Source organism: Dehalococcoidales bacterium, assembly GCA_041652735.1.
Lineage (GTDB): Bacteria > Chloroflexota > Dehalococcoidia > Dehalococcoidales > RBG-16-60-22 > RBG-13-51-18.
On the sequence record JBAZGT010000003.1, the window covers coordinates 1 to 113868 of the forward strand.

Annotated in this window: 112 protein-coding genes and 3 tRNA genes (1 of these 115 only partly in view); 44 read left to right on the plus strand and 71 right to left on the minus strand. The window is 56.4% G+C overall.

The window, feature by feature from the left end; translation table 11 throughout:
* Positions 1-149 precede the first annotated feature (149 nt).
* Entirely contained in the window at positions 150-2606 is a 2457-nt protein-coding gene (gene gyrA, locus WC370_01520; GenBank protein MFA5308149.1) for a DNA gyrase subunit A, read from the minus strand.
* A 15-nt stretch (positions 2607-2621) separates the two neighbouring features.
* The gene (locus WC370_01525; protein MFA5308150.1) at positions 2622-3431 is read right to left on the minus strand and encodes a tetratricopeptide repeat protein; all 810 of its coding nucleotides are present in this window, start codon (positions 3429-3431) and stop codon (positions 2622-2624) included.
* Positions 3432-3750: 319 nt separating this feature from the next.
* Here WC370_01525 and WC370_01530 point away from each other — a divergent pair, with 319 nt between their 5' ends.
* Entirely contained in the window at positions 3751-3969 is a 219-nt protein-coding gene (locus tag WC370_01530) for a NifU family protein (protein MFA5308151.1), read from the plus strand.
* 17 nt (positions 3970-3986) lie between these two features.
* Here WC370_01530 and WC370_01535 read toward each other — a convergent pair whose 3' ends face one another.
* Complete coding sequence (locus tag WC370_01535) at positions 3987-5207, minus strand: aspartate kinase (GenBank protein MFA5308152.1); 1221 nt, start codon at positions 5205-5207, stop codon at positions 3987-3989.
* A gap of 280 nt (positions 5208-5487) precedes the next feature.
* Positions 5488-6672, minus strand: a complete 1185-nt coding sequence (locus WC370_01540) for a cofactor-independent phosphoglycerate mutase (protein ID MFA5308153.1) — start codon at positions 6670-6672, stop codon at positions 5488-5490.
* 150 nt (positions 6673-6822) lie between these two features.
* Between WC370_01540 and WC370_01545 the strand changes: the two genes are divergently transcribed.
* Positions 6823-6900, plus strand: a tRNA-Pro gene (locus WC370_01545).
* Between the two features lie 6 nt (positions 6901-6906).
* Here the strand turns inward: WC370_01545 and WC370_01550 are convergent.
* From WC370_01550 to fmt, 4 genes are all read right to left on the minus strand, one after another.
* Positions 6907-7170: a type II toxin-antitoxin system RelE/ParE family toxin gene (locus WC370_01550; GenBank protein MFA5308154.1), complete on the minus strand. Its 264-nt coding sequence runs from the start codon at positions 7168-7170 to the stop codon at positions 6907-6909.
* Positions 7167-7436, minus strand: a complete 270-nt coding sequence (locus WC370_01555; protein ID MFA5308155.1) for a hypothetical protein — start codon at positions 7434-7436, stop codon at positions 7167-7169. The genes WC370_01550 and WC370_01555 overlap by 4 nt, the downstream gene beginning before the upstream one ends.
* A 92-nt stretch (positions 7437-7528) precedes the next feature.
* Positions 7529-8302, minus strand: coding sequence for a nucleoside triphosphate pyrophosphohydrolase (gene mazG, locus WC370_01560; GenBank protein ID MFA5308156.1), 774 nt, complete (start codon positions 8300-8302; stop codon positions 7529-7531).
* A 106-nt stretch (positions 8303-8408) separates the two neighbouring features.
* Positions 8409-9344: a methionyl-tRNA formyltransferase gene (gene fmt / locus WC370_01565; protein MFA5308157.1), complete on the minus strand. Its 936-nt coding sequence runs from the start codon at positions 9342-9344 to the stop codon at positions 8409-8411.
* Between the two features lie 356 nt (positions 9345-9700).
* Here fmt and dnaA point away from each other — a divergent pair, with 356 nt between their 5' ends.
* From dnaA to WC370_01605, 8 genes are all read left to right on the plus strand, one after another.
* On the plus strand, positions 9701-11056 hold the full coding sequence (gene dnaA, locus WC370_01570) for a chromosomal replication initiator protein DnaA (protein MFA5308158.1): 1356 nt from the start codon (positions 9701-9703) through the stop codon (positions 11054-11056).
* 314 nt (positions 11057-11370) lie between these two features.
* Positions 11371-13257, plus strand: coding sequence for a GTPase ObgE (gene obgE, locus WC370_01575; GenBank protein MFA5308159.1), 1887 nt, complete (start codon positions 11371-11373; stop codon positions 13255-13257).
* A 61-nt stretch (positions 13258-13318) separates the two neighbouring features.
* Entirely contained in the window at positions 13319-13879 is a 561-nt protein-coding gene (locus WC370_01580) for a flavodoxin family protein (protein MFA5308160.1), read from the plus strand.
* A gap of 157 nt (positions 13880-14036) precedes the next feature.
* Positions 14037-14459 (plus strand): MaoC family dehydratase N-terminal domain-containing protein, encoded by a 423-nt coding sequence (locus WC370_01585; GenBank protein MFA5308161.1) that lies wholly within the window; start codon positions 14037-14039, stop codon positions 14457-14459.
* Between the two features lie 79 nt (positions 14460-14538).
* On the plus strand, positions 14539-14973 hold the full coding sequence (locus WC370_01590) for a MaoC/PaaZ C-terminal domain-containing protein (protein ID MFA5308162.1): 435 nt from the start codon (positions 14539-14541) through the stop codon (positions 14971-14973).
* Positions 14974-15622: 649 nt separating this feature from the next.
* Positions 15623-16033: an archease gene (locus WC370_01595; GenBank protein MFA5308163.1), complete on the plus strand. Its 411-nt coding sequence runs from the start codon at positions 15623-15625 to the stop codon at positions 16031-16033.
* A gap of 23 nt (positions 16034-16056) precedes the next feature.
* Entirely contained in the window at positions 16057-17514 is a 1458-nt protein-coding gene (locus WC370_01600) for an RtcB family protein (protein ID MFA5308164.1), read from the plus strand.
* Between the two features lie 26 nt (positions 17515-17540).
* Positions 17541-17804 (plus strand): hypothetical protein, encoded by a 264-nt coding sequence (locus WC370_01605; GenBank protein MFA5308165.1) that lies wholly within the window; start codon positions 17541-17543, stop codon positions 17802-17804.
* A 31-nt stretch (positions 17805-17835) separates the two neighbouring features.
* Here WC370_01605 and WC370_01610 read toward each other — a convergent pair whose 3' ends face one another.
* Positions 17836-18255, minus strand: a complete 420-nt coding sequence (locus tag WC370_01610) for a hypothetical protein (GenBank protein ID MFA5308166.1) — start codon at positions 18253-18255, stop codon at positions 17836-17838.
* Positions 18256-18479: 224 nt separating this feature from the next.
* On the opposite strand from WC370_01610, the gene WC370_01615 reads away from it, so the two are divergent.
* Both WC370_01615 and WC370_01620 read left to right on the plus strand, forming a co-directional pair.
* A complete protein-coding gene (locus WC370_01615; GenBank protein MFA5308167.1) occupies positions 18480-19220 on the plus strand; it encodes a hypothetical protein in 741 nt (246 codons plus the stop codon).
* A gap of 9 nt (positions 19221-19229) precedes the next feature.
* A complete protein-coding gene (locus tag WC370_01620) occupies positions 19230-19997 on the plus strand; it encodes a TatD family hydrolase (GenBank protein ID MFA5308168.1) in 768 nt (255 codons plus the stop codon).
* On the opposite strand, the gene WC370_01625 is transcribed toward WC370_01620, so the two are convergent.
* The 4 genes from WC370_01625 to WC370_01640 form a co-directional block, all read right to left on the minus strand.
* Positions 19986-21047: a DUF4325 domain-containing protein gene (locus tag WC370_01625; protein ID MFA5308169.1), complete on the minus strand. Its 1062-nt coding sequence runs from the start codon at positions 21045-21047 to the stop codon at positions 19986-19988. The genes WC370_01620 and WC370_01625 overlap by 12 nt on opposite strands.
* A 513-nt stretch (positions 21048-21560) precedes the next feature.
* Positions 21561-22967: an MATE family efflux transporter gene (locus WC370_01630; GenBank protein MFA5308170.1), complete on the minus strand. Its 1407-nt coding sequence runs from the start codon at positions 22965-22967 to the stop codon at positions 21561-21563.
* A gap of 492 nt (positions 22968-23459) precedes the next feature.
* Positions 23460-24689, minus strand: a complete 1230-nt coding sequence (locus WC370_01635; GenBank protein ID MFA5308171.1) for a CoA transferase — start codon at positions 24687-24689, stop codon at positions 23460-23462.
* Between the two features lie 144 nt (positions 24690-24833).
* Complete coding sequence (locus tag WC370_01640) at positions 24834-26045, minus strand: CoA transferase (GenBank protein MFA5308172.1); 1212 nt, start codon at positions 26043-26045, stop codon at positions 24834-24836.
* 302 nt (positions 26046-26347) lie between these two features.
* On the opposite strand from WC370_01640, the gene WC370_01645 reads away from it, so the two are divergent.
* From WC370_01645 to recN, 8 genes are all read left to right on the plus strand, one after another.
* Complete coding sequence (locus WC370_01645; GenBank protein ID MFA5308173.1) at positions 26348-26839, plus strand: MarR family transcriptional regulator; 492 nt, start codon at positions 26348-26350, stop codon at positions 26837-26839.
* 83 nt (positions 26840-26922) lie between these two features.
* Entirely contained in the window at positions 26923-27471 is a 549-nt protein-coding gene (locus WC370_01650) for a 2-oxoacid:acceptor oxidoreductase family protein (protein ID MFA5308174.1), read from the plus strand.
* Positions 27465-27761, plus strand: coding sequence for a 4Fe-4S binding protein (locus WC370_01655; GenBank protein ID MFA5308175.1), 297 nt, complete (start codon positions 27465-27467; stop codon positions 27759-27761). Before WC370_01650 ends, WC370_01655 begins: the two co-directional genes overlap by 7 nt.
* Entirely contained in the window at positions 27751-28950 is a 1200-nt protein-coding gene (locus WC370_01660) for a hypothetical protein (protein ID MFA5308176.1), read from the plus strand. The genes WC370_01655 and WC370_01660 overlap by 11 nt, the downstream gene beginning before the upstream one ends.
* A gap of 3 nt (positions 28951-28953) precedes the next feature.
* Positions 28954-29880: a thiamine pyrophosphate-dependent enzyme gene (locus tag WC370_01665; GenBank protein ID MFA5308177.1), complete on the plus strand. Its 927-nt coding sequence runs from the start codon at positions 28954-28956 to the stop codon at positions 29878-29880.
* 202 nt (positions 29881-30082) lie between these two features.
* Positions 30083-30457 (plus strand): endonuclease domain-containing protein, encoded by a 375-nt coding sequence (locus WC370_01670; GenBank protein MFA5308178.1) that lies wholly within the window; start codon positions 30083-30085, stop codon positions 30455-30457.
* Positions 30458-30939: 482 nt separating this feature from the next.
* Positions 30940-31311, plus strand: a complete 372-nt coding sequence (locus WC370_01675; GenBank protein ID MFA5308179.1) for a DUF72 domain-containing protein — start codon at positions 30940-30942, stop codon at positions 31309-31311.
* A gap of 3 nt (positions 31312-31314) precedes the next feature.
* Positions 31315-33069, plus strand: a complete 1755-nt coding sequence (gene recN / locus WC370_01680) for a DNA repair protein RecN (GenBank protein MFA5308180.1) — start codon at positions 31315-31317, stop codon at positions 33067-33069.
* A gap of 61 nt (positions 33070-33130) precedes the next feature.
* Here recN and WC370_01685 read toward each other — a convergent pair whose 3' ends face one another.
* From WC370_01685 to WC370_01705, 5 genes are all read right to left on the minus strand, one after another.
* Entirely contained in the window at positions 33131-33931 is an 801-nt protein-coding gene (locus WC370_01685; protein ID MFA5308181.1) for a head GIN domain-containing protein, read from the minus strand.
* 29 nt (positions 33932-33960) lie between these two features.
* Complete coding sequence (locus WC370_01690; GenBank protein MFA5308182.1) at positions 33961-34905, minus strand: sensor domain-containing protein; 945 nt, start codon at positions 34903-34905, stop codon at positions 33961-33963.
* Positions 34898-35266, minus strand: coding sequence for a PadR family transcriptional regulator (locus WC370_01695; protein ID MFA5308183.1), 369 nt, complete (start codon positions 35264-35266; stop codon positions 34898-34900). Before WC370_01695 ends, WC370_01690 begins: the two co-directional genes overlap by 8 nt.
* A 451-nt stretch (positions 35267-35717) precedes the next feature.
* Positions 35718-36401, minus strand: coding sequence for a TIGR00730 family Rossman fold protein (locus WC370_01700; protein ID MFA5308184.1), 684 nt, complete (start codon positions 36399-36401; stop codon positions 35718-35720).
* 30 nt (positions 36402-36431) lie between these two features.
* Positions 36432-37838, minus strand: a complete 1407-nt coding sequence (locus tag WC370_01705; GenBank protein ID MFA5308185.1) for an MBL fold metallo-hydrolase — start codon at positions 37836-37838, stop codon at positions 36432-36434.
* A gap of 145 nt (positions 37839-37983) precedes the next feature.
* Between WC370_01705 and WC370_01710 the strand changes: the two genes are divergently transcribed.
* Together WC370_01710 and WC370_01715 are read left to right on the plus strand one after the other, a co-directional pair.
* On the plus strand, positions 37984-38316 hold the full coding sequence (locus WC370_01710) for a metalloregulator ArsR/SmtB family transcription factor (GenBank protein ID MFA5308186.1): 333 nt from the start codon (positions 37984-37986) through the stop codon (positions 38314-38316).
* Between the two features lie 98 nt (positions 38317-38414).
* Complete coding sequence (locus tag WC370_01715; protein MFA5308187.1) at positions 38415-41489, plus strand: FAD-binding and (Fe-S)-binding domain-containing protein; 3075 nt, start codon at positions 38415-38417, stop codon at positions 41487-41489.
* Positions 41490-41542: 53 nt separating this feature from the next.
* On the opposite strand, the gene WC370_01720 is transcribed toward WC370_01715, so the two are convergent.
* The 11 genes from WC370_01720 to WC370_01770 all read right to left on the minus strand — a co-directional run bounded on the left by WC370_01720 (position 41543) and on the right by WC370_01770 (position 51629).
* Positions 41543-42361 carry a potassium channel family protein gene (locus tag WC370_01720; protein ID MFA5308188.1) on the minus strand — a complete coding sequence of 273 codons (819 nt, stop codon included), beginning with the start codon at positions 42359-42361 and terminating at the stop codon, positions 41543-41545.
* A gap of 171 nt (positions 42362-42532) precedes the next feature.
* Positions 42533-43204 (minus strand): DUF4956 domain-containing protein, encoded by a 672-nt coding sequence (locus WC370_01725; GenBank protein MFA5308189.1) that lies wholly within the window; start codon positions 43202-43204, stop codon positions 42533-42535.
* Positions 43205-43223: 19 nt separating this feature from the next.
* A complete protein-coding gene (locus tag WC370_01730; protein ID MFA5308190.1) occupies positions 43224-44027 on the minus strand; it encodes a polyphosphate polymerase domain-containing protein in 804 nt (267 codons plus the stop codon).
* 3 nt (positions 44028-44030) lie between these two features.
* Positions 44031-45836 (minus strand): CotH kinase family protein, encoded by a 1806-nt coding sequence (locus WC370_01735; protein ID MFA5308191.1) that lies wholly within the window; start codon positions 45834-45836, stop codon positions 44031-44033.
* 177 nt (positions 45837-46013) lie between these two features.
* Positions 46014-47123: a ribosome small subunit-dependent GTPase A gene (rsgA, locus tag WC370_01740; protein ID MFA5308192.1), complete on the minus strand. Its 1110-nt coding sequence runs from the start codon at positions 47121-47123 to the stop codon at positions 46014-46016.
* Positions 47124-47129: 6 nt separating this feature from the next.
* Positions 47130-47918, minus strand: coding sequence for a methyltransferase domain-containing protein (locus WC370_01745; protein MFA5308193.1), 789 nt, complete (start codon positions 47916-47918; stop codon positions 47130-47132).
* A gap of 27 nt (positions 47919-47945) precedes the next feature.
* Complete coding sequence (locus WC370_01750; protein ID MFA5308194.1) at positions 47946-48077, minus strand: hypothetical protein; 132 nt, start codon at positions 48075-48077, stop codon at positions 47946-47948.
* Positions 48078-48365: 288 nt separating this feature from the next.
* Complete coding sequence (locus WC370_01755; GenBank protein MFA5308195.1) at positions 48366-49148, minus strand: GNAT family N-acetyltransferase; 783 nt, start codon at positions 49146-49148, stop codon at positions 48366-48368.
* A 121-nt stretch (positions 49149-49269) separates the two neighbouring features.
* Complete coding sequence (locus WC370_01760) at positions 49270-50025, minus strand: SDR family NAD(P)-dependent oxidoreductase (GenBank protein ID MFA5308196.1); 756 nt, start codon at positions 50023-50025, stop codon at positions 49270-49272.
* Positions 50026-50035: 10 nt separating this feature from the next.
* On the minus strand, positions 50036-50821 hold the full coding sequence (locus WC370_01765) for an SDR family NAD(P)-dependent oxidoreductase (GenBank protein MFA5308197.1): 786 nt from the start codon (positions 50819-50821) through the stop codon (positions 50036-50038).
* A gap of 4 nt (positions 50822-50825) precedes the next feature.
* On the minus strand, positions 50826-51629 hold the full coding sequence (locus tag WC370_01770; GenBank protein MFA5308198.1) for an IclR family transcriptional regulator C-terminal domain-containing protein: 804 nt from the start codon (positions 51627-51629) through the stop codon (positions 50826-50828).
* A gap of 365 nt (positions 51630-51994) precedes the next feature.
* Here WC370_01770 and WC370_01775 point away from each other — a divergent pair, with 365 nt between their 5' ends.
* The 4 genes from WC370_01775 (at position 51995) to WC370_01790 (ending at position 57461) form a co-directional block, all read left to right on the plus strand.
* Positions 51995-53461, plus strand: a complete 1467-nt coding sequence (locus WC370_01775) for an FAD-binding oxidoreductase (protein ID MFA5308199.1) — start codon at positions 51995-51997, stop codon at positions 53459-53461.
* A 100-nt stretch (positions 53462-53561) separates the two neighbouring features.
* Entirely contained in the window at positions 53562-54830 is a 1269-nt protein-coding gene (locus WC370_01780; protein MFA5308200.1) for a (Fe-S)-binding protein, read from the plus strand.
* Positions 54831-54954: 124 nt separating this feature from the next.
* Positions 54955-56520 (plus strand): FAD-binding oxidoreductase, encoded by a 1566-nt coding sequence (locus tag WC370_01785; protein MFA5308201.1) that lies wholly within the window; start codon positions 54955-54957, stop codon positions 56518-56520.
* Between the two features lie 164 nt (positions 56521-56684).
* Positions 56685-57461: an SDR family oxidoreductase gene (locus WC370_01790; protein ID MFA5308202.1), complete on the plus strand. Its 777-nt coding sequence runs from the start codon at positions 56685-56687 to the stop codon at positions 57459-57461.
* A gap of 184 nt (positions 57462-57645) precedes the next feature.
* Here WC370_01790 and WC370_01795 read toward each other — a convergent pair whose 3' ends face one another.
* Positions 57646-58458 (minus strand): IclR family transcriptional regulator, encoded by an 813-nt coding sequence (locus WC370_01795; protein MFA5308203.1) that lies wholly within the window; start codon positions 58456-58458, stop codon positions 57646-57648.
* Positions 58459-58617: 159 nt separating this feature from the next.
* Between WC370_01795 and WC370_01800 the strand changes: the two genes are divergently transcribed.
* Positions 58618-59085: a hypothetical protein gene (locus tag WC370_01800; GenBank protein ID MFA5308204.1), complete on the plus strand. Its 468-nt coding sequence runs from the start codon at positions 58618-58620 to the stop codon at positions 59083-59085.
* 99 nt (positions 59086-59184) lie between these two features.
* Here WC370_01800 and WC370_01805 read toward each other — a convergent pair.
* Positions 59185-59259 (minus strand) — tRNA-Gly (locus WC370_01805).
* A gap of 270 nt (positions 59260-59529) precedes the next feature.
* Here WC370_01805 and WC370_01810 point away from each other — a divergent pair.
* From WC370_01810 to WC370_01855, 10 genes are all read left to right on the plus strand, one after another.
* The gene (locus WC370_01810; GenBank protein ID MFA5308205.1) at positions 59530-60165 is read left to right on the plus strand and encodes a cobalamin-dependent protein; all 636 of its coding nucleotides are present in this window, start codon (positions 59530-59532) and stop codon (positions 60163-60165) included.
* Positions 60166-60167: 2 nt separating this feature from the next.
* Positions 60168-61499 (plus strand): uroporphyrinogen decarboxylase family protein, encoded by a 1332-nt coding sequence (locus WC370_01815; protein ID MFA5308206.1) that lies wholly within the window; start codon positions 60168-60170, stop codon positions 61497-61499.
* Between the two features lie 97 nt (positions 61500-61596).
* Complete coding sequence (locus WC370_01820; protein ID MFA5308207.1) at positions 61597-62925, plus strand: uroporphyrinogen decarboxylase family protein; 1329 nt, start codon at positions 61597-61599, stop codon at positions 62923-62925.
* Between the two features lie 168 nt (positions 62926-63093).
* On the plus strand, positions 63094-64437 hold the full coding sequence (locus tag WC370_01825; GenBank protein MFA5308208.1) for a uroporphyrinogen decarboxylase family protein: 1344 nt from the start codon (positions 63094-63096) through the stop codon (positions 64435-64437).
* Positions 64438-64602: 165 nt separating this feature from the next.
* Complete coding sequence (locus tag WC370_01830; protein MFA5308209.1) at positions 64603-65937, plus strand: uroporphyrinogen decarboxylase family protein; 1335 nt, start codon at positions 64603-64605, stop codon at positions 65935-65937.
* A gap of 125 nt (positions 65938-66062) precedes the next feature.
* Positions 66063-67403 (plus strand): uroporphyrinogen decarboxylase family protein, encoded by a 1341-nt coding sequence (locus tag WC370_01835; GenBank protein MFA5308210.1) that lies wholly within the window; start codon positions 66063-66065, stop codon positions 67401-67403.
* Between the two features lie 102 nt (positions 67404-67505).
* Entirely contained in the window at positions 67506-68843 is a 1338-nt protein-coding gene (locus tag WC370_01840; GenBank protein MFA5308211.1) for a uroporphyrinogen decarboxylase family protein, read from the plus strand.
* 159 nt (positions 68844-69002) lie between these two features.
* The gene (locus tag WC370_01845) at positions 69003-70331 is read left to right on the plus strand and encodes a uroporphyrinogen decarboxylase family protein (protein MFA5308212.1); all 1329 of its coding nucleotides are present in this window, start codon (positions 69003-69005) and stop codon (positions 70329-70331) included.
* Positions 70332-70350: 19 nt separating this feature from the next.
* A complete protein-coding gene (locus WC370_01850) occupies positions 70351-71223 on the plus strand; it encodes a dihydropteroate synthase (GenBank protein MFA5308213.1) in 873 nt (290 codons plus the stop codon).
* Positions 71224-71361: 138 nt separating this feature from the next.
* Positions 71362-71436, plus strand: a tRNA-Met gene (locus WC370_01855).
* A gap of 38 nt (positions 71437-71474) precedes the next feature.
* Here WC370_01855 and WC370_01860 read toward each other — a convergent pair.
* From WC370_01860 to WC370_01885, 6 genes are all read right to left on the minus strand, one after another.
* The gene (locus WC370_01860) at positions 71475-71918 is read right to left on the minus strand and encodes a hypothetical protein (protein ID MFA5308214.1); all 444 of its coding nucleotides are present in this window, start codon (positions 71916-71918) and stop codon (positions 71475-71477) included.
* A 313-nt stretch (positions 71919-72231) separates the two neighbouring features.
* On the minus strand, positions 72232-72651 hold the full coding sequence (locus WC370_01865; GenBank protein ID MFA5308215.1) for a hypothetical protein: 420 nt from the start codon (positions 72649-72651) through the stop codon (positions 72232-72234).
* Between the two features lie 290 nt (positions 72652-72941).
* Positions 72942-73130: a hypothetical protein gene (locus tag WC370_01870; GenBank protein ID MFA5308216.1), complete on the minus strand. Its 189-nt coding sequence runs from the start codon at positions 73128-73130 to the stop codon at positions 72942-72944.
* Between the two features lie 27 nt (positions 73131-73157).
* Positions 73158-73394 carry a hypothetical protein gene (locus tag WC370_01875; protein MFA5308217.1) on the minus strand — a complete coding sequence of 79 codons (237 nt, stop codon included), beginning with the start codon at positions 73392-73394 and terminating at the stop codon, positions 73158-73160.
* Between the two features lie 377 nt (positions 73395-73771).
* Positions 73772-74662 carry a Mu-like prophage major head subunit gpT family protein gene (locus tag WC370_01880; GenBank protein ID MFA5308218.1) on the minus strand — a complete coding sequence of 297 codons (891 nt, stop codon included), beginning with the start codon at positions 74660-74662 and terminating at the stop codon, positions 73772-73774.
* 16 nt (positions 74663-74678) lie between these two features.
* On the minus strand, positions 74679-74897 hold the full coding sequence (locus tag WC370_01885; protein MFA5308219.1) for a hypothetical protein: 219 nt from the start codon (positions 74895-74897) through the stop codon (positions 74679-74681).
* A 457-nt stretch (positions 74898-75354) separates the two neighbouring features.
* Between WC370_01885 and WC370_01890 the strand changes: the two genes are divergently transcribed.
* A complete protein-coding gene (locus WC370_01890; GenBank protein ID MFA5308220.1) occupies positions 75355-75648 on the plus strand; it encodes a helix-turn-helix transcriptional regulator in 294 nt (97 codons plus the stop codon).
* 797 nt (positions 75649-76445) lie between these two features.
* Positions 76446-77351 carry a hypothetical protein gene (locus WC370_01895; protein MFA5308221.1) on the plus strand — a complete coding sequence of 302 codons (906 nt, stop codon included), beginning with the start codon at positions 76446-76448 and terminating at the stop codon, positions 77349-77351.
* A gap of 16 nt (positions 77352-77367) precedes the next feature.
* Here WC370_01895 and WC370_01900 read toward each other — a convergent pair whose 3' ends face one another.
* From WC370_01900 to WC370_02000, 21 genes are all read right to left on the minus strand, one after another.
* Entirely contained in the window at positions 77368-78840 is a 1473-nt protein-coding gene (locus WC370_01900) for a serine/threonine-protein kinase (protein ID MFA5308222.1), read from the minus strand.
* A 154-nt stretch (positions 78841-78994) separates the two neighbouring features.
* The gene (locus WC370_01905; GenBank protein MFA5308223.1) at positions 78995-79972 is read right to left on the minus strand and encodes a tyrosine-type recombinase/integrase; all 978 of its coding nucleotides are present in this window, start codon (positions 79970-79972) and stop codon (positions 78995-78997) included.
* A 220-nt stretch (positions 79973-80192) separates the two neighbouring features.
* On the minus strand, positions 80193-80348 hold the full coding sequence (locus WC370_01910; GenBank protein MFA5308224.1) for a hypothetical protein: 156 nt from the start codon (positions 80346-80348) through the stop codon (positions 80193-80195).
* Positions 80349-80369: 21 nt separating this feature from the next.
* Positions 80370-80741 (minus strand): hypothetical protein, encoded by a 372-nt coding sequence (locus WC370_01915; GenBank protein ID MFA5308225.1) that lies wholly within the window; start codon positions 80739-80741, stop codon positions 80370-80372.
* A gap of 11 nt (positions 80742-80752) precedes the next feature.
* Positions 80753-81361: a hypothetical protein gene (locus WC370_01920; GenBank protein MFA5308226.1), complete on the minus strand. Its 609-nt coding sequence runs from the start codon at positions 81359-81361 to the stop codon at positions 80753-80755.
* 20 nt (positions 81362-81381) lie between these two features.
* Entirely contained in the window at positions 81382-82380 is a 999-nt protein-coding gene (locus WC370_01925; protein MFA5308227.1) for a hypothetical protein, read from the minus strand.
* A gap of 569 nt (positions 82381-82949) precedes the next feature.
* The gene (locus tag WC370_01930) at positions 82950-83918 is read right to left on the minus strand and encodes a polyprenyl synthetase family protein (GenBank protein ID MFA5308228.1); all 969 of its coding nucleotides are present in this window, start codon (positions 83916-83918) and stop codon (positions 82950-82952) included.
* Between the two features lie 39 nt (positions 83919-83957).
* Entirely contained in the window at positions 83958-84824 is an 867-nt protein-coding gene (locus WC370_01935; protein MFA5308229.1) for a lysophospholipid acyltransferase family protein, read from the minus strand.
* A gap of 3 nt (positions 84825-84827) precedes the next feature.
* Entirely contained in the window at positions 84828-85007 is a 180-nt protein-coding gene (locus tag WC370_01940; protein ID MFA5308230.1) for a hypothetical protein, read from the minus strand.
* A gap of 37 nt (positions 85008-85044) precedes the next feature.
* Positions 85045-86415, minus strand: a complete 1371-nt coding sequence (locus WC370_01945) for a radical SAM protein (protein MFA5308231.1) — start codon at positions 86413-86415, stop codon at positions 85045-85047.
* 56 nt (positions 86416-86471) lie between these two features.
* Entirely contained in the window at positions 86472-87101 is a 630-nt protein-coding gene (locus WC370_01950; GenBank protein MFA5308232.1) for a hypothetical protein, read from the minus strand.
* 21 nt (positions 87102-87122) lie between these two features.
* Complete coding sequence (locus tag WC370_01955) at positions 87123-87386, minus strand: hypothetical protein (protein ID MFA5308233.1); 264 nt, start codon at positions 87384-87386, stop codon at positions 87123-87125.
* Between the two features lie 4 nt (positions 87387-87390).
* Positions 87391-88584, minus strand: a complete 1194-nt coding sequence (locus tag WC370_01960; GenBank protein ID MFA5308234.1) for an ArsA family ATPase — start codon at positions 88582-88584, stop codon at positions 87391-87393.
* Between the two features lie 56 nt (positions 88585-88640).
* Positions 88641-89384 (minus strand): hypothetical protein, encoded by a 744-nt coding sequence (locus WC370_01965; GenBank protein MFA5308235.1) that lies wholly within the window; start codon positions 89382-89384, stop codon positions 88641-88643.
* Between the two features lie 30 nt (positions 89385-89414).
* The gene (locus WC370_01970) at positions 89415-90257 is read right to left on the minus strand and encodes a patatin-like phospholipase family protein (protein ID MFA5308236.1); all 843 of its coding nucleotides are present in this window, start codon (positions 90255-90257) and stop codon (positions 89415-89417) included.
* Positions 90258-90282: 25 nt separating this feature from the next.
* On the minus strand, positions 90283-90489 hold the full coding sequence (locus WC370_01975) for a hypothetical protein (GenBank protein MFA5308237.1): 207 nt from the start codon (positions 90487-90489) through the stop codon (positions 90283-90285).
* On the minus strand, positions 90452-90775 hold the full coding sequence (locus tag WC370_01980; protein MFA5308238.1) for a hypothetical protein: 324 nt from the start codon (positions 90773-90775) through the stop codon (positions 90452-90454). Before WC370_01980 ends, WC370_01975 begins: the two co-directional genes overlap by 38 nt.
* Before the next feature lie 36 nt (positions 90776-90811).
* Positions 90812-91087 carry a hypothetical protein gene (locus WC370_01985; protein MFA5308239.1) on the minus strand — a complete coding sequence of 92 codons (276 nt, stop codon included), beginning with the start codon at positions 91085-91087 and terminating at the stop codon, positions 90812-90814.
* A gap of 920 nt (positions 91088-92007) precedes the next feature.
* Entirely contained in the window at positions 92008-93657 is a 1650-nt protein-coding gene (locus WC370_01990; GenBank protein MFA5308240.1) for an MMPL family transporter, read from the minus strand.
* A gap of 479 nt (positions 93658-94136) precedes the next feature.
* A complete protein-coding gene (locus WC370_01995; GenBank protein MFA5308241.1) occupies positions 94137-94454 on the minus strand; it encodes a hypothetical protein in 318 nt (105 codons plus the stop codon).
* A gap of 1240 nt (positions 94455-95694) precedes the next feature.
* The gene (locus WC370_02000) at positions 95695-97452 is read right to left on the minus strand and encodes a chloride channel protein (protein MFA5308242.1); all 1758 of its coding nucleotides are present in this window, start codon (positions 97450-97452) and stop codon (positions 95695-95697) included.
* 198 nt (positions 97453-97650) lie between these two features.
* Between WC370_02000 and WC370_02005 the strand changes: the two genes are divergently transcribed.
* Entirely contained in the window at positions 97651-98085 is a 435-nt protein-coding gene (locus WC370_02005; GenBank protein MFA5308243.1) for a VOC family protein, read from the plus strand.
* 100 nt (positions 98086-98185) lie between these two features.
* On the opposite strand, the gene WC370_02010 is transcribed toward WC370_02005, so the two are convergent.
* The 5 genes from WC370_02010 to WC370_02030 form a co-directional block, all read right to left on the minus strand.
* Positions 98186-99202 (minus strand): TIGR00341 family protein, encoded by a 1017-nt coding sequence (locus WC370_02010; protein ID MFA5308244.1) that lies wholly within the window; start codon positions 99200-99202, stop codon positions 98186-98188.
* Positions 99203-99290: 88 nt separating this feature from the next.
* On the minus strand, positions 99291-99737 hold the full coding sequence (locus tag WC370_02015; GenBank protein ID MFA5308245.1) for a hypothetical protein: 447 nt from the start codon (positions 99735-99737) through the stop codon (positions 99291-99293).
* Entirely contained in the window at positions 99721-100197 is a 477-nt protein-coding gene (locus WC370_02020; GenBank protein MFA5308246.1) for a hypothetical protein, read from the minus strand. Before WC370_02020 ends, WC370_02015 begins: the two co-directional genes overlap by 17 nt.
* A gap of 16 nt (positions 100198-100213) precedes the next feature.
* Positions 100214-100678, minus strand: a complete 465-nt coding sequence (locus WC370_02025) for a hypothetical protein (GenBank protein ID MFA5308247.1) — start codon at positions 100676-100678, stop codon at positions 100214-100216.
* Positions 100679-100699: 21 nt separating this feature from the next.
* Complete coding sequence (locus WC370_02030) at positions 100700-102805, minus strand: FAD-dependent oxidoreductase (protein ID MFA5308248.1); 2106 nt, start codon at positions 102803-102805, stop codon at positions 100700-100702.
* A 112-nt stretch (positions 102806-102917) separates the two neighbouring features.
* Between WC370_02030 and WC370_02035 the strand changes: the two genes are divergently transcribed.
* Both WC370_02035 and WC370_02040 read left to right on the plus strand, forming a co-directional pair.
* Positions 102918-103730 (plus strand): alpha/beta hydrolase, encoded by an 813-nt coding sequence (locus tag WC370_02035; protein ID MFA5308249.1) that lies wholly within the window; start codon positions 102918-102920, stop codon positions 103728-103730.
* A 40-nt stretch (positions 103731-103770) separates the two neighbouring features.
* Entirely contained in the window at positions 103771-106248 is a 2478-nt protein-coding gene (locus WC370_02040; protein ID MFA5308250.1) for a glycoside hydrolase family 3 C-terminal domain-containing protein, read from the plus strand.
* 17 nt (positions 106249-106265) lie between these two features.
* On the opposite strand, the gene WC370_02045 is transcribed toward WC370_02040, so the two are convergent.
* The 3 genes from WC370_02045 to WC370_02055 all read right to left on the minus strand — a co-directional run bounded on the left by WC370_02045 (position 106266) and on the right by WC370_02055 (position 107960).
* Positions 106266-106973, minus strand: a complete 708-nt coding sequence (locus WC370_02045; protein ID MFA5308251.1) for a site-2 protease family protein — start codon at positions 106971-106973, stop codon at positions 106266-106268.
* 83 nt (positions 106974-107056) lie between these two features.
* A complete protein-coding gene (locus WC370_02050) occupies positions 107057-107404 on the minus strand; it encodes a YkgJ family cysteine cluster protein (GenBank protein ID MFA5308252.1) in 348 nt (115 codons plus the stop codon).
* A 1-nt stretch (position 107405) separates the two neighbouring features.
* Positions 107406-107960, minus strand: coding sequence for a hydrolase (locus WC370_02055; protein ID MFA5308253.1), 555 nt, complete (start codon positions 107958-107960; stop codon positions 107406-107408).
* Positions 107961-108215: 255 nt separating this feature from the next.
* Here WC370_02055 and WC370_02060 point away from each other — a divergent pair, with 255 nt between their 5' ends.
* Entirely contained in the window at positions 108216-108755 is a 540-nt protein-coding gene (locus tag WC370_02060; GenBank protein MFA5308254.1) for a hypothetical protein, read from the plus strand.
* Positions 108756-108781: 26 nt separating this feature from the next.
* On the opposite strand, the gene WC370_02065 is transcribed toward WC370_02060, so the two are convergent.
* Together WC370_02065 and heR are read right to left on the minus strand one after the other, a co-directional pair.
* Positions 108782-109621 (minus strand): DegV family protein, encoded by an 840-nt coding sequence (locus tag WC370_02065; GenBank protein MFA5308255.1) that lies wholly within the window; start codon positions 109619-109621, stop codon positions 108782-108784.
* A 13-nt stretch (positions 109622-109634) separates the two neighbouring features.
* A complete protein-coding gene (gene heR / locus WC370_02070) occupies positions 109635-110408 on the minus strand; it encodes a heliorhodopsin HeR (GenBank protein MFA5308256.1) in 774 nt (257 codons plus the stop codon).
* A gap of 305 nt (positions 110409-110713) precedes the next feature.
* On the opposite strand from heR, the gene WC370_02075 reads away from it, so the two are divergent.
* Positions 110714-111013 carry a zinc-ribbon domain containing protein gene (locus tag WC370_02075; protein ID MFA5308257.1) on the plus strand — a complete coding sequence of 100 codons (300 nt, stop codon included), beginning with the start codon at positions 110714-110716 and terminating at the stop codon, positions 111011-111013.
* Between the two features lie 447 nt (positions 111014-111460).
* Here WC370_02075 and speE read toward each other — a convergent pair whose 3' ends face one another.
* From speE to WC370_02090, 3 genes are all read right to left on the minus strand, one after another.
* Positions 111461-112384, minus strand: a complete 924-nt coding sequence (gene speE, locus WC370_02080; GenBank protein MFA5308258.1) for a polyamine aminopropyltransferase — start codon at positions 112382-112384, stop codon at positions 111461-111463.
* A 17-nt stretch (positions 112385-112401) separates the two neighbouring features.
* The gene (speD, locus tag WC370_02085) at positions 112402-112749 is read right to left on the minus strand and encodes an adenosylmethionine decarboxylase (protein MFA5308259.1); all 348 of its coding nucleotides are present in this window, start codon (positions 112747-112749) and stop codon (positions 112402-112404) included.
* A gap of 247 nt (positions 112750-112996) precedes the next feature.
* Positions 112997-113868, minus strand: the 3' portion of a protein-coding gene (locus WC370_02090; GenBank protein MFA5308260.1) for a DRTGG domain-containing protein. The gene runs 67 nt beyond the window's last position; only the last 872 of its 939 coding nucleotides appear in the window; its start codon lies off the right edge, out of view; the stop codon is at positions 112997-112999.

Consider the following 113868-nt stretch of genomic DNA (forward strand, 5'->3'; position numbering starts at 1 on the left):
TACCGTTTGTTTAAACTTCCCGGTATACGGTTTCCCTTTTGGCATAAAAATACACCCCTAAAGTTATTTCCAGCATATCATACTGTCCAACTTTAGGGGTGCAGTTCATTTTAGGCCCCCCCTTTAATTTCCGTTAAAAACCCCGGCGGCTAGTCTGCTTTTTCTTCTTCCTCGAAAGCGGTAATGGCCACCAGCTTGTCGCCCTCATCCAGCGTCATAACCCTGACGCCCTGGGTGCTGCGGCCCTGGGTGGTGATGCCGTGCTTGGGGTCGTCTTCCTTGACCGGGGTGCGGGTCATCATGCCTTCCGCGGAAATCAGCATCACCTGGTGCTGCGGCGTCACTACCCGGGAGGCGGTGACATCGCCGGTCTTGTCCACTATCTTGAAAGTCCTCACGCCGCTGCCGGAGCGGTGCTGCTGCGGGTACTGGTCAACCGGGGTTACCTTGCCGTAGCCTTTCTCGGTGACTACCAGCACGTAGCCCTCCGGGATGATGCGGTCCATGCTGATAATGCCGTCGCCATCGGCCACGCGCATGGCGCGCACGCCGCCGGAGGTCCGGGACGCCGCTCTCAGGCCGGCCACGTCAAAGCGGATGGACTGTCCTTTACGCGTTACCAGGAGAACATCGTCCTTGTCCTTGGCCAGGCAGACGGATACCAGCTCGTCATTGGAGGCCAGGTCCATGGAGATAAGCCCGCTGCTCCGCACGGCGACGAACTTGTCCACCGCCGTCTTCTTGATCTCGCCCAGCTTGGTGGCCATCAGCAGGAAGGAGCCCGGCATCAGGCCGTTGGCGGCCACCATCGCCGTCACGCGCTCGCCATCGGTGATGGAAAGCAGGTTGATGATGGCCAGCCCCTTGGAAGTGCGGGTGGCGCCGGCGGGTATTTCATGGCATTTCAGGTAAAATACCTTGCCTTTGTTGGTAAAGAAAAAGAGGTCGTCATGGGTGTCCGCCACGGTGAGTATCATCACGGCGTCCTCTTCCCGGGTGACCTGACCGATAATGCCCTTGCCGCCGCGGTGCTGGAGCGCGTAATACTTGGACGGTATCCGCTTGATGAAGCCGCGACTGCTCAGGGTGACCACGACCCGTTCGTGGGGGATAAGGTCTTCCTCGGTGAAGTCCAGCTTGCCCTGCTCGACGATTTCCGTGCGGCGCTTGTCACCGTACTTGGACTTGAGGTCGACCATGTCCTGAGATATTACCGTCAGGATGCGGCGGGGGTTGGCCAGCAGGTCTTCCAGGTAAGAGATGGTCTTGATGACCTCGGCGTATTCTTCTTCAATCTTCTGTCTTTCCAGGTTGGCCAGGCGCCTTAACTGCATATCCAGGATGGCTTGCGCCTGAAGCTGGGAAAGCGAGAACTGACTCATGAGGTTTTTCCGGGCGGCTTCCGCCGTCTCCGATTCCCGGATGCAATGTATAATAGCGTCGATATTGTCCAGCGCGATTCTAAAGCCCTCTAAAATATGGGCGCGGGCTTTAGCCTGTTTCAGCTCAAATTTGCTGCGCCGGGTAATGACTACCTTGCGGAAATCTATATAGGCCTGCAAGGCTTCCCGGAGGCTGATGACCCGGGGCTGACCGTCCACCAGCGCCAGCATGTTCACGAAGAAGGAAGTCTGCATGGCGGTGTGCTTGAAGAGGTTGTTGAGCACCTGCTGCGGCTGGGAGTCCCGCTTCAGCTCGATAACGATGCGCATCCCCTGCCGGTCGGACTCGTCACGGAGGTCGCTGATGCCCTCGATTTTCTTGTCTTTGACGAGGTCGGCGATGTTTTCAACCAGGGCCGCCTTGTTGGTCTGGTAAGGCAGTTCGCTGACGATTATCTGGCGCTTGCCGGCGGCGTTGACGCTGGTGATATGGGCCTTGGCGCGCACCACCACCTTGCCGTGGCCGGTGGCGTAGGCGTTCTGGATACCCTCCCGGCCCTGGATAATGCCGGCGGTGGGGAAGTCCGGCCCTTTTACTATTTTGGTCAGGTCTTCTATATTGGCCTGGGGGTTATCGATGAGGTAGGTGATAGCGTCCGCAATCTCGTTGAGGTTGTGGGGGGGAATGTTGGTGGCCATGCCCACCGCGATGCCGGAGCTGCCGTTTAAAAGCAGGTTGGGCAGCCGGGCGGGGAGCACCGTGGGCTCCTGGAGGCTGTCATCGTAGTTCGGCATGAATTCTACGGTTTCTTTTTCGATGTCGACCAGCATTTCCTCGGCGATTTTCGCCAGTTTTGCTTCTGTATAACGCATGGCGGCCGGCGGGTCCGCGTCGACACTGCCGAAGTTGCCCTGGCCGTACACCAGGGGATAACGCATGGAAAAGTCCTGGGCCAAACGCACCATGGCATCATAAATGGATGAATCGCCATGCGGATGGAATTTACCCATGACATCGCCTACGATACGGGCGCTCTTGCGGGTGGCCCCGCTGTAATGCAATCCCATTTCGTTCATGGTAAAAAGTATGCGCCGGTGCACCGGTTTCAACCCGTCCCGCACATCCGGCAGGGCCCGCGCCACGATAACGCTCATGGCGTAATCCAGGTAGGAGCCCTTCATTTCGTCTTCGATATTTACAGTTCTGACTGTGCCAGAAACCATTAGCGGCCGTACCTCCTATTCATCATCGTTCCCCGTGTCATCATTGGCTTCCTCGGCCTCTTCCGGCAGCACTTCCACTTCATCGCCGCCGATGATGGTATAGCCGGATTCGTCTTCTTCATCGCCATCCGCTTCCACTTTCAGGAGTTTATCACTGCCGTAAGAGCGGAACTCCTCCATGCCCTTAGGCGGGAAAGACAGCTTGCCGGCCTGGCTGGGGTCCTGGTAGGTCTCCCGCACCATGATCGTCATGCCTTCCGCGGTGGACTTGACCACCAGCGCCGTGTACTTGTTGCCGCCCAGCATCAGCCGCACCAGCCGCTGGCCCTGCTTGGGCTCTACTTTGCCCAGGTATTCCCCGCGGCCGTTTTGCACCACCAGGGAAGAGCCCTCCACCTTGACCACGGCCTTGTCCCCAGCCACGGTGAGGGCGCGTTTTTCCTTTTGCGCCAGCTCCACCAGGGTGACCACCCCGGCCTTGCCGATTTCCTCGATGAACTGCTCCGGCTCCACCCTGTCCGTTTCCACTTCCGTTTTGTGGGAGTCTTTCAGGTCATTCAGGCGCCGCAAATTGCGGTTGGCGATGGCGTTATAGGGGTCCAGTTTTACCGCCCGGCTGTAGGCGTCCCTGGAAAGCTTGTATTGCCCCAGCTCCAGGTAGGCCCGGCCCAGGCGGTTCAGGGTGTCCACGTCCTCCGGGCAGGTACCCAGGATTTCCTTGTTTACCTCCACGGCTTCCTGCCACTTGGCCCGCATAGCGAGGTCGATAGCTTCTTTGCTGCGCTGTTCGCGGTATCTTATCTGTTTTTCATCATCACGTGTCATTTACATCCTCGAAATAAGGTAGATTAAGGTTTTATTCTACACCAGTGGAATAAGCCATACAAGGGGATATCTTAAAACCGTTCAGCCGCTGTTCACGGCAAGCCCGCCGCGGCGCCGCGGCACAGTTGCCGCGCCCTCCGGCAAGACCATTGCCCGCCCCGGTTCCGGCGCCGGGGCCAGTGCAGAAAAGAATCCTTTTCCTTATCGCTAAACGACCTCTTTATCAGACATAAAATGCAAATAATTTGACAATAGCTCCGGTCTTAGCTACAATTTTTAGTAGAAGCCTGTTATAAATTTTAAAGGAGTTCAGGTTAAAATGCAAGATAAAGTTAAAGAGGTACTGGACAAAGTCCGCCCGTATCTGGTGCAAGACGGAGGCAACGTGGAGCTGGTGGCGGTGGACGGCGGTACTGTTAAAGTTAAGCTCGTCGGCGCGTGCGCCGGCTGCCCCCATTCCAAGATGACTTTAAAGAACGGCATCGAGAAAATACTCAAGCAGGAAATCCCGGAAGTCAAAGAAGTTATAGCCGTTTAACCTCCCCCGTCCCCCCTTTAAGTGTCCTTATCCAGCTCAAATGCCCGGTGCAAAGCACGCACGGCGTCTTTAATCCGGGCTTCTTCTATGATACAGGTTATCCTGATTTCAGACGTGGTAATCAGCTGTATGTTGACGCCCTCTTTGCTCAGCGTTTCAAACATCCTGGCGGCGTAGCCCGGCGCGTTCTGCATGCCGGTGCCGATGATACTGATTTTCCCCAGCCTGGGGTCGCCCACGCATTCGGCGGCGCCGATGGAATCAGCTATAGGCTTGACCACCGCCAGGGCCGCCTCCAGCTGCCCCTTGGTCACCGTGAAGGTGAGGTCGGTAATGTTTTTAATGCTGGCGTTCTGGACGATGGTATCCACGCTGATGCCGGCCTGCGCCAGGGGCACGAAGATGCCGGCGGCGATGCCGGGATGGTCGGGCACGCCGACCACGGTTATCTTGGCGACATCAAGGTCATAGGCGATGCCTCTCACCTTATTGCGTATTTCCATAGACACCTCTTTTTGAATTAACGTACCGGGTTTATCGTTGAAGCTGGAAGCCACCAGGATAGGGACGCTGAACAGCTCGCCCAGCTCCACGGCGCGGGGATGGATGGCCTTGAAGCCGTAGGTGACCATCTCCAGCATTTCCTCATAGCTGATATCCGCCAGCTTCCTGGCTTCCGGGAGGAGGCGGGGGTCGGTGGTATAAATGCCGTCCACGTCCGTGTACCTTTCGCAGCGCCCGGCCTTGAGGCTGGCAGCCAGCGCCACGGCCGTCGTGTCCGAGCCGCCGCGGCCCAGGGTGGTGATATCCAGGTCCTCGGTGACGCCCTGGAAGCCGGCGACGATGACGATATTGCCTTTTTCCAGCTCCCGGAGAATGCGGGCAGGCTCGATGCTGGTAATCCTGGCGCGGTTGTAGGCCGCGTCCGTGCGGATGCCGGCCTGCGCCCCGCTGAGGCTGATGGCGGGCTGGCCCATGCTGTGCAGCGCCATGGCCAAAAGCGTACTGGCCACCACCTCCCCGGTGGAGAGCAGCACGTCCAGCTCCCGCTTGTCCGGGAACTCGTTAATCTGGTAGGCCATTTTAACCAGGTCATCAGTGGTATCACCCATGGCGGAGACGACCACCACCACCTGGTGGCCCGTTTCCCGCGTATTGACGATGCGCTGGGCGACGTTCTTGATTCTTTCCGCCCCCGCCACCGATGAGCCGCCGTATTTCTGGACGATTAGAGACATATGTTTTGTTCCTCAACTAAACCGAATAAGCGCGCGCCGGAATGATAGCGTCAGCCAGTCCTCAATTACTCTTTCACTCAATTGCGCAATTGCGTATTTACTCATAATTGTTCCGCTCACCCTGAGCTTGTCGAAGGGCATAGCCTCATGGTTCGACAGGTCCCGATTCCTTCGTCATGTCCCGATTCCCTATGGTCATGCGGGACACCGGATGAGGGACGAATCGGTGCGGGATGGCGATAAAATCGCTCACTCACCATGAGCGGGAAATATCGACGCCCTATTTCCCCGCCAGCGCCCCCATTATTTTATACCCTTCCCTCATAAATACGCCAGTCCGCCGGGCCTCCGCCTCCGTAAAGCGGGCCGCCCCGTTAGCGCTTATCCCCTTGCCCCACCGTAAAAACGGGACAGGGTCCGCGGTATGGGTGCGGGCAACCAAGGGGGTGGGGTGGTCCGGCATGATTAAAACGCGGAGGTCGCCGCTAAAGCCGCGCAGCCGGCCGATGATATCCCGGTCCACATCCTCAATGGCTTTTATCTTTTCGTCGATATGCCCGCCGTGGCCGGCTTCATCCGGCGCTTCCACGTGCACCACCACCAAATCATGAGTATTTAAGCTCGATAAAGCGCCGGCGGCCTGGGCGGCATGGTCGCTTTCCGGCCCGTCCGTCACACCTTTAATATCCAGAATATCCATATCCGCCATCATGGCCAGGCCCCGCAGCAAATCCACCCCGGAGGTCAGGGCGGCGCGGAGGCCGTAGGCTTTTTGAAACGGGGGCATGGCCGGCACCTGCCCGCTGCCCCAGAAAAGCCAGATGGTACTGGCCGTCAGATTACCCCGCTCAAGGCGCGCCCTGTTGATTTGGCTGCTTCTCAGGACGGTCTCAGAGCGGGCCATGAGGTCGCGGAGGAAGTCGCTCCCCGGCCCCGCGGGCATAAAGTCCGCCGCCGTCTTACCGGGGATATCGTGGGGCGGGGTACAGACAGCCTGCAATATTTCCGGCCGGCCTTTGATTTTTAAAATATGGCGGAAGCCCACGCCGGGGTAGAATTTTACGCCCGGGCCGCCCAGCTCTTGATTGAGCTCCTTAATGATTTCCGTGGCTTCCGCCGTGGTGATATGCCCGGCGCTGTAGTCGTTCATTTTACCATCGCTAACGTTCACCAGGTTGCAGCGGAAGACCGCTTCATCCGGCGCGACGTCTATCCCCAGGCTTTTAGCCTCGATGGAGGCGCGGCCTTTGTAGTAGATAACGGGGTCGTAGCCCATGACGGACATGCAGGCGCAGGCGCTGGAAGGCTCCATGCCCGGGGGCACGGTCTGCGCCAGCCCTAAAGCGCCCCGGGCGGTGAGGGCGTCCAGGTGGGGGGTGCGGGCCAGCTCCAGGCTGGTCCGGCCGCCTCTGTCCGGGATGGGCAGTCCGGCGGCGCCGTCGATAATCAAAACGATGTACTTCATATATTTTTACTCACTTGCGCAATTACTCTTATGCGCATTTGCGTTATTACTCCCCCTATCCCCCCGCTCCCGGGTCCCGATTTACAACGGGATGACAAATTAAAGCTTTTCTTGCCTTATTGGCCGCCATAGCCGTATAATATGGGGCGGCGGGGCGTAGCGCAGCTTGGTTAGCGCGCAGCGTTCGGGACGCTGAGGTCGGTGGTTCAAATCCACTCGCCCCGACCATCCCTCTTAAAGTCCCTGGTAGGTGCGCTCATTACGGCGTAGAACATCAAGTATTTCTACTATTTTTTGTTTATCCCCAACGTTATAGATAACCCTATAATTACCAACCCGTATCCTGTAATTTTCTCTGGTTTTCAATTGCTTCACGCCGAAAGGCCGCGGATTTCCCGCCAGCTCCCCGATTTTTAGTCTGACCCTCTCATAGTCTTTCTGGTTCAGGTCAAGAAGCTCTTTTTCCGCTCGTGGTTTGATGATTACTTCGTATTTCACTCGTTTTTATGTTTCTCTTTCCACTTACGGTCTAGCTCTTCCAGAGTTATGTATTCCTTCTCCGGATTATTCGCAGCTTCCATCGCGGCTCTCTCATCTTCTTCCAGGTCCAGCATTTCCAGCACGGCTTCCCGGATGAGGTTGGCCATGGAGGTCCGGCGCTCGAAGGCGAGGCGGCGCAGCTCTTCGTGGTGCTCTTGGGTTAAAAATATCGTCGTCCTCTTCAAGGCGGTTTTCTTTTTAGCTTTGGATTTGGTTAATGTCATCTTCATCACCCCCAGGGAACATACTAGCATATAAACATATATATGTCTATATGTTGGTTATAATTAGATATATTTTCCCGCCCCAGGCATCCTCAATCAACCTCTTTTTTCGCTTCCTCCCAGAGGCCGTCCCACTCCTGGAATGAGAGCGACTGCAGCTCCCGGCCGCGCCGCCGGGCTATTTCTTCCACTTTAACGAAGCGGCGGTAGAACTTCCGGTTGGCTTCACGCAAAGCCGACTCCGGGTCCACGCCCTCCCAGCGCGCGTAGTTGACGATGGTAAAAAGCAGGTCGCCGATTTCCTGCGCTTTCTCTTCCTGACTGGCCGCCGCCTTTATCTCCGCCACCTCTTCGGCAATCTTATCGATGACCCCCTCCAGGTTTGGCCACTCGAAGCCCACACGCACCGCCCGGCGGGATATTTCATAAGCGTAAGCCAGGGCCGGCATCTGCGGCGGCACGCCCGCCAGCATGGACTTGCCCTCCGCCCGCTCTTCCTTTTTCAGCTGCTCCCAGTTGTGCATCACCTCTTTGGCGTCTTTGACCTTGGTGCCGCCGAAGATATGCGGGTGGCGGCGTATCAGCTTGGCCGATATGCCCCCCACCACGTCCCCGATTTCAAACTCGCCGCTGTCTTTGGCTATCTGCGCGTGCAGCACTATCTGCAATAGCAGGTCGCCCAGCTCCTCGCAAAGCGCCGCGGCGTCCTTACCGTCCAGCGCCTCCAGGGCTTCGTAAGCCTCCGCAAGCAGGTTTTCCCGCAGCGTTTGGTGGGTCTGCTCCTTGTCCCAGGGGCAGCCGTCCGGCCCGCGCAGTCGGGCGATGATGCCGGTCAAAGTATCGAACTTGTTTAAATCTTCAGGCAAAGCGGGGGACCTCCTCACCGTATTTTCCGGGGACGGGTAATGGGGGGAATAAATACTCACCTGCGTTTTTGCGCAATTCCTCTTTTGCGCACTTGCGCTATTACGATTAACCGGGGAGCAATGAGCTGGTAAAGTCCCGCTGGCCGCGTATAAACTCATCGGCGGTCATGGCTTTCTTGCCCTCGTACTGTATGCGGAGCACTTTCAGGATGCCCTCGCCGGCGGCAATGCCCAGCCCGCCGTCGCCCGGTAAAGCTATCACCCTGCCCGGCTCCAGATTATTTTCGCCGGGCATCACGGCGGCCTCGTTTATCTTGAGCTGCTTGCCGCGCCAGGTGGTAAAGCAGCCCGGCCAGGGGTAATAGGCGCGCACGCGCCGCCAGATCTCCGCCGCCGGTTTCTTCCAGTCTATCTCCCCCTCCTCCTTTTTTACCTGCCCGAAGTAGCTGGCGCCGGCTTCATCCTGGACGCGGGGCGCAATCTCCCCGCGCAGCCAGCCGGTCAGCGCTTCCTCCAGCAGGTGCGCCCCGATTATGGCAAGCTTATCGGCCAGGGTCCCGGTGTTGTCCAGGGGGGATATGGGTACGGCCGCCGCCGCCAGCACCGGCCCGGTGTCCAGTTTTTTCCTGACCAGCTGCACGGTGACGCCGCTGAACGCGTCCCCGGCCAGTATCGCCGCCGCCGCCGGTGAAGCGCCCCGGTGCCTGGGCAACAGGGAAAAATGGACGTTCAGGCACTGGAACGGCGGTATATCCAGCAGGGCCTGCGGCAGTATCTGCCCGAAGGCGCATACCACGATGACGTCCGGCTTTAAAGCCGCCAGCTCCGCCAGGGCTTCCGGCGTCCGCACGCTTTCCGGCTGCATTATCTTTAGTCCCCGCCCCGCCGCCTCCTCTTTTACCGCGGAGGCCGTCATGCCCCGCCCGCGGCCGGCCGGGCGGTCCGGCTGGGTATATACCGCCGCCACCTCCCGGCCGCTGTCCAGCAGCTGCTCCAGGGAAGGCACGGCGAACCGGGGTGAACCCATGAAAACTATACGCATTTTCTTACTCCAAACGCCAAAATTGTATCACTAAAATATTTTTTTTACCACCGCACGTCACCAAGCGAGGGACACCAGTAAACCCGCAATAAACACAGGTTTAAAGAGCTAACACGAGCGCTCAGGCGGTAAAAACGGCTGGTTGCCGCCCCCACAAAATTTGCATGGCACGGGTTTCCGGTTGTATGCTATGTGTTGTTATTGAGTTAATCATTTTTTAACTTTGTAACGCCTCCAGACCCGCCGGGTCAGGCGGTATACCCGGATATATTTTATCAGAGGTATACTTGTGCCCAAAATTGATAGGAGAATTATCTAAGGATTACCGGTAACTGCGGTAGCCATTTGGATTTTTTATGGATTCTATTAGACCCAGAACGCCCCGGGAAATATGGGAGATTGCCCTCGGTGACCTTCAGGTGCAGGTCAGCAAGCCCAATTTTCGCACCTGGTTCAGCAAGACGGTAGGCCTCGGCTACCAAAATAACGAGTTCGTCATCGGCGTGCCGAACACCTTCGCCGCCGAATACCTGGAGAAAAACCAGCGCTCCCTGATTGAAAAATCCCTGGCGGGCCTGACCGCGCCGGATGTCAGCGTGGCTTTCCAGGTCAACGGCCACTCCCATCACTCCGCCGCCGGGGCGGATAAAGCCCCGTCCATTCCCGCCGCCCCGCCCGTTTACACCCGGCTGAACCCGGACTACATCTTCGATTCCTTTATAGAAGGCGGCAGCAACCGCATGGCCCGCGCCGCGGCGCTATCCGTAGCGCAGAACCCGGGACACAGCTACAATCCGCTCTTTATCTACGGCGGCGCCGGCCTGGGCAAGACCCATTTGCTCCACGCCATCGGTCAGGCGGCCATCGCCAACCATATCAACGTCATCTGCACCAGCGCCGAGCAGTTCACCAACGAGTTCGTCGCCGCCCTGCGCGAAAGGAACACCGAGGACTTCCGCAACAAGTACCGCAGCATCGGGATGCTGCTTATCGACGACATCCAGTTTATCGGCGGCAAAGAGCAGACCGAGGAAAGCTTTTTCCATACCTTCAACGAGCTGCACAACACCAACCGCCAGATAGTCATTACCAGCGATTGCCCCCCCAAGTCCATGCCGCTCCTCGAGGAGCGGCTGCGCTCCCGTTTCGAGTGGGGACTTATCGTGGACATCCAGCCGCCGGACTACGAAACGCGGCTGGCCATTTTGGAGTCCAAGGCGCGACAGAAGAATTTCAGCGTCCCCCGGGAGGTCCTTGAGCTTATCGCCAAGGAAGCCCAGAGCAATATCCGGGTGCTGGAAGGCTCGCTCAACCGCGTTTACGCCTTTGCCAAACTGATGCGGACGCCCCCCACCCTGGAAATAGCCAACCGCGCCCTGGAGGATATCGCCAGCAAGGAGTTCATGCCGGACGATATCACCCCGACGCTGATTATCGAGGCCGTGGCCGATTGCTTCCAGCTCTCCCGCGAGGCTTTGCTGGGCCGCGAGCGCGATAAGGACACCGCCCTGGCCCGCCGCCTGGCCATGTACCTCATGCGCCAGGAGACCAACTTTTCCCTGGCCCAGATAGGGCAGCAACTGGGCAACCGCGACCCCGCCTCCGTCACCAGCGCCTGCAAGAAAATAGCCAATGACATCACTATCAGCCCCTTCCTGAAGCGCAAGGTGCGCGATATCCAGCGCAGCCTGCACCAGCAGTCTCTTTCCTGATTTACCCCCGGGGCGGCGGCCATATTTCTGTTATTACGGCGGATACCCTTTTTTATCCTTTTTCAGCTTCATTTTTCTTTTTTACCGGGAGGATTTATTGCGTTTATTTTGCCCCTGTTTTGGCGGTATTTTGGGGCTTTTTTGCCGGTATATTGAGTATCTCCGGCGACGGTTTACGCCTGCGTTCACGCCTGCGCCGTTCCGGCCATCGTATTTTCCCCCCGCCGCTATATTAGTGATAGTCTTACTGTAAACCATAACCTAATACATTTAGTGTATAATCATAATTAAAACGTTGTGGGTATTTTGAGTTTATGATAGATAAAGTAGAGATAATCGTCAGGGGTGGGGATGGGGGAAGAGGGTCGGTGGGTTTCCGCCGGGAGATGTACGTGCCTTTCGGGGGGCCGGACGGGGGTGACGGCGGCAAAGGGGGGGACGTTATTATCCGGGCGGACCGCTCCACTGATACCCTGCGCTTCTTCCGCCGCAACCAGCTGTACCGCGCGTTTAATGGCGCCAACGGGGCCGGTAAGAAGATGCACGGCAGGAACGGGGAGGACATTGTCCTGATGGTGCCGGAGGGCACGCTGATAACCGGGACTGATGAAGACGGGGAAAAAGTGTTGCTGGCGGACCTGGCGGCCGCCGGGGAGCAGGCGGTAATCGCCGCGGGGGGAAAAGGGGGGTGGGGGAATGTACATTACCGTTCCTCCATTAACCAGGCGCCGCGCATCGCGCAAAAAGGAGAACCGGGAGGGGAAATAGCCATAAGCCTGGAGATGCGTGTCATCGCCGACGCCGGCATCATCGGCTATCCCAACGCCGGCAAGTCCACGCTGCTGGCGGCGGCATCCGCGGCGCATCCTAAAGTGGCGAGCTACCCCTTCACCACCCTGGAGCCGGTGCTGGGGGTGGTACCGCAGGGCCGGGAAAGCTTTATCCTGGCGGAAATTCCCGGTCTGATAGAGGGGGCGCACCTCGGCAAGGGGCTGGGCATAGACTTCCTGCGCCACGCCATGCGCACCAAAATCCTGGTACACATTGTCAGCGGGGATTCGCCCGCGCCGGTGGAAGATATCATCAAGGTCAATAACGAGCTGGCGATGTTCGACGTTTCCCTGGCGAAAAAGCCGCAAATCATCGCCCTCAATAAAATCGACCTGCCGGAAGTGCGGGAAAAGCTGGCGGAAATCAAGGAAGAGCTGGCCGCCGGTGGCATCAAAGCGTATTATATTTCCGCCGCCACCGGGGAGGGCATCCCCGGGCTGATGGCGGCGGCGTTCGAGGTATTAAAAGAGGTGACCGGCGCGGAGGAGAGCCTGGCGCCGGAGGTTAAAGTGTTCCGCCCCCAGCCCCGCGAAGCCCGCATCAGGGTGGAAAAGAAGGGGGACGAATATGTTATTTACGCTCCCGGGCTGGACCGGATTATCGCCGGGAGGGGGGTTACGGTCGGGGAGCTGCGCTGGCAGCTCAATTTCCAGCTGGAGAAACTGGGTGTGAATAAAGCCCTGCAAAAATCCGGCGTGCACACTGGTGACACAATACGCTGCGGCGACCTCACCTGGGAGTGGTCGTCCACTGACAAGGAAGGGCGGAAAATCGGGGTGCTGGGCGGCACCTTCGACCCGGTGCACCAGGGGCATATCCTGATAGCGGAGGAAGCACGGGCGGCGCTCGACCTCGACGAGGTTTTATTAATGCCGGCCGGGCAGCCCATGTCCCGCGACTATGAGAAGGTTACCACCGCCCGCCACCGCCTGGAAATGCTCCGGCTGGCCGTTGCAGACAATCCCGAGCTCAAAGTCTCCACCGTGGAAATAGAGCGCCAGGGGCCGTCCTATACCGTGGACACCATCAGCGAACTGAAGAAAGATTACGGTCGCAGCGACGAGATATATTTCATCCTGGGCTGGGACAGCCTGGCGCAGCTGCCGGATTGGCATGAGCCGAACCGCCTGGTAAGCCTGTGCTACCTGGTGGCGGTGCCGCGGCCGGGCTGGAAGCGCCCGGTCCTGAAATCCCTGGAGGGCGTGCTGCCGGGTATATCAAAAAAGGTGATATTCCTGGACAAGCCCAGGGTGGATATCAGCGCTACGGACATCCGGGAGCTGGCGCGAAAAGGGGAGTCCATCAGCCACCTCGTGCCCAAAGCGGTGGCGGAATATATCCGGAAAAACAAGCTGTATATGGAACCGTAAATGAGCAATTGCGTAACTGCGCAAATGCAGATATGCGTAATATGAAGGCGGGAGGTGAGCCATGAAAGCCATCGGCATCGTCGGCAGCCCCAGGAAAAACGGCAACACGGAAATCCTGACCGCGCATTGCCTGAAAGCTATCGCCGGGGAAGGAATAGAAACCGAACTGGTGCGGCTGGCCGGACTGGATATCCGGGGCTGTAAAGCCTGCGGCTACTGCCACGAACATAACGGCGAATGCTCCACCAAAGATGACTTCCAGCCGGTGCGCGATAAAATGCTGGCGGCGGATATCATCATCGTCGGCTCGCCGGTGTACTACGGTTCGGCCACGGCTTTGGTAAAAGGCCTGCTGGAGCGGGCGGGCTTCACCTCGCGCGGCAAATACGCCGGCAAAGTGGGCGGGCCGCTAACGGTGGCGCGCCGGGCGGGACAGAACTTCACCTTCGCCGAGCTGCTTTTCTGGTTCCACATCAACGGCATGATCAACCCCGGCTCCATTTACTGGAACGTGGCTTTCGGGCGGGAAAAGGGGGAGGTGGAAAAAGACGAGGAGGGCCTGCGCATCGTTTGGGAGTTCGGGAAGAACTGCGCCAGGGTGGCGCAAAAGCTGCGGGGATAGTACCACAGGGCTATTCCTGATGCCCCCAAACCACCGCCTTTTTCATTTTAACGCGTTTGGCGGGCTGTCAGGCGGGGGGCCGGGTTACTAAAACTGGTCATTTTATCCAGCCCCGGGTTATAATGGGGTGTCGCTAAGCAAAAACGGAGGCGCTGTCTTGCCGGAATCGGTCATCACGGAAGAACTGAACAGCCTGCTCAACGTGGAGCTGGGGCCGGAAGTTTACGAGATAGAAAAGGGCATGCTCCAGAAGTTCGCCGAGGCTATCGGCGACGAAAATCCGCGCTGGCTTAAAGAAGCGCCGCCCACTTTCCCCGCCGCCCTCGTCCCCAGGACGCTGCTCCACAAGCTCTTTAACGCGGATATCCCCCTCAAGCGCCTGCTCAACGGCACCTCCGAGCTGGAATACCTCCGGCCCATCATGGCCGGGGACGTTATTTCCGTCACGGCTAAACTTATCCGACTGCGCCAGGTGCAGGGCTCCGAAGGCCCCACCCTCTTCATGTTCACGGAAATGACTTTCACCAACCAGCGCGGCGAGGTGGCGGTGAGGGGCAAAAATACCTACATCAAGTACTGAACTCCTCTCCCTTGAGGGGAGAGGGACTGATTTGTCATTCCGGCGCAGGCCGGAATCCAGGAGGGGATAAGGGGACAAAATGCCGGAACAGGTCTATTACGAAGATATAGAGGTCGGCGCGGAGCTTCCGGCGCTGGTCAAGTACCCCACCACCATGCAGCTGGTGAAATACGCCGGCGCCTCGGGCGACTTTTATCAGATACATTATGACAAGGACTTCGCCCTGGCCAATGGGCTGCCGGGCATTATCATTCACGGCTGGCTGGCGCTGTCTTTCTTGGGGCAGATGCTGACGGACTGGCTGGGAGACGGCGGCACGCTGGTAAAAATGAGCGGCAGCTACCGGGGCATGAACAAGATCCACGAGGACATTATCTGCGGCGGCAAGATAGTCAAAAAGTACGAAGAAGACGGCAAAAACCTCGCCCGACTGGAAATCTGGGCGGAAAACCCCCAGGGCGGTAAGACCGTCACCGGCAGCGCGGTGGTAGCCCTCCCCTCCCGTCTTTCCTGAAGCGTAAATCCTCAGGTGCGTACCTGCGCAAGTCCTCAACGCCGTCATTCTGACGAAGGTCAGAATCCACTAAAACAATTCGGCACTCTTTAAGCGCCTTTGCTGGATTCCAGCCGGAGTTTACACTGAACGAAGTGAATGTGCTGTACTGACGAAAGAGCAAATGCGCAGATGCGCAATAGTAAGCCCTGTCCTTGCTAAAAACCGCCGCTCACCCTGAGCCCGTCGAAGGGTGAGTAACCAGGGTCTTCCGTGGTGTGCCAACCCGTCCCCTGGCTTTCAGCGTAATGCCGTAAATGAGTGACTGCGCATTTGCGCAAAACACTGCCCTGTCATTCTGACGAAGGTCAGAATCCACTAAAACAATTCAGAATACTTGAGGGTCGCGTGATGGCTTCCCGTTTCCGCAACACTGACGCAATTGAGGATATGCGCAACTACGCACCATCACCCTCCGTCATTCCGGCGGAGTGGCAGCACGCCGGACTTTGACTTCCGGCGGTGGCGGGGATATGATGAAAATCCAGGGCGGGCAAAACTGGCGTCCGTAAATACTCACCTGAGCATATGCGCAACTGCGCAATATAGGATAATAAGATAAAATACCGCTCGTGGTGAGCCTGTCGAACCATGAGTGGCTTGAGGCAACATGAAGCGATTCGAGCTTATAGAGCATACCGCGGACACCGGGCTGGCCGCTTATGGTAAGGACCTGCCGGAGGCTTTCGCCAACGCGGCTTACGGCATGTTTGCCATCATCGCGGAGCTGAAGGAAGTAAAGGAATCGGAGTCCCGCCGCCTGGAAATCAACGAGGACAACCCGGAGAACCTGCTCTTCGAGTGGCTGAACAGCCTGCTCTATTACTTCGACGTGGAGATGATTTTGTTCAAGAGGTTCGATATACTGGAATTCAGCGAAAACCACCTGGCGGCGCTTTGCTACGGGGAAAAGTACGACCCCGCCCGCCACCGCCTCAGGACGGGCATAAAGTCCGCCACCTTTCACCTGCTGGAGGTGGACGCGGAAAAGCACCGGGTGCAGGTGATATTTGACGTATAGCCGTCATGGCGAGGAGTGCCTTAATGCCGCAGTGGCGCGGTAAGCTGGAGAAAATAGACGAATATCGCTGGCTTATCCCCAGGAGCTATAAGCCGGGCATGCGCGTGGATGGCCTCATTTACGCAAATGCGCAAATGCTCAACCACATCATCGACGACCAGGCGCCGGAGCAGGTAGCCAACGTGGCCTGCCTGCCGGGCATCGTCGGCCGGTCCCTGGCCATGCCGGATATCCACTGGGGCTACGGCTTCGCCATCGGCGGGGTGGCGGCCATGCGCGTTTCGGACGGCGTGATATCGCCGGGCGGGGTGGGATTCGATATCAACTGCGGCGTGCGCATCCTGCGCACCAACCTGACTAAAGAAGAAGTCATGCCGAAGATTAAGGAGCTTGTAGACGCTCTCTTTAACGCCGTGCCGTCCGGGGTAGGCTCTCAGGGCGCGGTCAAGCTGCGCGCCGGGGAAATCGATGAAGTGCTGGTAAAAGGCTCGCGCTGGGCGGTGGCCAGGGGGTACGGTCGTCGGGAAGACCTGGACACCACCGAAGAAAACGGGGAGATGAAGGGCGTCGATCCCTCCACGGTCAGCGGCCGGGCCAAAGAGCGCGGCGCCCCCCAGTTGGGCACGCTGGGCTCCGGCAACCACTTCCTGGAGGCGGCGTTCGTGGACGAAATTTATGACGCCGCCGCCGCTAAAGCGATGGGCATCGAGCGGCTGGGGCAGGTGATGCTTTACGTTCACTGCGGCTCGCGCGGGCTGGGCCACCAGGTGGCGGTCGACTACATCAAAACGATGCTTAAAGCCATGCCGCGGTACGGCATCGAGGTGCCGGACAAACAGCTGGCCTGCGTGCCGGTCAAAGCGCCGGAGGGTCAGGCCTACCTGGCCGCCATGCGCGGCGCCGCCAACTATGCCTGGGCCAACCGCCAGTGCATCACCCACTGGGTGCGGCAGGCTTTCTGCCGCGTCATGGGGATAAGCGAAAGTGAAGCGGGGCTCCAGCTTATTTACGATGTCACCCACAACATCGCCAAGATAGAGGAGCATATGGTAGACGGGAAACCGGAGCAGCTCTGCGTGCACCGCAAGGGCGCCACCCGCGCTTTTCCCGCCGGCCACCCGGACCTGCCGCGGAAATACGCCGCCACGGGGCAGCCGGTGCTTGTCCCCGGGGACATGGGGCGGATGTCTTACATCCTGGCGGGCACGGAAAAGGCCATGCGGGAGACCTTCGGCTCCACCTGCCACGGCGCGGGCAGAATGGCCAGCCGCTCCGCCATGAAAAAACAGCTCAGCGGCCGGGACGTTTTGAACGACCTCGCGGCGCGGGGGGTTATCGTGCGGGCCGGCAGCCTGCCGGGACTGGCGGAAGAGGCCCCGGAAGCCTATAAGGACGTGACGGAGGTGGTGGGGGTGGCCCACGGCGCCGGCATCTCCAAAAAAGTGGCGCGCACCCGGCCGATGGCGGTGGTCAAAGGATAAAATAAACGGTAAGGCGCACAAAAAATATGAACGACCCTGAATACACAGCCGGTCAGAGAGTTAAAATAGTCCCGGTGTACGGCCACGACCCGGAGGTGGACCGATTGCTTGGCGTTTTGGCGGATAAAAAAGGCGTGGTGGCAAGGTATTACTGCATCGGGCGGGACGAAATGCCGGACCGCATCAAGATGTTCGCTTATCCGGACTACGTTTATTCTTACGATATCCGCCTGGATAACGGCGATATTTTACGGGGCATCCCGGAAATCGCCCTGGAGGCTGATGCGTAAACGCGCAGTTAAGCAGATGCGCAAATGCGCATTAATCATTGGGCAGGATTCTTTCCGGCTCCTTAACGTACCTGGACGCCAGCGTGCAGTGCACGAACAGCACGGGCTTGTCCACCCGCTTGAACTCCAGCGGGCAGTGAATCATGCCGGCGGGGATGTAAACGGTGGCGGGGCTGGTAATCTTATGTATCTCCCGCTCCTCCCCCAGACCGATTTCTATATCCGCCCCCAGCTCCCCCATATTGTCCGCGTCGAATGACATGAAATAGAGATACATATCGAAGTCGTGGGAGTGGGCGTACTCCTCCATTAAAGTCGGCTCCGTGATGCGCAGGAACATGATGGTGAAATCGGAGCCGTATTCTTTGTCCCCGGTGTAGATAAACTCCGGGCCGTAGCCGCCGGCGGCCACCGGTTTTTGGATAACGTATTTGCCGTACTTGCCCGCCATAGATTTCCTCCTTAAGCCGGTCCTTCCCGGGTGCGCGTGATGTTATCAAATAATAGGGAGAAGGCCGGAGGGAAGTCAATGTGCGGCCGGGGCATGGTGAGCAATAGCGCAACTGCGCAAATGCGGATATACGGACATGCGGCGTTACCCGCGTTTCCCGGACTTTATGTTATTATATTTTGAGGCGGAGGGGCGGCAAAGCGAAGGAAAAACGGGGGTAAGCGATGAAGGGATACAGGTTTTTATTAATCGTTGGCATTATCTGTCTGGCGGCTTCCGGGCTGCTGTACTTCCTGCACTTCAGCATCTTCCATGACTCGCACCATATTTTTATTTACCTGCTGGGAGATGTAGCCTATCTGCCGCTCGAAGTGTACCTCGTCGTCGTCGTTATCGAAAGGGTGCTGGCGCGGCGGGAGACACAGGCGGTGCTGTACAAGATGAACATGGTGATCGGGGCTTTTTTCAGCGAAATCGGTAACGATTTGCTGGCCGACCTCGTTAAGCATTTTGACAACCGCGAGGAAATTTCCCGCAACCTGAACATCACCAAGGACTGGACGGCCAGGGACTTTAAACGGGCGGACGCCTTCGCCTTCAAGTTGAAAATCGACCTGGATATCAGGAAGATAGACCTGGAGGCGCTGAAAAAATACCTTTCCGGCAAGCGGATGTACCTGCTGACGCTGCTGGAGAACCCCAATCTGCTGGAGCACGACCGCTTTACCGATTTGCTCTGGGCGACCACCCACCTGGACGAAGAGCTGGAAGCCAGGCCTTCTTTGCAGAACCTGTCCGAGGCCGATTTGCAGCACCTGGCGGTGGATATGGAGCGGATGTACGACCACCTGGCCAGCGAGTGGCTGGACTACACGCAGCACCTTAAAGCCGTCTATCCTTTCCTCTATTCCCTGGTCTTGCGCACCCACCCGTTCCAGGCCAAACCATCGGCGGCGTTCGCCTGAAGGATGAATATGATGAGTCTGATAGATACCCACGCCCACCTGGACGAGATAGAAGACCTGGACGTGGTACTGTCCGAAGCTAAAGAGGCCGGGCTGACCGGAATTATCGCCGTGGGGCAGGATTTGGCGTCCAACGTTAAAACGCTGGAAATAGCCGCTGGATATCCCGGGTTCGTTTACCCCGCCCTCGGCCTCCACCCCTGGAATATCAAAGAGTCGGAAATCGGGGCGAGTCTGGATTTCATCCGGGAAAACATCGCTAAAGCGGTGGCGGTAGGGGAGGTGGGGTTGGACTATCATAAGCGGGTGCGGGCGGCGGCGGATAAGGACCTGCAAAAACGCGTTTTGCGGGAGCTGCTGCGAATCGCCGCGGAGCATGACAAACCGGCCCTTATGCATACCCGCTACGCCTGGCGGGACGCTTACGACCTGGTGCGGGAGGCGGGGCTGAAGAAAGCCGTCTTTCACTGGTATACCGGCCCCTCAAGCGTTCTGCGGGATATCGTCGCCAGCGGCTGCTATATTTCCGTGACGCCCGCCATTGAATACCACGAGGAGCACCGGCGCGCGGTGAAGGAAACGCCGCTGGCGCAATTGCTTCTGGAGACGGACAGCCCTGTAACTTACGGGCGGGGGCGGGAGGGAGAGTTTAAAGCGACCCCGGCGGACGCGGCGCGGTCGTTAAGAGGGGCGGCGGCGCTGAAGGGCATCAGCGAGGCGGAGCTGGGGGCAAAGACCGCGGAGAACGCGGGGAGGCTATTCGGGCTAAAGATTTAGTTTGAATTTATTGCGGTCTGGTGAGTCGGTCATTACTCTTTTAATCATGTTCTCAACTTCTTTGCTGGCTCTAGCCCAAACTATTTCAATATTGGGATGCTCGTTTTTAAAAACTCTGAAAATCTCATCGGCAAACGCTTGACCGATATAAGCTACCCCGTGAAAGTCCAAAAACACTTCCTTAAATGGTTCCAATCTGGCTAATACTCTTTTCGCTTGTGAACGAGAAACAAGTTGCTCATTGCCGTACCTGGCTAAAGCAACGGGAACATGAGTCTTGCTAAAACTGTAATCGTCACTGGCAGCCGAATATTTGTCAAATACTTTGTTTATCGTACGGGAAGATTGATTGTTAATAGACATGATAACTAAGGTGCCTAATGTAGGCTTTTCGTTTTGCAGCAGCCAATTTTCTTCGGTGCCTTGAGTGTGAGAAAAGCAAAGAGACCCTGACATAATATTAAACTCATCAAACATCCTTGAGGTGAAGAATATTCCTTCTCCGGTATGATGAGCTTTGTCTGTTGTTAGCTTCCCCTTGGTAAGTTCAAGTACTGCGTGTCTTTCATCCTCCAAATGTAGTCCCGCAGTAATCTTTTTAAATATCCCTATACCATTATCCATGACCCATAGTTTTATTTTATTCGGAAACAAACATAAAGCTGCTATACCTGAACTGCCTTCCGAGTGTTCAATGACATTATTCATCATTTCTGTAAAGCCGTAATGGCAAATATCTAAAACGTTTTCTTTGCTGTCTTTTAGTAAAGGGAGGATGTTTTGGTGCCAAAACTTATCATCTTCCAGATCAGGTGAAATATGAAAACTAAATCGTTTTTCAAGTAAGGGCAGAAGTGTATATTGCCTGTTTCTGGTATTACCCTCCGCTTTAATAAAACCATCACTTATCAGTTTCATTAAGTGGCGATGGACAGACTGGCGTGATACGCCAAACTTTTTGGATACGATATTACTAATTGACTTGGGATTATCTTCAACGTTGTTTATGATGAATTCTGCGATATCTTTACCCGTATGTTTTCTTTTCATATACTATCCTCATTATATTGTCAACGAGTGAAGGTTTCATTGTCAACATATTTAGTTAATATTGTAAACAAATCTCTATTGTATTGTCAACATATAGATATATGATTGTCCCAATTTCCTATAACCCTTGCGCCGCCGTAAGGTTTTTAGGTATAGTGATACTCGCCGGGGGAATGGAAAGGGAATAACTAACTGGTGTTCGCTATTAAACGCAGGCTTGAAAACAGAATCAAAAGCAAATAAAGAACAATAGTACGTTATTGAAATACGCCGTATTTCGGAGGCTGGGGACCATGTCGGGCGTACCTGAAAAGGATAATAAAGAACGGCTGTTCACTTTAGGGGTTTGATTCAAGATTGGAGGCCGCAGCCATGCCGGGGGAGTCGGGAAAAGGCAATAAAGAGCGCCTGTTCGTTATAGATGCGGGCTTGCGGGCGGAAGCGGACGCGATAAGTGTTGGGCGTGGTGGCGGCGGACCAAAACCTGAAGACTTGCTCATTACATTCCTCCTGTTACACCCCCGTTAAAGCCGGACGGTCTATACCTGTTTTGGGGAAATCCGGGTCCAGGTAGCCCCGCCGCTTGTGCATCCGGTACTCCCGGAAAATAAAGACGAAGGACACCACCGCGTTCAGGGTATCCGTAATCGGCCAGGAAATCCATACGCCGGTAAGACCCCAGAGCCAGCGGCACAGGTACAGCAGCGGCAGGAAGATGGCGAACTGCCGGATGAGCGAAAGCGCCAGCGCGGTAGTGCCCCGTGACAGCCCCTGGAAGGCGGTGGTGACCAGGACGGACACCCCCACCAGCACCATGGATATCATCGAAATGCGCATGGCGGTCAGCGCGGTGGCAAGCAGCTCCGGCTCCTTGCTGAAGATGCCGATAATCTGCGGCGCGAATATTTCTATCAGGACGGAAATCACCAGCAGCAGCGCGGAAATCCCGCCTATCGCCAGTTTGACCGCCCGCCACAGGCGCTTGTAGTTTTTAGCGCCGAAGCAGAACCCGATGATGGGCAATATCCCGTGGGACACCCCCATAATCGGCATATAGGCGAAGTCCGATACCCGTATCACGATGCCCATGGAGGCAATGGCCACCGACTCGAAAGAGGAGATGACCGTGTTCAGCAGCAGAAATACCAGGCTTTCCGTAATCTGGAAAACCGCCGTCGGCGCGCCCACGCGGTATATCTCCCTTATGATGGGCCAGTCCGGGAGCATGTGGGCGAATTTAATACGGAAGGCGGTTTTCCCGGCGAAAAGGAAGCCCAGCCCCAGCAGGGCCCCGCAGGCCTGCGCGATAAACGTGGCCCAGGCCGCGCCGCGCACGCCCATTTCCGGGAAGGGCCCGAGGCCGAGAATCATCAGCGGGTCCAGCACGATGTTCACCACGGTGGCGAAAATCATGATCACCATGGGCTTCATGGCATCGCCGGAACCGCGGTATAAACTGCTCATCAGCAGCGCCACAATCATCAGCGGCGCCCCGTAAGAGGTAATCGTCAGGTATATCTTGCTGTACTCCAGGATATCCGGCGTGGCGCCCATCAGGGGCAGGATATCGTCGGCGAAGAGGACCGCCACCATGATAAAGAGCAGGCCCCACAAAGCGCTGAGAAAGAATATCTGACCGGCGACGCCGTTGGCCTGGTCGGCTTTTCCCTCTCCAAAGCGGCGGGAGACCAGCGCGCTGATGCCGATGCCCGTCCCCCCGCCGATGGCGTAAAAAAGTATCTGGTAGGGGAAGACTATCGTCAGAGCGGCGATGGCCTCGTGGCCGAGCCGGCCCACCCAGATGGTATCCACGATGTTGTATAGACTGGTGGTTATCGTCGAGGCTATGCCGGGCAGACTGAGCGCGATAAGCAGCTTGCCCAGGGGCGCCGAGCCGAGACGTTCCGTGTATTCTTGCATATATTCCTCTTAAAATGCGTAAGCATATTTACAGATATGACAACATGGGAAAACGACAACGGATGAGAAATATCCCGGCGATGGTATCAGGGGTAATGTCTTCCGGCTAAAGGGATGACGTAGCCGCCGGTAGCGGCAACAGGTAACCCGTCCGCCGAAAACAAAGGATAATTCCGGGATTGCCGGAATAGAAAGATATCAGTAGTTCCAGGCAGAACTGGAAAGACCGTCCACCCACAGGGTAAAACCACCCAGAGCTGTCGGTATAAGCCCGGCTGTCATTTACACCGCCCTTTACTCCCGCGCGAAAAAGAAGTCAGGGCTTATTATACTATATAAAATAAATATATGCTACCGGCTTTTATATTCGGGAGGCGGGAGGGGCTCTTACGGTCGCGCCGCCCCCTTTCCTCCACTGACAACTGTCAACTACAAACTGTAAACTATTAACTGTTAACTACAAACTGTCAACTGTAAACTCTAAACTGTAAACTACTCTAACACCTTCTCTTCCGTCAGCTTTTGGATTTCCTCCGCGGACAACCCTAAAAGCTCCCCGAAAACGTAGCCGTTATGCTGGCCGAGCAGCGGCGGCGTCCCGTAGTTTCCCTCGGCATAGTCGCTGAAGCGTACCGGCAGCCCGGCCAAAACCTTGTCCCCCAGCACCGGGTGGTGGGGCTTTTTGAAAAACCCCCTGGCTTCCAGGTGCTTATCGTGGGTAAGCTGCTTGGTGCTTAACGAGGGTGTGGCCGCTATACCCGCCCGCTGGAGCATCTCGGCCAGCTCGTAAGCGCCGTAGCGGCGCGTCCATCCGCCTAAATGTGCGTCCAGCGCCTCCTGGTTATCCCAGCGGCTGAGCTCGTCGCTGAACTCCGGGTTATTCGTCCACTCCGGATTGCCCATGAGCGCGCAGAGGGATTCCCATTCTTTTTGATTGGCCACGGCCAAAGCCAGCCATTCTTCTTCATCGCCGGTGGTTTTGCAGGGATAGCACCCGTGGGGGGCCATCGCGGCGTCACGGTTCCCTGTGCGCTCCCCGGTATTGCCGTTGATCAGGTAGCCCATCACCATTTCCCCCAGGAAATTGGCGTTACCCTCGATCATGGCGGCGTCTATCTGCTGCCCTTCCCCGGTCCGGCGGTGGTGATAAAGGGCGGTTAAAATGGACACCGCGCCGTGGATGGCCTGGGCGCCGTCCGTCCAGGGAGAAACGCCGATGACGTTAGGCTCGCCGCCGGGGTAGCCGTTGGTGAAAGTGGCGCCGGTAAAGGCGTCCACGATTTCCGCGTAGGCCGGGCGCTCTTTATGGGGGCCGCTCCGCCCGTAGCCGCTCCCCGCGTAATAGATGATATCCGGTTTGATAGCCTTCATTTCCGTGTAGCTCAGTCCCCACCGCTCCAGCACCCCCCCGCCGAAGTTCTCGGTCACCACGTCGCATATCCTGATAAGCTTTTTGGCCAGCTCCCGGGCCTTGGGGGTGGTCATGTTGAGGGCGATGCTTTTCTTGCCCCAGTTGAGGGAGGCGAAAGCGCTGCCCACGTTGGGGCCGGTGCCGGCCAGGCCGGGCGGGGCGCCCACCGTCCGCATATAGTCGATTCTCACGCTCGTTTCCACCTTGATGACCTCCGCCCCCATGACCGATAGCCATTCCGTGGCATGCGGCCCGGCCCACATCTGGCAGAAGTCCAGTACCCTGATTCCTTCGAGCGGTAGTTTATTCATTTTTATCTCCCCGTTATCAAGCCTGGTGCGTGAACGGTTTTATCTAAAATCTCAAAAATTAAAAATCAAAGCTGATTCTTGCCTTCGGGAAACTATCTATGGTTAGCCCGAATCCATCTTTTATCTTTGAACTATGTTTTTGATTTATATTATTCCCCCCTGCCTCATGCGCACCAGCTGCTCCCGGGTATATTTCAGCATCCCGCAATAGACCATTTCATTGTGCTCCCCGAGCAAAGGCGCCGGGCGCTCTATGGCCGCCGGGGTGGCGGAAAGTTTGAACGGCGCCCCGGGATATTTAAGCTTCCCGGCGATGGCGTGGTCGATTTCCCGCCAGAAGTCCCGGAAAGCCAGCTGCTCGTCGCCGACCAGGTCTTCGACCGAGCGCACCAGCGAGCAGGGGACGCCGTGCTCCAGCGCCAGGGCGTTTACCTCCTCCGCCGTGTGCTCCAGCGTCCACACCGTGATCAGCTGGTTAAGCTCGACGATGTAGCCGTTGCGCAGCAGGGGATTGGCGAACATTTCCTCTTTGGACCATTCCGGGTCGCCCATCATCTTGACCACCAGGTGGTAATGCGGCCCTATCCAGATAACCACGTAGCCGTCCTTGCAGGGATACAGAAAGCCGCCGAACTTCTTGCGGCCGAACTCGCGGGAGGGATTCTCCTCCATGACGCTATAATAGGCCAGTTGCTGGCGGCAGATGGAAGCCAGGGCTTCCTGCCGGGACACATCGATGTGCTGACCCCGCCCCTTATCCCCCCGCCCGATAAGCGCCCCCAGCGTGCAGGCGGCGGCCGTCAGGCCGGACATGAAGTCCGCGGCATGGTTGGCCACTTTCAGGGGAGGCAAAGCGGCGGTGTCCTTGACGCCCTCGTCCGGATTGCCGAAGGCCTCGGAGCTGGCGTGGAAGCTGATAAGGTCGCTGCCTTTATAGTCTTTAAACGGGCCCGTCTGCCCGAAGGGCGTGATGGAGGTCATCACCAGGGCGGGGTTTATCTCTTTAGCTTCCGGGTAGCTCAGTCCCAGCGCCGCCATCTCCTTGACGGCGTGGTCTTCTATCAGGACATCCGCCCATTTCAGCAGCTCTTTGAATATTTTCTTTCCGGCGGCCGACTCCACGTTAAGGGTTATGCCTTTTTTGTTGGTATTCAGGAACAGGAAAAGCCCGCTTTTCTCCGGGTGGGGGAGGTTTTCCGGGAATGGCCCCCAGCTGCGGGCTTTATCGCCGCTGCCGGGCTTTTCCACCTTGATAACCTGCGCCCCCATATTGGCCATCAGCTTGCCGCAGTAAGGCCCGCTGACAAAATCGCTGAACTCCACCACCTTGACATCGGATAGCGCCTGACGTTCCATCCCCGCCTCCTTGTAAAGCCGGATTTATCCCCGAATATAAATATACTTAATAACGAGCGTGAATGGCAAATGGGGCGGGGGTGGAAATGCGCTCATGGTGAGCGGGAGAAAAACCCTGGGAATAAATAAGCGCCGTTAAATTCATTCTATATGGAATAAAAACCCGCGGTAATATGCGCCCGGTTTTAACGCTCCGGTACGTAATAAAGCACGTTATCGTCTTGACAAAGCGGCCAAAAACCTATAATATAGTTCTAAGTGGAACATAAATAAAATCCTCCGTATATTCCGGTAAACAGCCCATGACTACCGAAAAAGCTGGCAAAAGAACCGATAAAACCCCCCTGGGCACACTATTATCCATCCTCATGTCCTTCGAGGTGCTGGCGCGCTACCTGGAAGTGGAGCTGCGCCCCCACGAAGCCTCCCTCATCCGCTTTAACATCATGAGCACCCTTTTCAAAAACGGCGGCGAGATGACCCCCTCGGAGATAGCGGAGAGCGTTTTCCGGGAGAAGAACTCCATCACCGCGGTCATCAACACCATGGAAAAGCAGGGCGTGGTGCGCCGCGAGCCTTCCGCCAACGACCGCCGCTCGGTGAAGATTGTCATCACGGATAAAGGGTGGAAGGAAGCCAACCGTTTGAGCCCCATCGCGCAGGAGCTGAGCCGGGAGGCGCTGTCCTCCATGGACAAAGACAAGATAGAGGAGCTGGTGGAGACCATGCGGGCGCTCCGGGAAAGCCTTTTGCCCCGCATCGCCAGAGTATCCGGCAACGGCAAACGCCATTGACATATTTTATAAAAAGAGCAGGTTTTACAGCGGAACCGTGATACGCCAACGCTGAATACGTAAAATGAGGGGATTATGTAACTGTGAAAGAGATTAGGATTCATGGAAGGGGCGGGCAGGGAGCCGTGCTGGCGGCCAGAATGCTGGCCAGCGCCTTCGTGACCGAGGGCAAGTATGTCGCCAGCTTTCCCATGTACGGCTTTGAAAGACGCGGCGCGCCGGTAGTGGCTTTCACCCGCTATGATGAGAAACCCATCAGGGAAAAAACGCAGATTTACAATCCGGACTGCATCATCGTCATCGACCCCGGCCTTTTAACATTGCCCACGCTTTTCACGGGGTTAAGGGCGGGCAGCGCTTTTATTCTCAACAGCCTCAAAAAACTGCCTAAACAGCCCAATGAAAACCTGACCATCGGCGGCGTGGTGGATGCCACCGGCATCGCCGTTAAGGAAATCGGCCGGGACATCCCCAACACCTGTCTGCTCGGGGCTTTCGCCGCGGCCACCGGCTGGCTGAAGCTGGACTCGATTCTCGCCTGCCTGTCGGACTACCTCAGCGGCGATATTCTCCAGCGGAACCTGAAAAGCGCCGAAAGAGGCTACCATGAAGTGGAGGTAACCAAATGGTAATCAAGCATAAATGGATTTTTAAGACGGAAAGCCCGTGGTCGGACGCCAACCAGCTGATGCTTAAGCTGGATACCGGCAGCTGGCGCACCGAGCGCCCGGTGCTGGATAAAGCCAAGTGCAACTACTGCGGCCTCTGCGCCATTTATTGCCCGCCGCAGTGCCTGAAAGACAAAGGCGACCACTATGAAGTCGACCTTGCTTTCTGTAAAGGCTGCGGCATCTGCGCCAAGGAATGCCCCAAGGGGGCCTACACCATGAAGCCGGAAGGAGGATTCGCCAATGAAGGCTAAAAAAGGCAAAGTTAGCGTCATGACGGGCAACGTCGTCGCGGCCAACGCGGCGCGGCTGTGCCGTCCTGAGGTAGTGTCCTGTTATCCGATTACCCCCCAGAGTGAAGTAGCGGAAACGATTTCCGGGTTCGTGGCGGACGGCCTGCTGGACGCGGAAATAGTCGAAGTCGAAGGCGAAAACTCGGCGATGAACGTGCTGCTGGCCGCCAGCGTGGCCGGCGCCCGGACTTTCACCGCCACGTCTTCCTACGGCCTGGTCTATATGTATGACGCCATTTTGCAGGCCTCCGGCTACCGCGTGCCGGTGGTCATGGTCAACGTCAACCGGGAGACGCCCGGCATCCACGCCGTATCTTCCGGCCAGCAGGACATGATATCCACCCGCGATTCCGGCTGGGTGCAGATAATCGTGGAAAACAACCAGGAAATCATCGACCAGATTATCATGTCCTACCGCCTGGCCGAGGACTACGATATTCAATTGCCGGTTATGGTCAACTATGACGGCTACTACCTCTCTTACCTGTCGGAAGCCGTAGAGATGCCGGAACAGGAGGACGTGGACGCTTTCCTGGCTCCCCTGAAAAAGCAGCCGCAGCGCCCCCGCCTTATCCCCGGGGCCTCCACCGGCGCCGGCACCCACGGCATGGAGATGGGCTACGTAGAAGCTCGCTACAAGCACTGGACGGCCATGGACCGCGCCAAGCAAAAGGTTGATGAAATAGATAAAGAGTTCGGCAAATACTTCGGGCGGAGCTACGGCGGCCAGATTGAAGAGTACCGCACCGCTGATGCCGACTTCGTTATCCTGGCTTCCGGCAGCGCCGCCGGCACCGCCAAAACAGTGGTGGACGCCAAGCGGGCGGACGGGATAAAGGTGGGGCTGGTCAAGCAAAGACTGTTCCGGCCCTTCCCGGAAGAGAGACTGATACAGGCATTGAAAGGCAAAAAGGCCGTGGGCGTTATTGACCGCTCGGTCGGGTTCGGCTGGAAATACGGGCCGATGTGCGCCGAGCTTAAAGCCATCGCCCCGGCTATCGGCGCCCCGCCCATCCTGAGCTATATCGACGGCCTGGCCAATCTGGATATAACCATCCCGCATATCAGCCGCGTGGTCGATGAAGTCGGCGCCGCCGCCAAGGGTAAAGCTTACCAGGACGTAACCTGGATTCCGATGGAAGAGGTATAAGCGATGGTAGAAACGACGAAGAAGAGAAACAGGGTTTTCGACTATTTTTGCGAGGAAGAGCAGTTCTCCGGGGGCGTGGCCTGGTGCGCCGGCTGCCCGCTGGAGCTTATCGCCCGCACCGTGCCTAAAGTGCTGGGCAAGGATATGGTTTTCGTGGGGACGCCTTCCTGCTCGGCGCCCGTTTTGCACGGGCAGAACATCGGCGCCTGGCACAAGCTGTCTTATCTCGCCTGCGTGATGACCGGCGTGGCCTCCAGCGCCACCGGCCTTTCCCGGTACTTCCGCCGCACGGGGCAGGACGCCACCGTGGTCGCCTTCACCGGCGACGGCTGCGCCACGGACATCGGCTTCCAGACGCTGAGCGGCGCCGCCGAGCGGAACGAGCACTTCATCTACCTGGCCTACGATAACGAGGGCTACATGAACACCGGCAACCAGCGCAGCAGCTCCACGCAGAAGGGGGCCGCCACCACCACCACCCCGGTGGGCAAGATTAGCCAGGGCAAACCCACCGCCCAGAAAAACATGACCATGATTATGCTGATGCACAAGCCCCGCTATATGGCCACCGCCACCCCCAGCCATATGGAGGACTTTGTCAAGAAGCTCAAGAAGGCCCAGGAAATGGCCAAAGAGGGCTTTGTTTACCTGCACGTGTTTTCCCCCTGCCCGGTGGGCTGGCGCATAGACTCCAACCAGGTCATCGAGGTCTGCCGCACCGCCGTGAGGACCAACTACTTCCCGCTCTGGGAGGCGGAAAACGGCAAACCCAGGCTGACGCTGGAAGTAGCCAGTCCCAAGCCGGTTACGGATTTCACCAAGCTCATGCGCAAGTTCTCGCACCTTAAAGAGGACGGCATCGCTGAATTGCAGACACAGGTGAACGAACGCTACGCCCTGCTCAAGACGCTGGTAGACGCTTACAAGTAGCGCAAATCCGCCAGCCAGTTTTTAAAGAGGGGGGTTACGGCCCCCCTCTTCCTTTTCCCCCCGGTTTCCGGCCTCGCCCGGTGTATCGCCTCCTCTCTGCCAGCGGAGAGGAGGCCGGGAGAAAAGGTCAGGCCCCTCTCTCCGTTGACAGAGAAGGAGACAAAAGATACGATAGTTTTAAATATATACCGGCAGACCCAAAATGAAACAACAAGCAAATAGATGGCGTACTTATCCGGATTTATGGGAAAAGCTGAAGCCCATTGCCCATGAAAAGAGAAATGAACCTACCGGGGCGGAAAAAGAGCTTTGGCAACACCTGCGCATGCATCGATTACATGGTTTGAGCTTCAGAAGACAACATTGTGCAGGTCAATTCATTGTTGACTTCTATTGCTCCAAAGCAAAGCTGGTTATAGAAGTAGATGGAGAAATACATCAATATCAAGCAGAAGAAGATAAAATCCGGCAAGAATATTTGGAAAGCCTTGGACTAAAAGTATTACGTTTTACAAATAATGCAGTCTTGAATAATATAGAAGAAGTTATAAGGGTAATTGAAAATTACTTGCCTTGAACTCTCTATTGCCTCCTCTCTGCTTGCGGAGAGGAGGACAGGAGAAAAGGTCAGTAAACAACCCGCATTCCTTCTATTTTTGTATTCGCTCATACCTTTTCTGCCCGCGGAGAGGAGGTCAGGAGAAAAGGTCGGGATGCAGGGTCGGCAGCGTCAAATACCTGTTTAAAATCTTCCCCGTCCCTTATATAATAACTAAGGATTTCCGGGGTTCCTGCCCGCTTGTTTTTCAAAAGTTGACATAAAACAATTGCCCGGAAAGTGAAAAATACCGGAACGATTCATAGCTGAATCGTGAAAAGAGCTAAAAAAACAATAAAACGAATTGAAGCTGAAAACACCGGAAAAACACCGTTTCAGCTTGCAAATAAAAATATTAAAAAACAGCGTTTTTACAAAACGAATCGTAGCTGTTTGGCGTTACCCTTCCCCCTCCCTTTCATCTTCCCGCCTGTTTTCGTATAATTACCGGAGGAGGCGGTATGTCCTCTTCCGGCGGCATCTATATCGGCACCTCGGGCTGGTCTTACCCCAAGGGTGAGGGCGCCTGGAAAGGGTATTTTTACCCGGGCGGCCGGATTAACGAGTTGGAATATTACAGCCGGTTCTTCAATACCGTGGAGATAAACAGCTCTTTCTACCGCCCGCCGGACCCCGGCTACGTTTACAACTGGGCGCGGCGCGTGCCGGCGGGGTTCCTTTTCACCTTCTTCAACAACCACTGGCAGGCCTGCGCGCCCCGCAACGCCAACGACCTCAAGGCGGCCTTGCGGCAGCCTTACCAGCAGATACCCATGAACCTGGAAATGATGCGGAATACGGACGGTACGGAAAATAAAGAGAGGGCGGCCTGAAGCATGCTGGACGAGCTGGCGGTTAAGGACTTCGGCATTATCGAGGCGATAAACTGGAAGCCGGGGACGGGGCTTAACGTCATCACCGGGGAGACCGGCGCCGGCAAGTCCCTGGTGGTGGACGCGGTGGAGGCTTTGCTGTCCGGTCAGGCGCGGGAAGAAGATATCCGCCACGGCGCCGCCGGGGCGCAGGTGGAGGGGATTTTTCATTTGAGTGAAAGAGAGACCGAAGGCGCTCTGAAGCACTTGCTGGCGGAAAAGGGGCTGGGGGCGGGGGAAGATAGCCTGCTGCTTTCCTGCGATTTCCGCCGCCAGGGCCGCACCACCCCGCGGGTGAACCGGCAGGCGGTATCCCGGGCGCTTTTAAAGGAAATAGGGTGCGCGCTGGTGGATATCCACGGCCAGAGCGAGCACCTTTCCCTTTTGAACAAGAGCCACCACCTGGACTACCTGGACGCCTACGCGCATATGCTGGAGAAGCGGCACGCCTTTAGCGGTAAAGCCCAGGAGCTGCACCGGCTGGAGCGTGAAATAGCGTCGCTCTCCCGTGATGAGCACGAGCTGGCGCGGCACATAGAGCTGCTCAATTTCCAGATTGAAGAAATACAGCGGGCGGAGTTACAGGAAGGGGAGGAAGAGTCCCTGCAGCAGGAGCTCACCCTGTTGATGTCCGCGGAAAAGCTGAAAGCGACATCTTACACCGTTTACGGCATTATCTATGGCGAGGAGGGCGTCATGGGGGTGGCCTCGGCGGTGGACAAGGCCAACGAGGCCCTGCCCCTGCTCAAGCAGATGGCGGAAAAAGACCCCTCCCTCCAGCCCAGGCTGACCTACCTGGAGGATATGATACACGGGCTGGAAGAGACCGCCCGGGAGCTGCATGCCTACGGGGACAACCTGAGCTATGACCCGGAACGGCTGGAAGAGGCGCAGAACCGGCTGGAATTGCTGAAAAGCCTGAAAAGGAAGTACGGCGGCTCCATCGGGGAAGTGCTGGCTTACCTGGCTAAAGCGGAAAAAGAGCTGGCGGGGCTTTCCTCCTCCGGGGAGCGCCGCGAGCAGCTGCAGTCGGAGCGGGAGGCCCTGAAAAAAGAAATGGGAGCCCTGGCTTCAGCGATTTCCCGGGAAAGGACGCGCGCCGCCCGCAAGCTGGAAAAGGTGGTCAAGAAGGAGCTGTCCGAGCTCAGCATGGGGCGGGTGGACTTCGTGGTGGATATGAAGCAGGAAGAGACGGCGGAGGGGATACCCCTGCCGGAGGGCGGGATTTGTAAATTCACCGGCAGCGGCGTGGACGAGGTGGCTTTCCTGGCGGCCACCAATCCCGGCGAGCCGGCCAAAGCTTTGGATAAAATAGCTTCCACCGGGGAAATATCCCGCTTTATGCTGGCGCTGAAGAGCGCTTTGGCGGAGGCGGACACCATCCCCGTCCTCATTTTCGACGAGATAGATATCGGCATCGGGGGGCGGAGCGGGGAGGTTATCGGCCGCAAGCTGTGGCAGCTTTCTCTGCACCACCAGGTGATTTGCGTGACCCACCTCCCCCAGATAGCCGCTTTCGCGGACGCGCAGTACCGCGTCAGCAAACAGGCCGCCGGGGACAGGACGGTCAGCCACATAGAGACATTAGACGGCGATATGCGCTGCCGGGAGATTGCGGTGATGCTGGGCGGCCCCGGCTATACGGAGAGCGCCCTCCAAGCCGCGCGGGAGCTGATTGAGAGCGCCGCCGACTGGAAAAAGGAGTTGCTGAAAAAATAGAGCGCGCGACGGAACACTTGCGTACGTCCGCGGCCGCGCGCCCTTTGAGGGGAAGGCTGTTTTAGTCCTTTATTTTTGCTTGCTTTAAGTCCGATGCGCCCGAGACGTCCTGTTTGCCCAGCGTGGGATTCCCCAGGTACTCCAGCGTGGAAGCCCCGCTAAGGTCGACGTCCAGTCTGCCCTTAACCTCCAGGTGGGCGCTGCTGGCGCCGCTTAATTCAGCGTCGGCATTATTTACCGTAAAATAAAACAGTTCGGCATGGCTTGCCCCGGAGCCGTGGATTTTGATGTCCCCGCCCGACCCGGTAACATTAATGTCGCTGGCGCCGGAAAGGTCGATATCGCAACCGGCGGCGGTCAGGCGGCCGCCAACCGAGCTGGCCCCGGATATTTCCGACGTAAAATAGCCTGTTTCCATGTCCATATCAAGATTGCTCGCCCCGGAGAGTTTCAGCATGAAATCCTCCGCGGACTTGAATCCCGTCGCGGTTCCCTGGCTGGCGCCGGATAAATTCAGCGACTTCAGCACGGGCATGGTGATGGTGACCTTCGGGTTGTTAAGCCACCACCAGGAAAAAGACCAGCCGTCCAGGGTGATTTTTAAAACACCGCCCGTTTCGGCGATGCGGATACGGTCCATGATGTTCTCGCCGGCGGTGATGTTGACGCTGTAAGTGTCCGCCCGGACCACCTCCAGCTCAAAGGCATTTCCCACCTCGACGCCGGTGAAATCGGTAAAATCATAACTGCGGGAGGTGATGGGGCCGTTTTTTTCCGACATGTCCACCCGCACGCAGCCGGTAAACACTGTCAGCGATGCCAGTATCGTTATAAGCATTAGTCCGATGATGAGTTTTCTCATTTTCATTCCTCCCGGTGTTGCTCTCTCTTTTATTCCCTTACCAGCATCACTTTGGCGAATCCGCCATGCAGTCTCCCGATGTGCTTTATCAGGTGCATGGTGGCGGTCAGCAGCAGCACGCCGCCGATGACGGCGAACGGCATAGCCCACGTGGGGGTGAAATAGCCGTAGTCCCCGGAGATGAAGCTGGGCAGCCCCCAGACCAGCTCCGTGACGGGCTTGAAGACCAGCCACAGCGAGCAGCTAACCAGCGTGACCACCACCGTGAAGTAGAAGATGCCCAGCGGCAGCTGTAAAATCATGTAGATGACGGCCGTCCAGGTCTGTCTTTCCGCCAGCAGGTTCTTGAATTTCTGCCACCACCCGATGTCCTTGCGGGAAAACAGGGGGCGGTGCGGCATCCTGACGCCTATCAGCGCCTCGACAAGCCTCCCCTCCAGCAGCGCGATGCCCCGGAACGATAATAGGAACAGCCCGAAGATGGGTATCCCTATAATCAGCACCAGCAGGCCGGCGGAAAGGGATATCCCTGTCACCGCCCAGGTGAAGTAAACAATGCCCGTCACCAGGCTGAATATCAGGTAAAACAAAGCCCCCCAGGCCCGCGGCTCGGCGAAAACGCCGAAGAATTTGGCGAAGAAATTCCGCGTATCCGGCGCGCGCGGCGCCGCCGCCACCGGAACAGGGGCCGCGACCGGCGCTACGGCTTTTACCGCCGCCCTCCCGAAGGCCGGGGGGGTGCGCGACTCTATTTCTTTATAGGCGGCGGCTACTTCCCTGGGCTGGCCGTAACGCTCTATAATCGGCGCCAGCGCCTCGGATTCGGAAAGATGGAGTTTCCCCTGCGCGGCGGCGGCCAGGGCCGTCCTGAGGTATTCCTCGGCGTCCGAGAGGGCATCCTGCATGGTGGCGCGGTCGCTTCCGGCCAGTTCCTGCTTCAACTCGGCCAGGTATTGCTCGACACTGTTAATCATCTTCCCCTCCTTTGAGAACGGCGTCCACGAATCCCCTGGTCTGGTGCCAGATTTCTATCCATTTGACCAGGGTCTGGCGGCCGGAATCGGTAATCCTGTAATAGCGGCGGGGCGGGCCGGAAACGGAGGGCTCCACCTCGCTTTGCAGTAGGCCGGTGGCTTCCAGCGACCTCAATACCGGGTAGAGCGCCCCCTGCTTCATGATATCCACGTCCTGCGTTCTGGTTTCTATCAGTTTGGCAATCTGGTAGCCGTACATGGGACCGGCGGCATTATCCATGACGCCAAGCAATACCAGCGCCGCCGTCCCGCTGTTAAGCTCCTTCTGGAACTTTTTTACTGCTTCATTAATTTCATCCATTGAAGCACCTCCAACGCAGCCATGCGGTTTCCCGGCGCATTACTGCGGACATATCAGGCATTTGCACAGTATTATTAATCTGAAAGCATTGTGAATTAACCAGTACATATAAGTTAATAATAGTGGTTGGTTAACAATAAGTCAATCAGGGGGAAAGGGATAGAGGAGATACCATCGGTAGTGGTGAAGGTAGAAACGGAAAGAGGTCACGAAAACTAGCAAAAATAGATGATTATCTGATGATATCTACGAATATCAATATCTCCGGTATTTATAAACCGGATTTGTTAAAAAACGATAGCGCCCTGAATGACATAAAGGGTATCGGGGAAAAGGGGTGACTTTAGCCCCACCCCGCCCCGGGATTCTTCGGTCGTTATGCTCCCTCAGAATGACAAGTGGGAGAGATGCTTCGCTTTGCCAGGAATGACAGGTAGAAAGAGGCTGAAAATTATCTCTGCAAAGCCTTCTGGCCGGTCACTTCCTGACGCGTGTACCACTTTTGCACGGCCTCGGCCACTTCCGCCGGGGAATCGATAACCCTCAAAAGGTCGAAGTCTACCTCGGAGATATGGCCGTGGGCCAGCACGGTGCCCTTAAGCCAGTCCAGGAAACCGCCCCAGAACCCCCCGGAGAACATGATGATGGGGAAGGGCTTAATCTTTTCCGTCTGCATCAAAGTGAGCACCTCGGTCAGCTCATCCAAAGTGCCCAGCCCGCCCGGCATGATGACGAAGGCGGTGGCGTACTTGACCAGCATGACCTTGCGCACGAAGAAGTGGTGAAACGTGATGGTACGGTCGGCGTAGATATTGCAGCTCTGTTCCACGGGGAGCTTGATATTCAGGCCCACGGACTTGACCCCGGCGCGCCGCGCCCCCATGTTGGCGGCCTCCATTACCCCCGGCCCGCCCCCGGTCATAATGTTGAAGCCGCCCTTGCCCAGCCGGTAGGCTATCTCCTCGGTCTGGGCGTACCACTTGTTGTCCGGCTGGAGGCGGGCGGAGCCGTAAACCGTTACCGCCGGCTCGATGTCCGCCAGGCTGTCGAACCCCTCCACGAACTCCCCCATGATGCGGAACAAACGCCAGGACTCTTCCTTGGCCAGTTGATTTATTTCATAGTCGTTGTTCATAAGGCCCCCCCTGAAATTCGAAGGCGAAATCTATGCCAGGTTAACGGTGCTGCCGTAGGTGGGCACCGTGCAGTCGTACCCGGTCTTTTCGTGCAGGAAGCGGCAGAACTGCTCGGCGGACTCTACTTCCCCGTGGGTGATGAACACCTGCCGGGGATTGGCGGAAAGGGCAGAGAGCCAGCGCAGCAGCTCGTCCCGATCCGCGTGGGCGGAAAAGCCCTGAATCTGGGTGATGCGGGCGCGGACGGGGTACTGCTTGCCGTGGATTCTGACCGTTTTGGCGCCGTCCAGTATGAGCCGGCCCAGCGTGCCTGCCGCCTGGTAGCCCACGAACAGCACGGTGCATTCCGGGCGGGATATATTGTTGGCCAGGTGGTGCTTTATGCGTCCGCCGGTGACCATGCCGGAGCCGGCGATAATCATCGCCGTGCCCTTGATTTCATTAAGGGACTTGGACTCCTCCACCGACTCCACCATTTTAAGGCCGGGGAAATTGAAAGGCGATTCATGGCGGCGGAGCAGGTCGCGCATTTTAGTATCGAACAGCTCGGCGTGTTTCCGGTAAACCTCGGTTATCTTGATGGCCATGGGGCTGTCCAGGTAAACGTCCAGCGGCGGGATGCGTTTTTCCCGCAGCAGGTTGTTGAGGTAGTAGAGAATTTCCTGGGTGCGCTGCAAAGCGAAGCTGGGGACGATGATATTGCCGCCGGAGGCGAAAGCCGCTTTCACGATAAACGCCAGGTCCTGGCCGATTTCCTCGGTGCCCGTATGGGCTCGGTCGCCGTAGGTGGACTCCATCACCACGTAGTCGAGATAGCGGAACACGGAGGGGTCGTGCAGCATGGGGCGGTCCCAGCGCCCTATGTCTCCGGAAAAAACGATGCTGCGCTTTTCCCCGCCCTGGCTTACGCGCAGCTTAATCATCGACGAGCCCAGTACGTGCCCGGCGTCGAAGAAGGTAGCCTCGATGCCCTCCCCGATGTCTATGGTGCGGTCGTACTCCACCGGCGCGAACAGCTTTAGAGAAGCCTCGGCATCGGCCACGGTATAGAGGGGTATTTCCGGGAAGGGGCCTTTCCGGCCCTCCCTGATATGCCGTTTTTTCTTGTAGGCGGCGTCCTCTTCCTGCAAATGGGCCGCGTCCAGCAGCATGATTTTAGTGATATCGGCGGTGGCCGGGGTGCAATAGACTTTGCCGCGGAACCCCTCGCTGACCAGCTTGGGCAGTAGGCCGGAGTGGTCTAAATGGGCGTGGGTCAGCAGCACGGCATCCAATTCTTCAGGGTTGCAGCGGAAAGGCTCCCAGTTGCGCTGCTGGAAGTCCCTTTCCTGGAAGAGACCGCAGTCCACCAGGAACTTGGTACCGTTGGTCTCCACCAGGTAGCGCGAGCCGGTTACGTTGCGGGCGGCGCCCATAAAAGTCAGGCTGATATTCATCGTCATTCGCCCCGTTTTCCATTCATGATAACACCTGCGGGGCACAGATACCAGTTTCCCCCGACCGATAACCGCTAACTGTATAACCGCCGCCCCCTTGCCTATATATGGATATACGTATATAATTATATATTGGAGGTTAGATATGCCGGATAAATACGATACAGACCTGTTCAAACTGAAATCTGAGCTCTGCAAGACCTTTGCCGATCCCAAGAGGCTGATTATCATCAACGAGTTGCGGGGCGGGGAAAAGGCGGTGGGAGAACTGGTAGCTACGGTAAAAGCGGCCCAGGCGGTAGTATCCCGCCACCTGGCTATCCTGCGGCACCGCGGCGTGGTGCAGGCGCGGCGGGAGGGGGTCAATATCTTTTACAGCCTCACCAACCCCCGCATCTTGGATGCCTGCGACATCGTCCACGAGGTGCTGATGGAGCAGATAGCCCGCCAGAAAAAAATGGCGGAAAAAGTCCTTTAACGATAAGAGATGAAGAGAAATATTAGCTCAAAACTGATAACCGGTAACGCAAACAGCGGCTTTGAGTTACCCATAGCGGTAAAAGGGGGAACAAATCAATGTTAAATAACCAGCAGCAGGCTTACCTGGAAAAGAGCTTCGGGGAGCGGGTGAATTTCCGCCACACGGAGAGGAAGCTGTACGGACATGACATCGCCGCCATGCCGGGTTTAGTCAAACCATTTCTCGGCGATACCATTCCGGACGCGGTGGTACAGCCGCAGAACGAGGCGCAGCTGGCGGACCTGATGCGCTGGGCGGCGGCCAATAAAGTGCCGCTGACCCCCCGCGGCAAAGCCACCTCCGGCTACGGCGGCGTCCTGCCGGTAAAAAAGGGCGTGGTGGTGGACTTCCATTACCTGAAGCACATCAAGAACATTGATGCCGCCGCCAATACGGCCACCGTGGAAGCGGGCGTGGTCTGGGAAAGACTGGATAAAGAGCTGAACAAGCAGGGGCTGACCCTCCGCCTTTACCCCTCCAGCTACCCCTCCGCTACCGTGGGCGGCTGGCTGGCGCAGGGGGGCGCGGGGATAGGGTCGTACGAGGCGGGGTGGTTCCGCCAGAACGTGGTCAGCGCCCGGGCGGTCATGCCGGACGGCAGCGTAAAAGAATTTAAGGGTAAAGAGCTGGGCCTGCTTTCCGAGGCCGAGGGCACCACCGGGCTCATCAGCGAAGTCACGGTGAAAGTGCAGCCATTATCGGAGCTGGAGGTCATCGCCGTGGGTTGCCCGGAGGCGGACGGCATCCAGCACATCGTGCAGTCGCTGATAGATAAAAATATTCCCGTATGGTCGATACTGTTCATCAACCCGCGCATGGCGCAGCTCAAGAACGAAGTGCCTTTGCGCGAGCATCTGGGGCACCCGGCGGAAGAGCGGGTGCTCTTGCCCAGCGCCTATATCATTACCCTGGCTTTCCGTAAAAAAGACCGGGACGCCGTGCTGACGCCGCTGGCGGAAATAATGAAAGGATGTAAAGGGGGGCTTCTCCCCGATGAAATCGCCAAACACGAGTGGGAAAACCGATTCAAGATAATGCTGGTCAAACGCCTCGGGCCGAGCCTGGTGCCGGCGGAGGTAGTCATTCCCCTGTCCAGCCTGGGCAAGGTAATGGCGGAAATCAGTAAAAAGGTCGGCCAGCCGGTGGTGAAAGAGGGGATTATCATCAAGGAGGGGCGGGGCGGCAAACCGGAGGTGGTCATCCTGGGCTTTATCCCCAGCGACCAGCGCAAGCTGAGCTACAGCTTCGTCTTCGGGCTGACGCTGACCATCACCAAAATCGCCATTAAGTACGGGGGGCGGCCTTACGCCACCGGGCTTTATTTCACCGGCCAGGCGGCCAAGATTTTAGGTAAAGAAAGACTGGCCGAGCTCAAGGCCTATAAGAAAAAAATCGACCCCTCCCGCATTCTCAACCCCGGCAAGGTGATGAAAGGCGGGATAATGGGTATTCTGATTACCCTCGCGTCCGCCTTCGAGCCGCTGATCCGCCCCCTGGGCAACAGCGTCACCACCCGCCTGGGGGAACGCCCCGGCAACCCGGTGCGGGATATCCCGGCGGACGTGGCCTGGTACGCCTACGGCTGCTCCCAGTGCGGCTACTGCGTGGACGAATGCGACCAGTTTTACGGGCGGGGCTGGGAAAGCCAGAGCCCCCGCGGCAAGTGGTACTGGCTGCGCGAATACATGGAAGGACGGGAAAAGTGGGACCAGTTCATGGTGGACACGATACTCGCCTGCACCACCTGCGAGCTGTGCAACCTGCGCTGTTCCGCCTCCCTGCCTATCGAGCCTTCCTGGATGAAGCTGCGCGGCATACTGATTACCGACGAAAAGAAAATGACCATCCCGCCCTTCGAGATGATGGCGGCCTCTCTGCGCAAGGAGGGGGATATCTGGGCGGCCTACCGCCGGGACCGGGACGCCTGGTTCCCGGAGGACCTGAAAGCGAAACACGGGCCGGAGCATAAGGCTAAAGTGGCCTACTTCGCAGGGTGCACCGCCTCCCACGTGGAGACGGACATCGCCATGGCTTCCGTCCGGCTGCTGGACGCCGCCGGCGTGGACTTTACCTACCTGGGCAAGAAAGACAACTGCTGCGGCACGCCCATGCTGGTCTGCGGCAAGTGGGACGTCTTTGAAGAGGTGATGCGGCAGAATATCAAGAACATGAAAGACGCCGGCGTGGATACCGTAGTTTCCTCCTGCCCCGCCTGTGACATGATGTGGCGGCAGGTATATCCCCGCTGGGCGCAGAAGCTGGGCATCGAATACGACATCACCGCTAAACACTACAGCGAGCTGGTGGCGGAAAAGATAGCCTCCGGGGCGTTCAAATTCCCCTATAAAATAAAGGACACCACCGTCACCATCCACGATTCCTGCCACATCGCCCGCGTTTCCGGCGTGTATGACGCCCCTCGGGAGATGATTAAAGCCATCCCCGGCGTGAAGCTGGTGGAAATGGAAAACAACCGGGAAAAAGCGCATTGCTGCGGCAGCGTGCTGACCCTGATTAAGGACCCGCCGGTGGCGGCGATAATCGGCAAATCACGCATGGACGAGGCTATGGCTACCGGGGCGGACAAGCTGCTGGCGCTCTGCCCCTGCTGCCAGTTCCAGTTCCGCGTGACGGCGGAAAAGAAAAAACTGCCGATAGAGACCATAGACATCGCACGGTTCGCGGCGGCGGCGCTGGGCTATAAGTTCCCCGACCCCAACCCGGAGGTGCAGCGCCAGTGGGCGGTCTTCGAGGCGATGATTGCTTTAATGACGCCGGAAGGATTCGCCAAACTGATGGGCACCATGTGGCCGGAGCTGGTTGACGCCATGCCCTTCGGTATGGGGCCGATGATGCGCTTCATGGGTAAAATCCCCGGCGCGCTGAATCTCATGAAACCCATGTTCCCCATCCTTTTCCCCCGCCTCCTCCCCATGATGATGCCCAAGGTTATGCCCACCATGCTCAAGCGGGTGGCGGACGCCATACCCATGCCGGACTACATGAAGGAGCAGATGCCGGAGCTGATGCCCGGGGTCATGAACAGCCTGATGCCCCACATGATAGGGGACGTGGTGCCGCTGGTGACCGGGCCGATGATAGACTATTTGCAGGGCAAAGAAAAGAAGTAATAAAACCCGTTTACCCGGGGAAAAACAGGAGGGGGGCGTAAGCCCCTCTCTTTTTATTTATTGATGATGGGAGATGGATTATCCACGAAGGGATTGGTGCGCAGGGCGAGGGAAAAGAGGAAAGGATAGCGGCTTTTCAGGTACTGCATGTAGTCCGTCCATTCCAGGGTAAGCAGGGCGTAAGCCCGCTTGACGTCATTGGCGAGGTGGGCGATATCCGCCTCCGGTAAATCAGTGAGGGAAGGCCGCGCCGCCAGCTCGTCCCGCAGGTGGACGATAGCCCATAGAAGCTCGGCGTAGGTCTCGTTGGCCACGATGTCCGGGTTTTCCAGCTGCCGCACCAGCAGTTCGCCGATGCCGGAAAGGTAGCTGTGCAGGGCAGGGAGGTCGAGCCGTGTGGGGTCGATGGCGTGGGCGTATTCCCTGAGCCGTTTTTTGAGGTGCTGGAACTCCGCGCCCGTCCACTGCGCCGTCACCAGGAAGTCCTGGCGGACGCCGGATATGCCGGGGTCAAAACCGGCGAAAATATGGAGCAGCCGGTTGCCCGCCTCGGTAAAGAAAACGCCGATGAGCATATTGCGCCGGTGGCCGTGCATGCCGCGCTGCTGGCGCTGGATAATCCACTGCAAAATATTGGTCAGGATGGTCAGCACCGTGCTGATGCCGAAGAGGGTGATGATGATATCGAATACTTTTCCGGCGGTGGTCGTCGGGGTAATGTCCCCGTAGCCCACGGTGGTGATGGTGGTGATGGTGAAATATAAGGCGTTCAGGAAAGACAGCTTTTCTATCGCCATGAAGCCGAAGGTGCCGATAAGCACCACCGCCACCGGCAGGAGCACCACCCATCTCAAGCGCTTCAGCCTGTCCATGCGGGGCTTTACCCTTTTCCTTTCCCGCCGGTCAGCTTGATGTGTTCCTTGCGGCTGTGCTGAAGGATATCTTCAATAATGCCCATCTATTTTTCAGTATACAGTAGACAGTTTACAGTGAATAGTCCCCCCTTCCCCCTGACTGTCAACTTAAAACTGTAAACTGTAAACTCACCCGATGAACACCTCCACTTTAGCCGCCCCGGCCAGCCTGGTAAGGTCGCTGGTGAAGGCGGACCAGTTGAAATCCGTGCGGCGGCGGTACTGGTAGTTCAGGCTCACGCGGTCCTCCATCACGGACATGGTCATCAGTCTGGGGGCGGGCAGGCGCTCTTTAAGGAAAGCGGACAGACTGGCTTCGAGGTCGGCATAGGAGACCTGGTCGACGGATATCATGAGCTGCCCCCGCCCGAACAGGGAAACGCGGTTGCGGGTCAGCCAGTGCACCAGCAAAGCGATAAATACCAGCAGGAAGAGGATGCCGGTAGCCAGGAAGTTGTTGGTGGCGGCACCGATGGACGAGGCGATAAGCAAAAGCAGGAAGCCTATCTCCGCCGGGTCTTTTACCGGCGTGCGGAAACGCACGAAGGACAGGGCGCCCAGCAGCCCCAGCGAAAGCGGTATGGATACCTGGATGCCCAGGAATAGCGCGGTAACGGCCGGCCCGCCGACGATAAAGGTGCGGTGCACCCCCGCCCCGATGTGCCGCGAACCGTAGAACCACTGATACATCAGGTACACCACGATAGACGCTACCAGGGAAAAACCCAGGCCGACGACTATCTGGGGGAGGCCCATCGGGGATTCCAGCCCCTTGATATAGTCCCAGATTTCGCTGAACATGAAAGACCCTCCTTTACTTTTATGGCAGGACCAGCTTGCCCGGCGGCCAGAGACGCGCCACGCTGCCTGGGTCGGCGAAAAAGATATCCAGGCAATTGCCGTACTTGGAAAACCGGCTCCAGTCAACGTCCAGGATTTTCAGGCGGCGCAGGGTGGGGGGCAGCGCTAAAGAAGGCCCCTTCACCTCGATGACGGCGTTGGGCAGGCGGATGGCTTTTTCCCCCCGCCCCAGCTCCGGGTTAACGATGGCGGCGCGTATATCCCGGTCGAAGGACACCCGCTCGCCGGTCTGCATTTCGTTGAAACGGCAGCGCAGGTAGGATATCAGGATAACCGGCTGCAAAGGCTGCTCCGGGAAGCACCCGAAGCCGGCCAGCGTTTGCAGCAGCCGGGTCTTCTCCAGTATGCCGCGACGCAGGTTTTCCGGCCGCAGCAATGCCGCTGAAACCGTGAATTTGCAGCGCTGCTTGCTGCTGGCGAAGCCCTGCCGGGACTTAAGCTCCAGGTAAACCGGTACTTCTCCCGTTCCGCCGGGGCTTTCGTTGTACCAGCGGATGCGCACCTTGTCCTTGCGGAACTCGCCGGACTCCGACCGCCGGTACTGGTCGAGGTCCGGGGTATCGAAGTAAAGGCTGTGAACGAGGTCGCGGGGATACTCTTTATCCGGGCGGCATACCTGCCGTATCAGGGCTAAAGCCAGCCCGCTATCGGCCGGCGGCACCGCGTATTTCCGCTCGAACCGCTGCGCCGGCGTGGCCGGCGGCTGGCCCGTTATTTTATTCAGTATACTGGCGATTTTTATTTCGGTTTCCTCCGGCGGCATTCGTTACCAGGGCATAAACATATCCGCAATCCACATGCTGGCGCCGTTGCCGCTGCCGGGGAGGGCGGCGTTCCGGGCCGGTCTTTCGCCGGCGAGCTGCTGCCGCACGGATTCCCACCGGGCGGCGATGACGGTCTTTAAACCCAGCGAGTTGGGCCCGAAGCCGGACTGGCCGGGGGGCTGCGGGGCTTCCAGCGGCCCGTACAGGTTTTGCAGGAAAACATGGTAATGGTCTTCCTCCAGGCATTCCTTGAGCGTATCCAGCTCGCCGGGGAGGAAGGTGCGGCTTAAAAGCTCGTACAGGCTTCTTACCCTGAATTTATCGTACAGGGCGGCATATTCTTTGGAGCTCAGGATATAGGGCAGAGCGGGGGAAGCGCCGCCCGCCTGCCAGCCTTCAAAGATATCCGGCGGCCTTAAGTCTTCGGTCTTGCAGCGCTCCCAGTCATCGTACGAATAAAACATGGCGGCGTCCGTTTTAACGTAAGGGCGCAGCATATCATAAAGCCGGTCGATGCGCGGCAGGACGGTGTCCAGGGAGAAAGAGGTGTCCAGCAATTGCTGCAAATATTCGTGATACTTTTCCAGGTAGGGCGGGCAGGACAGCAGTCGGTCCACCAGGGGGAAGCGCTGCATCGGGCCGGAGGTGGGCTCGTCGATGTACCAGTTGATGATACCGTCCTTGCGGATGCCGGCGCTGTAGGTGCCGAAGGTCATGTTCAGGTCCCAGGGAATGAGGGAAAATTTACCATCGACCTCATACAAATACATGTTGTGCCCGATGCCGATATAGTTGTCCAGGTGCACGATGCCGGCGGAAACCGCCAGGAACCGCAGCGCCTCGTCCACGTCCAGCACCTTTTCTATTTCCTGCGGGAAGGTCTCGTCCGGCTCATTGTTGAGCACGTCCAGCAGCTTGAACAGGCCGGTGTAGTCCGGGTGGTCCTGGTTGGTCTTGAGACCGGCGGCTTCGATAAAGTTGCGCGCCGTCATGGAGGAAAACGCCGCCGCCGGCGTCTCATTATCCGTCCGGTAGTCTGCCGCCGTGTCCTCGTCGCCCAGGGCTTTTAAAATATCGCCGAGGCGCCCCCCGCCCCAGTTCCGCTCCAGCACCGGCTCTTCTTCCTCCGCCGGCGCTTGGAACGCGCCGTAGCCGAAAAAGCTCTTGTAGGCGTTTTTCTCCGTCCAGTCCAGCCGCGCCGCCGCCACCTCCGGCTTGTAAAGATTGCCGGCGGTACCGGTGAAGTAGCGGGAGAGGAAAGCGGCGTCCACCGCTTCCACCATCGTATAGACGCCCAGGTGGTGGTCGTTCAGGTAAAGGTCGACTATCGAGGCGCGGGGCGAAGGCACGCCCATCCCGGCGAAAATTTCATAAGAGATAACGTCCCGGATGAGGGTGGGGTCGCTCCAGCCGTTATTGAAATGCACCTTTTTCAGGCCGTGGAAGGTGAGCTCGCTGTTGAAGAGGTTAAAGTCCACCGCCAGCGGAAAGCGGTCGCTGTCCCAGGCCACCGTCTGGTTGAGGGAGGCGTTGCCCTTGGTCCTGACGGCCACGTCCGGCACCAGCTCGTCATCGAACCAGAAGTCCGCTTTATAGTAGTCTTTGTTGTAAGCCGTCGCCTTTAAAGACTCCCAGCTGCTTTCCGGCATGATGATGCGCACAGTGGCGACGCGGTCGGTATAAAAGGGGTTTACTTTCTTATCGCCGCTGTAGGCGGCGGGGCTGACGGCGCAGCCGGACAGGGAGACCGTGAGAATAACGGCCGCCGGCAGCAGCCCGGCTAATACCGCTTTAATTCCTTTCAGCATTGCCTGTTTCCGCCGTTTCAACATCGGATTTATGCGCAATAAGCGAAAGTTTTATGCAGAATTAAATTTAATTGTTAAGAGATTACCAGATAACAGGCGGCAATGCAAATACTATCCGGCTAAATGAAAAAGGCGGCGGCCCGTTTTTTAGCGCCGCCGCCCTTTCCCCGTGCGGCTTTAGTCATCTCTCCTGATGCGTTTTTGCAACTGCGATATTTTTTTCCATCTCAATTTTTCTTCCAGGACGGCATGTCCCGCCTGGCGCATATTGAGGTGCCGGACTTCCCGCTGGAGCTTCTGGTAGTTCATGAAATGTCTGGCGTCCAGCTCACCGCGCTGGATGGCCGCGCGGACGGCACAGCCCGGCTCGGCATTATGCCGGCAATCGGCAAAGCGGCAGCCCGCGGCGATGCGGGAAATATCCTCAAAGGCGTTATCGAGGCTTTCTTCATCTCCCCAGACCTGTATCTCGCGCATGCCCGGCGTATCGATAACCGCCCCGCCTCCCGGCAGCAGGATAAGCTCGCGGCGGGTGGTGGTATGCCTTCCCTCCATATCGCTCTTGCGAATCTCGGCGGTGGCCAGCCGCTCTTCCCCGAGCAAGGCATTAACGATAGCTGATTTTCCCACGCCGGACGACCCCAGTAACGCTGCCGTGTTTCCCCTCGTCAGGTACATTCTTAAAGCGTCCATACCCGTCTGTTCAATAGCGCTTACAGCGTGGACGGGAATCCCGGGCGCTATCGTTTTTACCTGCCTGATTCGGGCTTCGATATCGGCGCAGAGGTCAGCCTTGTTTAAAACGATAACCGGGAACGCCCCGCTGACGCGGGCGATGGCCAGGTAGCGCTCGATTCTTCGCAAATTCAGGTTCCTGCCGCCGTCCAGTCCGCTGACGAGGAAAACCGTGTCCACGTTGGCGGCAACCACCTGCTCGAGCGTCTTGCCGCCGGCTATCCTATCCCGACCGCCGGTAATCTGCCGGGAAAAACTGGTTTTCCGGGGTAATATCGCCCGGATGACAGCCTTTAGCTCGCCGGGCAGGGGACGGAGGGCCAGCCAGTCCCCGACCGCCGGATATTCATCTCCGCCGTCCGCCAGGTAACGCATTCTGCCTGACAGCTGCGCCGCCAGTTCACCGGACGCGGTAAGCGCCTGGCAGGAGTCCTTCTCCACGGTAACTACCCTCCCGGGCACGGCGCCCAGTATTTTTACGGACTGGAATTCACCGGCAAAATAGTCGTCCCAGCCCAGTTCTTCAAGGTTTATCTCATTTTCTTCAGCCAAATTTATTTACTCCTTTTTACGTCCTGCTAACCTGATGAGGGCAAGATATCTGCCCGCGTCTTCCCGGAGCACCGGCTCCTCGGAGGGGAACATAAGCGTTCCCGCCTCATCGCAGGCTTTCTCATATTGCAGCCAGTCTTTCCAGCCGTCCGGCATCGCGTCCGCCGCTACGTCTTTAACCACGCTCAATTTATCCCAGTGACTTTGCCACCAGGCGGCGGTATGGAAGCACCAGCACTCGTCCACCCAGAGAGGCTTGCCGTTAGCGCGCGGGCGCGCCAGGTGCTCCGGCACCGGCCCGTTAAAGTCTTTAGCCAGCCCCGCCACCACTACCCCTATTTGCCCGCCCGGCCTCAGGAATTTCAGGAAATTGGGGAGGTACAGGTCGTCCGTGCCATAGTACTGGTAGGAGTCCAGGCTGATGATGGCATCGAAAAACTCCTCAGCATACGGCAAATCGTGCGCCTCGGCGTGAATCGGGCAGATTTCATTTTCCAGTCCGGCCTCCTTAATGCGCCCCCAGTTTTCCGCGGCGGGAATCCAGAGGTCGTTAGCCCACACCTTCACCCCGTATTCTTTAGCCAGGAAAACGGAGCTGAGCGCCTTGCCGCAGCCCATGTCCAGCACGCGCATGCCGGGCTTTAAATCCATTTTTTCACAGAGCCATTCCGTCAGCCAGAGGACGTTGGGCCCCATCCACCCCTTCAAAACCCATTCCGGATCGTATTTGGCCGACCGCGGAAACCTATCGTTTTTGAGCAGTTCTTTCATTCTTTCTTTGGTTAATTTATTCATATAGATTCTCCTTTCTTTAAGACCAGGTTATTTTTCCGGGTACAGTCCCTCCAGGGGAAAAGGCGGCTGGGCGACCGGGCGCACCGCTAAAGACAAAAGCGCCAGCTCATTGTTTTGGTATTTGGCCGTGCGTTGGTTCTTATGGTATTTACCGCGCATATAACAAGCCCTCGACTATCCGTTATTTAGTGGGGAAAACAAAAAAACCGCGGAGCTGTCACGTCCGCGGCGGATAAACGGGCCTGCTTTAAGGGGTGGCGGGGGGAGGGTATAAAAAGCCAAAGCCGTTCCCGGAGGAACGGCCAGTTAAAACCAGAAAAAAAGGGGGGCCGGATTCCTACCGGAACATGACAGCGCTATGGATGGCTGCAAGCACTTGTTTCAACATGAATGCCTCCTTGTGAGCGCAGAATTACAGAAAGATGATATCACGCGACTATAAATGTGTCAAGCGCCGACGCTCGGCGGCATTTCCCGGGCGTACAGCTCCACCCAGGCCGGTTTGTAGCCGAGCGCGGCGGCGGTGCCCCGGGAGGCGATATTGGCTATGGACGTGGAGTAGTAGGGCAGCTTTCCCTTATCGAGGATATGTTGCGTCACGGCGCCGACCAGCGCTTTGCCGATGCCGCGCCGGCGGTACTCCGGCAGGGTGTCCACGCCTATCTGCCACATGATGTCGCAGTCCGCGCAGGCGGCGGCCACCCCGGCAATTTCGCCGTTAAGACGGGCCACGGCGGTGACTACCCTCGGCCGTAGCGGATTGGGCGCGAACCCCAGCGCGTTGGTGAAGCGGCTGCCCTGGTAAAGGTCCGCTGGGGTTTCACCTTCGTTCAGGCTTATCTTAACTTCTTTTACCGGGGCGCAGGGGTGGAAAATATCCGGCGTGCAGATGTATTTCAGGTCCGGACCGGCCATGCACTGCCCGTCGCGCTTGACATAACTATCCATGCGGCCGATGATGTACGCCGTATAAATATCGTCGCGGGCAAGGCCGCTCAAATTTATCCTGGCCCAGCGCTGGCGTTCCGCGCAGCAGCTAACGATAACGCTCCGCCCCATGGTGGCCGCTATCAGCGTCTTTTCCCGGAAAGGGAACTTCCGCCGCCCCGGCAGCTCTTTGGCCTGGTAGATGAAGACGCCCTCTTTATCGAAGTCGCTTTCAGTACAGGCCAGGTCCACCGCCAGGACTATCTTGACTACGTTCAGCGCGGTATAAAAGTCCCGTAACATTTTTTGCCTCTAGACAGGTCATTCCGGCGCAAAACTGACCCCGGGGGCCGGGAAAATATAAGCTCTGGCCCCCGGTCTGAAGCCCGCGCCGGAACGGCAGTATTTACGTATTATTTTTAGTTTAAGGCGTCACGCCGCCCGATACCACCAGCACCTGCCCCACGATATCGCTGGCCGCGTCCGAGACCAGGAAGGTCACCGCGTTGGCGATGTCCTGCGGGGTGGTGAGCCGCTTGATGGGCAGGGTCTTGGGGAAGTTCTCGATGAGGCCGGGGGGCGCGTTCTTGGCGAAGCCGGTATTGGCCACGCCGGGCGAGACCAGGTTGATATTAATGCCCTCCGGGGCGGCTTCTTTAGCTACTCCCAGGCTGAAGCCGATGATGCCCGCCTTGGCGGCGGCGTAGCCGGCGGTGAACATGCCGCCGTGAATGCCCGCGCCGGACGTGATGTTGACGATTTTGCCGCTCTTCTGTTTTATCATCAGCGGCAGGACGGTCATGGTGCCGTTGCGGGTGCTGGTCAGGTTGACGTTGATATCGAAAGCCCAGTCCTTGTCCGTCATCTGGAGGAAGGGCTTGGGGGGTGTACAGCCGCCGGCGTTATTGACCAGGATGTCTATCCGCCCGAATTTTTCCATTATCTTGTTCACCATGTCCGCCCATTCCGGCACGCTGGTGACGTCCGCTTTCAGCGCTATGGACTTGCGCCCGAGCTTCTCCACCGCGGCAGCCGTGGCTTTGGCGCCTTCGAGGTCGAGGTCGGCGATGGCGACATCGCAACCTTCTTTGGCCAGCTGTAAAGCTATCGCTTTGCCGAAGCCTATCTGGCTGCCGGCCCCGGTCACCAGTGCTATCTTGCCTTTTAAGCCCAGTTCCATCTAATGCCTCCTAAAATTTTATAATCTTGCCGCCGTCCACGTCTATAACCTGGCCGACGATATCGCTGGAGACGTCCGATGCCAGGAAAGCCGCCATGCTGCCGATGTCCTGCGGCGTGGTCATCCTGCCGGCGGGTATATCCATGCTCACGTGCCTGGCGAACTCCGGCGGGGTCTCCGCCGTTTTCAGTACCTGGCTGGAGCGTAAAAACCCCGTGTCCCCGATGCCGGGACTGATGCTGTTGACGTTGATGCCTTTGCCTATCACTTCCTTGGCCAGGGACTTGGTGAAAGCCATCACGCCGGCCTTGGCCGCGCTGTAAATGCTGGAGTTGGCCAGCCCCATCGTGCCCACGCCGGAAGAAATGTTGATAATTTTACCGTGCTGGCGCTCTATCATCTGCGGCAGCACCGCTTTGGTGCAGATGAACACCGCTTTGAGGTTGAGGTTGATATCCGGCTCCCACTCCGCCTCCGTCTTTTCCGCGAAAGGCCTGGGCGGGGTGGCGGCCCCGGCGTTGTTCACCAGAATGTCTATTCCGCCGAATCTGCCAACGGTCTGCTTTACCGCGGCGCCGACCTCCGCGCTGCTGGTGACGTCCGCTATCAGGGCCAGGGCTTCCCGCCCCAGCGCTTCGATAGACGCGGCGGTCTTTTGCGCGCCCTCCAGGTCTTTATCCACGATGACAACATTACAGCCTTCTCCGGCCAGCGCCAGGGCGATGCCCTTGCCGAAGCCGGTCTGGCTACCGGCCCCGGTCACCATTGCCACTTTGCCTTGCAGTCCCAGGTCCATGTTCCTACCCCCTTTGCCCGAATTTCCCCTCTATATTGCGGGTAATGCGCGCCGCGCTGGCTTTCAGCTCGATAATTATCTCTTTGACCCTGGGCTGCATACGCGGTTCCGGTCCCACCACGCTCAAACCTACCGGTAGAATGTAGTTGGAAATGGGCGCGGCGATGCACAGTGTCCCCTGGATGCGCTCTCCGCGGCTAACGGCGTAGCCTTTGACGAGGATATCCCGCAGCTGGGCCAGCAGCAGGTTTCTATCCGTGACGGCGGGCCCGTTCGGCGTAGTGATTTTGATGATATCCAGCAGCATGTTGAGTCGGCTGGCGTCCAGCTGGGCCATGAGCACCTTGACGGAAGCCCCGGAAAAAAGGCCGGCGGAAAACTGCTCCAGCCGGTAGCTTTCCCGCGTCACCCGCAGGTCATGCTGGCTGGGTATATCGTGGAGGGAAAGCAGCTGCATCCCGCTCAGGATATCCAGGGATACCGTTTCCCCGGAGGCGGAAGACAGCCGGCGCATCTCGGCGTCGGAGTAGAGAATAAGTCGCTTGTGGGTGCTGATGGCGTTGACCGCGAACCGGCTGACCAGCAGGCTGAGGTAATACTGGCGGTTAATCGTGTCCTGCACGACGAGCTGCGACTGCTCCAGCAATTTGAGCACCCGGTGCACCGTGGACTTGCTGAAGTTGCACTCCCTGGCGATATCGCTCACGTTGTGGATATCCTTGCTCAGGCATACAAGGATAGCCGCGGCATGGGCGATGGAACCGGTGGCCGGCTGGATTTTTGCCGGCCCGGTTTTCTGGCCTGACATTACCATATCAGTCATCTCCGTACAAATATTCGTTCACGGAAGGCGCTTTTCCTCCCGGTGGGCGTCCGCGGAATGTTCAGCCTGTAGGAACCGGAGTTCCTTTTTGTTCGTAAATATTATAGCACATGGTGTCAATAAAGCCTTGCGCCGGCAGGTTGTATTTTTAAATTTCCCCGCTCATTTCGGAAGATTTGAAGGGCGCGGAACTATTTTATCGTTGTTTGACACGTTGTGCTATAATGAGAAATATTTTACGGCCAGCACAAATTCAGATATACGGAACGTACGAACCGCAGCCTGGTTGGCCGGGCCCATTTTGTTTAATGTATATTGCCACGCGTCCATCGCCGTGAAGGGAGGGTAAAATGATTGCCAAAAAAGAACTGAGCGGAATAGTCGGTGCCGGTAATGTCGGCAGCGATGCAGCCACGCTGGCGCAATACGCCGGGGACATGAGCTTCGTCCATCATGTGCAGCCGGACTACGTGGTTAAGCCGCGCAACGCCGACGATGTGGAAAAACTGGTGAATCTCGCCCGGGAAAAGAAGGTGCCGCTGGTGCCGGTAAGCTCCGGCGTCCCCCACTTCCGCGGCGATACCGTCCCCTCCGCCGGCGGCGCGGTTATCGTCGACCTTTCCAATATGAAGAAAATCATCCGCGTGGACCGCTATAACCGCGTGGCGTTGTTCGAGCCGGGCGTGACCTACGGCGAGCTGATTCCGGCGGTGGCTAAAGAAGGCCTCCGCCTCAATATGCCCCTCCTCCCCCGGAGCACCAAGTCCGTGGTGGGCAGCATGCTGGAGCGGGAGCCGGTGGTCATGCCGGACTATCACTGGGACATCGCCGACCCGCTTTGCGATGTGGAGATTATCCTGGGCAGCGGCGCTTTATTCCGCACCGGCGCTTCCGCCGGGCCGGGCACGCTGGAGGAGCAGTGGAAGGTGGGCGGCGCGCAGAAAGAGGCGGCCGGTCCTTCTTCCGCTTCCTGGTACCGCGTTATCCAGGGCGCGCAGGGCACCATGGGCATCGTCACCTGGGCGTCCGCCCGCTGTGAAATCCTCCCTAAAAAAGAGGAGCCGTTCCTCGCCGGCTCCAGCGATTTGGCTAAAATCATGGAAATGGTGCACTGGCTGATTCGGCTGCGTCTGGTTAACGAGTGCTTTATCCTGAACAGCACCGACCTCGCCACCCTTTTACCCAAGAAATCGTCCCATGAATACCCGCAGGTCAAGAGCAGCCTGCCGCCGTGGATTCTCTTCTATAATGTAGCCGCCTATGATTATCTCACGGAAGACCGGATAAAATGGCAGGTGGCGGACATTAAAGATTTATCCCAGCGCCTGGGGCTGGAACCGGTGCAGTCGCTCGGGGCCGCCTCCGCCTTTGATTTGCTCAAACTGGTACAGGCCCCCTCCCCGGAACCCTACTGGAAAACGCCGGGCGGCTGGGGCTGCCAGGACATTTTCTTCATCACCGCCTTCGATAAAGTGAGCGGGTTGGTGGCCGCCATGCATGACCTGGCGGCGGAGGCCGGCTACCCCACCCCGGACATGGGCGTTTATATCCAGCCGGCGGTGCAGGGGGTTAACTTCCACGTGGAGTTCAACCTGTTCTATCCCCTCGGCAACCCCGCGGAAGCGGCAAAGGTGCAGCAGCTTACGGTGAGCGCGGTGCGCCGGCTGATGGATAAAGGCGCTTTCTTCTCCCGCCCCTACGGCGACGCCACCGGCGCCATCATGAACCGCGATGCCGCCACCGTGGCCGCCCTCAAGAAAGTAAAAGCTATACTCGACCCCGATAATATCATGAACCCGGGCAAGCTGTGTTTTTAAGGAAGCAGACAGTAAATAGTAAACAGTCCCCGTCCCCTTTTCCCCAAACTGTAAACTGTCTACTTTAGACTGAAAACTCACCGACTAAGGAGGTCCTAATATGGCGCTTGAAGATTTAAGAAACGAGATGGAAACGTGCCGCCGCTGTTCCGCCTGCAAGTTCATGCCCTTTGAAAAGGTGACGGGCTACGCGCCGATTAACGTCTGCCCCAGCATTTCCCGCTATAACTTCCATACCTATTCCGGGGGCGGGCGCATGGTCAACGGCGTGGCGCTTCTGGAAAAAAGGCTGGATTTCTCCCCCAAGTTCATGGACGTGATGTACAACTGCCAGATGTGCGGCGCCTGCGATGTCTCCTGCAAGTACGCCATGGACATGGAGGTCATGGAACCTATTTACGAGACCCGCATCAAGGCGGTGGCGGAAGGCCATACCAACCCTGCCCTGGACAAGGTTATCAACAGCCTGCGCAAGCAGGGGACGATGGTCCCCGGCGCCAAAACAAAGCGCGGGGACTGGGCGGAGGGGCTGGGACTCAAGGACTGCACCAAAGAGAAAGTGGACGTTATCTTTCACGTGGGCTGCCAGACCAGCTTCAATAAAGATATGTGGCACCTGGCCAGGACCACGGCCAAGCTTTTGCAGAAAGCCGGCGTGAACTTCGGGGTGGCGGGAGAGAGCGAGACCTGCTGCGGCGGGCGCGCCTACCAGACGGGCTACCGGGACGACTTCCTTGCCCAGGCCAAAAAGAACATGGTCATGATTAAAAAGTCCGGCGCCAGGACTCTGGTCACCGGCTGCGCGGACGGCTACCACGCCTTTAAAGTGCTCTATGATAAATTCAACCTCAAGGGCAAGCTGGAAGTCCTGCATATTACCGAATACCTCGACCGGCTGATAAAAGAAGGCAAGCTCAAGCCCAAGAAGAAGGTTGACATAACCGTAACCTACCACGACCCCTGCCACCTGGGGCGGCTGGGAGAGCCGTTCGTTCACTGGCAAGGCAAGGAGATTCCCGGCCATATCCGCATCTTCGAGCCGCGCAAGGAATGGCGGCGGGGCACCTACGGCGTTTACGAGCCGCCGCGCGATGTGCTAAAGAGCATCCCCGGCCTCAAGCTGGTGGAAATGACGCGTATTAAAGAGTACACCTGGTGCTGCGGCGCCGGCGGCGGCGTCAGCGTCTCCAACCCGGACTTTTCCCTCTGGACGGCCGTGGAAAGAATTAAAGAGGCGGAGTCCACCGGGGCGGCGGCTATCGTTACCACCTGCCCCTGGTGCGTCAGCAACTTTACCGGGGCTATCAAGGAAAAAGGCAGCAGCCTGAAAGTCTATGACGTTATAGAGCTGCTGGAAAAAGCGCTGTAAAAACATACTATTGTTGTCATTCCGGCGGAGGCCGGAATCCATGAGGTGGGGTGGGGTAACTAATAACTGAAAACTGTAAACTAATAACTGTTAACTAATAAACACCGCCGAGGAGGTAAAAAAGATGTCTTTACCCAAGGATTTTTATAAAGCGTTAGAGGACATCCTGGGGCCGGAAAACGTTTCCGACGACCCCGTTATCAACGAGTCGTACTCCTTCCCCATCCGCAAGAAGACGATGCCGGAGAAGGTGGGGTATTTGCCCCGCTTCGAGGCCGTCGCCCTTCCCGCCAGCACGGCGGAGGTGCAGGCCATCGTCCGGCTGTGCAACAAGCACAAGGTGCAGTATAAGGCATCCAGCACCGGCTGGCTCTACTGCGACCCCGTTGCCCCCAACTGCATCAAAATAGACCTGCGCCGCATGAACCGCATCCTGGAAATCAATGAAAAGAGCATGTACGCCGCCGTGGAGCCTTACGTCATCGGCGCGCAATTGCAGGCGGAGCTGATGAAAAAAGGACTCACCTGCAACCAGTGCGGCGCCGGCGCCAACTGCTCCATCATGCCGCTGGCCTCCCACGTGGGGCTGGGGCACATGAGCCAGAGCGGCAGCTACACGGAAAGAAACCTCCTGGCGGTGGAATGGGTCACCGGGGAAGGGGATATCGTCAAGCTGGGGTCTTTAGGCTCTTTAGGGGAGTGGTTCAGCGGGGACGGCCCCGGGCCTTCTTTGCGCGGCGTTATCCGCGGCAACTCCACGCCGCTGGCCGGTCTTGGCGTTTATACCGCCGGCGCGGTCAAGATATACCACTGGGCCGGCCCGCCGGCCTGGAAGGTGGACGGCGTTTGCCCCCAGTACAGCCACCCGGAAATGCCTCCCACCGTAATGATACGCTACCTGTCTTTTAAGGATATCGAGGACACCTTCGAGGCGGTGCGGCGCATCGGGGAGGCGGAAATCGGCTACACTTTAATGGGCTTCAACGCCGCCATGATGGCTTCCAACATCGCCACGGACAACCAGGAAGATTTGGACTACCTCAAGCAGTTCGCCGCGCAGGTGCAGGGCGTGGGCTTCCTTATTATTATCGTCGGCAACTCCGCGCGGGACTTCGCTTACAAGAAGGGCGCCCTGGAGCAGATTATGCAGGAGACCGGCGCCATGTCTCTGAAAGACGTGGAAGACCCGGTCATGGGTGCCGGCTTTGCCTGGCGCTTCATCCGCATCACCGGCTCCATCCGCGAGACCTCCCGCGCTACCGGCTGGGGCGGCGGCACGGTGGGCGGCTCCGATGTGTTCCCGCTGATGACCCGCTACATCCTGCACACCTCCAACCTCAAGCAGCAGCTTATCGACCAGGGCCTTATCATGGACGATTTCACCCACCCCTTCATCCAGTCCATCGAGCACGGCCATACCGGCCACGGTGAAATCCTGATACGCTATAATCCCGCCGGCCCCGACCACATCAACAAGGTGCAGGGGATGCTTTCCCGCGAGGCCAACAAGACGGCTATCGAGGGGCGCTTCGGGGTACCGCACCATGTCTGGAGCGATGCCCTGCACGATATGTACGGCCCGGAGGCGCATAACTACCACTTATTATTAAGGAAGATAAAGAAGACCTTCGACCCCAATGCGGCGTCGGAGTCGTCCAACTATATTACCGCCAGGGATGAGAAAAAGTAGGCTGTCATGTCATTCTGGCGGAGGCCAGAATCCACTGAAAATACCTGGTATATTTTAGGGTTCATATATGGATTCCAGCCTTCGCTGGAATGACAATACTGGTGGAGGATTACTTTCCTCTTCTGTGAAGGGAGAGGCACAAAATAGATTAGGAGGGAACACCAATGTTGCTTAAAGACAGGGTTGCCATTATCACCGGCGGTGCCCGCGGCATGGGCCGGGCTATCGCGCTGCGCTTCGCTAAAGAGGGCTGCTCCTCGGTCATCGTCGACCTGCTGGACCAGGACGGCGAAAAGACGGTGGCGGATATCAAGAAGGCCGGGAAAGACGCTATTTACGTCCGCTGTGATGTCACCAGCAGCGCCCAGGTGAAGGACATGGTGGCTAAGGCCGTCGCCAAGTTCAAGAAAATAGACATCATGGCCAACTGCGCCGGCATCGGCAAGCCCCCCAAGCTTATCGGCGATATTTCCGAAGAAGAATATGATAAGGTAGTCGCCGTCAACATGAAGGGCATTTTCCTCTGCCTCCAGGCCATCGCCCCGCACATGAAAGCCAACAAGTACGGCAAGATTATCAATATCGCCTCGCTGGCGGGCATTTCCCCCAGCCCGATGTCCATTCACTACGCCGCCGCCAAAGCCGCCGCCAAGCACCTGTCCGACTGCTTTGCGCTGGAGGTGGCCAAGTTCAACATCACCTGCAACGCCATTCTGCCCGGCATGATACGCACGGACATGACGCGTGATTTCGCCCCGCCCATGATTAAAGACCTGGACGGTTTCATGAGCAAGATGGCGGAAGGCATACCCCTGGGCCGTGAGGGAACGGTTGATGATATCGCCTCGGCGGCGCTTTTCCTGGCCTCGGAAGAGTCGTCCTACATTACCGGGGACAGCATCCGCGTCGGCGGCGGCATGCCCAACCGGGCCGCGGGATAAAAGGGATTAATTTTTAGTAATTAATGGGGGGCAGGGGAGTCAAAGACGGGATAAATATACCGCTCATGGTGAGCCTGCCTGCCCTTCATAGCTTCAGCGTAGGAGGGTCGAACCATGAGGCCTTGCCCCTCTAAAAGCTCACTTCGTGGTGACTCAGTATCAACGGGGTGAGCGTACTAAAAACCTAACTCTTTTCCTTGCCGAATACCCGCGCGATGTTATCCGATATCTTGGCGGCGCTGGCTTTTACCGCGGTGATAACCTCGGTTTCCTTGGGCCGCAAGCGGCTTTCCGGCCCCACCACGCTCACCGCCACCGGCAGGCTGTAGTTTTTCAGCGGCGCGGACACGCACATCGCCCCGCTTATCCTCTCCCCGTAACTTACCGCGTAGCCCTCCCGCCGGATTTCCTTTATCTGCGCCAGCAGCTGCTCTTTGCCGGAGGTAACCCGTTCCGCGCCGCGGCTGGGACCGCCGGCCAGCGCCGCCTTGAGCTGCCGGTCGTTCAGGAGGGAGAGCAGCACCCGGGTGGAAGCGCCCGTCTGCAAAGTGCCGGAGAGCCGGCTGGCCTGGATTACCCGGAGGTCGTGCCGGCTGGGTATCTCGTACAGGGAAAAATGCTGCGTGCCTATCAGGATATCCAGGGCTACCGTTTCCTCGGACAGCGCGGAGAGATGCTTCATCTCCCGGTTGGCGCACATGATAAGAAATTCATGGGTGGTTACCGGGTTGGCGGCCAGCCTGGTAATCAGCGGCCCCAGGTAGTAGCGGCGGTTCATCGCATCCTGGATAACCAGTCCGGACTGCTCCAGCAGCTTGAGCACCCGGTGCACGGTGGACTTGCCCAGCTTGCACTGCGCGGCGATGTCCGTCAGCGAGTGGGAGTCCTGGCTGATGCAGTCCAGCACGCTCACGGCGCGGGCGATGGAACCGGAGGCCTGCCCGTCCCTCTCCGCGATATTGTCCTCTTTAGCGGCGCGGCCGCTGTCTTTACGCACGGGACTATTATAGCATAATACAAAAAACTACTCCCAACTTTTCTCAATACCAAATATGGAACTTCCTTTCCGGCGGCGGGGATAAGCGGTATAATACGCGGTAACAGTCCGCTTGGTACTATACATTATATAAAAAGAACGCACAGGAGGTTCCCGCCGGTGTCTGAAGGAAAATACAGCCAATACGTTATCAAAGCCCCCACCCTGAAAGGGGATTTCCCCCCGCTGGCGCAGCGCATGGTCTATGACGGCCTGACCGGGGGCGGCACGGGCAACGTGGGCATAAGGTACTCCTTTTTCCACGGCCCGCCCTTCCAGTTCGAGGTGCCCCACCGCCATGATTATGACCAGTTTCTCTGTTTCCTGGGCACGCCGGAAGATGTGCGGGTCTTCGATGCCGAGGTGGAGATATGGCTGGGCGACGAGAAAGAGAAGCACACCATTACGGAGTCCACCATCGTCCACATTCCGGCGGGGCTGCTGCACTGCCCCATGAACTACAAACGGATAACCCAGCCCATCATGCTGATAAACATCACCCTGGGCGGGGAGTACGTCAAGAAAGGCGTCAAGGGGGAGCTGCTGCCCTGGCGGCCGGAACCTAAAAAGAAACCGGAAAAGAAATGACCGCCGGTTGATTGGGGGGAAAGGATTGCTGACGGGACGGCTCTTGTAGCAGTCTTTGGAGCGGGAGATCCCGATTTCATCGGGACGACTTTCTGCTGATGGAGCGGGAGACGGGATTCGAACCCGCGACTTCCTGCTTGGGAAGCAGACATTCTACCACTGAATTACTCCCGCTTAAGGCCATCTAATTTTAGCGGAAAAGGCTGATGTTGTAAAGAATCCTTTTAGCGGAAAAGTCCGATGCTGTATAAAATCCGCGGGCGTAAAATAAGGATGGTATCAGGAGGATTCTATAAGTTTATTAAATAAATAATATACAAAGTGTAACATTTGACTTTTTTTTATGGCATTGATATACTCGCCATGAATGTTTGCACTTGAAATTGAATCAGGCAGACTGTTAGAATTTCAGGTATACCAAAAAAACTTAAGGAGGATGAAGGTATGTCCGAAGATTTTGTGAATTTGTTGGCGGATCTTAAGGAGGATGAGGTCCTGAAGCTCGTCAAGCAGCGGCTTGATGCTAAAGAAGACCCTCTGAAAATCCTGGAAGATGCCCGGAAGGGTATGGAAATAGTCGGCAAGCGCTTTGCCGGCGGCGAATATTTCCTCCCCGAGCTCGTCTTTTCCGGCGAGCTGCTCGCCCAGGTTACCAATATCGTTAAACCCCACCTCACCGGGTCCGGAGTCCAGGTCAAGAAAATCGGCAAGGTCGTCATCGGCACCGTCGCCGGCGATATTCACGATATCGGCCTGAACATCGTCGACTTCATGCTGGATGTCAACGGCTTCGAGGTCACCAACCTCGGCGTTGACGTGCCGGTGGAAAAGTTCGTCAAAGCCATGAAAGACACCAAAGCGCCGGTCCTCGGCCTGAGCGGCTTCCTTACCCCCGCCTTTGACGCCATGAAAGAAACGGTAGAGGCGCTGGAAAAAGCCGGCCTGCGCAAGGACATCAAAATCATGATCGGCGGCGGCCAGATGGACGATGAGGTCCGCAAGTACGCCAAAGCCGATGCCTTCGGTAAAGACGCCATGGCGGCAGTCACCCTGTCCCAGAAGTGGATCGGTACGAAATAACCATGGAAAAGACATGGGCGGAGTTATCTCCGGAAGAAAAGCGCCAGGAACGCTTTAAGCGGTGGCTTTCTCCGCCGGGTGTCACCTTTGCCACCCCGCAAGCTGAAAAGCTCTATAAAGAGCGGGTCACCAGGTTCATCAAGGCGTTTTCCCTGCAAAAGCCGGACCGGGTTCCCTGTATCCTCCCCACCGGCTTTTACGCGGCCGCTTACGCCGGCACCAATCTCGGCACGGTCATGTATGACTATGACGAGATGAAACGCGCCTGGCTCAAGACGCTGCACGACTTCGACGGGGATACCTACGTTCCCCCCGCCCTCGTGCCGCCCGGCCGCTCGCTGGATGCCGTGGACTACAAACTGTACAAGTGGCCCGGCCACGGCCTGGCCAAGACCACGCTTTCCTACCAGGCGGTGGAAGGCGAATGGATGAAGCCCGGTGAGTACGATGCCCTGATTAGAGACCCCTCTGATTTCTGGCTGCGCACCTATATGCCGCGGGTCTTCGGCGCGCTTAAGGCCTTTACCCAGCTCCCGCCACTGACCGGCTTTGAGGAAATAGCCACCCAGTCTTTCCTGCCCTTCGGCAACCCGGAGGTGCAGGCCGGCTTCAACGCATTAATGCAGGCCGGCAATGAAAGCCTCAAGTGGATAGCCGTGGTGGGTGAGGTGGCGGGGCAGTCCCTGTCCCTGGGGTTCCCCGGCGTGATGAGCGGCCTGGCCAAAGCCCCCTTTGATACGCTGGGAGATACCCTGCGCGGCACGCAGGGCATTATGATGGACATGTTCCAGCGGCCGCAGAAAGTCCATGAAGCCATGGAAAGGATAGTGCCCATCGCCGTGGAAGGAGCGCTCGCCTCGGTGGCCAATGCCGCGGCGCCCGTTATCATCATGCCGCTCCACAAGGGCGCGGATACTTTCATGTCCGTCAAGCAGTACGAGACCTTCTACTGGCCTACCTTCAGAAAGGTGGTCATGGCGCTGGTCAATGAAGGCGTTTTCCCCATGCTCTTCGCCGAGGGAAGCTACAATAAGCGACTCGATATCATCGGCGATTTTCCCAAGGGCTCGGTAGCCTGGTACTTCGACCAGACGGATATCTTTGAAGCGAAGAAGAAAATCGGCGATAGATGCTGTATTGTCGGCAACGTGCCCACCTCCATGATAATGACGGGCACCCCGCAGCAGGTTAAGGAACACTGCCGGAAACTCATTGAAGGCTGCGCCCCGGGCGGCGGCTACGTGCTCGCCGGCGGCGCCAACGTCGATGAGGGCAACCCGGAAAACCTGCGGGCCATGATGGCCGCGGTCAGAGAATACGGCGTTTATAAATAATAAGCACGGCTGATTAGCTGGCAGTGCTCGCCTATCATCCTTTCTCCCGGCTGGCGGCACTGCCGCTTATTAAGCGGTTGTCTCTGGAAGGATTGACATGGAAAAAGAATGGTCGGAGATGACCTGGCAGGAAAAACGCGAGCAGCGCTTCAGCCGATGGCTTTCCGCCGCCGATGTCAAGTTTAAAAACCCGGAAGCGGCTAAAAAATATAAAGTCCGCGCCACCCGGATGATTAAAGCTATCAAAATGGAAATCCCGGACCGCGTTCCGGTGCATATCGCCGCCAACTCTTTCGTCGCCTACAACGCCGGCTATACTCTTAAAGACGTCCTGTATGATTACTCCAAGATTTACCCCGCCTGGGAGAAGTTCATCACGGAGTTTGACCAGGACTCCAATGATACCCCCGGCTTTTTCCCCGCCCGGGTCTACGAGCTGCTCGGCAACCAGATAACCAAGTGGCCGGGCGGCGGCCTGCCGGACAACGCCTCCCTCCAGAACTTCGTGGAAAAGGACTACATGCAGGCGGACGAATACGACCTTTTTATGAAAGACCAGTTCGACTTCGGGACGCGGTTCTTTACCCCCCGCACCTGGAGCGCTTTCGCGCCCCTGGCCAAATTGCCTCCCCTCACCTCCTACCAGGGCCTGCCCAACCAGCTCATGGCCCTGTGCCTGGACCCGGAGTTCCGGCAGATGTTCAAGAAAATCCAGGCGGCCGCGGCGGAGCAGGCCAAATTCAACGAGGTAATGGGGAAATGCGCCCGGCTCTCCATCGAGTCCGGCTACCCGCCGCTGGCGGGCGGCGTCATGCTGGCCCCGTTCGATACCGTGGCGGATATGCTGCGCGGCACCCACGGCTCGGTCATGGACATGTACCGCCAGCCGGAAAAGCTGCTGGAATCGCTGGAAGTTATCGCGGAGCACAGCATCAAGTCCACGGTAAACATGGCCGCCATGTCCCGCAGTCCCATCGTCTTCGTCCCCATGCACAAGGGCGATGACAGCTTTATGTCCGTCAAGCAGTTCGAGAAGTTCTACTGGCCCACCTTCCGCAAGCTTCTCCTGGGCGTGGTCGATGCTGGCCTGGTGCCGATGATGGTCATCGACGGCAGCTATAACGAGCAGCGCCTCAAGATTATCAGCGAGCTGCCGCGCACCTGCTGCGTCTGGACGATGGAAAAAACGGATATGTTCAAGGCCAAGGATATCCTGGGCAATGCCGCCTGCATCTCCGGCAACGTTACCGCGGCGCAGCTTTATACCCAGCAGCCCCCCGCCATTAAAGAGTACTGCCGCAAGCTGATTGAGTACTGCGGCCAGGGCGGCGGCTATATCCTGTCGCTCGGCTCCGGTATTGATAAATGCAACCCGGCCAATCTGCACGCCATCGTAGAAGCCGCCGAAGAATACGGATATTATTAGGGGGGAAACCGGGACATTACACTGTTAAAGTCTATTTAAAGACCAATAACCGGAAAAAAAGACCGGACAAACATGCGTCCGGTCATGCAGATACAAAAAGATATTAACCGTCTGTCTCCTGGTTGTTGGTCATTTTATTGCAGCGCTATTAAGAAGGAGGATTTGACCGTGGCGGAAACTAAAAAATGGGAAGACATGACCTGGCAGGAAAAACGGGAGGAGCGCTTTAAGCGGTGGCTCAACCCGCCGGATGTAAAATTCGTCAGCAAGGAAGCGGAACAGCTTTACAAGGCGCGCGCGACCCGCTTCATCAAGGCCATCAAGCTGGAAGAGCCGGACCGCGTGCCGGTAATGCTCCCCACCGGCAATTTCCCCGCCTACTGGGCCGGGGAGAGCTTCCGCACCCTGATGTATGACTATGATAAAGGGACGGAAATCTGGAAGAAATACCTTAAGGCCTTCGGGGATATGGATACCTTCAACGGCCCCGCCCTGGTGCCTTCCGGCAAGATAGCGGCCGCCATCCCCTCCAAGCTCCAGAAACTGCCCGGCCTGGGCCTGCCGGAAGACGCCACCATGAACCAGTTCGTCGAAGGCGAGTACATGATGGCCGATGAGTACGACCGCTATATGCTGGACCCGTCCGATTATAACCTGCGGGTGATGCTGCCCCGCACCTCCCCCTTCTTCGATGCTTTCAAACGCCTGCCGCCCTTCCGCGCCCTCATGGGCACGAGCTGGGTGTCCGTTATGGCGGACCCGGAGATACGCCATATTTTCCAGACCCTGATGAACTTGACGGATGAGCAGAATAAATGGATGAAAGCCAACCTGGAAATCAGTAATTATATTAAAGAACTGGGCTATCCTTCCCTGTTCGGCGGCGGCATTATGGCCGGCGCGCCCTTCGACCATTTTGCGGACGCGCTGCGCGGCACGCAGGGCATCGCCCGGGACATGTTCCGCCAGCCCAAGAAACTGCACCAGGCTATGGAATATTACCTGAACATGACCATCGAGACCACCATTAAAAATTTCCCGATGACCTCCAGCCCCGTCTGCATCATGCCCCTGCACAAAGGCGACGATTCCTTTATGTCCGATAAGCAGTTCGCCGAGTTTTACTGGCCGACCTACCGCCGGCTGCTCCTGGCCATGGTGGACGAGGGACTGGTGCCCATGCCCTTCGCCGAGGGACGCTATAACAACCGCCTCAAGCAGATTACGGATACCCCTCCCAGCGGCGTGGTCTGGTACTTCGACCAGACGGATATGAAGGAAGCCAAACGCATTCTGGGGGACGTCTGCTGCATCGCCGGCAACGTGCCCACCTCCGTAGTCATTAAAGGCTCCGTCCCGCAGGTGAAAGACTGCTGTAAAAAGCTTATCGAGGACTGCGCCCCGGGCGGCGGGTTCATCCTGGCCGGCGGCGCCAGCATCGATACCGGCAAGATAGAAAACCTCCAGGCCATGATGGACGCGGCCAAGGAGTATGGAGTGTATAAAAAGTAAATTAAATTGTCATTGCTAGCCCCGACGGCATTCTCAACAACCGGCTTGAACGATAGATAGGGATTGCCGCGCTTGCGTGCCGTAACATACTTCAGCGTGCAGGCGCGTCGCTTCGCTCCTCGCAATGACACCGCAAATAGAAAAAACAAAAATTGGAGGCAGCAAGTGTTTACCAGACCGGATAATTGGAAAGACCTTACCTGGCAGCAGAAACGGGACCTGCGCCTGAATTACTGGATGAGCGCGCCGGGCGTGAAATTCGATAGCAAGGAAGCGGAACGGACCTTTAAAGCCCGCGCCGCCCGCCTGGCCAAAGCCGCTAAAATGGAGCTGCCGGACCGCGTACCCTGCATGCTGCCCACCGGCTGGTTCCCGGCCAAGAACGCCGGCGTCAACCTTAAAGAGGTGATGTATAACCCGGAGCTGATGAAAAAGGTCTGGCTCAAGTTCGTGGACGAATATGAATCGGACTCGTTTGACGGCACCCTTTTCTTCCAGGCCCAGGTCAATGACATCATGGACGCCAAGACGCAGAAATGGCCCGGTCACGGCCTGCCGGATAACGCCCATTCCTACCAGTACGTCGAGGGCGTTTACATGAAAGCGGACGAGTACGACCTTTTTATGAAAGACCCCTTTGATTTCCAGCTGCGCAAGCTTTTGCCCCGCACCATGGGCGTCTTCGAGCCTTTTGCGGACGTCCCGTCTTTTTCCTCGTACCAGGGCCTGCCCAACCGCCTGATGGCCATGTGCCTGGACCCCCGCTTCCAGAAGCTTTTCAAGGCTATTCAGGAGGCCAGCCAGTACCTCCCCGCCTTCGGCAAAGCCACCGCTGAGACCACCGCCGCGGCCGCCGCCCGGGGTTTCCCCATGTTCCGCGGCGGCATGGCCGTCGCCCCCTTTGACGTTTTCGCGGACAGCCTGCGCGGCACCCAGGGCATCGTCATGGACATGTTCCGCCAGCCGGACAAGATACACGAGGCGATGGAGTTCGTCCTGCCACAGCTGGTCTCCGGCGCTATCGCCATGTGTGACGCCGCCGATTGCCCGGTGGTCATGATGCCCCTGCACAAGGGCGATGACACCTTCATGTCCGACAAGCAGTTCGAGGTGTTCTACTGGCCCACCTTCCGCCGCCTGCTCCTGGGTATGGTGGAGGAAGGCCTGGTGCCTTACCCGGTGGCGGAAGGCGCTTACAACCGCCGCCTGGAAGTTATTTCCGATATGCCCAAGTCCGCCGTCTGCTGGATGTTCGACCAGACCAACATGGCTAACGCCAAGAAAACGGTCGGCAGGGTGTCCTGTATCGCCGGCAACGTGCCGGTTTCCATCGCTTACACCGGTACCGCCAAAGACATGAAGGAAGCCTGCCGCAAGCTTATCGAGACCTGCGCCCCCGGCGGCGGCTATATCCTTACCGGCGGCGCCACTTTTGATATGGCCAAGCCGGAAAACCTGCACGCCATGATGGACGCGGCCAAGGAGTATGGCAAGTACTAAGAACTAAATAAAGCCGTCATTACCTGCCGTCCCGGTGAGACCTCTTTTATACCCCCGCGCACCGGGAGTCGCGGCAGTGTCACGCGTTGCCCAAAAATCTAATCTCGTTTATCAGGAGGATAATCATGGAAGGTATCGCTAACTGGAAAGAACTGACCCCGGACCAGAAAAGAGAACTGAGGTTCAAACGCTGGCTGGACGCGCCCGGCGTTAAATTCAAGGACAAGGAAGCGGAAAAGCTGTACAAGACCAGGGTCGGCCGCTTCATTAAAGCCATCAACATGGAAGAGGCGGACCGCGTTCCCTGCAACCTGCCGGTGGGCTATTTCCCCGCCTACTATGCCGGGTACGACCTCAAGACCGTGATGTACGACTATGAAAAACAGCGTGACGCCTGGCTGAAGTTCATGTATGACTTCGGGGATATGGACAGCTACGGCGGCCCCGGCCTGGTGCTGCCGGCCAAGGCGCTGGAAATCATGGACCACAAGCTGCACAAGTGGCCGGGCCACGGCATCGCCGACGATGTGCCTTCTTACCAGTTCGTGGAAGGCGAATACATGAAAAAAGACGAATACGAGCACCTGATTCAGGACCCGTCCGATTTCTGGCTGCGGGTTTTCATGCCCCGCCAGGCCGGCATCTTCGCCCCGCTGAAAAACTTTCTCCACCTCAACCCGATGATCGGCCTGCCCATCGGCACCATACCGGCCCTCTCCACCCCGGAAATGCAGGACATGTTCAAGAAAGTCTGGGCCGCTGGCGAGGAGATGAACAAGTGGATGAAAATGGTCGGCGAGGTCAGCCGCACCGCGCTATCGCTGGGCTATCCCGGTTTCAGCAGCGGTGGTTTCTCCGGCGCCCCGTTCGATATGCTCACGGACATGCTCCGCGGCACCCAGGGCATTTTCATGGATATTTTCCGTCAGCCGGATAAAATCCAAGAAGCTATGGAGCGGATAACGCCCATCGTCATCGAGGAGGCGGTAAAGTCCGCCGAGCACTCTATCTCCCCCATCATCATGATGCCCCTGCACAAAGGGGAAAAAGGCTTCATGTCCCCCAAGCAGTTCGAGACTTTCTACTGGCCTACCTTCAAGAAAGTCCTGCTGGGCATTATCGAGGAAGGCCTTATCCCCATGCCCTTCGCCGAGGGCAACTATATCCCCCGCCTGGATGTTATCCAGGACATGCCCAGGGGCTCTCTCATCTGGTACTTCGAGTATATGGACATGGCCCAGGCCAAAAAGACGGTCGGCCGGACCAACTGCATTTGCGGCAATCTGCCTGTTTCCATTATGGTTACCGGCACGGCCAAAGAAGTCAAGGAAGGCTGCCGCAAGCTTATCGAGGACTGCGCCCCCGGCGGCGGCTATATCCTCACCGCGGCCGCCAGCGTGGACAAAGGCAAGATTGAAAACCTCCACGCCATGATGGACGCGGCGGTGGAGTACGGAAAGTACTAGGAGTAAAGAAGAAGTTGACGGTAATAAGTAAACAGTATCCCCCCTTCTCCCCAACTGAAAACTGTCAACTGTAAACTATATACTATCCACCAGAGGTGAAACATGGAAGGCATCGCTAACTGGGAAAACCTGACGTGGCAGGAAAAGCGGGAAGCGCGCTTTAAGAAATGGCTGGATGCCCCCGGCGTCAGCTTTAAAAGCCCGGCGGCTAAACAGGCCTACCGCCAGCGCGTGACGCGCTTTATCAAGGTCATCAAGCTGGAAGAGCCGGACCGCGTGCCGGTAATGTTGCCCTCCGGCTATTACCCGGCCGTTTACGCCGGCTATTCGCTGAAAGAGGTCATGTACGATTACCAGAAGCTGGCGGACGCCTGGCGCAAGTTCAACCGCGACTTCCAGCCGGACAGCTACTCCGGCCCCGGCCTGGTCTATCCCGGCCGCGTTCTGGAGAAAATAGGCCACAAGCTGCATAAGTGGCCCGGCCACGGCCTCCCGGACGATGCCTCCATGTACCAGTTCGTCGAAGGGGTTTACATGCAGCCGGAAGAGTTCGACGACTTTCTGGAGAACCCCACCGAGTACTGGGAAAAGGTCTTTCTGCCCCGCACCGCCGGCGCCCTGGAGGCGTTTAAATACATCACCCCCTTCAGCCCCGTCCTCACCAATCCCCTGGGCTGGATCATGTCCTTCTCCCGGCCGGACGTGCAAAAAGCCTTCGAGACGGTGCTGGAGGCCGGGAAGGAGATAGCTAAATGGCGTGACGCCGTGGGCGCCGTCAGCCGCGAGGCGCTGGAGGAAGGGTTTGCCTCTCTGGGTGGGGGCGGCATGGCCGGCGCGCCCTTTGATAACCTTTCCGATGTCCTGCGTGGCACCCAGGGCATCGTCATGGACATGTTCCGCCGGCCGGAGAAAATCAAGGAAGCCATGGAACGCCTGGTGCCCGTTATCGTCAAGGGGGCGGTCAAGGGCGCGGACGCGTCTTTGAGCCCGGTGGTCTCCATGCCCCTGCACAAAGGGGAAAACAGCTTCATGTCCGGCAAACAGTTCGAGGAGTTTTACTGGCCCACTTTCAAGAAAGTATTGCTGGGTATGATTAACGAGGGGCTGGTGCCCATGCCCTTCGCCGAGGGCAATTATGAGCCGCGGCTGGACATTATCAAAGACATGCCGCGGTCGTCCGTCATCTGGTACTTTGAGGTTATGGATATGGCCAAAGCCAAACAGGCCCTCGGCGGCGTGGCCTGTATCGCCGGCAACGTGCCGGCCTCCCTGCTGGTCACTAGCACGCCTGTAATCGTTAAGGAGGCCTGCCGCAAGCTTATTGAGACCTGTGCTAAGGGCGGCGGCTATATTTTGACTGGAGCGGCCAGCGTCAGCAAATGCAATCCGGCCAATCTCCATGCCATGATGGCGGCGGCGGAAGAGTACGGCAAGTATTAGGGGTAAAGGGAGAGTTTTACGGCAAACAGTAAACGGTTGCTCCCCCTCTTTCCCCCCCAAACTGAAAACTGTCCACTGTAAACTAACTACTCACTTTAGTTGATTCAGCGGATTCTCCTCTTCCTTTGATGGAGTAAAATAACAGGGAGGGCTGCGAAGATGGAAAAACAATGGGCGGAATTGACCTGGCAGGAAAAACGGGAGGAGCGCTTCAAGCGCTGGCTCAATCCCGAGGTCAAGTTTAACAGCAAGGCGGCGGAGAAGCTCTATAAAGACAGGGCTACCCGCTTTATCAAGGCCGTCAAGCTGGAGGAGCCGGACCGCGTGCCCTGCATGTTGCCCTCCGGCATGTACCCCGCCTTTTACGCCGGCTATACCCTCAAAGACATCATGTATGACTACGCCAAGATGAAAGAGGCTTACCTCAAGTTTGTGGCTGATTTTGATATGGACACCTATACCGGCCCCGCCCTGGTTTTCCCCGGTAAGGTCCTGGATATGACTGACCACCGTCTGCACAAGTGGCCCGGGCACGGTTTGCCGGATAACGCTTCTCTCTACCAGTACGTGGAAAAAGACTACATGAAAGCGGACGAGTACCCCCTGCTGCTCGGCAATCCGGCGGACTTCTGGTGGCGCTATCTCCTGCCGCGGGTGGTGGGGGCCCTGGAGCCTTTCCGCAAGCTGCCCCAGATGAACGGCATGATGGGCATACCCATCATGTTCTACGGGGCCATGGCGGAGCCGGACGTCGAGCAGGCTTTCAAAACGATGATTGAGGCCGGCAAAGAGGTGCGACGGTGGCAGCAGGCGGTCGGGGAAATCGGTATGGCTACCCTCGCCGCCGGTGTTCCCAACCTGCGCGGCGGCGGCATGGGCGGCGCCCCGTTCGATAGCGTGGCGGACATGCTGCGCGGGACGCAGGGCATGGTCATGGATATGTACCGCCAGCCGGAAAGACTGCATGAAGCCATGGAGATAGTCATCCCTAACACGATTAAGAGCGCGGTGGCCGCGGCTGATGCTTCCGGCTGTCCGTTCTGCTTTATGCCCCTGCACAAGGGCGATGAGAGCTTCATGTCCCCCAAGCAGTTCGAGACTTTTTACTGGCCCAGCTACCGGCGCGTGCTCATGGGCATGGTCGAGGAGGGGCTGGTGCCCTATCCCTTCGCGGAGGGGCGTTATGGCGCCAGACTTGATATAATAAAAGATATGCCCCGCGGCTCGGTGCTGTGGTCGTTCGAGGATATTGACATGGCGCGGGCGAAGAAGGTCCTGGGTGATACCGCCTGCATCGCCGGCAATGTCCCGTCCTCGGTCTTATACACTAAAACTCCCGCGGAGGTGAAGGAATACTGCCGTAAGCTTATCGAGACCTGCGCCCCCGGCGGCGGCTATATCCTGACCGGAGCGGCCGGCATGAACGAGGGCAACCCTGAAAATCTGCGGGCGGTGATGGCAGCCGCCGTTGAATACGGAGTCTATTAACTGGAACAGGAGAAAAAATATGGAAACAAAAGTATCTACACCCACCCGGGAAGTCATTATCTCCTACGACCGCCCCACGGTCATTATCGGCGAGCGCATCAACCCCACCGGCAAGAAGAAACTGCAGGAAGCGCTTAAGACCGGAGACCTTTCCATCGTGAAAAAGGAAGCGCTGGAGCAGGTGGCCGCCGGCGCCACTATTCTCGATTGTAACGTCAATGCCCCGGGCGTGGACGATGTCAAACTCCTGCCGGAGGCTATTAAAGTTATCCAGGACGCGGTGGACGTGCCTATCTGTATCGATAGCCCCAACGCCGCCGCCCTGGCCGCCGGACTGAAGGTCTATAAGGGCAAGCCGCTGGTCAACTCCATCAGCGGGGAAAAGGCCCGCCTGGAGCGCGTCCTGCCCCTGATTAAAGAGTACGGCGCCGCCGTTATCGGCCTCGCCCAGGACGATGAGGGCATTCCCAAGACCACCGCGCGCCGCGTGGCCATCACCTACAAGATTGTAGAAGCCTGTGAAAAAATGGGCGTCCCCCGGGAAGATATCGTTATAGACGTTATGACTTACGCTATCGGCGCCGAACCCAAAGCGGCCATCGACGTGCTTAACGCCCTGCGCCAGATTCGTACCGAGCTTGGCCTGAACATGACCATGGGCGCCTCCAACATCTCCTTCGGCATGCCGGACCGGCTGATTCTGAACAACGCCTGGATGGCCATGGTTATCGAAGCCGGCGGCACCGCTCTGATTGCCGACGCCGCTAAAGTGCTTCCGGCCGTGCTCTCCGCCGACCTCGTTCTCGGCCGCGACCGCTTTGCCCGCCGCTACCTGGCCGACCACCGCAAACGCGCCGAACTGGCCGCCCAGGCTGCCCAGCAGGCAAAATAATAGAATGTCATCCTGAGAGTTTATCCTGAGCTGGTCAAAGGGCAGCCAAGAATCCCGGGGCGGGGTGGGGGTAAAGCGCCCTCCCCCTACTCTTGACACTCATTGATGAAAGGGCATATACTTAAAACTGCGTCTCAACGCGGGGTAGAGCAGTGGTAGCTCGTCGGGCTCATAACCCGGAGGCCGTTGGTTCGAATCCAACCCCCGCTACCAAGAACCGTACAGCCCGCTTGAGCTTCGGCAATCTCGCCCTAGCTCACCAAAGCGGGCTTTTTCGTGCCCCTCGCGCCTGCGCCTTTGACTGCCGCGACCTTACTAGCCTTGAGCTTTTCGACCTTTGGGGTTGACCCGGTAACGGCCTTGCCCTTGTGCGACGCCTTTTCGGATGCCTTCTGAACCTTCGCCGCCTCCGCCTTCGCCTTGTCGGCAACCTTCTTGGCCTCCGCCCTCGCTGTTCTTTCCGCCTCTTTCTTGGCGGCCCTCTCGGCCTTCTCTTTGGCCCTCTGCTCCTTGGCCGCCTGGCGTTCTGCGAGGAACCTGCTGGGCGGCAGCGCGATGACGCCGATGTCCAGGCCGTAGTGAGTGGCGACGGCGTTGTTTAGAAACGCATCCCAACTCATATCGCCCTTCGTCTTGTTGAGCAGGGCAAGCCCCTGCTCCGTTGTCCTGGCGCTGTAAACGTAATGCTTGTCCATCCGATTCTCCCTTAGGCCGCCTCCCTTCGTGGTGAGGCCTTACACCTATATTGAATTATGGCGAGAATCTGGACGCACGGGGATGGGAGATTAGTCCTATGCCCAACCGAGAGGAAAGTCCTATGGAGATGTCTTGCCTCCAATAGCGGAGGCCCGAAATCTCGATGTGGGTTGTGTGGAATATGCCAAAATGAGGCTCTTATTGGGATTGTGGGCGGGAGCACGATAACCCTCACGAGAGGCGCGGAAGGCCTCCACCCTTGACGTGGTGCGTCGCGAGAGCATCGCAGGTCATTTTCAGTTGCAGGTGCCTTTACTTCAGGGAACGCGGGTTCAGCCTCCCGCGCCTGCCCCCGGTGGCGATGTACCTTTGCCTGTCCTCTTCGGCGCATTTCCGGCAGCGCCTGTAGCCCTTGCCGTCGATTAAGGGCGCTTCTTCGTCGAAGCGGTGGCCCCTTGTGCATTCGCCTGCCGGAACCATGTGGTGAAGGTAACGGTGGGCCGTCGCCAGAACCAGGGCGAGATGGGTGGGGCTGGCGCAGAGCTTGTTGCGGCAGAGGTGGTGCAGGTTGAAACCATTCCCCGACAACCCGCCGCCCGCCAGCAGCCAGACCCAGTTGTAGACTGGCATGGTGAGGTGGGCGTCGCCTGCAAGCGCCACCAAGACGCCGTAACCGTCGTTGGCCACCCTGCCCTTCCACTGCCAGCACCTGGTGGGCATAGCAGGCATCATCGGGCCTGCCGTGTCCACAGATATGTCCAGTTGCCGCCGCGCGTCCGCCAGGACCAGATTGACGTCGGCTTCCGACATTCTTCCGGCCTTCAGGTCTTCGGCGTTCACCAGCCTTTTGCCGTCTGCCATGTTGCGTCATCCCGTTTCCATTTTTCGCGACTGCCTGGAAAAGAGGAAGGGCCAGACCTGCCGCCCGGCCCCTCCCGTGAAAGGAGACCGCCTGTCCGCGTTACCGGACAGGCTTAGGCCCGGAAGTTCGCATGGCCGCTTCCGGGCCGCGTGCCTGCCTGTTACCGCGCCTTCAGCGATTCGATGCGCCGTTTCAGGCCCTCCAGCCCGAGCCGCCTCAGCGCCCTCTCGACTTGCGGAACGGGGCAGTCGAAGTGGATTGCCAGCTCCGCCGGAGACCAGCCCTGTTTCTGCATGAGCCGTAGTTCGCCTTCGTCTATCCTGGCCTTGTCCTGTGTCGATATTGTCATGGTCGTCTCCCTGCCTTTCATCCGGCTTTAGGTGTCGTCGTTTATGGCGGCGCTTGCCTCGCCCTGCATGACCCCGAGGGCTATGTCCACGAGGACTTCCGTGGCCAATACCACCTCAACAACCACCCCGGCAATTATGCCTTGGGTAGCAGTCCCAGCGTCATCTACCGTATCGTCATCGGTCACATAACATTTGATTCCGATGTCCGCCTGCACCAGGTCGGCGGTGGCGAAGGGGAAGGTGCCGCCCTTGAACACTCTCACGGACTTGCCACCCTGGCTGTGACCCGTGAGGGTGTTATCGCACTCTTCATACGCGACTCCGAGTAGTACCTTACCGGACGCATTAGTGGCTGGCTCGGCGTACCCAGAGGCATTGGCAACCACCAATGCCGATTTGAAGATATGAACGTCATCCTCGACGAGGAATGACTGAAGCATGCCAGCGCCTTTTACGCTTCTGTTTTTATTTTCTGACAACATTGTCTTTTCTCCTATCCGATTTTCGTTTTCTGCGGGGATGGGGGCGGGCGTGCTCATACCCGTCCCCTCTCCCCTGAAGGAGATACCGCCCGGCCATGTCGAAAAACCGGGCGGGTGCCGCCGCCATGAGTCTAGCGGCGGCACGCCTCCTTTGATTCCTAGTCGGAGCAGTCCACCATCACAGCGCAACGGGGTTCGAGGAGCGCGGCGGCATATCTGCCGGCGACGCCGTAGAAGATGCGCCGGGACATGAAGTTCTCGTCGCTATCTGGCCTGTCCAGCGCCACCAGTTCCGGCTTCTTCCGCGTCTGAAAGAGCATCGGCTTTAGCTCGTTCTGGGTCGCCAGCAGGTAGAAGTCATGACCCGCGGTCGCGCCGCTGGTCAAGTAAGGGCTGACGATGATGTTCTTTATAAGCTCCGCCTCCGCCCGTTCGGTTCCGGCAACAGCAGGCAACAGGGCGTTGCGTATCGGCAGTTCCATCACCGCCGAGCACGCTATGGTGTCGGGCACGAGGTCAAGGTATTCCCCGCGGTCATCGCGGAAGTTTCGCATGCGCTCCACCGCCGCCGCTATCCCCGCCCGTATCTTGTCGCCGTCGGCGGCGTAGGCCCCGTCGATGATGTTGTCCAGGTTGCCGCTCTTGCCGAAGGCGCGGGTGTCGCTGAAGAAGTTGACGCCGTCGAAGGTCTTGGTGCCTGACCCGGCGTTGAGAAGCTGGTAAACCAGCTTGGCCGGGTGGTTGGCGCATCTCACCGCCAGTTGGCGAACGCGGGGCGCGATAAGCCCGTAACGGTCATCCTCGATGACGTTCCTGTCGACTTCGATGGTGCCTTCATAGTTTTTATTGGTTATCTCGTAACCCTTGGCGGACATGCCGGATATGACGCGGGTGTCCTTCCATTCGCTCATCGAGGGAACGGCCTCAAGCCAATTATAGCTCTCTTTTTCGCCGGTGCTGTCCACCAGCAGGCACAGCGCACGCCAGGCAGCCTTTTTGTCGGCCTCGGTGAACGCGCCTGTGAATATGGCGCGGAAGCTCGTGAGCAATCCGGCCGTGAAGTCGCTATTGACTAATGCCACTTTGTGTTTCTCCTTTTCTGTCTTTATTCTGCGGTGGCATCCGGCGGACTTCGGGAGGCTCGTCGCCCGTCTGCGTTATGCTGATTACACGTCCGTCCGGCAGTTGCACAAGCCGGAGGTGCGTTTCGGGCAACCCCCTCACGTACCCCTGAAAGGCGGGATTGTCTAGAATACCCGTCCGGTAAAGCGGTTTTTCGTCCATCGGATACCCTCCATTTCGGAACCTCGTCCATGCGCCGCGCCTATCGCCCCTCATCCGTCCGCCTTGTCGGCGGCGCGGCGTTTGAGTTCCAGGCCGGATGGCATTTCCGGGTTCCGTTTCGGCAGCTCTGCCTATCGCCGCCATCTTTATTATGCGCCTTCCCTTGAAGAGTGCCCCTTCCCTTCGGATGCCCTTTGATTTGGTTGAGCCTTCCTCAAGCTCTAAGCCCACATAACCATTGTACGGCATGGGACTCTTTTGCCGATGCTCCTTCGGATGCCGCCAATTTTTAGTCTGGCCTTTTTCAGGCTCTAGGGAAGCCACACATAAAGCATAACATGGTAGACCCAAGTGCCAATTTCCCTTCGGATTCCTGTGCTATCACCAACGCTCCAAATCAAAGGCGGACTAGAACCGGCTTGACGCCGCCGCCCACAGATGTATAATAAAATTATACATGTCAAGGTTCGAAGTGACGGGGGAAGAACTTAGGGTTAAGAGGGTGCTGGCACGGCTCACGCTGGCCGAGGTCGCGGAGATGGCGGGGATGTCGGCAAGCCGCCTGTGCAACTATGAGAACGGCGTCCATAAACCCAACGAAGAATCCCTGAAGAGGGTGGCGGACGCCATAGGCAGGCTTTCCAAGTTTGGTAGGACAATACATGACGGCGGGAACAGGCTGCTTTTGAAACCGAAGGGCAACACTGGCAGGGTGAAGGTCTACAGGATGCCGCCGCTTCTCCGGCAATGACCTCTAAAAGAAGGCGTGTGTTTGGCCATAGGTCATATGAGGGTAGTGCAAGAGGCATATATGTATATTATCTTTAGTAATCGAAGCTGGGTATCAATCCCGTATCATATGGAGTATCAATGACGGCCTCTTGGTCATTACTTCTCAAAGAAGGCGTCCCTCTTCCCATCGGTCATAAGTACATATTAACTCTAGTATTCGGCTACGGGTTGCGGCCTTGTTGCGTACCTTGTTGCGGGGAAAATCGCCGGGCTTTTCCGCCCTGAACTTCCAGGGATGGCGTGTCTCTTGGCATAGGTCATATGAGGGTAGTGCAAGAGGCATATATGTATATTATCTTTAGTAATCGAAGCTGGGTATCAACCCTGTATCAGGCCCTGTATCAATTGACATAATATCTATCCTCTCGGCTTTCGCCTTAAATCCGCGCTCGACTCCGAAAGAATGTCAAACGTGCCGCGCAGAAAAGATGGGCAGCGCATGGGCCGGAGGGGCATACCCCGCTGCAATCCTGGCCGAAGCCAGCCCGGCTACGGGGCGGAGCCGTTAACTTGCGAGTTAAGCGCCCGCAGGCATGCCGTTTTCTGGCGGCCAGGCCGCGCGGAAGGCGGGGAGGGCATGGGTAAGGCTATCCCACGCGCGCCGTACCGCGGATTGGGGTGCCCCGCGCCTCACGCGAGGTGTGTTATACTCCCGCGCCCAGGGCAAATAGGGCACTCATCCGGGTATGCCCCGCGCCTCCCGTGCCGCGTTTTCGGGCTTTCCCTATTTCGCCTGGGGATGTATAATCGGGAAACATGGAAAGCGAAAACCTGGTGTTGCCTGAGGCCGACTTCGTCGCGTTCCAGAGGCTCTGCCGTCGTGAGGGCTTCGGCCTGTGCTATTACGGTCCTGAGATTCCGCTTAAAGGCATCGGGGATTGCCGTCTCGGCGATGACGTGGTCGTGAAAGTCGAAAGGCGGCGGTTCTCGTCGGTGGGCATCCCGTACGAGGTGGCCGACTGGCAACGCAAGGAATGGCGGGACGCCTTGCCGCAACTCAAGGCCAAGTTCTTCGAGGAGGTGAGGCCTAAGATGACAGACACAGACAAGCCGCAAGGCGGAACGTCGAAAGAGGTAATAAGGCAGTTGGCTGACCAACTCAAAACCGTATTCATAGCTGCACTTTTGACCCTCTGGACGGCGACACTGACGGTAGGTTCAAACACGCCCGTTAATAGAGGTTCATGGTTGCTTTGGGCAATCGCCTCGCCATTCGCATTTCTCTGGTTGGTGCTGCAACGGGAGAAGATTCGCTGGCCCAAGCTCAAGTGGGTGTTCCCGTTTTTGGCGGTCGCCTTGCTGTGGGGCTTGTACTTCTTGGGTGGCGTGTCCTTTGACGCCGGGGTGTTCAAGGGCATAGCGGCCGTTCTATTTGGCTGGTCAATATTGGTGCTTTTGATTATGCTTGTAGTCATGACCTGGAATCCCAAACAGGAAAAGCTAAACAGGATTATCGGATGGATTGTCACACGGGGAGGTGCCGCTGCCTTTCCGTTAAGCCTTCTGGTGTTGATATCCGGCATCATCATGGGTTTTGCCAGATTGGAGAACGCCGGGATGAAGGGTTGGTGGATGACATCAATCCTGATTGTGGGCGTGATAATATTCATCGTAGTCGCAGTAGTCGCATTCACGCCGTTGCGTCGGGAAAAGGATAGTTGAGGCCCTATGCTGACAACTAAGAGCGGCGGCGTGCCTGCCTATACCTTCCGCCTGATTGTTCCGGCATGTGGGACGGCATGCTAATGGAACCGTCCACCGCGCCAGCGAAACAAGCCAGCCAGCGCTCGAAGAATTGCTCTTCGTTGCCCTGGTTGAATGGTACTGGTTGCCATGCTATCTGGCGTGCTGTACCCATGACCGACGTGAAAGCTCCTGCGGCTCCCTCGTTCGGGGGCATCGCAAACGGGTTTAGTATGCCCCGTTCGCCGTGAAACACCCCAACCATGAAGGCGAGTTCGTACCATCGGTAGATGCCCTCGTCATGGGCGTCGCAATACCACAGCGAATGAGCACGCCCCTCGTAATCGTAATGGTCGCGCGGCTTGCGTGCGGTTATGGCCGTATACGCGATTACGTCGAAAATGGGTGCATAATCATAAGCCTTAAGGCAATCGGCTGGTGCTGCCTGGACGGGGTCAACGATTAGAGCGCCGTCTCCGAGCTTCATATTCAAGCCCCGTGTTTCGGAGACTGTGGTCGCAGGTGCGGATTCAAGAACCCGTTGTTTGAGCGACTCTCGGATAACTCCGAATGACTGCTCGGCGGCATTGAAAAGCTCGCGCCTTGCCGCCTCCCGCGACTGCTGGGCAGACACCATCGCCTGGTGGGCGTTCTCTTTTTCGACAACGGCCTTGTTCACGGCCTGGAGCTTTCCCGCGCCCGGTAATGCAGGTTTACGGGTGGCCTGCAGGCGTATAAGGATGTTCGCAGGCGTGGGACGAGCCGCCTGTGCCTTGAAGAGGCACTCGTTCGCAAGGCTGGCAAACGAAGGCGGGACGCCGTTGATGACCGGAGGGGCTTGGTGAAGGTGCTGGTCGCGGAAATCGGGTCCTGGGAACGGGAGCCTGCCCTGTAGAAGCTCAAAGGCCATGACACCAAACGCATAGACGTCCGTTGCATGTGTCGCTCGCTCCCCGCGCCATTGCTCCGGTGCAGCATACGGCGGCGTCATCGAGAACTTGTGGGTATCGGGCGCGGTAGTCGCCTCGGCATATCGGGAAATACCGAAGTCTGTCAGGCACCAATGTCTGTTGTAGAAGAGGACGTTCTCCGGCTTGAGGTCGCGATGAACGACTCCGGCATTGAGCGAGGCAAGCCCCTGTGCCACGTCAGTCAACACGATTATTGTCTCGTCGAATCCGAGCTTTCCGCCTGACGTTTGGAGGTGCTGCCGGAGCGACTTCTCCGCGCGAGGCATCACGATTACGTAGTATTCCTTCCATTCCCCTGTGTCTAGGACGGGCATGATATTTGGCAAGCCCGATAGTTCCTCGAAAAGCAATTCTCGGCTGGCTCCTGGACTCTTCGGCACGAGTTTGATGACGGCGGGAGAGCCGTCGTCCGCCTTGGCCTCGTAGACCTTGCCGAAGCCACCGCTGGCTATCGGGTTACCAATCTGCCATGCCCTTTGGAGGTTAATTGTCTCCATATTCACGCCCTTCCGAACGCTGGTGGATAACAGATTGTATCACATAAGAAGTCTTTGGTCTAGGAATGGTGCCTCGTGCAAGGCACAAAAAGAGAGGCGGGCAGGCCTTCCGACCTCCCGCCTTTTTTCTTTTATGGGCCGCCTCTTTTCCTCTTTACTTCTCCGCCATCGGCCCGAACCTGTCGACTTCCCTTTGCATCTCGCCCATGTCCACGTGCCTGTATACGTCCCCCGTTATGCCGACGCTGGCGTGGCCGAGTATCCGCGAGATGACCTCCAGCTTGGCTCCGTTCCTCAACGCCGATGTGGCGAACAGGTGCCTTAGAGCATGAGGCGTGAACGGCACGATGCCCGCCCGGATGCAGGCCTTCTTCAGGTCCTTGTCCGCGTTGTGTATCCCCCAGTGCCCCAGCTTCCCCTCGCCCGGGAACAGGTAGGGCGACTCCGATGTGTAGTCCTCCATGTATCGCGTGAGGTAGGCGACGATAGGCTCCGACAGCGGGACCTTACGCACCTTGTTGCCCTTGCCCAGGACCTCCACCGTCCTCGCCTCCAGGTCTACCTTCCCTTTCTCGATGGTGACCGCCTCGGTGATGCGCAGCCCGGTCTCCATCAGCAGCACTATCAGCAGGCGCATCTTGGCGGCGTCCGCCTTGCGTGCCCACCTGACGGCCAGCACCCTCTCCACGTCGGCCAGCGGAGGAACGTACTTTTCCGTCTTGGCCACCTTGATGCCCTTGAGCTTTTCCGTGATGTCCTCCGGCCACAGGCCTTCCTCGTGCAGGAACTTGAAGAGGCTGACCACGGACTTCTGCATGTTCTTGACGGCGGACTGCGAGACGCCCTCGCCCAGCCTGCCTGCTAGGTATTCCTGGACGTCCAGCCTCGTCGGCCTGGGGTATGCCTCCAGGAACTTCCTGGCGTAATACATGTAGAAGTCGATTGTCCGTTTCGTCTTGCCCTCGACGGTCATCCGCGTAGCCCACTTCCCGATGTTCTCCAAAGGTTCCGTGTAATCGGCGGCCAGGCTCACGCCCTTGGCGGCCGCCAGTTGCTCTATAAGAGACACGACCAGCCTCCGGCTCTCGTCCGGAAGTTTCCTCAGCGTGTCTATCGCTTTTTCAGTGTCCATTCGCTTCCCCTCCATTGGTCATTATGGCGGCTTTGTTGGCTGATGTAAACCCTGCCTGCGCCCTTGCGGGAATCGAGCTTGAGCCGAGCCTCCGGGCCGGAGGTCGTTGGTTCAAATCCAACCCCCGCTACCAAAGAACTTAAGAAGCCTGCCTGAAACACGGCGGGCTTTCTTTTTGCCTGCCGACTCACCGCTATGCCCTCACCAGCCCTCGCTTATTCTATACAATAATAGCCCCGCCCGAACCGTCACTTACAGAAATCGGTTCTATAGGGAAGGCGTTTCCGGCATTTTTATTTATTTCCAGGGGTAAGCCATTCGCCTGCCAGAGTATATTGCCGCCGGCATCCAGCTTTTGCACGAAGATATCCATCATCTCTGCTTCCGGCGAGCCGCCTTAGATTTGCCCGCTGAAAATCTGCTGCCAAACAACGATAGCCCCTCCGGAACTATCGCTGATGATTTGCGGCGAATCCGGATAGGTATTTTCTGGGGTGGTATAGACAAGCACGCCGTCTCCCCATTCCAGTTCGCCTTCACTATTTATCTTCTGGGTAAAGATATGCCCGGTGGAGACGGCCTCGCCTGGCTTTGCCTCGGGCGGACGCTGTACTTCCTCCCAGACAACCATCGCACCGCCGGTGCCATCGTCGGTTACCTTGAGTCCGTACAACGAATCTACATGTTGCGGGCATCCGGTCAGCAGCAGTAAAGACGAAACAATAAGGACAATGAATGTCACTATGCCCAATATTCTCTTTTTACTCATGGTAGGTCACCTTATTCAATATTTTCGCTGGCGATTTTCTCCGTGATCATCGCAATAGTCCTGAGCCTCCCGTATATATCATCAAGCGGGGACGGCATATCCGGGTAGGTCTCGTCTTTGTCCGGGCTCAGGTAGCCGAAAGCCGTTACCTTCTTGTTTAGATTATCGCTATTAACGATAATAGTGAAACTCATATCGCTCGTTGTGAAGCTGCCATCTGGGCCGTTATCATTCGGTTTTCCCGGAAAACTATAGTATTCATCCAGCTTGCCCAGCCCGCTGTTCTCGAAGTAGGCCAAGAGGTTATTTACCTGTTCTACCGTAAAATTCCCTGTGCTCCAGGTCCGGGTAGCCGGGTGCTCCGGCGATGGAAACCGCAATCCTTTTTCCTCGATATAGAGAATGCTACCGTTGTCGTATATATAGAGTTCATAATTCTCTCCCCTCATGGTATAGAGGGACTGCTCGTAGATGACTGGATTGCCTTGAGGAATGTTTATGGTGACCGGATTCCCTTCAGGGTTGTCTCCGGTTGTGGAGTCATACAACAACCAGTCCCCGCCTCCGATAATTACGATTCCCAAGGCCAGCAGAATATAAAGGATTACCTTCCTGCTCATTTTAGTTCTCCTTTGAATGCTTAATCGCTGATGCCTCTGATATCCATGAAAACTGTGGATTCCATAGCTAGAAATACCCATTCGTTGCCGGTTTGCAGTTCGTATTTACCGCGTTCGTTATAAGGATATGACTTGCTGTAAGTGAAATTGACCCATTGACTGCGGTCGGTGCGGTTTTCCAGTGAAAGCGTCACCTGCGCCGGGGTATCCGATATTACTTTTACCGGCAAATTGAATCTCTCCACGATTATATCCTCGCTGCTCTTCACCGGTCCTCTCATATCCCGTGACGTGACAGTATTGAGTGCCTCGACGCCGGTTTTCGGCATAAGCTGTATCAGTTTATGAGGTGCGCCTTTCTCCCAGAAGATAATATTGGCTTCATATTTGGGCATAGGAACACCAGTTGCTTCGAGGTGAGGGATCGTAAGCTTGAGCATCTGGCCGTATTCCGTGGTCACGATTTCCTGGGTAAAATCTTCAGTCAGATGGCCCGGCATGCTATATACCTGGCGGTAAAGCTCCTCGTATGGCTCGCCGGAGATAGTTCCGACCGGAAGGTATACCTCAATATTTTCGAGATTTTCCTGGGAGTGAATAACGACCTGATAATAATAGCCGTAGTGGGGCATGGCGGTATAACCGCACCAGCCAGTCATTGCTATCAGAATAACGAGCGTTGCGATTGAACTGAATCTTTTGACACCCTTTCTGACCAACGGAGCGAGAGCGCCGATCAACAAAATGCCGAAGCCCCCGGCGATGAACGCGCCGATATAGGGTGTGGGATAAAGGAGATTGGGGCTGCTAAAACCATACCAGATTATCGATATGGCAAATGTATATCCGGCAAAAAGCAGGAAGCCGCAGAGAAGCCCCCAGCGCCATGATGAGAAATAGCCCAGGGCAAAGGCTAGGATAGGGAGAAGCACAAAAAAGAGGCTATGGATTCCCGCGGCTAAGAAAGCCAGTCCGAAGCCTACGATAAGAGCTATCAAGGGCAAAAATATTTTTTTCAAGTGTCCCCCTCAAAACCTCATTTTAAAATTGTTAATAACTCCTCAACAGTATAACGCAGAAAGCCTACTCAAGTTGTATTACAAATTCCCATGGACCCTACCGGTCACCTATCCGGTTAATACGGAAAGTAGTTTCGGGAGCATTCTGTGGTATGAGGTCCAGGTCCCAAATTCACGCGGGTCTTTTGTCCCAGTATAGCTGACGAGTAGCAGAGCCATTATACTGAGAGAAAATGGGTTTAAAATCCTTGAAATCGGCTTGGCTAAGATGTGTATATGCTTATTTACTTCCCCTTGCAGCATAAGTTTAATTAGTGTTTATTGGCAAATCCAGTGCCATTGCCCCACTGTCGGCAGTTTCCACATCAAATCCTGCTTCAACTCGGAACGTATCCTGCAGGACACATCTGACGGCCTCAGTATCGTCCACTATCAGCATTCTTTGACATTTACAGGATAACTTAACGGGCCATATCGTTTATGTAGTTCCGCTGCTTTCTCTATCTCTGTCATTTTGTCACCTCTTTCTATATGGGAGTATATTTTGGACTGATTCCGATTCACTAAAACTAGTTCTTACGCTTGACTATATAATCCGCAATGTCTGTGAGTGCCTGGCAACTTACACTGTTTGGTAATAGACCAAGATTCCGGCACGCTTTGGTACAATAACTCGCAGCAATGTCGTAACATTCTTGAATAATCGGGGAAACGCGGATTGACTCCAAAACTCGCTCCTTCGTTTCCAGATCACCTCGGTTCTCAAAATACTTCTGTATCAGACTATCTTCAGGGTGATATTCAAGAATAAGTATTACCGGTAGGGTAAGAGTCCCCTGTGCCAAGTCTGAGCCTACCGGTTTGCCCAGTTTATCTTCAGTACTAAGAAAATCCAGGAGGTCGTCCACAATTTGGAAAGCCATACCCAGGTTATAGCCATACTCTCTCAGAATTTTAATCGACTGTTCTGGAGCTTGGCTCAAGATAGCCCCAGACTCTGTCGCAAGAACGAATAGAGAGGCGGTTTTTTTACAAATCCTGTCCAAATACTGCTCACGAGTTTGGTTTAGATTGAAGGTGTCAAAAGCCTGATTCATCTCGCCGATAGACATCATCCCCAGTGTTTGAGAAAAGAGCTTTACCACGCGTAGATTCCCAGTACTTGCACAAAGCTCTCCTGCCTTAGCGAACAGATAATCTCCGAAGATAATCGCCTTGTTTTCTCCCCAGATATCATTTACAGTTGGGCGGCCGTGACGGACTGCCGATTTGTCGATGACATCATCATGAACCAGAGTCGCAGTATGCAGTAGCTCAACCGATGTTGCCATCGGTACTAAATAACGGAGGTCATTGCTATAAAATTTCCCTGATAATAAGGTGAGGATGGGGCGAATTCGTTTTCCACCAATCCCTAGAGAATAGCCTAACAATTCTGATAGATGGCTGTCTTGAACCTCCCCGACCGATTTCAGGCTATCCTCTACTTTAGATAAGTCACTATTAATCGAGTCTATTACCTTGCTAAGCGATAGCACCTTGACCTCCTTGGTTTATTACTCATTTGAATTGTGATATTACTCCTCATCCGCAAGCGCCAGGAGAGCCCGGGTAATCTCCGAGGTGGCTTCTTCCCGCCCACTCTCGCTAACCAAAAAAGGCTCACCGATTTTAATGGTGATCCGGTGCCATAGCCTGGGCAGCGGGAACCTGTTGTTCGGTAGAACCTTATCCGTTCCCTCAATCCAGATCGGTAAAACTCTGGCACCGGTATTTATCGCCAGCCAGGCGGCTCCGTGCTTCAGATTACCTATCTCCCTGCCGCCGGCACTTTTTAACCTACCCTTTTGTACGGTTTTAAATGTCCTGCCGCCTTCAGGGAAAATAAGAACCCTGCCGCCATCTTCCAGAATGCTCTTGAGTGCTGAAATGGAGCTGATTCTATCCTGCGGTCTCCCGTTCCTGTCAACAGGGACATTGATTCCCTGAAATAGTCTCCAGAATCCGTAGTCAAAGAAGTTTTGTCTATCAGGCACGTTGGCCGGTATGAGCTTTTTCGGGAGGTTAAATTCCTTTCGCATCCGGCTGAACCACCTGAGAGAGAACTTCAACCGGCCCCATTGCGAGGAAAATACCCAGGGGAAATTCATCCATGGGAACCCCATAAAAGGAAGAAGTACCGGCTCAAAGAGAGAAGGATGATTGGACACTATGATCAATTTTTCTTCCCAGATGGGGAACCGTTCGAAATGAACAAACCTTATCCTGCCGATAGCTTCGAGAAGACAAAAAAGCACTCCGACAATCGGGCCGAATACATAGTTAACCAAAAGAAACCTGATTTCATTAATCAGATTACGAAGAAACTTCTTACTCTCTGACAGCCTGATGGGAAGATGCAAAAAGGCATTCCCGTATACCTCTGACCTGTGTTGTATCCCCATCAATCACATCCTATTGACAGCTTCGGTCGCCGTCTCCGTTGCTATGGCTGTTTTCCCTGCCAATAATCTCCTTGTTTTCTTCTCCAGCGTGGCTACATAGAGAACTCCGACAGCTAAACCTGCCGCGATACCAACGAGGATCCCGGTAATCAAATTATCCCTTGCAATTTCATTACAATCCATTTCCACCCTCTCTTGTTCAAGAAGAATGAGACCTGCCTTAACTTTTCAGTGATTCCTTTTCACCCACCTTTTTAGCAGCGAATTCACGCTCCCAGACCGGGTCCAGTACCCCGGCTGCATCACTTGAGTATTTATCCAGGTCATCGGCAAGTGAGGTGATAAATCCGCATTCCGGACCATCGGTAGGATAAGGCTTACATTCAGCGCAGAGGCCCCGGAGCACTTGCGGATGGTCGATAATCATGCACGGACGGAGCAGATTCTCACCATACGGCTGGCGGGACCTGATAGCCTTGAAGTATGGGGAATTGATGGCCTCCTTCAGGCTCTTTTGCTTGATATTGTCCACAGCCATATGAACGAAAATGCATGGCTCGACATCGCCGCTGGCATTGATATGAAAATAGTTTCGGCCTCCGGCGATGCAGCCGCCGACAACAGGCGCATCGTTCCAGAAGTCAACGACAAACATCGGTTTCTCGTTACGAATACGCTGCGCCCCGCGCTGTCTCATGAGTTCTCTCTGCTCGGCGGTCGGCATCAAGTTGACATCGGGGTTAAGGCCGACGGGGATGTAAAGGAAATGCCAGCCGATGAGGCAACCCTTTTCCACTAGCATATCGTTGAACTCGTCACTGATGATGGTTTCCATATTCCGGCGGGTAATCATCGAGGAAAAACCAAAGGGAACTCCCGCCTCCCTCAAGTCATCCATCGCCTGCATTACCCCCCGGAAAACCCCCTTGCCCCGCCGGGCATCCGTCTCCTCCTCGAATCCGTCCAGGCTGAAAATAACCAGCACGTTGCCCGTTTCCGCCAGCTTGCGGGCCGTTTCCTTGTTTACCAGGGTGCCGTTGGTAAATACCTGGAAAAGGACATCCTGGTGACGCCGGTAAATCTCCCACATGTGCCAGTGAACGAACGGCTCGCCGCCGAGGATGGTTACCCAGAACATCCCCATCTCCTTACCCTCGGTTATTACCCGGTCGATGACCTCAATCTCCAGGTCATCCTTCTGGCTGTAGTTAGCGGCATAACAGCCGGGACAGTGTAAATTGCAGCGCATGGTAGGGCTGATAAGGTAAACCTGGGGGGCCGCCAGTCCCTGACCGCGAAGTTGGTCACGTATCACGTTACCCTGCATGAGTTCTTTAATCAAAAGGCTGTTTATTAACCTCTTCCTGACATTCGGGCTGGTCTGGCGGATCATCTTTCTTATCATTTCAATGGTCGGGTGTTGCTCACGGCGCATCCTGTCCAGAGCATCCAGGAACGACCTGGTATAGTCAGTAGGTGCCAGCTTTCTTGCTACCAACAGCAACCGCCCCAGGTCCTTGTCAGACATGCCGACTACCCAGGGTAAAATCATGTCCGCCGTCTTTTTCGCCGCAAATTCTTTTAATGCCATTCGAGACTCCTTTTAAAATATTTATCTGGCTTAACCTGAATAATACGATAGCTTACTCACGCTCCGAGCCCTAATCTGTAGAAAATCGAACTGCTGACCACCAGCCCAATCAAAAAGCCGGTAACCATCTGTGCCGGCGTATGTTCGCCAAGCTGGTACCGGGAAAATCCTAAAACAGGCAGCAAGATGAAGGTTGTCAGGTAAACCGGACCGAAGAGAAACCACAGCGCCGTTAACATAGTGGTAACCATTGACAGGTGAAAGCTTGCCCGGTATTTCAGGTTTACCAGGGCTATTACTAACATAACCGCGGTACATCCCAGCATAATAGCCGACAAATTGTCAGGACCATTGAAGAAGTGAAGAATTAAGATTGATGGAACACCGAAAAGACCCGTCATGATTAAGAGTTGTTCCGGTTCATTACGCACAAGGGAACGGGAAACCTTATGCGGTATGCCGCCTCGGGATAACATTACAGCTCTGGCTTTAGTGTAAAGAAACGGGAACATAACTGCCGGCAAATAGGCTGCCGGAGTCCATTTAATACACTCAAGAGAGTTGCCGGTTGCCTGGTAAGCCGCCGAAGCTAATACCGGAACCAGAACTACCCATGGGTGAAAGATGTTTGAAACCAGCTTGAATCTTTTCAGGGCTATATTGCTACTTGCTGCTATAATATTCATCCTTGGTCTTTCTGATGTTTATTATGAAATATTGAATCTATCCGTTGGCAATTGTTTCAGAATTTGGGGCAAAAGCGAATTCATCAATTTGACTTTGTCGTCGTCATCCAGGCCGGCCAAGAGATTTACTATTTGCTTATCGACCGTATTTTGGATAAAACTTAGCCTCTCCTCTTTAGTCATAGTGCTGAGCATCCGTTCCATAGCACTATTCATAAGCTGCTCAAGTTCATCTTTGCTTAAAGTCTGCAGCGCTTGCTGCGCCATGCGGCTGAAGAGTCCCATAGTCTTACTCCCCTTGTAAATGGTTATTTACAGCTTCTCCAAACCTGATACGAAGATGTCCGTCATCCAATTTCGCACCCTTAAGTTCACAGGCCAGGAGGGTTTGTGGCAAAAGGATACTGTGTCGCTGGCTGCCTATCGTGGCGACAAGCTCATCCCCGTTTCTCATCAAGGACACATCCCCCTTGGTCACAAAAGGCAATGGCATGGTAAGCACATAGCCTCCATCTTCCCGGTCGATGCTCATCGTTTTTCCCTCAAAAAGAATGCGGGTAGGGTCGTCTTCGCCGTACAGGTGGCGGCCTATTTCCTCCAACGCTTCTATGCCAACCACCTCGTTTTTTAGAAGTGGCACCCTGAGGATAGGGAGCGGCGAGAAACGCTCTTCGATGAAGCGCAGGTACTCAGCCTGAGATTCTTTCCATTTCTCCCAGTAACTGCCGTCGGCATCCTGCGGGATAAGACGGTTACAGATGACGGCGTCCGTAGGGTATCCGTACAGGTTTAGATAGGTGTAGGTGCGTTGAGCCTCCTTAATTACCATCTTCTCCGCGTTCATGACCAGACGTATCGTCGTAACTTTTGGATTAGTCAAAAGCGAGCGTAACCCTTGAAGCTGTTTGAATAGCTCGTCTATCGTTGTGAAGATATCCTGATCAGGCAAAGGCATATCGGTAAAGCGATGGATTATGGGAGAGGTCACCGGTATGAGTTTGCGCCCCACCGGCAATAGCTTGTTAATCCACCACTGCATCACTTCGGGAAAGGTGAGCAGCCGGAGCGATTCACCCGTGGGAGCGCAGTCAACCACGATGACATCATAGTCACCCTGCCGCTCATAGTTATAGACCCAGAGAAGATCGGCCAGTTCCTCTATCCCGGGCAGGACGGCAATCTCCTCCGCCACGATTTCATCAACGCCACGCCAGGCCATCAGCGCCGTCAGATATCTTTTAACCGTGCCCCAGTGTTTTTCTATGTTGTAGAGGACATCGGATTCCTGTGCCCACAGATTGGCAGAAATCTGAAGTGGCTCCGGCCCGAGCTGGCGGTCCAGGCTGTCACCCAGGCTATGAGCGGCATCCGTGCTCATAATCACCGTCTTGTATCCGTGTCTCGCCGCACATACGGCGGTAGCAGCGGCTACGGTGGTCTTACCGACACCGCCCTTACCTGTAAATAGCAGGACTCGACTCATACAACCTCCCATTTCCATCAATATCCATAAGAAACCAAAATATTAATGTAAAAAAATTAACGTGTTGTTGTTTTCAGAATATTCCAGACGTCACGGGTAAACCGGTGCAGCTTTAATAAACTATCACGGCTTAAATCCTGTAACGATGCCTCGTATTTCTCGGCATATTCCTGATAAATACCCAGCAACTGCTGTGCCCTGTGGTCAGCTTGTGATAATCCCAGGATAAGCCCGGCAAGTATACTCATACGCAGCTTGCTGGCCGGTGCTTTCAAGATATTATCCACCGAGCCTTGCTCAGTGATCTCCTGCCTGGCTTCTCTGAGGTTCAGCAATAGAGCCGTCATAACTTCGGCGCATTGCACCAGCGATGACCGCGGTTCTGGCATTTTAGCCAGTAATTCATTCAGGATGTCCTGATAATCGCCAGCCTTTCCTCTGCTCAGGTTCGTCAGAATGCGGGCTTTGACATCATCCCATTCATCTTGTTCCCTGATGTCACCGGCCAGGTGGGAGAAAAGCTCCAGGGTTTCGGCAGTCGGCACGAAACGGATATTCGACCGTCCGGGGCCGGCAGTCTCCTTCGGGGTCTCGTACTCTGAAATTATCATTCCTTTTTGCTCCAGGAGCCTCAGCATGTCATAAGCAGTGGAATTATTCAGTCCTAATCTTTTGGCAATGACGCTGTAGTGAACAGGTTCCTGCATCTCCCGATAAACGTCGAGAAGTTTGCTGAGAAAAGCCTTCTGTCTAAACGTAAGTTCCATAATTTTAATCACCCCCCGCTCAACTATGCCCATTATACAATGGACATCCGGTATAGCGGAAAATCAGTCGGACAGCAGTTGTTTTATCTCCGGCATAAAAGCCTTAGCGGCCAGTTCCCCCTGGAAAATGCACTCGCGGGCGCTCTTGAAATCACTGAAGCCAATGTCGGCTACGCCGGGTTTAATGACTACGTCAGCTCCAGCGATACCGTGTTTCAGTGCCTGATAGGAAGTAATATTAACGAATTGCATCATGATATTGATGATATTAGGCTCTTTTACCTTTCCGCTATGCTTCTGCATGTCTGCTGCCGGTTGAGTCTTTTTGACTCTATCGACAGGCTTTACAACTACATTTGAAGCTATAATGAAATCGGCGCCCATACCCTTGAGCACGCTAACCGGCACAGGGTTTACAATACCGCCGTCTACCAGATAGCTGCCGTGCCATTTGGCTGCTCTGAAAATAACCGGCAGGGACATGCTGGCGATGACTGCTTCCAGTACCGGGCCATGCTTGATTACCACCTCTTCACCGGAGAGGATATCCGTGGCTACGCAGGCAAAGGGTATCCGCAGGTCGGCAAAGTCCAACTCACCGATTATTTCCTTTAAGCGGGCCTTTATTTTCCGCCCGCTGAGAAGTCCGGCCTTAGGTGATGTGAGAGCAACCATCCCGGCCATTTCCATCCATCCTAGGTCCAGGACTGCTTCCTTCATCTCGGCGGCATTCTTACCCTGAGCGTACATGGCGCCGATAATGGCGCCCATGCTCGTGCCGGCAATCATGTTTATGGGGATTTCTTCTTTCTCCAGGATTTCCAGCACGCCGATATGAGCCAAGCCGCGGGCAGCGCCGCTGCTAAGCGCCAGACCGACTTTCCTGTCAGAAAATGAGCTTCGCAATAAAATAATTCCTCTCTACCGGTTCTTATCCCTTGTCCTTTTCTTCCGCAACATTGATCGCCTTGTCAATAAGGCTTCGCACGGCAAGAAGGACTTCCTTTCTAGCTTCTTTCAGGTGACCTCCCGTCAAGTCGGAGGGAAGCTTTATCTGTGGCGCCTTGAATCTGAGAACATATTCCCCCCCATCCTCATGCTCAAACTCCAGTCCCTGCTCCAATTTCATTTTTGCCATTTCCGGCCTCCTCTGTTTTAATTGCTGTTATTGCTCGTTCTGGCGGCGCACAGGCCTTTCCCTTACAGACCAACTCCCAGTCTTCGCTTAACAAGCTGTGACGCTGAACTTTGGCAGGTTTACCCTCAATTTTAAAAGACTTTTTTACCAGCACGCCCATACTAGACGAACTTTTAGAGTCAACGATATTACCATCAACTAAGACTTCACCACTTTCTATCCCGGCTTTATATCTAACAAAATGGTCTTTCCCATCTATTTTTATCCGCCAAATCATCTCATTCACGCTTGATAGCACCTCCTCATTAATGAAATGCGGTGGCTATTCCATGGCGTCACTGAATGCCTTTTGAGCCTCATCCATAACCTTGTCACGCACTTTTCTTGCCTGTTCTAATGTTTCCTTGTATTTTATATCGGTTTCTTCCTTAGCTCGCTTATCGGCGGCTTGTTCAATCGCCTTCTTATGGGCTACGTCCGCTTGTTCTTTAGTATCCTTGTTTACCCTGAAGGCCCGAAGAATGGTCTCTTCATATGCTTTTCTGGCTTTATCTTGAGCTCCGGTATTGGCACTAGACGCTCTTTCTTTCGGCTTCATGCTTCCTCTATATCGATTTTCGTCCTTACCTTCTCTTGTGTCTGCCCAGTTCCCGGACCAGCTAATTGCTCCAGCGCCAGTAATACTTCCTCTCCGGCACGGGCAAGATGCTCCGTAAACCCGCGAGGAAGGCTTCCACCGTGCCTAAAACGGATTTCAATTCCACCCTCGGTATCACAGGTTACTTCACAGTTTAGCTTGAGAATACTATCGCCCATTTCTCAACACACTCCAGCGTTAAAAGAAACATATACCATCATAATATTCCAAAGAAACCAAAATATATGATATACTACCGTTAAATGGTTGTCAAGTTGTCGGTACGCCAGATGAAAAAGTGAATCAAGTTCGATAGCTACGGTTAGCAGCATCCCTTGTTGTCCTGATTGGCCTTAGTTTCGGGTTAATGTGGCTGCTTCAGGAAGCTGTGGCACTTCTTCATCTGCCGCTGGACAAGTTTGCCTGGTTAGCTTATCTCAATGTTTTTATCTCTACACTGATATGCAATCTCACTATATTTATTCCGGTTCCGGTAGCCACTCCAATCCTGATAGCGACAGCAACCCAGTGGAACCCCGTGATGGTGGCGTTGGCTGCCAGTATCGGTGGAACATTGGGAGAGCTTAGCGGCTAATATGCAGGTTACCTGGGCAAACGAATAGCAATAAATGAACGGGTGGCAGGATACAACAAGGTTACAGAGTGGATGGTTCTGCTCATTCTTGGTTGTTCTCCTAAAGTAGCTTGATGTACCTCCTGCCAGTCCGCCTATCCTGAACAATGCCACCACCCACTGTACCAGTGAATATTCCAGCACCAGCTCCAATAAGCAGAATAAAAGCTACTTCACCTAGAGTAAACATGTCATCAACTTTACTTCTGCTTTTCCGTAAGGTGTGTCATTTTTGTATTTCCGATGATTAGTCTCGCCTGGACGGCCACCAATTCCATTTACCCAGTTTTGTAGCAATTGCCGGTAACAGGAAGACCTGCATGATAGCGGTATCGATAAGGACGCCAATAGCTACAGAGATACCGAATTGCACCATGAAGAGGATAGGTGATGAGCTAAGCGCAGCAAAGGTTCCAGCCAGGACAACGCCGCAGGCTAAAATCACCGCTCCGGTAGCAATCGCGGCTACACGGACACCATCGCGGGTGCCCCTCTTCTCAGATTCTTCTCTGATCCTTGACATCAAGAATATGTTATAGTCTGAACCCAGGGCGATCAGTAAAACAAAGGTTATTATTGGTATCAAGAAAAATATGCCTTCTTGTCCCAGCCAGACTTGAAATATCAGAGTCATAAGTCCCATAGTAGCACCATAACTTAGCAGTACCGCCAGCAGCAGATACATGGGAGCTATCAAACTTCTTAGAATGAATACCAATATCAGGAAAGTGAAAATAATCACCAGGATTATGATCCGGTTAAAATCGGTATCTACCATATGTTTGATATCCGTATAGGTTGCCGAACTGCCGCCTGTGGCAATTTCACTGCCAGACAATATTGTGTCTTGGACGCTGGAAGATAGCGTGGTACGGACAGAGTCGATAGTCTGGATAGCTCTATCGGAAGCCGAAAACGAGTCTAGCACTACGTACAGCAAAGTGGACTGGCGACTTTCACTCACAAACATATTGACCAGACCCTGGAATGACGGAGAGGCACTCAGCAGGGTAGGCGACAAGAAGACCGGGTTATCCCGGGAGGCAAATTGGGAACTCAGAGCTTGCAGGTGAGTCTTTAACCCGGCCAGGCTACTTTGTAAAGCCGTGGCAGTAGCGGCACTGTCTGTTCCGGAAGCTTGCGCCAGGACCTGGGAAACCAGGTAAGCATCCTGTTTCTGGAAGGTAGAGGCCAAACCGGTCAAACTGGTAGTGAGATTCTGGATTCCGGACTGCAATTGGGCGCCGGCTGCAACTTGTTGATCTTCCGGGAGTTGGGATATTTGCTCCAATAAGGTAAGTCCGTCGTTGCAAACCTCCAGGGCAGTCAGGTAATCACTATCCGATTGAATTGCCGGGTATTGTTGTCCTAGTTCATTCAAATAAGCGGCGATTAACTGAAGATATTGACCGGCCTGGGCAGGCGTAAAAGCGGTAGTTGAGGCGGCGGTAACCTGGCTCAATTGAGATACCAAATACTGCAACTGGTTGGTCACGCTGGCATCGGCTTTAATTTGGGCTACCGCAGTCTGCATATTATTGAGGCTAACCAGCGCCCCCTGGTAATCGGAATCCTCCTTTACCCATGTAAAATTCTCGTTCAATTCAGTAAGATATGCTGAAATCTGCTGGAAACCGGCGGCGGTTTCCGGGCTGAAAAGGGCGGTTATATCTCCACCGGAACTATCCAGAGCGGCGCTCAGAGTAGTCAATTGCCCTGAGACAGTGAGTTCGTACATAGCACCGGTAGTTCCCTGCGGATTGATAATGCTTTTCACCTTGACAACACCGTCAATCCGGCTTAAATCACCACTAAGTTTAGAGAGAGCGGCCAGAGCCTGGGGTGAAGTCAGGTCGACCCCTTCCGGGGCTGCAATAATGATGTTGGCGGGCTCCATTTCACCGATATCATAGTGTTTTTCCAGAACGTTGTAGCCGGCGATCGAATCGTATCCTTTTCTATCACCGAGTTACCTTGGGTAATAAACGTCTCGATTCCAAGGAGCATACGGCAAGTAACTTCCCAGTGAGAGGAGAGATACAATTAAAGTCACAACCATAGCAATTGAGATAGTCCGCCGTTACAGAGTTAGAACAAACCTTCGGAGCTAATTCGGCATTTGACGAGTGTCTCTCAATATAATAAATTTATGAATATTGGCCTGATTGCGAAACGAGCAACTGTTGTAGGCTGGGTATAAGCTGTTTCTTCTCTAAGAATAGTCCGGAATCCTTCCAACCCCGCTCTACCAAGCCAAACAATGAAGCCCTCGGAGAATATCCGGGGGCTTTTTCTTTTTTGCCAACCATTTGCTAACCAAAGAAACAAGAGGTATTTATTATATCTTTACTTTATGGGCCTCAATTTATTAATAACTTACTTTTCCTTAGCCTTTAACCCTAACTTCTTGATTTCTGCGAGAACACGTTTCCTAATCGTTCGTTTGTCTCTGAGTCTTATCTTAGGGGGATTAGGAGGGTATGGAAGTCCTCTCATTTCAGCTTCAAACATCGCGTCCTCGTGCTTATACGCTTCAACCTGACGCAGATGCTTATCCTTTAGCTGGACTACCCTAACCATCTCGTCTACATCCACCTCTTCCGGCTCTTGTGGCTTTGGTGCATATTGGCTAGAGAGTTGCCGTACTCTTTCCCTGGAAATGCCCAGAAGCCTCCCAACATTGGCATTGTTCATTCCCTGCATTCTGAGTCGTATAATGTCTTCCGGTGCCCACCTAGATAACATGATGTGAACTCGGCAATGTGGACACACGACCGCAACGTTCCCGTGCTGTTTATTGGATACGTCGCCGTCCAGATGGTGAAACTTTTGTGCTCTATATACAGTAGTAAGGCGATGTTGGAAATAGCCTAGATTCTCTGTATTCATGCACTCCAAGCAGACTTTTTCTGCTGCTCCTTTATCCAAATCATCCAGTAATCTAGAGATTTGCCTGATTCGTTCCTCAAGCCGATTCCGTTCCTCCATCAATTCTAGTTTTTCATCTTGTGATAAAGACTTCATGCAAAAAGTGTAGAGCTGTTTCACATATTTGTCAATAGGATTTGACAATTACCTAGCTAACTATTCTACATTTATTACGAACAATTTATCTCATTGCGTGAAAACTTGACAAGAATTACGCTCTGTGAGATGATCAATTTGTGGGTGAGTTTTACCCACAAATCGGACTATAAAGGCGAGTGAGTTTGACTCCCCGCCTTTTTTTTATTCCTTGAAATATTAACTAGGTGGCAAAGTATGTAAATAGAAACATTTAATTTAAAGGGGTATATTTGCGTGTATTCGCGGATTTACCCCTTTTTTTGTCTCCAAAATTCAGGGCAGTTTACGAACGAAATTCGGGGCTGCCCTTTTTATTTACCCGAACTGTTTAGGAGGTAAGATATGAAAAGAATTAGGAAACGAAAAGGGTTCTGTAATTTGACTTATTGTATTTTATTCTACATTTTGGTTAGTATCATCTTGTATATATTTGTGAAAGAGTGCGGCCTCTGGGCAGCTTTAGCTGTGACGGCAGTAAGCTACCCGACGATGGTCCTTATTATTGCCACAATTTTACGCATGCGCGGTGACATTACAGAAAGAAGTTTTATCATCTTGATTTTTGAAGGGTTTAAAATTACACATCTGATACAAAATATACGGAATGATTCAGTAAACATCAAGTCTAACAACCCCCCTAGATCCAAGAAATCATCCTAATAACACTCCTAATGTTCCCTCCTTGTTAGCTCCTTACTACTAATCACTTCATCAAACCCCTTCGCCGCAGCTTCCAGTAATCTAGGCGCCACGTGGCTATAAGTATCCAGGGGTATTTGTATTCTGGAATGTACCAACCCGTGTGGATTATCTTACAACGGATTTTTTATGGAGGCAATAGAGGGGATTTTGAAATCTAGAAGTAAATCTACTTCCTCACCCGCGCCGGCAGCTTCTGCTTGGTCTTTTTCTGGTAAACGCTGATTACCTCGTGGCGGCCGATTACTCCTAGCAGTTTCCGCGTTTCCCGGTCCACCACCGGTATGCGCGCCTCGGTGCTCTCTATGGCGTCCAGCAGCCGGAACATCATCTGCTCAGGGTAAGCCACGAACGGGTTTTTGACTACTATGTCCCCGGCGGTCAGTTGGCTTTCCATATAGCTCGTATCCAGGTAGTGTGCTATATCCGTCTCCGTCAATACGCCCACCAGATTCCCCTTCTCGTCGATAACCGGGAAGCCGTGGTGTCCCGTTTTCTGGAAGGTCTTGAACAGCTGTGACAGCTTCGTCGTCGCCGGCAGGGTAGGGTAATCTTTAGTCATCGCTTCCTTCACCGTCGTGGAGCGCAGCACGTCGCCCAGCTCTTCCTGGTCCAGGTCAACCCCCCGCCGCCGCAGCTTCAGGGTATAAATGCTCTCCCGCCGCAGCGCCCGGCTGACCACCGTGCTGATAACCACCGCCGTCATCAGCGGCAGGATAATGGCATAGTTGCCGGTCATCTCGAAGATTATCAGGATAGCGGAAAACGGCGCCCGCGCCGCGCCGGAGAAGACCGCCGCCATCCCCACGATGCCGTAAGCCCCGGCCGGCGCCGTGATGTTGGGGAAAAAGTGCCCGAAGAATATGCCCACCGCCGTGCCCAGCATCGCTCCCATGAAAAGGCTCGGCGCGAAAACGCCGCCGCTCCCGCCGCTCCCCAGGGTGATGGACGTCGCCAGTATCTTGAAACCCAGGTAGGCGATTACCACCCACACCGTTATCTCGCCGGACAGGGCCTTGGTAATTCCCTCGTAGCCCACGCCCAGGACGTCCAGGCTGTATAGGCCGATGGCGCCCACCGCCAGACCGCCGATGACCGGCCTGATATACTCCGGTATTTTTTTTAAGGCGTCGAAGCGGTCCTCGCTCCAGTAGAGCAGCCAGACGAAAAGCTGGGCGGTAAAAGCTGCCAGGATGCCCAGGACCACGTAAAACCCGAACTCCCACCCGCTGACGATGCCGAACTCCGGCAGGGGAAAAGCGCGGACGTTCCCCAGGAAGGCCTGTGCCAGGAAGTCCGCCACCACCGCGCTGATGACCACGTACCCGAAGCGCCGCGTCACCACCCGTCCCAGTATCACTTCCAGCGCGAAGAGCACCCCGGCGATGGGCGCGTTAAAGGTAGCCGCGATGCCCCCGGCCGCCCCGCAGGCCACCATCACCTTCACCATTTCTTCCGGCAGCTTGAGCCATTGCCCGATGGTCGAGCCGAAGGTGGAGCCTATCTGTACGATGGGGCCTTCACGCCCCACCGACCCCCCGCTGCCGATGCAGATGGAGGAAGCCAGGATTTTTACCAGCGCCACCCGCGGCCTTATCCGCCCGCCCCGCAGGGCCACGGACTCCATTACCTCCGGGACGCCGTGCCCCTTGGCTTCACGGGCGAAGAAATAGACCAGCAGCCCCACCAGCAGCCCGCCGATGGCCGGAATGACGATGATGTAGTAGTGCCCCATGAAGCTGAAGACATGACTGCCCCAGTCGAGGAAGACCGTCTGGAAGGATTTAATCAGCCACCTGAATGCCACCGCCCCCAGCCCGGACATCAACCCCACCAGTACCGCCAGTATCAGCCACGCCACCATTTCCGAGGAGCGGAACCATAAGGCGATGGCGGCAAGTCTATCCGCGAGAGTTTTACGAAACATGATGAACAGTTTTAATGATAGCACCGGGCGGCCTTCCCTATCAAGAAAACAGGCCTGTTTACGATTAAATCTGGTAGAAAGCCATGCCGGGCCGTCCTGCCCGCTGCCCGTGCTGAAGGTGCGCTTGACATCCCGCGATGGCGGTAAGTATAATGAGGGCTATCCGAACAAACATTCTAATATGCGGGAGATGACAATATGATGAAAATCAACCTGGGTCTGCGCTTCCCCGGCACCTGTGAAGAAGCCTTTGAATTCTATCGGTCCGTGTTCGGCGGGGAGCTAATCAAGCTGCAAAGATACAAGGAAATGAGAGAGCACGGCTACGAGGTTGCCGCCGGGGATGAAAACAAGCTGGCCTTCGTGGGCCTGGCGCTGGGAGAAAACATGCTCCTGGGCGGGGATGATTATACGGAATCCTCCGGCCAGCAATACATCCAGGGCAATAACTGCACCATAGAGGTCAGGGTGGACACCAAAGAGGAGGCGGATAGGGTATTTCACGCTCTATCCGCCGGCGGTGTGATAAAGATGCCCCTGGGGGACGTTTACTGGGGGGAATACTGCGGCTATTTTACGGACAAGTTCGGGGTAAGCTGGGGCGTGACCTGTCACTGTTCCCAGGCGGCGTAATGCCCGGTAGCCGTAAAACGGGGGATTTCTCATCGGCAGGTGGTCCCCAGGCATGGTTTGAGCATCTATTGGCGCTGGGATAATAGCCTCAGGACTAAATTTATTTTTGAGAAAGCACTATCAACACCGCCAGTATTATTAGCAGCAACAGCCATGATACCACGGCGATACGAGTGGCCTTTTTAGCCTTTTCTGCTTCCCACCATTTGGCCGGTCTGATTCCTTGAAAAATAAAAGTGCCTACCGCCGCCAGATTAAGCGCCACGATGTTGATGGCGAATAGGAGCAGAGCGCCCAAAGCCGGATGCCAGAGCAGTCTGCCTGATAACATGCCGAAAGTAACCAGCGGAGGCAATATTGCTACAGAGACCATAACCCCAACCAGAGCCGCTGATAGACTCGTCGTGAAGGCAAGAGCGCCGGCGCTGCCTGAAGCTAAAGCTATCACAATGTCTTGTATATTCACTTGAGTTCTGGAAACAACTTCAGGTGTATTCGGATTCACGTCGAGTACAAAGCCCAGCAGTAATGAAAACACCAGAACTACCGCCAGCGCAACCCCGCTGGCTTTCAAGGCGCGGCGGGCTAAATCGGCGTCTCCCAGCGTGGTGGCCAGCGCCAGGGCTATGTTGGGACCCAGCATCGGGGCGATTACCATCGCCCCGATGATTATCACAAGATTGTTTTGTTGCAGTCCCAGCGCCGCCACGATGGAGGAGAGTCCCAGTAAAACAATAAAATTCCTTGAAATTTCAGTAGCACTGGATATTCCGCTGTATAGTTCTTCCCGGCTTATCCGGGGCGCCGGTTTTTTTACAGGTTCCGGACCGGGTTCAGGCTGGACTGCATTATTTTCCTTTTCAGGAGGCTCGGGGCGGGGGATAGTTGCCGCCACGTTCAGGATATTTACTCTGAAACCTTTGACGTCGGCAAAGCTCTGGGTAAGTTCGTCGGTCAGCTTTTCTATCTCATTCTCCGGCATGAGAATCTGCATCTGCAACCAGTCACCGTTCAGTTTCTGGTAGCGTTGGTCTAGATTCTGGTGTTGCTCCAAGATATTTTGCAGCTCATTGGACTTGTTTTCCGGATAATATATATGAACCAGACGCAGTTCCATCTAAAACCAATCCGCCCGCCGTTTTTCCCGCCGGCAGGCTAATGTAAATATTGTTTTTCCCTTCCCCCTCACCCCTAATCTCTTCCCCCTAATCCTTATACTTCTTCCCCATCCCCGCCGTGAAATGGAACATCGGCTTGTCAATCCGCCGGATGTTTATCGGCCCGTGCTCCACCCCCGCCGGGATGAACGCTATAAAGCTCCGGCTGATGAAGTTCTGCCGCCCGTCTATCCAGAACTCGATTTCCCCGTTGAGGTTATAGGGGTCTGCGGGGTCGGTCCCCACCCAGGCTATCGTCTCGTCAAAGTCGTGCTTGTGCGCCCCGATGGTGCGGTCTTTCAAAGAGCCCGTTTTCTCCGGCCAGTCCCCCGGTAAAAACCAGGCCGTCTCCATGTAAAAAGCCCCCTTGAGCACCTCGCTGTCCAGGGAAAGCAGCCGCCGCGCCTCGTTATCCCTAAAAACCGGCGACCACGGCGCGTCGCCCGCCACGTCCCTCAGCTCCGTCACGAAGTATTTTTTATCTATTTTTGCCACTTTTTTTCTCCCTTCTGGTTTCGTGCCCGCCCGGGTCCGCCTCGGCTAAAGACCCCGCCCCCACCATGATGGTGAACTCCAGGTGCGGCCGGGTATATTTTTTCCAGGTCAGCGGCCCGTGTTTGACCCCTTTGGGCACGAATACCGCGGACGTTTTGTTGATCAGCAGCGGCTCCCCGTCCACCATGAACTCTATTTCCCCGCCCAGGTCCTCCTGGTTTTCCGGGTCCGTCCCTATGTGGACGACAATCTCGTCGTAGCGGTGGGTGTGCTCGTGGATATGGGGATTGGGGTCCGGCATGCCGAACACCCAGCCCGTCTCGATGTAGATATTGCTGGCCGGCACCAGGTTATTGCTCATCAGCGTCATCGCCGGGCGGCGGCCCTTGACCTCGGTTTCCGGCGTCACCTCGTAAGCGGGCTGGCTCACGAAGTACTTTTTGGGGTTCTTCTTCGGCATCGATATCCTCCTGGCCTTATTTTTTAATTTTTACGTATGAAACGTCGTTGCCGGACTCGAACATGAAAATGGGGGTGTCTATCCGCTTGAGGACGACGGGACAGTGCTTGACGCCCCTGGGGATGAGAATCAGGCAGGACTTGGTCAGCGTGTAGGGCTCGTCGTCCATCCACAGCTCTATTTCCCCGCCCAGCTCCCGCGGGTGGTTGCGGTTCGACCCCGCGAAGCCGATGACCTCGTCGAAGTCGTGCGTGTGCGGCGTCTCGATGCTGACCGGCCCGTCCCCGGTCAGCTGCCACAGCCACTCGCACCCCGCGAAGGGCGACCCCTTCACTATCGAGTCCTGGATGCCCAGCAGCAGCGTCCGGTCCAGCGTTTTGCCCGCTTTGGCCTGCTCTTCCAGGCTCTTCACGTCGCGTTCGGGCGGCGGCGGCATCAGGTCTTCCGTCACGATGTTATTGGCGTATTTCTGTCTGGGCATGTCCCTGTCTCCTTTGTTCGACTATATCTCGCGGGCGGCCTGCATCCCGGCGCTCACGGCGTCCGCTATCAGCAGCGGCTCATGGCAGTCGCCGGCGGCGTAAAGCTCCGGCACCTTGCCCTGGAGGCTATCGTAAAGCGTGGTGTTGGGCACCAGCGGCAGCGCCGGTATAATGGTATCCGCTTTCAGGGACTGCCGGGAGCCGTCCTTGTTGACGATCATCAGCCCCTGGTCGTTGATTTCCACGTACTCCTTCACCCCGCTTATCAGGGTGACGTCCTTTTTGCGGAACCACTTGAACAGGTAGGCCTGGATAACATCCACCATCCCCTGTCCCATGTGGGCCGATTGCTCCACGATGGTGACCTGCCGCCCGCGCTTTCTTAAAAACTCCCCCAGCTCGCAGCCGTGCAGGCTCCCCCCGATAATCACCACCCTTTGCCCGATGGGCAGATAGTATTTGGTCAGCCGCCGCAGCGTGTCCGGCCGGAAAATGCGTAAGTAGGACTTGAGCTGGCGGTGCAGCGCGGCGCTGCTCACTACCTTGTGGTTCCGGATGCCTTTTATCTCCGGCATAAACGGCATGCCGCCGGTGGCCACGATAACCGCGTCCGGCTTTATCGCCGCTATCAGCTTGGCGTTGACCTGCTTCCCCAGCTTTATTTTCACGCCCAGCTTGACCAGCTGGCGGTGGTAATAGCTGATAATTGCCGGCAGGTCTTCCAGCTCCGTGCCTTTCACCATGGCGGCTATCGGCAGCAGCCCGCCCAGCCTCGACTGCTTATCGTAAAGGGTGACGCTGTGTCCCCGCAGCGCCGCCACCCGGGCGGCTTCCATGCCCGCCGGGCCCGCCCCCACCACTACCACCTTTTTCTTTTTATCGGCTTTATCTATCGTGTTAAAGGTCTTGCCCATGAAAGCGTTGATGCGGCAGCGCTGGCTGCCCAGGCAGTTCTCGCAGGCGGTGCAGGGCGCGATGTCCTGTAGCCTCCCCGCCGCCACCTTGTTGGGAAAATCCGGGTCCGCCTGGAGGCGCCGCGTCATGGCTATGAAGTCGGCTTTGCCTTCCCTTAGCGCCTGCTCCCCCAGCGCCGCGTCCAGCTTGCCCACCACCATCACCGGGATGGATACCAGTTCTTTAATCCCCGCCGCCAGGTTAACGTTAGCCGCCGCCCCCCGCAGGCCGGCGTTGTATTGAGGGGGGAAGTGGTTGAGCGGGACGATGGGCTCCGGGTAGAAAAGCAGGTCCGGCAGGTAGGCCCCCACGTGATAGCCCAGCCAGTGGCTGCGCACGTGTATCATGTCCGCCCCGGCCTCCTGTAAAAGCCGCGCCGTCTGGTGGCTTTCTTCCTGGGTCAGGCATTTGTCATCGGCGATGCCGGCGATTTGCCCTGTTTCCACGGCGTTGATGCAGACGGACACGGGGAAGTCCCGGCCCAGCCGCTTTTTAATCTCTTTGACGATGGCTGTTACCAGGCGGGCGCGGTTGACCTGGCTGCCGCCGTAGCTGTCCTGCCGCCGGTTCCAGAACGGGGAGAGGAAGTTGTGCAGTAAATGGCTGCTGGCGGCGTTCACGTCCACGCCGTCGAACCCGGCCTGCTGCGCGCGCACCGCCGCGCTGGCGAATTTATCGATGATGATTTCTATTTCCGGTATGGTAAGCTCCCGCGGCATCTCGTTATGGAAGTCGTTTTCCGACTTCAGCGAGACGCGGGAGGCGGCAATCGGCGGCCCTTTGAAGGGGGAGTCCGGGGGTACGCCCGGCGCCTCGAAGAGATTGGACTGCCAGGGGCCGTCATGGTTCATCTGCATGAAGGTGGGGCAGCCGTATTTGTGGATGATTTTGGGCAACTCGCTCAGCCCCGGCACGTACTTGTCGTCGTCGATACGGTAGCGCGCCCGCCACCGCGCCCCGGCCGGGTAGTCTATAGTGGGGGACTCCACGATGAGCAGTCCCACCCCGCCCCGCGCCAGCGATTCGTAGTACGCCAGCACCTTGCCGTTCATGGTAGTCTCGTCCTCGTGCCACATCATCACCCCCGCCCCGGTCTTGACGATGCGGTTCCGCGTCATCACCGACCCTATTTTGCCGGGCTCCATCAGCCTCTCGAATTTCCTCGTAGCCATATATCTTCTCTCCGTTTGATTCTTGGCTATATACTAGCATTTTTCCCCGGAATTTCATACAATTATTCAGCAGTCATACTGCATACCCCGCTGCTTGCAGAAAGGAACACTCATGCTCTCTTACACGGAAGGCTATCTCACCATAGAAGGTGTTAAAATCCACTACTACCGCACCGGCGGCGCCAGGCCCCCTTTCCTCCTGCTCCACGGGGCGGCGGATAACGGCCTCTGCTGGACGCCCACGGCTGAATGGCTGTCAGACCGCTACGATGTCATCATGCCGGACGCCCAGGGCCACGGCCTTTCCGACCGACTGGACGCGGACTTTTCTTATCAGAAGCTTACGGACCAGGCGGTGGGGCTGATAAAAGCGCTGGGCTTGAAAAAGCCGCTTATCATGGGGCATTCCATGGGGGCGGGCACGGTGCTGAACATCGCCGCCGGACACCCCTCCATCCCCGGCGCGGTTATCTGGGAAGACCCGGCCTGGTACGCGCCGGATACCCCTCCCGTTTCCAAAGAGGAGCTGGCGGAACGGGACGCTTTCTGGAAACACCTGGCGGACCTGGGTAAACGCCCTGAAGCGGAAATTGTCGCCTCCTGCCGCGCCCAGAACCCCGGCTGGTCGGAAGCGGATATCGTTTCCTGGTCCAGAGCCAAGCTCCAGTTCGACCCCTCTCTCAGAGACTATGAGCTGATAAACCCGCGCACCTACGTGGAGTTGGTGCCGCAAATAAAGTGCCCCGCCCTCCTCATCATCGCCGATGGCGGCATCGTCACCAAATCCGTCGCCGAACACGCCGCCCGACTCGGTAAAAACCTGAAGTGGGTGGAGATAAAGGGCGCCGACCATTTTGTCCGCAAGGAGCGGTTCGCGGCGTTCCGGCAGGCCCTGGCCGCTTTCCTGGATACCCTGCCCGCTTAAAAAAACAAATTAGACGCTACTATACCCGCCGGAGGCGACCATGGAAGAACGCATTGCCGCGCTGCTGTGTAAAATGACTCTGGAGGAGAAAATATCCCTCCTGGCCGGTGTGGATAACTGGCATACCCGGCCCGTTAAGCGCCTGGGCATTCCCGCTATCAAGGTTACGGACGGGCCCCACGGCGCCCGCACCGCGGACGAAAGTAATCCTAACGAGACCCTACCCGCCACCTGTTTCCCCACCGGCGTGGCCCTGGCCGCCACCTGGAACACCGACCTCATTAAAAAGGTGGGCGTGGCTCTGGGAAAGGAAACCCGGGCGCGCGGCTGTTCCGTTTTGCTCGGCCCCTGCGTCAATATCCACCGCTCCCCCCTTGGCGGCCGCAACTTTGAAAGCTATTCGGAAGACCCCTGCCTGTCCTCGCGGCTGGCCGTGGCTATCGTCTCCGGCATCCAAAGCCGGAAGGTCAGCGTCTGCGTCAAGCACTTCGCCCTGAACAACCAGGAGTACCAGCGCATGACTATCAGTTCCGATGTGTCGGAACGCGCCATGCGGGAAATCTATTTCCCTTCTTTTGCCAAAGCGGTCAAAGAGGCCGGGGCCTGGGCCGTGATGTGCTCTTACAACAGGGTGAACGGCGTATACGCCTCCGCCAACCGCCGGCTGCTGACCGACCTTTTGAAGGGGGAATGGGGCTTTGAGGGGCTGGTGATGTCGGACTGGTTTGCCGTCCACAGCACCGTGCCCGCCGCCAAGGCCGGCCTGGACCTGGAAATGCCCGGCCCGGCGCTGTATTTTAATGAAACCTTGCTGGAAGCGGTCAAACAGGGCCAAGTGCCCGTTGATATTATCGACGATAAGGTGCGGCGGCTTTTACGGCTTATGTTTAACACCGGCGCTTTTGAAGAAGATATTAAAGTCGCCGGCGCCGTTAAGGACTTCCCCGCCCACCGCCGCCTCGCCCGCGCCGCGGCGGAAGAGGCCATCGTCTTATTGAAGAATGAAAGGAACGTCCTGCCGCTTGATAGAAAGTCGGTCAGGACCATCGCCGTCATCGGGCCCCAGGCCGCGGTCGCTGGTATCCAGGGCGGCGGCAGCGCCGAGGTGCGGCCGTACTATAAAGTGTCGCCGCTGGCGGCCCTGCAAAAGCTCTGCGGCGATAAGGTAAAAATAATCTACGAGCTCGGCTGCCCCAGCAATATCTATACCCTGCCCCTCGACCCCGCTTGCCTGATTTCCGCTAAAGGCAGCAAAAAACCCGGCCTGACCGCCGCCTACTACGGCAACAGCGATTTTGTCGGTAAGCCCGCCCTCACGCGGGTGGATACCGATTTCGATTTCCGCTGGACGCCGGACGCCCCCCCGGTCGAATGCTCAGGCGGGACGGACTTCTCCGTGCGCTGGCAGGGCATTTTCAAAGCGCCGGAAACCGGCCTCTTCCGGTTCGGTCTGGCGGCCAACGGCTGGGGGCGGCTTTATATCGACGATACTTTAGTCTGCGGCAACTGGGGCGAGCGCCGGGGCGGCGCGGACTTTCACGTTACCGAATCTACCGGTGAGTATGCCATGAAGTCCGGCCGTTCTTACGCTATCAAAATTGAGTTCCGCAAAAACGACTTCGAGCAATTCCCCCGGCGCTCCATCAGAATCGGCTGTGATTTGCCCCGCCCCGATGACCTCCTCGAACGCGCCGCTAAAGCCGCCGCCGGGGCGGATGTCGCTATCGTTTTTACCGGCCTGACGGAAGAGTACGAGAGCGAGGGGTTCGATAGAAAAAACATGGACCTGCCGCCGGGGCAGAGCGCGCTTATCCGCGCCGTGGCCAAAGCCAACCCCAATACGGTGGTCGTCCTGAACAACGGCGCGCCGGTGACCATGGCGGACTGGATTGATGACGTTCCCGCCGTGGTTGACGCCCTCTTTCCCGGCCAGGAAGGCGGGAATGCCGTGGCCGCCGTGCTCTTCGGGGACGTGAATCCCTCCGGTAAGCTGCCGGACACTTACCCCCGCCGCCTGGAGGACAACCCCGTCTTTATCAATTACCCCGGCGAAAGCGGTAAGGTGCTCTACGGCGAGGGCATCTACGTGGGCTATAGGTATTATGACGCCAAAAAGGTTGAGCCTTTATTCCCCTTCGGGCACGGCCTGTCTTACACCGGCTTCAAGTACGGCAATCTCAAGGTTTCTCCGGCTAAAGCTAAAGTTGGACAAAAAATAGCCGTCAGCATAGATATTACCAATACCGGCCAAACGGCTGGCAAAGAGGTGGTGCAGCTTTACGTATCGGATGTCGTTTGCCGCCTCGCCCGCCCGCCCCGGGAGCTTAAAGCCTTTAAGAAAATCAGACTGGCCTCCGGCGCGACGCAGACGGTGACTTTCACGCTGGATGATGAAGTCTTCTCCTTCTACGACCCCGCCCTTAAGGACTGGACGGTTGAGCCCGGCGATTTTGAGATTTTAGTGGGGAGTTCTTCCAGGGATATCCGGGCTAAAAAGACTGTCAGCCTGGACGCCTGATGTGCGGCGATCCCCCGCTATTGGTAATTCGCGCCCCAGTAAATGATGTTGATGACCCTGCCGAACACCCATTGGAAAAGCGGCGAGAAAGCGTACCAGGCCAGTATCAGGCCGATGAATCCGAACAGCGGATTGGCAATAAATTTCCGGTATTTACGGGCGGTGTCCTCGCTCATGAATAGAGAAATTACACCGCTGCCGTCCAGCGGCGGCAGGGGAAACAGGTTTAGAATCACCAGTATCAGGTTCAGCATGAACAAAATGCTGATGAAGGTGGCAAACCCGTCCAGCCTGACTGACGTGGCATCCACGATGTGCTGGATATTGGCGGTATAGGGTGCCGCGAAAAAGCCGATTTGTATGCCCAGTTTGATGATGATTACGGCGAAAATCGCCAGCAGCAGGTTCGCCGCCGGGCCCGCCGCCGCCATCCAGGCGGCTTTCCGCGGGTGCTGGTGCGCCCATGTCGGGTCATAAGGCGTACGCGCGAACCCGAAAGGCCACCCTATGGCGAACGCTGATATCAGCGGCAGTACCACCATGCCCCACGGTTCCCGCTTGATGTGCGGCCAGGGGTTCAGGGATACCTGCCCCCCGGTATATGCGGTAAGGTCGCCGCCTTTTTTGGCGGCCCAGGCGTGGGCGGCTTCATGAAAGGTGACCGAAATTACAAAGACGAAATACCAGGCGAGCGCGTAGATGACCCTCGTGGACTCTCCCTGCATCTAAATCACCGGGGCAGACGTTTTGAACGATAAAGACATTTTGGCGTTATTATATGGGGACGATGCCGCTTTGTTAAAAACGCTTACTTGCCCCGCCCCGCCCCCTCCTTGCATTCCTTTTTATCCGGCCCCGGCTGCCATTTGGCGCAGCAGGCCGGCTTCACCTCGTGGATGGCGCAGGCCGCCAGCCCGTTATCGAACTGGAGAAAAGCGCAGGCGCCGTTGACGTGGCGTATCAGCCGGTACTCGGAATACTGCCAGCGCCGGTCGTCGTAAAGCTCTTCCCAGTCGCTCTCCGTTATCCCCAGGTAACTTAAAATTCTTTCCGTATCCTGCGGCGTCACGAAGGCCTGGTGCATGGTGCAGCACATACCGCAGCGCCGGCAGGGCATAGCCCCGGGTTCTTTTCCGGGAACGTTATCTTTTACCATGTTACTTTACGATGCTGCTTATCTGCTTGAATTTGTCCGTCCCGGCCGCCTTGAGCAGCTCGAACAAAGCCGTTTCGACGGTGGTGGGGCTGATGCCCGCCGCCCCCATCTTGAAAAGCGCCGTCAGTTTGTTCTCGGGGTCGCGGGAGGCCGCGGCGTCGCTCACTACCTGCGCCTGGTATCCCTCCCGCGCCAGCGCCATCGCCGTCTGGTACACGCAGATATGCGCCTCGATGCCGGCTATCAGCACCTGCTTGCGCTTTAGCGATGCCACCGCCGCCCCGAACTCCGGCGCGTCACAGCAGGAGAAGCAGACTTTCTCTACCGGTTTGACGTCCGGTAAAAGCTCTTTAATCTCCGGGATGGTGGGGCCCAGCCCCCTGGGGTACTGCTCGGTGATGATTACCGGCGCTTCCAGCACCTTTATCCCCCTGATAAGCTTGAGGAGGTTACGCAGCAGTTTTTCTTTATCGTGCATCACCGGGAAAAGCCTCTCCTGGAAGTCGATAAGCAGCAGCACGGTATTGGCGGCATCCAGCGCCGGCGGTACGTTCATGTTATTTCTCCTTATGGTTATTGCGGGTGAAGCGCGGCCATTTCTGTCCCGGCCTATCGCTAAATCCTGTATTTTCCCACGCTGTTCGGCGTCAGCTCGATGTTTCCAGTATAAATTCCATCCCGGCGCCTGTCAAAAAGCCCTGTCTATTACTTACCCTCTTGCCCCCGAGAGATAAATGTCCTATAATCAATATCCCGCTTCCTGTTGCCATAATATGTAACATTATCGTTGTTGCGAAGGAGGAGTACGGTAATGCATAACCAGCAGTGGCTGTTGCTCGCGGTCATGGCTGTCTGCGGCGCCGCCGTCATCGGCAGCTATGTCCGGGGTTTTCACACGCACCCCGGCAGCGCGGAAAAGCTCTGGGGTGGGGTTACCGGCGGCTTGAGAACGTTCAATTTCGTTACCATGATACTGGCGGTTTTCGGCTTCTTTGCCTTCAGCTACTGGCTCTTTTTCCGCCTGGACCCCGCTGACATCCAGATTGCCGGGCGCTTCGGCTTCTGGCTGTTCGATGTCATCTTCCTGGTTATTCTCATTCCTTCCGCCCTGTGGATGCCGCTGACTATCGCCTATGTGGACCATCCCGGCCCCGGTCTCTGGGTCGGCGTCCGCCTGGCGCTGGCGCTGGTCGGTATCGGTTCCCTGGCGCTGCTCTGGGCTATTCTGGCCGTCAGCCCGCGGGAGGCCGGCACGGCTTACTGGCTGGCGGTAGCGGGCGCCGCCGCTTTTTGCGTGCAGACCGCGGTGCTGGATATGCTGGTCTGGCCAATGCTGTTCCGCGCCCGGTAGGGCCGGGCTTGCATTAAAGCAAAAGTTTAGCCGGACTGCCTCAATCCCACCAGCAGCACGCCCGGCCCGCCGTGGACTCCCAGCCCCGCTCCCATCTCCATTACCCGGATTTTTTCCTCCGGGAAGAGCCGTCCCAGCCGTTTTTTGAACTCGGCGGCTTTTTCCGGTATGGCGCTGTGGGTGATGACCAGCTCCGCTATGTCCTTTTTTTCCTGGACGAACTCATAAAGCTTTTCCGCCCCGCGCGTGAAGCTGCGCACCAGCCCCGTCCTTACTATCTCTCCGTCCCGGAAAGCCAGCATGGGCTTGACGTTAAGGATATTGGCCGCCGCCACTATCGCCCGCGGCACCCGCCCGCTCCAGGCCAGGTACTTCATCGTGTCGAACATGCCCAGCATGTGTACCTGCCCGATAACCTTCCGCACTTCTTCCGCGATTGTTTTCAGGTCTTTCTTTCCCCCGGCCAGCCTGGCCGCGGCCATCGCCACCAGCGCCAGCCCCGCCGAATTGAACCTGGAGTCGATAACTTCGATAGGGCACCGGCTTTCCACCGCTTTCTTGGCCAGCAGCGCCGCGTTACAGGTGCCGCTTATTTTGGACGAGATATGCACGGAGATAATGCCGTCGGCCCGGCCGCAGTACTCCCGGTACGCCAGCTCGAAGTCCTCCGGCGTCGGCTGTGAGGTTGCCGGGTGCAGCCGCGAATCGGTAAGCAGCCGGAAAAACTCGTCGGTCTTTATGTCCACGCCGTCGCGCAGCAGCCGGTCGCCGAAGCGCACGTATATCGGAATCACCCTGATGCCGAGCTCCGTCGCCAGCTCCTGCGGTATATCGGAGGTGCTGTCTGTTATCACCTGTATAGTCATGCTGTCCCCCGCCCTACACCGGCCGCAAAGTGCCCGCGAAGACCTGCCAGGCCAGGGCGGACTTGGCTATCAGGCTCAGCAGGATATACATCCGCTCCCCGAAGATGTAGTCCCGCCACTTGCCCGCCTTTTTGTATTGCAGCACCATATTGACCGCGAAGCAGAAAAAGAACACGAACAGCGTGGGCAGGATGGCGTAAACGAACTTGGGCACGCCCTCGTCCGCTTTGGCCAGCGACCCGAAGAAGTAGATGGCGATAGCCACCCACGGCACCGCCCCCGCGATGCACCCCACCACGTAAGACGTCCAGTTGGTCTTTGCCGTGGTCTGGTTGTGGACTTCCATTACCAGGCCGCAGAGGTTCATCACGCCCGTAAGCGCGAAGGCCATCAAAAGCGCGCCGAGGTCGTATACGCCGCAGAGCATCCCTATCAGCACTATCATCAGGGAGGCGCTCAGGGAATACTCGTACCAGCGGGCGTAGTTGATGCCCTTTTTGAGGTTTTTCACGTACCACCCGAACGCCACCGGCGAGGCGACGGTAAAATGCGCCGCGGCGGAGAGCAGCAGGAATACCGCCACCAGTAGGCCGAAAGGCAGGTTGACCAGCACGCTGGTCTCCGGCCAGAGCTTGCCCGTGCCCTGGTTCAGCGTCAGGAAGGAAGTGGTGATGGGTAGCTTGAAGTCATTGGAAAGGAGAATGATAAGTAAACCCTGGACGAGGTGCAGGAAACCCATGAAGAGATTGTAGAGGCGGAGCCGGTTAAACTGCGGCTCATATCCCATATAACCCTCCTTTTTACGGTCGGCTACTCCATGTTTTAATAATATATTCGCCCCGGCGGATTTAGTCAATATGTACAAATAAACCGCCGCCCGCCGCCGCGCCGGGGCGGGCACTTACCTAATGCTGGTACTAACAGCTATAAAATATAATGTCAAACCCTATTGCAAAAACGAATGTTCCAGTATATAATATCCAACGGTGGTTTTCAGTCTAGGTTATCGCAAATGCATATACTTTACCTTATCCCGACCCTGATACGGATGACCTTAGCTCTAACCAACTAACAGAAGAAAGGAGGTCATCCGTGGCATTTCAGGACAAGACATTACAGTGTTCCGATTGCGGGACTTCGTTCACATTTTCCGCTGCGGAGCAAGAGTTCTTCCAGTCCAAAGGTTATACCAATGAGCCCAAGCGCTGCCCTACCTGCCGTCAGGCAAGAAAATCGGAGCGGATGGGTGCCGGCGGTATGAAATCCCGCCAGATGTTCCCGGCCGTCTGTGCCGAGTGCGGCAAGGAAACGGAAGTACCTTTTGAGCCCCGTGAAGGCAGACCGGTTTATTGCAGCGATTGCTTCAGCAAAATGCGGTCCAGCCGCAGCTAGTGATTTAGTTCACTGAAACGATAACAGGTCGGTGAGATTAATTTTTCACCGGCCTGTTGTTTTTTTATGCGCCATTCCCGCCCCGCTCGGGAATCCGGACTATACCCGCCTTGTCATTCTGAGCCGAAACGAAGAATATCGGGGTGGGGGGTTCCCCTTCGCGGGGGATAAGAGGGATTTTGCTCCCTGTCTTTGCGAGGAGTAAAACGACCAAGCAATCTTATTATTCCGTAACTGTCATTCTGAGGGAGTCCCGATGAGTTCCCCTACATCTTTATCGGGACGACCGTCAGAATCTGCCTGTAGTAGTAGCTACCTGAATGGCGAAGGTGTCAATCCATTATTAGTACCTGTAATTTAGGAATGCGTAGCTGGATTCCAGCCTACGCTGGAATGACAGTGGGGAAAAGGGGCGGGGGAAAACTGTAAACTGTAGACTGAAAACTGTTAACTCTTGTATAAATACAGCGGCTTCTTGTCCGTTATCACTCTCTTTTGCGCCGCCAGGGCTTTTCTGATGTATAAAGGCAGGGAAAAAATGCCGCGGTGGGTCTCGCCGTCATAAAAGCTAAGACCGTTCAGCTCTCTGGCTTTGATACGCCCGTCCACTTCATAAGACGTCAGCAGGGCGGGACTGTGCTTGCGTGAGGCGGTGCAGAAACCCCACGGCCCCCCGAAGCAGGGCATGTAGGTGGTGTACTGTGAGACTACCGGGAAAACGCTTTTCAGGGTGGTGCTTACCGCCGTCAGGTTCAGCAGCTCCGTGGGATTGGCGGAACCGGCCTGGACGGATATCAGCCCCTCCACGTTGAGCTTTTCCCGCACTATCCAGTAAAACTCGTTGGTGAAAAGCCTGGCCGCCGGCCCCTCTTCTATGGGGTCGGGTAAATCTATGATGATGACATCGTACTTTTCTTTGGATTTTTTCAAAAATTCCCGGGCGTCCACGTGATGGACTTCCGCGCGCTTGTCTTCAAATGCGCCGGCGGCGTGGGCGGGCAGGTACTTTTTGCTCAGCTCGGTAACCTGGTCGTCGATGTCCACCATCACCGCTTTTTTTACCGTTTTATGACGCAGCACTTCCCGCAGGGTGGCGCCTTCGCCTCCCCCCGCTATAAACACGGTCTCCGGCCCGGGATGGGTTATCATCACCGGCTGGACCAGCGCCTCGTGATAGATAAACTCGTCCCGCTCGCTGGACTGTATTTTATTGTCCAGCACCAGGCATACACCCAGCAGCCGACTTTTCAATATCCGGGCAGACTGGTATTTCGTCCGCCCCTCATACATTACTTCGTCGATGCGGTGCAGCTGTAAAAAGTCTTCGTTTATCTTGTCGCGCAGCCAGTTTTTATCTGGGTCTGTATCCATAAAAAAATCCCCGTGATTTACACGGCAACCATGACCCCCCTCGGTATCTCGGTGGTAAAGTGGTGCTTGGAGCCGAATTTCTCGATGAGTACCTCGGCCGCTTTTTCCGGATTGACGGAAGTGCCGCAGGTAAATACATCCACCGCCGCGTAGCCGTATTCCGGCCAGGTATGGATGGATAGGTGAGATTCGGCGATAACCACCACCCCGCTGACTCCCTGGGGACTGAAACGGTGGAAGGAGCTTCCGAGTACTACCGCTCCGCAATCGATGGCCGCTTTGACCATGACGTCGCGGATGAGGTCCAGGTCGTTCAAAGCCTCCCTGTCACAGTCATGCAGTTCAACCAGTAGGTGTCTTCCCAACGCATTCAATCACCTGCCCCCCTTTATAAAGTTTATTCCCGTATTTCAGGCACGGCCGGGTCGCCGTAAGCGCAATAGAGAAATTTTATAACTTTTTTTCCGCTATAATCAAGGGTTGACCAAATAAAAATTCCCAGAGCAATATAGCCACCCCAGGAATCTTCCCCGCCTCCCCGTTTTTAGGAGTTGGGGAACGTATTTTTACGGATGATGCTCAATCCGTTATGTTGATAAAGCCCCTTTCCTGCTACCCGAACACCTTCATATCCAGGTTCTGTTTTACTATCTCTGCCAGTCTGGCCAGTTTCTTTTCCTGGTGCAGCCTGGTTTTCATTAATGCGTTCTCGATGCCGGTCACGATGTCCGGCACGGCGCTGTCCGTGGTGATTACCGGCACGCCCTTGCTCTCCGCTTTGCTGATGACGTTATAGATGGGGGGCTGGCCGCCGCCGCTCAGGACCAGGCAGGCGGTAGAGGTTTCCAGCGCCGCCAGCTGCATGTCCGGGCGGTCCAGCCGGAGGATGGCCGCTTTATGGCTCTTGCGCCCGAAGTAAACCGGTCCGGCATCCAGCGTCATGGCGCCCAGCAGGTAGTTCTCCACCAGCTCGCCCGCTTTGTCCGCGTTGTTCAGTATCTTGCCCCGGATGCCGGCCGCCACCTCGCCGATGGTCAGGGCCAGGAGGGCGCGGCTTTCCGGGATGGCCCCCAGCACCTTTATCCCCGCCTCCCCGAACTGCGCCGCGGCTTCCGCCTTGACGCGCTTGAGCTGGCTCTGCGGCACTTTATTGATAATTACCCCCAGCAGGCTTTCCCCGAACCCTTTATACAGGCTGATGTACGGGGACGGCTGGCCGGTATAGGCTTCCACGGCGATAGCTTTGGCCTGCATTTCTTTGGCTGCCCCGTAGGCGTCTTTGCTGGCGGCGTCCCCGGGTTTCTTGCCCAGCAGCGCCTCCACCAGGACGGTGTCCCGCCCCTTGACGATGTCCGGCGCGTTTACCAGGTCGTCCGGCCCCAGTACTTTTTTCATGAAAGCGGTATCGCCGTCCGGCAGGGTCTTGTCCACGGCCTGCGGCTTGAGGAACCCCACCTTTTTCCCGGCGCTCAAAAGGTTAACGG

What these genes read in the sequence shown, in the direction of transcription:
- WC370_01895 (MFA5308221.1), top strand. Translation starts at nt 76,446, where the DNA reads ATGGAAAGCGAAAACCTGGTGTTGCCTGAGGCCGACTTCGTCGCGTTC.
- WC370_01715 (MFA5308187.1), top strand. Translation starts at nt 38,415, where the DNA reads ATGTTAAATAACCAGCAGCAGGCTTACCTGGAAAAGAGCTTCGGGGAG.
- WC370_01675 (MFA5308179.1), top strand. Translation starts at nt 30,940, where the DNA reads ATGTCCTCTTCCGGCGGCATCTATATCGGCACCTCGGGCTGGTCTTAC.
- WC370_02035 (MFA5308249.1), top strand. Translation starts at nt 102,918, where the DNA reads ATGCTCTCTTACACGGAAGGCTATCTCACCATAGAAGGTGTTAAAATC.
- WC370_02050 (MFA5308252.1), bottom strand. Translation starts at nt 107,404, where the DNA reads ATGGTAAAAGATAACGTTCCCGGAAAAGAACCCGGGGCTATGCCCTGC.
- WC370_01780 (MFA5308200.1), top strand. Translation starts at nt 53,562, where the DNA reads ATGGCGCTTGAAGATTTAAGAAACGAGATGGAAACGTGCCGCCGCTGT.
- WC370_01920 (MFA5308226.1), bottom strand. Translation starts at nt 81,361, where the DNA reads ATGAGCAGGAAGGTAATCCTTTATATTCTGCTGGCCTTGGGAATCGTA.
- WC370_01620 (MFA5308168.1), top strand. Translation starts at nt 19,230, where the DNA reads ATGATGAGTCTGATAGATACCCACGCCCACCTGGACGAGATAGAAGAC.
- WC370_01770 (MFA5308198.1), bottom strand. Translation starts at nt 51,629, where the DNA reads ATGTCAGGCCAGAAAACCGGGCCGGCAAAAATCCAGCCGGCCACCGGT.
- WC370_01975 (MFA5308237.1), bottom strand. Translation starts at nt 90,489, where the DNA reads ATGGCAAAAATGAAATTGGAGCAGGGACTGGAGTTTGAGCATGAGGAT.
- WC370_01645 (MFA5308173.1), top strand. Translation starts at nt 26,348, where the DNA reads ATGACTACCGAAAAAGCTGGCAAAAGAACCGATAAAACCCCCCTGGGC.
- WC370_01940 (MFA5308230.1), bottom strand. Translation starts at nt 85,007, where the DNA reads ATGGATTGTAATGAAATTGCAAGGGATAATTTGATTACCGGGATCCTC.
- obgE (MFA5308159.1), top strand. Translation starts at nt 11,371, where the DNA reads ATGATAGATAAAGTAGAGATAATCGTCAGGGGTGGGGATGGGGGAAGA.
- WC370_01960 (MFA5308234.1), bottom strand. Translation starts at nt 88,584, where the DNA reads ATGAGTCGAGTCCTGCTATTTACAGGTAAGGGCGGTGTCGGTAAGACC.
- WC370_01685 (MFA5308181.1), bottom strand. Translation starts at nt 33,931, where the DNA reads ATGAGAAAACTCATCATCGGACTAATGCTTATAACGATACTGGCATCG.
- WC370_01555 (MFA5308155.1), bottom strand. Translation starts at nt 7,436, where the DNA reads ATGACATTAACCAAATCCAAAGCTAAAAAGAAAACCGCCTTGAAGAGG.
- WC370_02020 (MFA5308246.1), bottom strand. Translation starts at nt 100,197, where the DNA reads ATGCCGAAGAAGAACCCCAAAAAGTACTTCGTGAGCCAGCCCGCTTAC.
- speE (MFA5308258.1), bottom strand. Translation starts at nt 112,384, where the DNA reads ATGGATACAGACCCAGATAAAAACTGGCTGCGCGACAAGATAAACGAA.
- WC370_01540 (MFA5308153.1), bottom strand. Translation starts at nt 6,672, where the DNA reads ATGAAGTACATCGTTTTGATTATCGACGGCGCCGCCGGACTGCCCATC.
- WC370_01710 (MFA5308186.1), top strand. Translation starts at nt 37,984, where the DNA reads ATGCCGGATAAATACGATACAGACCTGTTCAAACTGAAATCTGAGCTC.
- WC370_01820 (MFA5308207.1), top strand. Translation starts at nt 61,597, where the DNA reads ATGGAAAAAGAATGGTCGGAGATGACCTGGCAGGAAAAACGCGAGCAG.
- WC370_01750 (MFA5308194.1), bottom strand. Translation starts at nt 48,077, where the DNA reads ATGCGCGGTAAATACCATAAGAACCAACGCACGGCCAAATACCAAAAC.
- WC370_01720 (MFA5308188.1), bottom strand. Translation starts at nt 42,361, where the DNA reads ATGGACAGGCTGAAGCGCTTGAGATGGGTGGTGCTCCTGCCGGTGGCG.
- WC370_01865 (MFA5308215.1), bottom strand. Translation starts at nt 72,651, where the DNA reads ATGATGCCTGCTATGCCCACCAGGTGCTGGCAGTGGAAGGGCAGGGTG.
- WC370_01935 (MFA5308229.1), bottom strand. Translation starts at nt 84,824, where the DNA reads ATGGGGATACAACACAGGTCAGAGGTATACGGGAATGCCTTTTTGCAT.
- WC370_01965 (MFA5308235.1), bottom strand. Translation starts at nt 89,384, where the DNA reads ATGGGCATAGTTGAGCGGGGGGTGATTAAAATTATGGAACTTACGTTT.
- WC370_02045 (MFA5308251.1), bottom strand. Translation starts at nt 106,973, where the DNA reads ATGCAGGGAGAGTCCACGAGGGTCATCTACGCGCTCGCCTGGTATTTC.
- WC370_01580 (MFA5308160.1), top strand. Translation starts at nt 13,319, where the DNA reads ATGAAAGCCATCGGCATCGTCGGCAGCCCCAGGAAAAACGGCAACACG.
- WC370_02000 (MFA5308242.1), bottom strand. Translation starts at nt 97,452, where the DNA reads ATGTTTCGTAAAACTCTCGCGGATAGACTTGCCGCCATCGCCTTATGG.
- WC370_01665 (MFA5308177.1), top strand. Translation starts at nt 28,954, where the DNA reads ATGGTAGAAACGACGAAGAAGAGAAACAGGGTTTTCGACTATTTTTGC.
- WC370_01660 (MFA5308176.1), top strand. Translation starts at nt 27,751, where the DNA reads ATGAAGGCTAAAAAAGGCAAAGTTAGCGTCATGACGGGCAACGTCGTC.
- WC370_01870 (MFA5308216.1), bottom strand. Translation starts at nt 73,130, where the DNA reads ATGACAATATCGACACAGGACAAGGCCAGGATAGACGAAGGCGAACTA.
- WC370_01670 (MFA5308178.1), top strand. Translation starts at nt 30,083, where the DNA reads ATGAAACAACAAGCAAATAGATGGCGTACTTATCCGGATTTATGGGAA.
- WC370_01595 (MFA5308163.1), top strand. Translation starts at nt 15,623, where the DNA reads ATGAAGCGATTCGAGCTTATAGAGCATACCGCGGACACCGGGCTGGCC.
- WC370_01835 (MFA5308210.1), top strand. Translation starts at nt 66,063, where the DNA reads ATGGAAGGTATCGCTAACTGGAAAGAACTGACCCCGGACCAGAAAAGA.
- WC370_02010 (MFA5308244.1), bottom strand. Translation starts at nt 99,202, where the DNA reads ATGGAACTGCGTCTGGTTCATATATATTATCCGGAAAACAAGTCCAAT.
- WC370_01635 (MFA5308171.1), bottom strand. Translation starts at nt 24,689, where the DNA reads ATGAATAAACTACCGCTCGAAGGAATCAGGGTACTGGACTTCTGCCAG.
- WC370_01655 (MFA5308175.1), top strand. Translation starts at nt 27,465, where the DNA reads ATGGTAATCAAGCATAAATGGATTTTTAAGACGGAAAGCCCGTGGTCG.
- WC370_01785 (MFA5308201.1), top strand. Translation starts at nt 54,955, where the DNA reads ATGTCTTTACCCAAGGATTTTTATAAAGCGTTAGAGGACATCCTGGGG.
- gyrA (MFA5308149.1), bottom strand. Translation starts at nt 2,606, where the DNA reads ATGGTTTCTGGCACAGTCAGAACTGTAAATATCGAAGACGAAATGAAG.
- WC370_01810 (MFA5308205.1), top strand. Translation starts at nt 59,530, where the DNA reads ATGTCCGAAGATTTTGTGAATTTGTTGGCGGATCTTAAGGAGGATGAG.
- WC370_01735 (MFA5308191.1), bottom strand. Translation starts at nt 45,836, where the DNA reads ATGCTGAAAGGAATTAAAGCGGTATTAGCCGGGCTGCTGCCGGCGGCC.
- WC370_01625 (MFA5308169.1), bottom strand. Translation starts at nt 21,047, where the DNA reads ATGAAAAGAAAACATACGGGTAAAGATATCGCAGAATTCATCATAAAC.
- WC370_01600 (MFA5308164.1), top strand. Translation starts at nt 16,057, where the DNA reads ATGCCGCAGTGGCGCGGTAAGCTGGAGAAAATAGACGAATATCGCTGG.
- WC370_01950 (MFA5308232.1), bottom strand. Translation starts at nt 87,101, where the DNA reads ATGAATATTATAGCAGCAAGTAGCAATATAGCCCTGAAAAGATTCAAG.
- WC370_01910 (MFA5308224.1), bottom strand. Translation starts at nt 80,348, where the DNA reads ATGATGGATATCTTCGTGCAAAAGCTGGATGCCGGCGGCAATATACTC.
- WC370_01525 (MFA5308150.1), bottom strand. Translation starts at nt 3,431, where the DNA reads ATGACACGTGATGATGAAAAACAGATAAGATACCGCGAACAGCGCAGC.
- WC370_02055 (MFA5308253.1), bottom strand. Translation starts at nt 107,960, where the DNA reads ATGAACGTACCGCCGGCGCTGGATGCCGCCAATACCGTGCTGCTGCTT.
- WC370_02040 (MFA5308250.1), top strand. Translation starts at nt 103,771, where the DNA reads ATGGAAGAACGCATTGCCGCGCTGCTGTGTAAAATGACTCTGGAGGAG.
- WC370_01995 (MFA5308241.1), bottom strand. Translation starts at nt 94,454, where the DNA reads ATGAACAATGCCAATGTTGGGAGGCTTCTGGGCATTTCCAGGGAAAGA.
- WC370_01905 (MFA5308223.1), bottom strand. Translation starts at nt 79,972, where the DNA reads ATGGACACTGAAAAAGCGATAGACACGCTGAGGAAACTTCCGGACGAG.
- WC370_01640 (MFA5308172.1), bottom strand. Translation starts at nt 26,045, where the DNA reads ATGGAACGTCAGGCGCTATCCGATGTCAAGGTGGTGGAGTTCAGCGAT.
- WC370_01815 (MFA5308206.1), top strand. Translation starts at nt 60,168, where the DNA reads ATGGAAAAGACATGGGCGGAGTTATCTCCGGAAGAAAAGCGCCAGGAA.
- WC370_01610 (MFA5308166.1), bottom strand. Translation starts at nt 18,255, where the DNA reads ATGGCGGGCAAGTACGGCAAATACGTTATCCAAAAACCGGTGGCCGCC.
- WC370_01915 (MFA5308225.1), bottom strand. Translation starts at nt 80,741, where the DNA reads ATGAGTAAAAAGAGAATATTGGGCATAGTGACATTCATTGTCCTTATT.
- WC370_01860 (MFA5308214.1), bottom strand. Translation starts at nt 71,918, where the DNA reads ATGGACAAGCATTACGTTTACAGCGCCAGGACAACGGAGCAGGGGCTT.
- WC370_01730 (MFA5308190.1), bottom strand. Translation starts at nt 44,027, where the DNA reads ATGCCGCCGGAGGAAACCGAAATAAAAATCGCCAGTATACTGAATAAA.
- WC370_01945 (MFA5308231.1), bottom strand. Translation starts at nt 86,415, where the DNA reads ATGGCATTAAAAGAATTTGCGGCGAAAAAGACGGCGGACATGATTTTA.
- recN (MFA5308180.1), top strand. Translation starts at nt 31,315, where the DNA reads ATGCTGGACGAGCTGGCGGTTAAGGACTTCGGCATTATCGAGGCGATA.
- WC370_01955 (MFA5308233.1), bottom strand. Translation starts at nt 87,386, where the DNA reads ATGGGACTCTTCAGCCGCATGGCGCAGCAAGCGCTGCAGACTTTAAGC.
- WC370_01630 (MFA5308170.1), bottom strand. Translation starts at nt 22,967, where the DNA reads ATGCAAGAATACACGGAACGTCTCGGCTCGGCGCCCCTGGGCAAGCTG.
- WC370_01760 (MFA5308196.1), bottom strand. Translation starts at nt 50,025, where the DNA reads ATGGAACTGGGCTTAAAAGGCAAGATAGCACTGGTGACCGGGGCCGGC.
- WC370_01605 (MFA5308165.1), top strand. Translation starts at nt 17,541, where the DNA reads ATGAACGACCCTGAATACACAGCCGGTCAGAGAGTTAAAATAGTCCCG.
- WC370_01700 (MFA5308184.1), bottom strand. Translation starts at nt 36,401, where the DNA reads ATGAACAACGACTATGAAATAAATCAACTGGCCAAGGAAGAGTCCTGG.
- WC370_01890 (MFA5308220.1), top strand. Translation starts at nt 75,355, where the DNA reads ATGTCAAGGTTCGAAGTGACGGGGGAAGAACTTAGGGTTAAGAGGGTG.
- WC370_02060 (MFA5308254.1), top strand. Translation starts at nt 108,216, where the DNA reads ATGCATAACCAGCAGTGGCTGTTGCTCGCGGTCATGGCTGTCTGCGGC.
- WC370_01535 (MFA5308152.1), bottom strand. Translation starts at nt 5,207, where the DNA reads ATGTCTCTAATCGTCCAGAAATACGGCGGCTCATCGGTGGCGGGGGCG.
- fmt (MFA5308157.1), bottom strand. Translation starts at nt 9,344, where the DNA reads ATGCGTATAGTTTTCATGGGTTCACCCCGGTTCGCCGTGCCTTCCCTG.
- WC370_01985 (MFA5308239.1), bottom strand. Translation starts at nt 91,087, where the DNA reads ATGAAGCCGAAAGAAAGAGCGTCTAGTGCCAATACCGGAGCTCAAGAT.
- WC370_01775 (MFA5308199.1), top strand. Translation starts at nt 51,995, where the DNA reads ATGATTGCCAAAAAAGAACTGAGCGGAATAGTCGGTGCCGGTAATGTC.
- WC370_01530 (MFA5308151.1), top strand. Translation starts at nt 3,751, where the DNA reads ATGCAAGATAAAGTTAAAGAGGTACTGGACAAAGTCCGCCCGTATCTG.
- WC370_01745 (MFA5308193.1), bottom strand. Translation starts at nt 47,918, where the DNA reads ATGAATAAATTAACCAAAGAAAGAATGAAAGAACTGCTCAAAAACGAT.
- WC370_01765 (MFA5308197.1), bottom strand. Translation starts at nt 50,821, where the DNA reads ATGGACCTGGGACTGCAAGGCAAAGTGGCAATGGTGACCGGGGCCGGT.
- WC370_01900 (MFA5308222.1), bottom strand. Translation starts at nt 78,840, where the DNA reads ATGGAGACAATTAACCTCCAAAGGGCATGGCAGATTGGTAACCCGATA.
- WC370_01840 (MFA5308211.1), top strand. Translation starts at nt 67,506, where the DNA reads ATGGAAGGCATCGCTAACTGGGAAAACCTGACGTGGCAGGAAAAGCGG.
- WC370_01755 (MFA5308195.1), bottom strand. Translation starts at nt 49,148, where the DNA reads ATGTTACGGGACTTTTATACCGCGCTGAACGTAGTCAAGATAGTCCTG.
- WC370_01845 (MFA5308212.1), top strand. Translation starts at nt 69,003, where the DNA reads ATGGAAAAACAATGGGCGGAATTGACCTGGCAGGAAAAACGGGAGGAG.
- WC370_01725 (MFA5308189.1), bottom strand. Translation starts at nt 43,204, where the DNA reads ATGTTCAGCGAAATCTGGGACTATATCAAGGGGCTGGAATCCCCGATG.
- WC370_01990 (MFA5308240.1), bottom strand. Translation starts at nt 93,657, where the DNA reads ATGGAGCCCGCCAACATCATTATTGCAGCCCCGGAAGGGGTCGACCTG.
- dnaA (MFA5308158.1), top strand. Translation starts at nt 9,701, where the DNA reads ATGGATTCTATTAGACCCAGAACGCCCCGGGAAATATGGGAGATTGCC.
- WC370_02030 (MFA5308248.1), bottom strand. Translation starts at nt 102,805, where the DNA reads ATGGCTACGAGGAAATTCGAGAGGCTGATGGAGCCCGGCAAAATAGGG.
- WC370_01615 (MFA5308167.1), top strand. Translation starts at nt 18,480, where the DNA reads ATGAAGGGATACAGGTTTTTATTAATCGTTGGCATTATCTGTCTGGCG.
- WC370_01590 (MFA5308162.1), top strand. Translation starts at nt 14,539, where the DNA reads ATGCCGGAACAGGTCTATTACGAAGATATAGAGGTCGGCGCGGAGCTT.
- WC370_01790 (MFA5308202.1), top strand. Translation starts at nt 56,685, where the DNA reads ATGTTGCTTAAAGACAGGGTTGCCATTATCACCGGCGGTGCCCGCGGC.
- WC370_01690 (MFA5308182.1), bottom strand. Translation starts at nt 34,905, where the DNA reads ATGATTAACAGTGTCGAGCAATACCTGGCCGAGTTGAAGCAGGAACTG.
- WC370_01695 (MFA5308183.1), bottom strand. Translation starts at nt 35,266, where the DNA reads ATGGATGAAATTAATGAAGCAGTAAAAAAGTTCCAGAAGGAGCTTAAC.
- WC370_01850 (MFA5308213.1), top strand. Translation starts at nt 70,351, where the DNA reads ATGGAAACAAAAGTATCTACACCCACCCGGGAAGTCATTATCTCCTAC.
- WC370_02025 (MFA5308247.1), bottom strand. Translation starts at nt 100,678, where the DNA reads ATGCCCAGACAGAAATACGCCAATAACATCGTGACGGAAGACCTGATG.
- WC370_01705 (MFA5308185.1), bottom strand. Translation starts at nt 37,838, where the DNA reads ATGAATATCAGCCTGACTTTTATGGGCGCCGCCCGCAACGTAACCGGC.
- WC370_02005 (MFA5308243.1), top strand. Translation starts at nt 97,651, where the DNA reads ATGATGAAAATCAACCTGGGTCTGCGCTTCCCCGGCACCTGTGAAGAA.
- WC370_01885 (MFA5308219.1), bottom strand. Translation starts at nt 74,897, where the DNA reads ATGGACGAAAAACCGCTTTACCGGACGGGTATTCTAGACAATCCCGCC.
- WC370_02065 (MFA5308255.1), bottom strand. Translation starts at nt 109,621, where the DNA reads ATGACTATACAGGTGATAACAGACAGCACCTCCGATATACCGCAGGAG.
- heR (MFA5308256.1), bottom strand. Translation starts at nt 110,408, where the DNA reads ATGGGATATGAGCCGCAGTTTAACCGGCTCCGCCTCTACAATCTCTTC.